We start from the raw sequence: 115,343 nt of genomic DNA, 5'->3' as shown, positions 1-115,343 counted from the left end.
TACTACCATTTGGATTAATGCTGTACCGATTAGCAAGGTTCCCGCTAGGTCGTGAATTGAGTGAATTAACGCGCCGTTGGTAACTTCACTGTCTATCCACTTGAGCGACTGATAAGCACCGCCTGCTGAGGGTTCGTAGTAAAAAGATAGCAAAATACCTGTAATCGCCGCGATCGCGCTCAAGGTTACTATAGCAACCGATAATATGGTTGCCATGCGCCGCAAAATAAAGTCGTAAGCTGAGATACTCATATATTTGGGTGCGATCTCGCTAAATGTGTATTTTTATTACGATCTTAACTTAGGTATTCAATACGTGCATATAAACTCGTGCAACCAAAATATAAATCAGTATTAAGTTAGATAAGACACCCAAGTAGGTAAAATTTCTGGGGAACCGTACCAAGTTTTAGGCGATCGCGGCGAATGATAGACATTTTCCATAACTAAATTTTCTGCTCCCTGCAAATGAGCCGCAACAATTGGGGTAATGCCATCTCCCCAAGTATTGCCAACACCACAAGTTTGCTGATAGCTGCTGTAGGCTAGCCATTTACCTGGGCGGCGATCGCCAAAAATGGTTTTTCCGGCAACGCAAACGTAGCGAACGCCAGCATAAAAAGCCCCTGGATAGTTGTCATTTACAAAGTCCAAATTCCACCGCGTCCAACGTTCTTGACTAATGTGCGGCGTACCTAGAGTAAGTAAAGTCGCAATATGATGATGAGCGTTGCCAGGAGCAATTAAATTTAGCTCGTTGCACCCCAAATAAGGCTTTTCTCCTAGATAAATGCGCGATATCCAGCCACCTGCTGAATGACCGATCAGATTAATCTGCCCAGTTGACGATTGTGCTAAGGCAAGTTTTACAGTTTGGTCTAATTGCTGCAAAATTGGCGTAACAGGTCTTCCTCCCAAAGTCGGCAACCAATCGCGGCGGCGCAACGGTACTGTAAAAGTAGGAAAACCTAAATTTTGTAAAGATTGTTGAAGCGGTAAGTAGGCGATCGCACCTTCTAAATATCCTGGCAAAATAACTGTAGGTAACATTGGGAATAGTTTTGAGTCTTGAGTTAAGAATATGCCAAGACAAAGCTTAGAGATAGTATGGCAAGTTGATGATATTTTGGAGTTTTGGTTTTAGTTAAGTTGTGGAAATTGGTACTTTGTACGGGATTAGTGTTGGTCCTGGCGATCCAGAATTGATTACAGTTAAAGGACTAAAAGCGCTGCAAACAGCTAGAATAGTTGCCTTTCCGACTGGCTTACAAGGCAAACCAGGTATCGCTCAACAAATTGTCTCTCCTTGGCTTAGTTCCGAGCAACTACAGCTAGCATTAGAATTTCCTTATGTCCGAGATATGGCGGTGCTAGAAGCAGCATGGCAGCTAGCAGCACAGCAAGTTTGGCATTACTTAGCACAAGGTGAAGATGTGGCTTTTGTCTGCGAAGGCGATGTAAGTTTTTACAGCACTTTTAGCTATCTGGCACAAACATTGCAGCAAATGCATCCTAAATCTGTAGTCAAAGCAATTCCTGGAGTTTGTTCGCCAATGGCAGCAGCATCAGTATTGGGCTTACCTTTGACAATTCGCAGCGAAAAATTAGTAGTTTTGCCAGCAATTTATCAAATGGGCGAATTAGAAGCTGTATTAGATTGGGCGGATGTAGTAGTGCTAATGAAAGTAAGTTCCGTGTACGAACAAGTATGGCAGGTGCTATGCGATCGCAATTTATTAGAGAATAGCTACGTCATCGAACGAGCCACCTTACCAGATATGAAGGTATATAATGACTTACGCGATCGCCCGCAGTTACAATTACCCTACTTTTCGTTACTTATTGTGCAACGAGCGCGATCGCTAAAAACCAGTCGCGCTAACATCGAAAACGAATAATTTACATAAGACCAAAATATAATTTACTGGCGCGATGACCTAGATGTAGCAGTGCTACGTCTATACATTAAAAAACCTGCTGTTTAATCCAATTTATTATGCGTTACGCCTCTACTAATAAAAATTTTCTATCTACAACTGGTTTAGCTGTCTTAGGCTCATTAGGTATTCATGGATTACTTTGGGCAGTTTTACCAGGCTTGCCACTAAACCAAGCAGCAAAGTCTCCAACGCAAAGAACTGTCGGGCTTGTGCAATTGACTCCTGAAGAACAAAGTCGTCTGCCACAAACTCCTAATCCAGCGGATACGGCGCTACCAGATTTTGCGAATCAGCCTAGCGCGTTGCCACCTCTACCCCCTCCACCGCCATTGCAGACAAGCGTATTACCGCCTTTACAATTGCCGCCTGGTGCTGCGCCTGTTTACACTCTTCCTCCAGCCCAAAATCCACCGCCACCGACGCAAACGTATCGCGTTCCCCTACCCCCACCACCACAAAATAGTGTCTCGTTTGCTCCTATTCCTTACGAAAATATCCCCAGTACGCCACCTAATAGACCAATTCCTGAAGGAAATATCCCTAGTGTAGAACCTCCTAGCGGGCAATCCTCCCCTGTGACAACTTTGCCTTCGCCCCCTCAAGTACCATTAAATTCGCCTATAAATAACGGGCAACCCAATAGTTTATCTAGAAATAATGGGCTACCAGGTGGTTTGACTCCCGATCTATCTGTACCTGCTGATGCAACCGAACCTACACCACAGCAAACACCGGAAAGTAGCACGACTGCTGAGAATAATCCATCAATTCAGGCGAATAGACTACCAGATCGGGGTAAGAAAGAATTATTAGCTTTGCAAGAGCAAATTAGAAGGCGCAATCAATCGGGTGCGACTACTCAGCCGCAAACTGGATCTAGTCGTATGACTAGCGAACAACTGAGGTTAGCACTAAGGCAACAAAGCGATCGCTCTAATACTCCTCCTACACAAGCAAATCCTCGGCTTGATGATAGAAAAGGATTGGTAGAAGCACTCAGACAACAGCGCCGCAATGTTAATGTATCTAACCAGCCATCAGAGGCAACAAGAACTGCACTAGATAACTTAGATAGATTTGAAGCACAACGCGCTAGAGTCCTTGCCCAATACCCCAATGCCATAATCAAACCACCAATTAGGAACCAATTGGAAACTTGCGATCGCAAGCTAGATGGTGGAGTAGCGATCGTCGGTGTTGTAGTTAGCCCTGAAGGTAAAATTGTCTCCAATCCTAGGTTAATTAGTAAAACGGGACCAGCAGACGTTGCTCAAGCAACAAGGTATGTAAGCAATGTCAGATTTGGAAAAACTGCTAAACCTAGTTATTACAGCTTTAATCTCAAGTTTGATTACGATGCTAAAACTTGCGCCCAAGCACAACCTCAACCAACGCCTAACAATACGCAACCTACACGCAGAACTGCGCCGCAACCAACTCCAGTAACGCCTACACGCAGAACTGCGCCGCAACCTACATCAACGCCCAGCAACATAAATATTCCACAACCAAAGCCAACAATACCTATACGTAGAACTACACCGCCAAAAACGCGAGTAACACCTATACAAAATACGCCGCAACCAACGCTAACACCTCGACAACGCAGAATCATTGTGCCTACACCGCAGCCCACACCAATAGAGAGAAATACAAATACTCGCCAGCGCACGCCTTTAACAGCACCTACAAGTATTCCTCTACCATCGCCTGTACAAAGGAATACACCTCAACCTATCCAAACACCAGATACCCCTATTCGTCAGCTAACACCTTCACCTCAAGGTACAGAAACACCTCAAACACCGCCAAGCAATTCTGAACCAACTGCAGATTAACTTATTAATAGTATTTAGGAGGAGGAGGTGACAAACTTGCTCTCAAGTCCCCGTCGGTTATTGGTAACTGGCGGTGCGGGATTTATTGGCGCGAATTTTGTGCGTTATTGGTGCGATCGCTATCAGTGCGATCGCATAGTAGTTCTAGATGCCTTAACTTATGCTGGAAATTTGCAGAATTTGGCAGGGTTAGAAGGAAAAAATAATTTTCGCTTTGTACGCGGAAATATATGCGATCGCGCACTCATAGATAACTTACTTGTCACTGAAAATATCGACACAATTGCTCATTTTGCCGCCGAGTCTCATGTCGATCGCTCAATCGTAGAACCGAACACTTTTATCCAAACAAATTTAGTTGGAACTTTTACTTTATTAGAGGCTTTTCGTCAATACTTAGAGAATGTAAAAGTTACAAATAGAGCTTTATTCTTGCACATTTCTACTGATGAAGTATATGGCAGCCTTAACCAGAGCGAACCCGCTTTTACTGAAACTACAGCCTATAATCCTAGTAGTCCTTATTCTGCTTCTAAAGCTGGCAGCGATCATTTAGTTAAATCTTATTATCGCACTTATAATTTACCAGTAATTGTGACTAATTGTTCTAATAATTACGGAGCATTTCAATTTCCAGAAAAACTAATTCCTTTAATCTGTATCAATATTTTATTAGGGAAAAATCTACCTATTTACGGTGATGGGCAAAATATTCGCGATTGGCTTTATGTAGAGGATCATTGCACTGCTTTAGATGCAGTAATTAATCGTGGAAAAATAGGTGAAACTTATAATATTGGCGGTAATAATCAAGTTAGAAACCTTGACTTAGTTAACATTTTGTGCAACTTAATGGATGAATTAGCCCCAAATTTGCCAGTTAGTCCCAGCCACAATTTAATTACCTTTGTTAAAGATAGATTGGGACACGATCGCCGATACGCAATTAATACTAAGAAAATTTACAACCATCTAGGCTGGACTCCTATAACTTCTCTAGAAGAGGGTTTGCGGCTTACAGTTGCATGGTATCTGCATCATGCTGATTGGTGGCGATCGCTGTTGTCTAAATAAGATAGAAATAACTATCAACAAGCACGTAATTGCATAGAAATTTCTTATCAAACGTTCAATAATACTTGCTTAGATCTATCTATTTTTTAAGTATCAATGATTAATACTTAAACTAATTTCAAACGCTCTAAGTATTAATGCTTAAACTAGCAGAATAAGCTAGGAAATTGTTATATTTGTTACCTAGATAAATGATAAATTTTTCTGTTTTTTTTGTTTCTACCTCTTTTGGCACTGTTCGCATGGAATAAACGGGTAATACTCTACAAATAGTTTACCGTTATTGTCTTCAATGGCTCAAGTTAAGGGCATTCTTGAACTGGTTTCCTCGTTTTCGTTTGAAGAGTTCATTAAAGTTCGTATTTTCGTCTATTCGCGGTTTCAAGCAACGAAATGGCTGAAAGGTTAATAATTCAGTCGCAAATTGTGTTGTTGTAGTAAACCCCGTCAATTAAAGGTAGAGAAAAGGATGAGTAACGTCCAAGCAAAATTTGAAGCAACCGAAACAGCATTTCATGTAGAAGGCTATGAAAAAATTGAATTTAGCCTAGTTTATGTTAACGGAGCATTCGCTCTAGAAAACCCAGAAATAGCGAATAGTTACAAGTCATTTGGCAGGTGCTTGGCTGTTGTTGATGCCAATGTAAATAGTCTATATGGAGAGCAAATTAAGTCGTATTTCAATTACTACGACATTGACCTTACTATCTTTGCGATAACTATTAGCGAACCTGCTAAAAGCTTAGAAACCTTCTCGTCAATAATTGATGCCTTTGCCGACTTTGGTTTAGTCCGCAAAGAACCAGTTTTGGTAGTTGGAGGAGGCTTAATTACAGATGTAGCAGGCTTTGCTTGTGCTGCATATCGTCGCAAGACAAACTACATTCGCGTTCCGACAACTTTGATCGGTTTAGTCGATGCTGGGGTGGCTATTAAAGTAGCTGTCAATCACGGCAAGCTGAAAAATCGTCTGGGTGCTTACCACGCACCGAAGCAAGTCATACTTGACTTCTCTTTCTTGCGAACTTTACCTACAGACCAAGTTCGCAACGGGATGGCAGAACTAATTAAAATTGCCGTAGTCTCGAATAGGGAAGTATTTGAGTTATTGTGCGAGTATGGCGAAGAATTACTCAATACGCATTTTGGCAATGTTGATGCTACTCCTAAGTTGCAAGAAGTTGCCCATCGCGTTACTTATGAGTCAATTAAGACCATGCTGGAATTAGAGACTCCTAACCTGCATGAAATAGACCTAGATCGGGTAATTGCCTACGGACATACTTGGAGTCCAACGTTAGAACTTGCCCCTGCTGTACCGCTATTTCACGGTCATGCAGTAAATATTGACATGGCATTGTCAGCAACGATCGCTGCCAAACGCGGATATATTACTGATGCAGATCGCGATCGCATTTTAGGATTGATGAGCCAAGTTGGTCTAGCCTTAGATCATCCCCTATTAACAGGCGACTTGCTATGGCACGCAACGCAGTCAATTACGCAGACAAGAGACGGTTTGCAACGCGCAGCAATGCCTAAGCCTATTGGTGAATGCTTCTTTGCCAACGATCTCACGCGTGAAGAACTAGATGCTGCTTTAGCGCAGCACAAGCAAATTTGTGCTACTTACCCACGCGCGGGTGCTGGGGTAGATGCTTATGCTGGTAGTAGCGATCGCGATTTGGTAGGGAGTGGTAATAATGTCTGAGGTGGCAAGTCAGCAAACCCCTAGACCTGTCACGCCTTTGGGCATTTTAGTCGAACAGCTAGAAGAGACTATTCGGCTAGTAGAAAAAGAACCAAATATGCCCGCCACAGTAGTAGATTCTTTGCAGCAAGCATTTCGGCTGGCTGCGGGGTTAGATCCATACCTAGATGAATGTACTACTGCTGAATCATCCGCGCTAAAAGCGATCGCCCAAAAAACTAGCACTGAAGCATGGAACCAGCGTTTTTCTGATGGTGCTACAGTACGCCCGTTAGAACAGGAGATGCTGTCAGGACACTTGGAAGGGCAAGTTCTGAAGATGTTTATCTACATGACACGCGCTCAAAAAGTGTTGGATATTGGGATGTTTACGGGGTATTCAGCGCTAGCAATGGCGGAAGCGTTACCAGAAGACGGGCGATTGGTTGCTTGCGAAGTTGATGCTTATGTAGCTGAATTTGCTCAAGCATTGTTTCAAAAATCCCCTCACGGCAGCAAAATTTACGTGCAGTTAGGTGGGGCGTTAGAAACTTTAGATAAGCTAGCAGCCACGCAAGAGTCATTTGACTTAGTGTTTATCGATGCAGATAAGCGAGAGTACGTGCAATACTTCAATATGCTGCTAGATACCCAACTGCTAGCACCAAACGGGTTTATCTGCGTAGATAACACCTTGTTGCAAGGACAAGTGTATCTACCTGCCGAACAACGCACCCCCAACGGAGAAGCGATTGCACAATTCAACCGCATTGTTGCAGATGACCCCCGCGTCGAGCAAGTGCTGCTACCAGTTCGTGATGGTTTAACGATTATCCGACGAGTGTAGAAGCCAATGTCTGGGAAAAGGTAAAAGGTGAAAGGGAAAAGGAATGGTTCTTACCCTTCCCCTTCGCCCCTTCCTTGCCCTTTCCCCTAATTTTTTCTACCCCTACCATGCAGAAGATGTTCGCCATATTCCAAAACTTAGGTACTCTGACACTACTGGCGATCGCTTTTCCTTTCAACTGCATTGTCGTTTTATCTGCTTTGGTGTGGAATTTGATTAGCCAACCATTCCAAAAGCAAGTTGTTTTCAACCCCGATGCCAAAAATATCTTGATTGGTGGCGGTAGGATGACCAAAACCCTTCAACTAGCGCGATCGTTTCACGCTGCTGGGCATCGGGTCATTTTATTTGACATCGACAAAAACTGGTTTAGTGGTTATCGATTTTCCAACGCTGTTGCTGGCTTTTACACAGTTCCCGATCCAATCAAAGACTTAGAAGGCTACACAATCGCCCTACGTGCGATCGCCAAACAAGAAAACATAGACTTTTTTGTTCCGGTAGGCATTTTCGCCAATGACTACTTTGACTCCAAGCGCCAGCCAGTGTTATCAGGCTGTTGCGAGACTTTCCACTTCGATGCTGACACGATGAAGATGCTAGATAACAAGTTCACATTTACCCAAAAAGCACGAAGTCTCTCGCTATCTGTCCCGAAAGCCTATTTAATTACAGACCCCGAACAAGTTCTTAAATTCGACTTTTCCAACGAAAAGAATAAGTACATTCTTAAAAGTATTGTCTATGACCCTGTTTTCCGTTTAGATCTTACCAAGCTACCGATGGAGTCGCTTGAAAAAATGGCAATTCATGTTAGAAATCTGCCAATTAGTAAAGACAACCCTTGGATCTTGCAAGAATTTATCACCGGACAAGAATACTGTACCCATAGCACAGTTAGAAATGGTGAATTAACGGTACACTGCTGCTGCGAATCATCTGCTTTTCAAGTCAACTACGAAAACGTTGACAAGCCTGAAATTTTGCAGTGGGTAAGTCATTTTGTCAAAGAACTACAACTTACCGGACAAATTTCTTTTGACTTTATTCAAGCAGAAGATGGAACGATTTATGCGATCGAGTGCAACCCTCGCACTCACTCGGCAATTACAATGTATTACAACCATCCAGGTTTAGCAGATGCCTATCTCGGTCAAAAACCTCTAGCTGAACTTCTGCAACCGCTTCCTGATAGTAAGCCTACTTATTGGCTTTATCACGAAGTTTGGAGACTGAATGAAATTAGATCGTTAAAGCAGTTGCAAACGTGGTTTAAAAACATTTTGCGCGGAAAGGATGCAATCTTTGATGTTAACGACCCTCTACCATTTTTGATGGTACATCACTGGCACATTCCCTTACTGTTACTCGACAATTTGCAAAAATTAAAAGGTTGGGTAAGGATTGATTTCAACATCGGGAAAATCGTGCAGGTAAGTGACTGAAATTAATTATCAACGAACAATATAAAAATAACGATTTAATTTTAATCTTCAAGCCAGTCAAATTTTTAAAGCTAATGAGCCAATCGCAACCGATAGCACGTATTTTTGCCCTATTCCAAAACTTAGGCACTCTTGCATTATTAGCGATCGCATTCCCCTTTAACTGCATCGTCGTCTTCATATCACTGCTATGGAACTTTTTTAGCAGACCATTCCAAAAGCCAGTTGTTTTCAACCCCAATGCCAAAAATATCTTGATCGCTGGCACTAGGATGACCAAAACCCTTCAACTAGCGCGATCGTTTCACGCCGCTGGGCATCGGGCGATTGTAGTTGATACCGAGAAATACTGGTTAAGTGGTAATCAATATTCCAACGCTGTTGCTGCCTCTTACACCGTCCCCGATCCAAGCAAAGATTTAGAAGGCTACGTTAAAACCCTACACGCGATCGCCATCAAAGAAAAGATCGATTTTTTTATCCCAGTAGCCATTTTCGCTGTCATCTACTATGACTTGCAAGGTAAACCACCGCTACCAAACGATGTAGAGTTTTTTCACTTCGATGCTGACGTCACAAAAATGCTAGATGACAAGTTTGCCTTTGCCCAAAGGGCGCGAAGTTTCTCGTTATCAGTTCCCAAATCCTTCCTCATCACCAACCCCGAACAAGTCCTCAATTTCGACTTTACCAACGAGAAGAATAAGTACATCCTCAAAAGCATTCCCTACGACCAAGTGCGTCGCTTGGATCTCACTAAGCTACCTTGCGATACACAGTCACAAACAGCAGCGTTTGTCAAGAGCCTGCCGATAAGCGAGGAGAATCCCTGGATTATGCAGGAATTCATTCCTGGAAAGGAATACTGCACTCACAGTACCGTCAGAGACGGAGAGACAAGAATGTACTGCTGCTGTGAGTCATCCGCCTTTCAAGTTAACTACGAAAATGTTGACAAGCCTAAAATCATGGAATGGACGAGTCATTTTGCCAAAGAACTGGGACGTACTGGGCAACTGTCCTTTGACTTTATTGAAGCAGAAGACGGAACTCCTTACGCGATCGAGTGTAACCCCCGCACTCACTCCGCCATTACAATGTTTTACAACCATTCAGGCGTAGCAGATGCCTATCTCGATAAAAAACCTCTAGCTGAACCTTTGCAACCGCTTCCTAATAGTAAGCCTACCTATTGGCTGTACCACGAACTTTGGCGGCTGAATGAGATTAGATCGTCAAAGCAATTACAAACCTGGGTAAGAAATATTTTGCAGGGGAAAGACGCAATTTTTGAACTTAGTGACCCCCTACCCTTTTTGATGGTACATCACTGGCAAATTCCTTTACTCCTGCTTGACAATCTACGCAGGCTTAAAGGTTGGATCAGAATAGATTTTAATATTGGTGAGTTGATAGAGTGAGGAGAGTGGGAAGCCGATCGATCCAGAAACAGAAGAAAATCCAGTATTCAATAGCTTTCAAAGTTAATTGGAAAGATAAAGGCGATCGCCAAAACTATCTAGATACTCTGCAAATAACATCGACCAGCTAGTAGTAAATACAAGCCCCAAATTATCCAGTGGAGAACAAAGAAATAGATTAATCATTTAAATCCCCTATCTTTCAAATATAGGAATTAACTGGTCACTGGTCACTGGTTACTGGTCACTGTCAAATGGCGATCGCTAGCTGTACGGTCAGATTTTCGCTAAATTGAGAAGTAAGGTCTAGGGATACAATCAATGTCGTCAGCACAACTTTTACTGGTAGATGATGAACCAGGATTGCGCGAAGCAGTCAAAGACTACTTGCAAGAAAGCGGTTTCAACGTCCAAGTCGCCAGCAATGCGCGTGAAGGCTGGGATTTGATGCAGCAAAATACCCCAGACTTGGTAATTTCCGATATCATGATGCCGCAAGTAGATGGCTATCAGTTTCTCAAACAACTGCGAGACGATCCTAGGTTTAAGGCTTTACCTGTAGTATTTCTAACTGCTAAAGGGATGACAAGCGATCGCATTCAAGGCTATCAAGCACGTTGCGATGCGTATTTACCCAAACCTTTCGATCCTGATGAATTAGTAGCAATCGTGGAAAATTTGCTAGAGCGGCGCACTACAACCACAGGATCGACGGAAAATGGCGAAACACCAGATATCACTGAACTTGCCAATCAGATTGCCCAAATTAAAGCCTTGTTGACACAGAAAAGTGCGATCGCTCAGACTCCTTCACCAATCAAAATCGATCTCACACCCAGAGAACAAAGCGTTCTAGATTTGGTTGCTGCTGGATTAATGAATAAAGAAATCGCCCGCCGCCTGCAAACTAGCGTCCGCAATGTGGAAAAGTACGTCAGCCGTCTATTTAGTAAAACAGGTACAAATAGTCGCACAGAGTTAGTCCGCTTTGCTCTAGAACACGGACTTGCTAAGTAAAAGTTATATTCGGCAAAGTCTCGCAGGCAAAAACATCCACAGCTTAAAATACGAGATAGCTTTGCCGATTTAATAGGATGGTATTTGAACGTGAAGGCTGTTGTTTTATTATCTGGTGGTTTAGATTCAGCAACGGTACTTTATAGCGCGATCGCATCTGGCGATGAATGTTATGCTCTATCTTTTGATTACCAGCAAAGACATCAAAAAGAATTAGAGTCGGCGATCGCTATTGCACAGTCCGCAGGTGTTATCGATCGCAAAATAGTCAGCTTCGATTTGCGTTCTTGGGGTGGTTCGGCGCTAACTGATGACAAGATAGATTTACCTCAAGAGCGATCGCTAGCTCAAATGAGCGCAGATATTCCCGTTACCTATGTCCCCGCTAGAAATACAATTTTTCTTAGCTTTGCTCTAGCTTATGCTGAAACGATTGATGCTGGGCGCGTTTATATTGGTGTCAATGCTCTAGACTACTCTGGTTATCCCGATTGTCGCCTTGACTACATCCAAGCCATGCAAGAAGTTTTCCGCTTGGGGACTAAACAAGGACGCGAAGGCGAAGCAATTAAAATTGTTACACCCCTAATTGACTTAAAAAAGACAGAAATTATCCAACTTGGCAATAAATTAGGCGTACCTTGGGAAAAAACATGGTCTTGCTACGCTGGAGGTGATAAAGCTTGTGGTGTCTGCGATTCTTGTCAATTACGTTTAGCTGCTTTTAAAGAACTGGGATTGCAAGATCCTGTTGCATATATTTGTTGACGAACGCAGATAAACGCGGATGTAGGCGCAGCCTTCTCGTAGAGTACGCAGATGAAAACCTACACGATTATTATTTGTGCAACAGGTTTCGTGTATATAAACAATCTACGCCTGACGATGAAGTTTAATATGGTGCAAGCGCGGTCCTTCTACTGAAACAACTGTAAATTCTAAGTTCTCGTATTTGAAAGTAGTGCCGATTGCTGGAATTTTCTGCATCTGGTAGAGCAAAAAGCCGCCTAAAGTTTGGTACTCGTTTTTTAAAGGCAAATGCAGGTCTAATAACTCGTTCAAATCTTCTAAATTAAGCTGCGCTTGAACTAAATAGGTGTTTTCGTCCAAGCTTTCAATCATCAACTCATCGCTGCTTCCAGGTTCGCCTGTATCGCCAATAATTTCGGCAATTACATCTTGAATCGTTACTAAGCCTACAATCCCACCAAACTCATCAACGATCATTACCATTGATAAATGCGATCGCTGCATCATCGACAATAGTTCGCTCAACGGCGTATGTTCAGGAACGAATCTTGCAGGACGGATCCACTGTTTTAAAGGCGTTGAGAGGGTAAATTTCCCCGAAACTAACAATTTTGCTAGTTCTTTAAACTCAATTGTGCCGCAAACATCATCTAAAGATTTACCAACCACAGGATAGCGAGAATGACCTGTAGCTGTGACTACTTGCAATAAAGACTCAAAAGTACCATTAATTGGCAAAGAAACAATATTATTGCGCTGTACCATCACTTCAGCTACCCTGACATCGCCAAATTCAAATACATTATTTAGTAATTCTCTAGCTCTTGCTTCTAAGCCTGTAGATTCGCGTTCTGTAGCAATAATTAGCTGCAATTCTGCTGGCGAGACAGGAGTTCTCCAGCCTTGTCCTGTATAATTTATCCCTACTAGCCTCAGCAGCCAACGAGTAGATTGATTGATTACCCAAATAAACGGATTAAATAAACGAGCGATCGCTCTTACAGGCGGAGCCAAAAACCGCGCTAACTGCTCTGGGTATAATAAAGCTAACGATTTAGGACATAATTCGCCTAAAACAATTTGCAAGTAAGCAACCAAAAGAAAAGCCGCAGGAACAGAAATAGAATGAGTCACAATATTGCGCGTTCCCGCAGCTAAGGGTAAATGCTTAATCCAAGTTGCTAGCAATATACCCATCGTACTTTCGCCAATCCAGCCTAGAGCTAGACTCGAAAGCGTAATTCCTAGCTGAGTTGTAGATAGCAAGCGATCTATACTTTTTTGCAAACCTTGAACAGCTAGTGCTTCAGCATCGCCAGCTTCTACCAATTGATGAATGCGCGATCGCCTAACGGTAACAAGCGAAAACTCCGCAGCCACAAAAAAGGCGTTAATAGCAATCAGCAGCAAGACAGAAAACAACCGCAGTAAAATGTCTGACTGCGAAAGCGGAAAAGAACCATTCACCGCCAAAATATTTGTACTTAAGGCAAACATCAGCAACTTAGAAGGTAGAAGGGCGAGCAGGACTTAAAAGACTTTAGTTGTAAGCTGCGACGGCGTTTGCTATTTTACTTCCAATTATATCTAGGACTTATCCAGTTTGAAAAAAATTAGCTGCTATCAGGCGCTAAGATAAAAAGCTAAACTCAATTCCTAAAATATCCATGTCCAGAAATGGTATCGGCATTCGCACAGCGCAGTTGCGTCAAGAGCGAGGCGTAGGTCAAATTCACGTTTACGACGGCGCAGGTAAAGGCAAGTCACAAGCAGCTTTGGGAGTAGTGTTGCGCTCGATTGGCTTGGGAATACACAGCCGCAGCGCTACCCGCGTATTACTCCTACAGTTTCTTAAAGGCTCCGATCGCGCTTACGATGAAGATGGCGCAATTCAAGCATTGCAACAAGGGTTTCCCCATCTGATCGATCAAGTACGTACGGGTAGATCGGAATTTTTTGGTAAAGATGAAATTACCCGTTTCGATCGCCAAGAAGCTAGTCGCGGTTGGGATGTTGCGAAAGGTGCGATCGCTTCTGGCTTATATTCGGTGGTAGTTTTAGACGAACTCAACCCGATGCTCGATTTAGGCTTATTGGCAGTAGATGAAGTAGTAAAAGTCCTCAAATCTAAGCCGGAAGATTTGGAAATCATCGCCACAGGTAGAGGTGCGCCGCCACAACTACTAGATATTGCTGACTTGCACTCGGAAATGAAACCTCACTACCATCCTACCGCTGCTGCTCAAGGCATTTCTGGCATCGAGATATATACTGGTGCAGGAAAAGGCAAATCTACAAGCGCCTTGGGTAAAGCGCTGCAAGCAATTGGTAGAGGTATTAGTCAAGATAAGTCGCACCGCGTCTTAATTATGCAATGGCTTAAAGGTGGTAGCGGTTACACAGAAGATGCAGCGATCGCCGCTTTAAGACAAAGTTACCCCGATTTAGTCGATCATCAAAGGTGCGGACGCGATGCGATCGTTTGGCGCGGACAACAACAGGAACTAGACTATGTAGAAGCCGAACGAGGTTGGGAAATTGCTAGAGCCGCGATCGCTTCTGGTTTGTATAAAACAATTATCCTCGATGAACTCAATCCCACAGTCGATTTAGAATTGCTCGACCAAAATCCTATCGTTCAAGCTTTGTTACGCAAACCCCGCGATACAGAAGTTCTCATTACCGGACGCTGCCACAATCCACCTGCTTATTTTGACCTAGCTGGAGTGCATTCTGAAGTTTTTTGTCACAAACATTATGCTAATAGTGGCGCAGAACTCAAGCGCGGTGTTGACTTTTAAATTTTAGGTACATATTTTTACATAAAACTCATGGATACCCATACTTTAGATTTAATTGCTGGCGGAACTGCGATCGCCATTTTCATTGGTGGTTTAGTAATGATGTTTACTGACGTATTTACGCGAAAAAAGAAATGAGTCAGCAGAAGGATGTAGGATGAACGCTAAAGATAAATAATCAAAAGCGAAGTATAAATTTAATCTTTACGCTTCGTTACATTCTCTGTGTATTTTCATGAATCGCAATCGACAAGAACGCTCGGTAGGGCGATCGGTGCAAGAATACTTGCGCGGTATTGTTGGCGGGTTGCTATTTAGTTTGCCTCTGCTCTATACAATGGAGGTCTGGTGGGCTGGCTATACAATGCATCCTGTCCGGCTACTATTGTACGTTTTAGCCACCTTTACGCTGCTGTTAGGGTACAACCGCTATGGGGGTTTGAGGTGCGATGCTAGCCCCGCAGAAGTAGCAATTGATTCTGTAGAAGAAATGGGCATTGGTATTGCCATTTCTACAGTAGTTCTTTGGCTATTGGGGCAACTAACTTTCAGTTTGCCTATCAGCGAAGTTGTCGGCAAAATTGCCACAGAATCTATGACAGTAGCTATTGGGGTTTCTGTTGGGACTGCACAGCTAGGTGGCGACAGCAAATCGGGAGATACAGGCATGGAAAACGAACCATCGCAAGCTCAATCTCACTCAGGACCATTTTTATCATTAGAAGGTAGCGACATATCAGGGCAACTTGCGATCGCAACTTGTGGCTCGGTGTTATTTGCAGCTAACGTCGCCCCTACAGAAGAAATTTTTATTATTGCTACTCAATCTAATCCTTACAAGTTGATTGGGATGGCACTACTATCGATGCTGTTAGGGACGATAATCCTGTTTTATAGCAACTTTAATGGAGCGCAAAGCTTTAGTCAAAGCCGAGGCATAAAAAATGTATTGAGCGGTGCAGTAATTACTTATGCGATCGCTTTAGTTGTCTCAGCAGCTATTTTATGGGTATTTGGGCGTTTTGACGATACCAGTGCGATCGTTTGTTTATCGGAAACTATTGTGCTAGGAGTTGCTGCTACGTTAGGCGCTTCTGCGGGGAGACTGCTGTTGCAATGAAGAAATTACAAAAAAATTGGTTAGAGTGGGTTGTTTTTGCGATTAGCCTAGTTTTAGTTATAACTACACTAGGTTATCTAGTCCACGATGGCGCTACCTATAGCCAAGCTCCACCGAATATTGAAATTAAGCTAGGTACAACCCAAGCACAAGCAGAAGATCGCTTTATCGTGCCTGTAAATGCCATTAATCGCGGCGATACCACAGCAGAAGGCGTACAAATTGAAGTTACCCTCAATAGTGGCGGTAAAGAACAAGAAAATGCCCAATTTCAAATTGCTTTTTTGCCGCGTCACTCCACCCGTGAAGGTTGGGTGACATTCACAACCGATCCGCGCACTGTAGACGAAATTGAGGCAAGGGTTTTAGGTTTAGAAAAGCCTTGACAAGATAATTCGTAATTCGTAATTCGTAATTCGTAATTAAATTGGATGTAAGCCAAGCGAGCTTTGCAGATTAACTTACTTTTTGCTTCCTGGTAGCTTTTTTTGTCTGCTCAGTAGCCAAGCCATACCTAAAGCACTGACACCTAGAATACTGCTTGGTTCTGGTACTGGTTTGCTGTAACTTACAGAACCATAGCCGAGAGTTTCTCTGCCACTGTAATTAGGAATGTCGAAAGTGCGATCGCGAATCAATATCAATGGTCCCTCGGCTGATTTTAGCAAAGATAAATCTAAACCCGATAAGTTACCATCAGCAAAGTTAACTAAAGGTTCGACATCTGTAGGGTCGTCATTATCATTGACATCATCAGCTTCGGTGTAGTCAATACCCAAGAAATTAAGCTGTACTGCTAATCCTTCATCTACTCCCAGAGACTCTAAACCATTGCCAGTCAAGGTTGAATCATCGTAAGAGAAAGAACCTTTTCCCTTTTCTTTGGCATACAGACCATCTATAACATTAAGCTCGAAGTTGTAAGTAACTGTAGCTGCTTGTACAGGGCTAGCTGCAATTGTCGCTAGACTTACGCCCACAGATGCGATCGCCAAAACAAATTTATCGCCTAAATTCTGCATCGTTTTGATTCCATGATTCAAACGTGGAAAGCAATTGATAACTTGTACTGTCAAATAGCAAGTAACGTTCGGTTGGTGATTGCATTTAGTCTAGCGAAGCTATTTGAAGATGCGATCGCGAAATTCTTAATTTAAGCTGAAAATCAGCGCTAATCAAAGAAAAGTTATAATCCGTCTAATCTGAAGCTAGGAACCTTTTTATAACTGACAAGTCTTCGTGATTAACAACCCAACATTAGTAATTAGTTGATAAGGTTATCTATGGCTAGTATCAATTCTTGGAAATCGAAAACCGCTGCATTAATGGCACTAGCAATAACCACAAGTGCAGCAGCACCAGTATTTACAACTGCTCCGGTTTCTGCTCAACTTTTCCCATCTTCAAGAAATGGTAGCAGCAGTGGTAGCAGCATCTACAATCGCGCAATTACAATTCCTTCAGGTACTACTATTCCCGTACGCTACGACAAAGCCGAAAAAATTGTCGTTAGCCCCAACGAGCGGTTGCCTGTAACCTTGACGGTAGCAAGCAATATCGTAAATAGAAGCGGTACTGTATTAATTCCTGCTGGCAGTACAATTGAAGGCGAACTTCAACCTGCTAGCGGTGGTTCTCAGTTTATAGCTAGAGAATTAGTTACGTACAACCGTCGCCAGCCGATTAATGCTACTTCTAGAGTAATTAGCCAAACTAGCGTCAATCGCGGCTCTAAAACATCAAGCATCATCAAAGGTGCAGTAGTTGGCGCAGCAGCAGCAGCAGCCTTGGGAGCATTAACAGGCGATCGCGCAATTGCTACAGAAGAAATTTTGTTAGGTACGGGTGCGGGTGCATTAGGTGGCGTGCTGTTAGGTAACAAAAATAAGGCTGAGGTAGTAGTAATCGAACCAGATACCGATTTAGATATTACATTGCGTTCTAGCTTGGCACTGCGTTAAGCATGGATGCAAGAGTAGATGAGATTTTAGAGTTCTGGTTTGGCGCTCCGAACTTGCCAGACTACGGTAAAGAGCGATCGTTCTGGTTTACCAAAAACCTAGACTTTGACAAAGAGTTAAGCGATCGCTTTTTACCAATCTATACCCAAGCAGCAACAGGTGAGTTAGATAGCTGGCAAGATTCACCCCAAAGCTGCTTGGCACTACTTCTGCTGCTAGATCAGTTTCCGCGCAATATGTTTCGCGGTACGCCACAAAGCTTTGCTACTGATACCAAAGCTTTAGCTGTAGCAAATAACGCCGTTGCCAAAGGTTTCGACCGAGATTTGCTCCCAGTACAGCGCTGGTTTATTTATTTGCCGTTTGAACACAGCGAAAACCTAGCCGATCAAAAGCGGTGCGTGGATTTGTTTGCAACTTTACGAGGCGATCCAGATAGTGCTAGGACAATTGATTATGCGCTGCGTCATAAATCTGTAATTGAGAGATTTGGACGCTTCCCGCACCGCAACAAAATCTTAGGACGGAAAACCACACCAGAAGAAGCAGAGTTTCTCAAGCAGCCAGGTTCTTCCTTTTAGCAAATGCAGATAATCTGGTAACATAGTTACAAGAAACATAGCTAAATTTCAGTAGCTAACTTCTCCTGCCGTGGCCGAGTGGATTAGGCAACAACCTTCTAAGTTGTACCACGGGGGTTCAAATCCCTCCGGCGGGGCTTATTTATCAGTGACCAGTGACCAAATTAATTCGTAATTCGTAATTCGTAATTCGTAATTAAACAGGTACAAGCCCCTTAATTTATTAATAGAGAAACCAAAAATGCGTTATTTTAAGCCCCTGCGTTCACGCATGGGGTAGTAATGCGCGGATTGCCGCTTTGGGGCTTGACCAGTTACTAGGTTTTCTGTTGGGATTGAACCCTAATGTAGTAAGTATTAAGGCTTGGTGGATAACACTACTTAAATGCAGCAAAAGCCGCTTGCGATATAGCTTACAGCTAGTTCGTGGCTGCGCGATAATAGAAGGTAGTGAAAGAGAAATGCAAAGCTGCAATGAGAATACAGTCATCGGTATTGGTACACCTGGGTTTTGGTAAGTATGTACGTTCCGATCAGGTTACAGCAGTAATTCCTATTGAAGAAGATCGCGGACCAGGGAGACGTACGTTTGTCCAGGTTCAAGGTCAAAAAGATCCAGTTGTAGCCTCGCGTGCTGAAGATTCTATTGTCCGTGACTTAGTGCAAGAACCACGCGAAGTTACTCAATCGCGCCAGCAACAAGAAATTCTCCACGACTTGTTGCTCGATCTCAATAACGTCAATAAGACAGTTAGACGGATTGCTCGCGATGAAGGCGGACTCGATTTAGAGCGCTTAGAACAACGCATTCGCGAAGTTTTGGAAAACTAAGTTAGTTTCTATGAGCGTAAGCGGCGCTATGCCGCTTGCTGCATCAATGCAGTGACTATGAGAAATCAGTAAGATACTCCCAAAGAGTATGTTTCATGCGTGCATTCACTCCCATCTCAAACTTGGTCACTGGTAACTGCATAACTGGTCACTGTTTATTGGCACTCTACACATATATCAAATGAACTCAGGCACTACAGTTACAGATATTCCCGATCAACTAAATACTCAAAAGCCCCGTTTATGGATGCCAGAGCGCGTTGTCTTTACACCTGCCGCGTTAGAAGAACCTTGGGGTCAACAGCTTTTAACCAAGATGCAAGCGCAAGGTTTGCCGATCGAAGAATTGCCCCGCAATCGGCTCACAGGTTTGCGTGGTGAGAGCGATCGCGATACCTACGATATTGCTAAACGTACTTTAGCAGTAGTTACAGCGCCTCCTAGTGCCTTCAAACTTAGCCCAATACCACCATCAGCAGATTGGCAGTTTCACATCGCTGAGGGCTGCCCAGCCCACTGTCAGTATTGCTATTTAGCAGGCAGTTTGTCAGGTCCGCCTGTGATTCGCGTTTATGCTAACTTGCCGCAGATATTAGCTAATTTGGCGAACTACGAGCGTCCTGGTGAGGAGAAGAGTTTTGAAGTCAGTTGCTACACAGATCCTTTAGGCATCGAGCATTTGACAGGTAGTTTAGCCGAGTGCATCCGCTACTTCGGTACGCGCGAAGATGGCTACTTGCGTTGGGTATCTAAGTTTGATGCTGTAGATGAATTATTAGATTTGCCGCATAACGGACATACCCGCTGCCGCGTCAGCGTCAATGCAGCGCCAGTTTCAGGGCGATTTGAGGGCGGTACGGCAAAGGTATCAGCAAGGCTGGGAGCATTGCGGAAGTTAGCACTACCGCGATCGCAAGGTGGCGGCGGTTATCCTGTAGGTATTGTCATCGCCCCAATTATGCTGATGGATGATTGGGAGTTGCACTACACCAAGCTATTTGACGAGATTTCTGCTGCTATTGATTTTGACTGCGACTTGACTTTTGAACTTATATCGCACCGCTTTACACCAGGCTCGAAAGAAGTATTGCTCAACTGGTATCCCAAAACGCAGTTAGATATGGATGAAGAGAAGCGCAGCGTCAAGCGCAACAAGTTTGGCGGTACGAAGTACGTTTACGACAACGATACGATGAAGACGCTACGCCGCTTTTTTGAGAGCGAGATTAAAAAGCGTTTTCCTCAAGGGCGGATTTTGTACTGGACATAATCTAAATCGTAGGGTGCGTTTTCAAAACGCACCCTACAGGGATTGTTCTACTTTTAAGTAGATACGAAGCGATCGTAAGCAGCTTTTTGTTCGGGAGTTGCAGAGTTTAGACATTCTTGGTGAATGCGCTCTAAGCTTTCTATATACTCCCGATTTTGGCTCAAAATTGAGTTACTGCGAGTTGAATTAAGCAAAGATAGTTGAGCGCGTAGAGGCAACTGACGGAAAGCTTCTAGGCGTTTTTCCATTGATGACATTGTAAACTATGCCCCGCGAATAGCAGCAAGACGAGCTAAGGCTTCTTCCATTGTGGGTGGTAGTTGACGCATAATTTTACCTTTTTCGCGATCTACGGCTACTAACGTCACTTGTGCTGTTACATATACCTCTTGTCCATCTGCTGACTGAATTCTGTAATCCCAATTGATGCGAACGCCGCTAACATCCATCATCCGAGTTTTGACTACTGCTGACACACCCATTTGAATCGGACGGTGATAGCGGATGGAAAGCTCTACTACTGGTAAGTCGCACCCTAAAGCAACTAAGTCAGCGAATTCTATGCCAATCGATCGCAAGCATTCTACTCGCGCTTCTTCCATCCATGTAAGATAAGAGCCATGCCAAACCATTCCCGCATAATCTGTATGATGAGGTTGCGCCCGTACTGGATAATCGAACCAATTTTCAAAAGCTAACAGAGGTAGGTTTTGAATCGCACCAGTAGGTGGTAGTTGTGGAGATTGATTTACTTCTTGTGACACGCTACAAATTCTCTAATTTAGCCCTGTTCAATATTAAAAGTCAAAAAATAGAACTACTAGAATAAAGGCAATTATTGCTTCTATAGTCAATAATAAACATGAATTTTCACATTGGTTGCGCTGTTTGGTCTTATAAAGGTTGGGTAGGTAACTTTTATCCGCTTAAAAGTCGTACTAGCGATTTCTTACGTTTGTATAGCGCTCGCCTCACTGCTGTTGAAGGTAATACCACTTTCTACGCCATACCAGATACCGATACGCTCAATCGTTGGGTAGAGCAAACGCCTACTAATTTTAAATTTTGCTTAAAATTACCGCGCGAGTTGACGCATCAAGGTTTATTAGCACCTGCTATTAGTGAAGCGTTGAATTTTTTGGAAAGGATGCAGGTTTTGGGCGATCGCTTAGGTCCGATTTTTGCCCAATTACCGCCTAGTTACAGTCCGAACTTACTAGATGACTTAACAAAGTTTTTGGCAGCTTGGTCGCACTCTCAAGCGCCGCTAGCATTAGAAGTACGTCATCCTGATTGGTTTGTCGAACCTTATCAAAGTCAACTGACAGCCATTTTACAGCAATTAAATATCGGTCGAGTTTTGCTTGATTCGCGTCCTATCTACAATGCGCCAGAAGAAGCACAAATAAGCAGCGAAAGACGCAAGCCTAAGTTACCCGTAGAGTTTAGCGTTACTGCGCCTTTTAGTTTGATTCGCTTTATCAGTCATCCCCAGCAGCAGTTCAATCAAGTTTACTGGGAAGAGTGGGTTACTCATCTTGATGCTTGGCTGCGTCAAGGAACGCAGATTTATTTTTTCGTTCATTGTCCAATTGAGGAGCGATCGCCTAATAATGCTCGTCATTTCTACCAATTGCTCCAACAGCATAACGTCCCTGTACCACCCCTACCTTGGGATGAAATTACTGATGCTCCGATGCAACTGAATTTGTTTTGAATTTGCCACAATTGTTTCTACTAGATTTGACAGTGTGGAGACGTAGCAGTGCTACGTCTCTACAGGCGGTGAATGACGATCGCTACAGGATTTTTGGTCCTAAACCAATTGCTCCTGCATATACGGCGCGATCGCCTAATTGGTCTTCTATCCTCAACAAACGGTTATATTTGGCTACTCGTTCGCTGCGACATAAGGAACCTGTCTTAATTTGTCCGGCGCGGGTTGCTACAGCTAAATCGGCGATCGTGGTATCTTCTGTTTCTCCCGAACGATGGCTGATAATCGAGCGGAAACTGTTGCGGGTAGCTAAATCGATTGTTTCTAATGTCTCTGTCAGAGAACCAATTTGATTGAGCTTAATTAAGATAGAGTTACCTGCTTTTTGCTCAATTCCCTTTTGCAAGCGGGTAGCGTTAGTTACAAATAAGTCATCGCCGACTAATTGAGTTTTACTGCCGATTTTTTGCGTTAGTAGCTGCCAATTTTGCCAGTCTTCCTCATGCAAACCATCTTCAATTGAAATTATCGGATAGCGATCGACTAACTGAGCCATATAATCGATAAATTCACTCGGTGCATGGGGTACGCCATCGTAGACGTATTGACCGTTTTTGTAAAACTCGCTAGCTGCTACATCCAACGCTAACGCGATTTGTTCTCCTGGTTTGTAGCCAGCTTTCTCAATTGCCATCATTAGCAATTCTAGTGCAGCTTGATTTGACTCCAAATTAGGCGCAAAACCGCCTTCATCGCCTACACCTGTTAATAAGCCTTTATCGTCTAAAACTTTGCTCAAAGAGGCGAAAACCTCTGCTCCCCACCGTAAAGCTTCTCTAAATGAAGGCGCACCAATTGGCACAACCATAAATTCCTGAAAATCTACATTGTTAGCCGCGTGAGCGCCACCATTAATAACATTCATTAACGGTACTGGTAGTAAATTTGCTAAAGGACCGCCCAAATAGCGATAAAGTGGTAAATCTAAATATTCTGCCCCAGCTTTTGCTGCTGCTAAAGAAACTGCCAAAATTGCATTAGCACCTAGATTTGACTTGTTTGGCGAACCATCTAGAGCGATCGCCGTCCGGTCGAGCAATTCTTGGTTAATTACATCCATCCCCGCTAGCTTAGGCGCGATCGCTTCATTGACGTTTTGCACCGCCTTGAGTACCCCTTTACCCCCGTAGCGGCTTTTATCATCATCGCGCAGTTCGTGCGCCTCAAATGTCCCTGTAGATGCCCCGCTAGGGACTTGAGCAACTCCCACTATGCCACTCACTAGATGCACTTCCGCTTCTATTGTGGGACGACCCCGCGAATCGAGAATTTCTCTAGCGATAATGGATTCAATGGCAGTATCTATTTGTTCAATCATTCTCAATAGCACCTCTTATGTCAGCAATTATGCGATCGGCTAGTAGAGATGCACTATATCGTGTTTTTACAATGAAAAATGTAACCTGACGAATGAACTGGAGTTAACAATATGCGATTGCTACATACAATGCTGCGTGTCGGGAACTTGGATGAGTCGCTAAAGTTCTATTGCGATTTGCTAGGGATGAAGTTATTACGCAAAAAAGATTACCCAGGCGGTGAATTTACTCTCGCCTTTGTTGGCTACGGCGACGAGTCAGACCACAGCGTTATCGAACTTACCTACAATTGGGGACAAAATAAGTACGATTTGGGTGATGCTTACGGTCATATTGCCTTGGGAGTTGATGATATTTACGGCACTTGCGAGCAAATTAAGGCGCGAGGCGGTAAAGTAGTGCGAGAACCAGGACCGATGAAACACGGTTCGACAGTAATTGCTTTTGTGGAAGATCCGAACGGGTACAAAGTCGAGTTAATTCAACTAGGTACTCAAGGAATCAACGAAAAATCAGAAACCGCTCAAATGGTTTCCTCGTAACTTGCGATCGCCTTATTAGTGGAGAACTTGGTATTCTCTAAGAATTTCAACTGAGCAACAATCTTAGTGTTAAACCTCTTGTATGAATACATTGGTTATTGCTCGGTGTTTAGCTTTCATCTCCAGCCCCTTATCTCAAAATTGAGATAAGGGGAGCCAATTTGCAATTCTTATTTCTTTTCTTGAGGAAAAGGCAAAAATTAGGGCTACAAGTATATATTTAATGCCATTTGCAGAGCTATACTTACTCAGAACGTATGTACTACACTAAACTTCTAGTTGCTACATATAATACATTTAGCTAGTCATACTTATCGTAATAAATATTAAATTATTTTATAATTTGTGCAAAACTTACCAGCAAATACTCAATTTAGCTATCTTAATAACTCATTACACTACTCAACAGAACTTGGTTCGGCTCATTTAGGCGATAGCCTTAAGTTAATGCAAGAACTTCCTGATGAGAGCGTTGACCTTATTTGTACATCACCTCCGTTCGCTCTCGTTCGGAAGAAAGAATATGGAAATGTTGAGGCTCATAAATATATTGAGTGGTTTAAAAACTTTGCATATCAGTTTCATAGAATTTTAAAACCTCAAGGCTCTCTAGTCATTGATATTGGTGGTAGTTGGCTCAAGGGCTACCCTGTGCGATCTCTTTATCATTTTGAGCTAGCGATCGAGCTATGCAAACCTCCTCAAGAAGGAGGGTTAGGATTTTACTTAGCTCAAGAATTATATTGGTACAATCCTGCCAAACTACCCACCCCAGCTGAATGGGTTACAGTGCGTAGAGAACGGGTAAAAGATGCTGTAAATACTGTTTGGTGGTTGTCTAAAGACCCTCATCCTAAAGCTAACAACAAGAACGTCTTACGCCCATATAGCGAGGCGATGAAAAACCTACTGAAAAACGGTTATGATGCCAAGTTACGCCCATCTGGTCACGATATCTCAAAAAAGTTTGGTAACGATCGCGGCGGGGCGATTCCACCTAATATCATCAACGCACAAGATGAGCCAAATATTAATGAAATTGGTAAGCCAGTTTTAGCATCTTTCGATTGGTTGCTCGTGCATGATCTAACGCAGCCAGTAAATGTTATTTCTGCTTCAAATACTGCTTCTAACGACTACTATCAAAAACGGTGCAAGCAGGAGGATATTAAGCCCCATCCGGCTCGATTCCCACAAGCATTACCAGAATTTGTTATTAACTTATGCACTGAACCTGGAGATTTAGTATTAGATCCCTTCGCAGGTTCTAATATGACTGGTCGAGTTGCAGAGACTTTACAAAGGAAATGGCTTGCTTTTGAAATCGATTTGCAATATCTTCAAGCTTCAAGATTTAGATTTGAAGCTGATGCTCCTTTAGTAGTAATTCCATTACCTATCAAAAAAACTAATAAACAAAAGATATCTGAACTACTCAAATGCAAACTAGAGGATTCTCCTGTTAAACAGAATGCAAAAATGTTGCAGTCATCATCACAATATCAACTTAGCCTCCCGTTTATTGATGAAGAAAATGAGTTTATGGATCGACAGACACTTAAGTTTACTTATGGACATCAGTTTGAGCCTGAAAAATTTAGCTTGCTAGAAATTATCAAACTTTGTCAAGAATGCGAACCTAATCGTAATGAGCTAGAGAAACAAATTGCTCAGAGGTACTTTGCTAATCACTCCCAACAAAACTTAGACGTAACGAAAGCATCTGCAAACATTGGTAAGTTAGCAATGAACTGCTTTTTGTCTTTACGAGCTTACCGAATCATTGAAAAAATTGAAAATAACGATCGAAGTTACAAGTTAACTCAGCTTGCTTACAATCTGATAGATAATCAAGATGCTCCAGAGACAGCTGTACAGTTGTTTGCTCGCCATATTTTGACAAATTTAACAGGAATGTCACTGTTAAAAGCGATAGAAGCTATTAATGCTAGAGGAGAACAACCACAACTAGAGCAAATAGCTTATGAACTGCAAGAGATGGGTTACTCTATCTCACCAAATGCCATTTATACTAGCACGATGCGGAAGTGGTTAGAATTAGCAAGTGTTTTTGAGCGGGAGTACGAAATTAACTGGGATACAGTTTCAGAAATCTTAGAAATAGATAAGGACTATATTGATGAACTTTATACACTTAGTACCCAACAAAAATATTTTTTACTAGCAATGCTGCACTTGGATGTTAGTAATTTAACTCCTTGGAATCAAGTTATTAAATATGCTACTAGCGTTTATAAAATTAGATTTTCTAGTAAGGCATTTGTTCAAGAAGTAATCGCTCCCCTAGTTGAGGTAGATTTAATTGAAACGGAGAAAACAACTAGCGGCAGAGGAGCTAAACCAAATAAAGTCAAATTAACAGATAAAGCCCGAAATGATTTGGTTTCTCGTCTGCTAATGAGCATAGCTGAAATGACAGAGCTAACTCAAACTGAGTTAAGTCGAAGCTTTGAAGATGTTATTAAAGACCTAGATGATAACGATAAACACGTAAAAGGCAAAGCTCTTGAACTATTAGCTATTTGGATGATAAGACTGACTAGCCTCCGGTTTACAAAATGGCGTAAGCGAGACTACGAGACAGGGCAAGGTGAAGTTGATGTGCTAGCAGCATCAGATCGCTTTGTGTACCATCGTTGGCAAATTCAGTGTAAGAACACAAAGCGAGTTGATGTAGATGTGCTAGCCAAAGAGGTAGGAATGACCTTTGTTACTGGTGCAGATGTAGTAATGATTGTGACTACTGGACAATTCACTAGAGACGCTTTTCAATATGCCTATCGTATGATGGAAATGTCTCGTTACTATATGATTCTTTTACAAAGAGAAGACATTGAAGCTATTAAAGATGACAAAACCAGTATCTTTCAAATCCTCGATCGCAAAGCTAGAAGAGTTTTTGCTAAGAAAGAATTAGCTATGACTGATACAGAAGTTGATGAGATTGAAAATGAAGAATCAACGCTAACTGACTTTAATGAAGAGTAAGAAATTATTGAAGATATTTAAAATTAAAAGTATTGATTCAAGATAGTTGGTATTTTTAGCTACTTGTAAGTGGATATCTTCATTATTGCCTTTCAATACAAACTACCGTCTTTATGAGTAAATATCCAGCCGTTGGCACTGTATTCGGAAATTAAGTCGTCATCTGGGTAACTCACTTTGTCATTGGGGGTGCGATCGCCAATTTCTAAATATGTAGCCTTACTACTACTGCGATTAATCAAACAATGACCGTTAGCAACTCCGGCTGCAAACCCCGCAGCCATTCCTGCTGTTAAAACTTCCTCTCCAGCATCAGTTACTAAAACAATTTCTCCTGACAGCACATAAATAAATTCGTCTTGTTTTTCGTGCCAATGTCTGAGCGCTGAAGCACTTCCAGGCGCAAGTTCTACCAAATTCACGCCAAAATTCTGCAGATTAGCAGCATTTCCCAAACGCTTTTTAATCCGTCCGGCGACTAAATGCTTAAATTGTTCGGGATAATTAGAACCGCGACTATCTGGTACGCGATCGGGATTAATTAACATAAACTTCGTCTAATATCTCCCGCTCACCATACCATCAATTATTTCCTACATTTGGCAGATCGCGCTATTGTAAACAGCAGCCAACATTTCTCCTAATTCAACAAGTAAGTGAAATACTTTTTTCTCACCGATGGCTGGACAGTGGGCAGAGTATGGGCAAGCGATGGTTTGTGGAACGAAATAGCTTGGCGGCGGCTGCCAGATATTCAACGCCTGAATCTTAAATTAGTGACCGAAAACGAAAAGTTATGGCTGTATCGAGTAGAAGAAATAGTTTTGACAGTAGAAGTTAAGCCAATTGCACCCCTACCAAATGCGATCGCCTCAGTAACCTTAAAACGCCTAATAGATGCCCAGCAAGTAATCGAACGCCTCAGTGCCGCCGAAGCCAACTGCCAAATTAACAACCTGCAATTATTAGTAGAATAGCCTGTCAACCCCCCACTAACAACTGGTCACTGGTCACTGGTCACTGGTCACTGTCATACGATGCTCTTGCAATCGGGTCAGTCAATAGTTACACTTTTTTAATAATTCTCATTTTGTTTGAAGTTTCCAATGCGAACCGCGATCGCTGTTTTAACCACAAACTACCGAATTGGCGGCAAGCAATTGGCAATAACAAAAAGCTGAAAAATTAACGATTGTAGACACTAACTCATCCTTGGAGGAGCGTAGTCAATGGGACTACCCTGGTATCGAGTACACACAGTCGTTCTGAACGATCCAGGACGATTGATTTCTGTACACTTAATGCATACTGCCCTAGTTGCAGGTTGGGCTGGTTCAATGGCTTTATACGAACTAGCTATTTTCGATCCTAGCGATCCAGTTCTCAACCCCATGTGGCGGCAAGGAATGTTCGTACTGCCCTTTATGGCACGTCTAGGCGTAACTCAATCTTGGGGTGGCTGGAACATTACTGGTGGCGCAGCAACCGATCCTGGTTTTTGGTCGTTTGAAGGCGTTGCTGCTGCTCATATCGTCCTTTCTGGTTTATTATTCCTAGCTGCCTGCTGGCACTGGGTTTATTGGGATTTAGAACTATTTAGAGATCCGCGTACTGGCGAACCTGCTTTAGATTTGCCCAAAATGTTCGGCATCCATTTATTCTTATCTGGTTTGCTTTGCTTTGGTTTTGGTGCTTTTCACCTCACAGGTTTATTTGGTCCGGGAATGTGGGTTTCTGACCCCTACGGCTTGACGGGAAGCGTCCAACCAGTCGCCCCTGAATGGGGACCTGCGGGCTTTAACCCCTTTAATGCTGGTGGCGTGGTGGCTCACCACATAGCTGCTGGTATTGTCGGCATTATCGCTGGTTTATTCCACCTGACAGTTAGACCACCCGAACGGCTTTACAAAGCCCTACGGATGGGTAATATCGAAACCGTACTATCAAGCAGTATCGCCGCAGTTTTCTTTGCTGCGTTCGTAGTTGCTGGCACGATGTGGTATGGTAACGCCACAACTCCAATTGAACTATTTGGTCCTACCCGCTATCAGTGGGATCAAAACTATTTCAAACAAGAAATCGATCGCCGCGTTGAAGCTGGTGTAGCTGAAGGTCAAACCCTATCTGCTGCTTGGTCAGCTATTCCTGAAAAACTCGCCTTCTACGACTACGTAGGCAACGATCCTGCTAAAGGTGGTTTGTTCCGCGTCGGACCGATGGATAAAGGCGATGGTATTGCTCAAGGTTGGCTAGGTCATCCAGTATTTAAGGATGGCGAAGGTAGAGAGTTAAGCGTGCGTCGTCTGCCTAACTTTTTTGAAACTTTCCCTGTCGTCCTAACTGATGCTGATGGCATTGTCCGCGCGGATATTCCTTTCCGTCGGGCTGAATCTAAGTATAGCTTCGAGCAAGCAGGTATTACTGCTAGCTTCTACGGCGGTGCTTTAGACGGTCAAACCTTTGACGATCCGGCTGAAGTCAAGAAGTACGCGCGTAAAGCTCAATTGGGCGAACCCTTTGAGTTCGATCGCGAAAAACTCAATTCTGACGGTGTATTCCGTACCTCTCCTAGAGGCTGGTTTACCTACGGACACGCTGTATTTGCCCTATTGTTCTTCTTCGGACACCTCTGGCATGGTTCTCGGACTATCTACCGAGATGTATTTGCTGGCGTGGAAGCAGACCTAGAAGAGCAAGTCGAATGGGGTCTGTTCCAAAAAGTGGGCGACAAGACAACCCGCGCCCGCAAGGAAGCAGCTTAGTAACAGTGACCAGTTACCAGTGACCAGTTACCAGTGAATAATTGGATTGAGGATTTAACTGGTTAACTGTCTATCACTGGTAACTGTGTTAAGAACGGTTAAACAATTACTCATACAGCATTGAATGTAGGTAATTTGCTCGACCGTTCTTTTCTTTTGCTTGGTAAACTAACAGTAATAACTAGCTCATTTGGAACTTGTGATATGGAAAGTGTTGCTTACATTTTGATTCTTGCCCTTGCCATCGGCACTTTGTTCTTTGCGATCGCTTTTCGCGAACCACCCCGCATTGAGAAGAAGTAGAGCGTAATTGCCCTAGCAGTTTTATCGAAACGTTCTTGACCGCTGTTACTCTACTTGTAGCAGCGGTTGTAATATTAGCTCTAATGCCAAAGATGCTTTGGCAAGAAATGGGGAGCAGACACAAGATTTTAACGATTCCCCTTTTACCTACTTTGGCAAGAAGTTTATGCAATGTCCTTTCTGCCAGCATCCAGATAATCGCGTCCTAGAATCGCGTTCTACCGAAGCCGGACAAAGTATTAGAAGGCGGCGGGAATGTTTGAAATGCCTGCGTCGGTTTACGACTTACGAACGGATTGAATTTGTGCCGATTACCGTAGTCAAGCAAAACGGCGATCGCGAATTATTCGATCGCTCGAAAATTCTGCGGGGAATTGTCCGCGCTTGCCAAAAAACAGGGATAACTTACCTCAAATTAGAGGCATTAGTTGATGAAATTGAGTCAGAACTGCAACAGCGTACAGTACGCGAAGTTTCTAGCTCGGAAATTGGTAGTTTGGTATTAGAGCAACTAAAAACTATTAGCGAAGTTGCTTACGTGCGGTTTGCGTCTGTATATCGCCAATTTAAAAATATTCGCGATTTTGTCGAAACATTAGACGATTTAGCAAGCAACGATGAAGCTGTAGAGCGCGAAGCTGTAATTGGCTAATCATTAAAAATTTTGCGATCGGCAATCTATTATTCCTAGATAAAATGAAAATGACCCCTCTTCCTCAGGTATAATGAAGGGTCTGGATACTAATGCCAATAGAGTTTATTTGTCCTACGCTAGGATAATGACAGTAAGTTGTAATTAGCTTTCAGGCGATCGCCGTCCATCACCAACGGGCTAACCAAACCCGCAACAGGAAAGCCTTGTACTAGCGCAAATTGCCTAGGACAAGAAATGGTGTAAATTGCCGCCAATTAAGGCGTGCAGATGCATCGTAGGAGGCAAAAAATACGGAGACTATCAGGAAAACATAAGCATGGTCAATCAGAAACAATCAACCTTAGACATCGGCTTTACTCACGACGATTTTGCGGCGCTGCTCGACAAGTATGATTATCACTTTAGTCCAGGAGATGTCGTCGCAGGTACAGTATTTAGTATCGAGCCGCGAGGCGCTCTGATTGACATTGGTGCTAAAACAGCAGCTTACATTCCCATTCAGGAAATGTCGATTAATCGGGTAGATGCCCCAGAAGAAGTTTTACAATCTAACGAAACAAGAGAATTTTTTATTCTCACTGATGAAAACGAAGACGGACAGCTAACGCTTTCGATTCGTCGCATCGAGTATATGCGTGCCTGGGAGCGCGTCAGACAACTGCAAACAGAAGATGCTACAGTGCGATCGGCTGTATTTGCCACCAATCGCGGCGGTGCGTTGGTAAGAATTGAAGGCTTGCGCGGATTTATTCCTGGTTCGCACATCAGCACCCGCAAACCTAAAGAAGATTTGTTAGGCGAAGAACTACCGCTAAAATTTTTGGAAGTAGATGAAGATCGCAACCGCCTAGTTCTCAGCCATCGTCGTGCTTTAGTAGAGCGCAAGATGAACCGTTTGGAAGTCGGCGAAGTAGTAATTGGTACAGTACGCGGGATCAAGCCTTACGGTGCGTTCATCGATATTGGTGGCGTGAGCGGACTACTACACATTTCCGAAATCTCTCACGATCATATCGATACCCCGCATAGCGTCTTCAACGTCAATGATGAGTTGAAAGTTATGATTATTGACTTGGATGCAGAAAGAGGACGTATTTCTCTCTCTACCAAGCAATTAGAGCCAGAACCAGGCGATATGATCAAAGATCGGCAGTTAGTCTTCGATCGCGCGGAAGAAATGGCAGCTAAGTATCGCGAACAAATGATTGCCAAACAGCAAGGTATTACTCTAACTGAGGAAGAATCGCTCGAAGATATCCCGTCAGCGGTGGAAGAAGATATTCCGTCAGCAGTTGAAGAAGATATTCCGTCAGCAGCCATTGCAGAGGAAACCCCCGCAGCTATTGAAGAGGAAATACCTGCAGCCATTGAAGAATAGAGCAATGTAATATTTTTAGTTGGTTTAAGAGGGAAATTCCCTCTTTTTTTCTTGATAAGAGGTGATTTTTGGTAAATATAGTCTGTAAAAACGTGCAATTTACAAACATTCAGGCAATTATCTTTGATAAAGACGGCACGTTAGAAGATTCAGAAAACTACATTCGTAGCTTAGGACAAAAGCGATCGCGCCTGATCGATGCCCAAATTCCCGGTACGGGAGAACCTTTGTTAATGGCATTTGGTATTAATGGCGATAAACTCGATCCTACAGGACTACTCGCAGTAGCAAGCCGCTACGAATCGCAAATTGCCGCCGCCGCCTACATCGCCGAAACTGGTAGAGGATGGCTAGAAGCCTTAGAAATTGCTCGTCATGCCTTTGCTGAAGCCGACAAAGCGATCGGAACTACAGCTTCGCCTTTATTTATTGGTAGCTTAGAGGTACTTAAATATTTATCAGAAGCAGGCTTAAAACTGGGTATTCTTTCCGCTGCCTCTACCGCTAGAGTTCGCAATTTTGTCCAAACCCACCAACTAGACGATTATATTCAATTGCAGATGGGAGTAGATGCAGGAGGACTGAGCAAACCAGATCCAGCCTTATTTATTCAAGCTTGCCAAAATTTAGGCGTAGAACCGCGTCAGACATTAATGGTAGGCGATTCAATCGGCGATATAGAAATGGCGCGCCAAGCAGGTGCAGCAGGGTGTATAGGCATTTACTGGCATCAAACAGCAGCGCATTTGCGATCGGCAGATGTAGTAATTTCCCACCTAGAAGAAATCAAGTTGTTGTAAAGCCTGCTTAAATATTCTCAGCAAACGAGCTAACACAGTTATAATAGCCAGAATTTACCCTTATAATTACTAGCCAAGTCCCAAGGAGGAATTGCCCTTGTCTCGTCGCTATTTATTTACGTCCGAATCAGTTACAGAAGGTCATCCTGATAAAATCTGCGATCAAATTTCCGACACTATTTTAGATGCACTATTAACCCAAGATCCAACTAGCCGAGTAGCGGCAGAAGTTGTAGTCAATACAGGCTTAGTTTTAATTACTGGTGAAATTACCACCAAAGCTCAAGTTAATTATGTAGACCTAGCTCGTAAAAAAATTGCTGACATTGGTTATACAGAAGCCGAAAATGGTTTTTGTGCCAATAGTTGCTCAGTCTTAGTTGCATTAGACGAACAATCTCCAGACATTGCCCAAGGCGTTAACACCGCCCAAGAAAGCCGAGAACAAGACAGCGACGAACAATTTGATGCCATTGGTGCAGGCGATCAAGGCTTAATGTTTGGGTTTGCTTGCAACGAAACTCCCGAACTAATGCCTTTGCCTATCAGCCTCGCACAGAGAATTGCTCGTCGTTTAGCAGCAGTTCGGAAAACAGGTCAATTGCCTTACCTGCGCCCAGACGGGAAAACTCAAGTTACTGTAACTTATGAAGATGGTAAACCAGTAGGGATCGATACTATCTTAGTTTCCACCCAACATACAGCTAATATTGGCGACATTAGCGAACAAGAAGCAGTTCAAGCAAAAATTAAAGAAGACCTATGGGCAGCAGTAGTCGAGCCTGTATTTGCTGACTGTGACATCAAGCCTGACGAGCAGACCCGATTTTTGGTCAATCCGACCGGAAAATTTGTTGTCGGCGGACCGCAAGGCGACTCAGGGCTAACAGGACGCAAAATTATTGTCGATACATACGGTGGTTACTCCCGACATGGTGGCGGCGCATTTTCTGGCAAAGATCCCACAAAAGTAGATCGTAGCGCTGCTTATGCTTGCCGTTACGTAGCCAAAAACATCGTTGCTGCAGGACTCGCCGAAAAGTGCGAAGTCCAGCTAAGTTATGCGATCGGAGTAGCAAGACCAGTCAGCATCTTAGTAGAAACCTTCGGTACAGGCAAAATAGACGACGATCGCTTGTTAGAGTTAGTCAAACAGCACTTTGAACTGCGCCCAGCAGGAATCATCCATGCCTTTAACCTGCGTCAAATCCCAGGCGAACGAGGCGGACGCTTCTACCAAGACGTAGCAGCCTACGGTCATTTTGGGCGTACAGACTTAGAGCTACCTTGGGAGCAAACAGACAAAGCAGCAATACTTAGCGAAGCCTTGACTCAATCAGTAACAGTTTAAAAACTAAGTTGACAGTAGTATATAGCCTAACCTTACACAAGCTGAGGTTAGGCTTTTTTAAATGCTGCTTATAAAGGCGAATAAGACTTGAAAAAATGCCCAACTAGATAAAGAGAACCACACAGCACGACAAGAGGCTCTGACGCTGCAACAGCAGCCTCTAAAGCGCTATTTAGATCCTTATGCACCTCGCATTTAAATATATTCGGGCAGATATCTTTAGCCAGACTAGCTAAAACTTGCGGATCTGCCGAACTATGGTCTGGTACTGGAACCAAGTGTAATAAATCGTCATCTCGCAACAAAGCTCTAAAAATATCAGCATGGTCTTTGGTCGCCAACATACCCATCACCCAAGTAACCGACTTAGCAGCTAAACCATCAACATACTGACGCAGATATTGAGCCGCAGCCGGATTATGAGCGCCATCAACCAACAAGTCGCAATCGTGCCAGCTAGTCCATTGAACGCGACCTAGCCAGCGAGTATTTGCCATCCCCAGCGCGATCGCATCTGGCGCAATTTGCCACCCATTTTGCTGCAAAACTTGGATTGTAGCGATCGCCACAGCCGAATTACTCAACTGCATTTCCCCAGCCAAAGGCAAAACAAACTCTACCCCCTTATACTCCACTATCCTTTGCGTACGCGGCTTCGCGGTTCTTAACTCCCTAGCCGACTCTACCCAAACAGCAGCACAATCCAATTCCTCAATCCGCGCCCTTACCACAGCTTCAGCTTCACTAGGCAATTGTCCCACCACAGCCCAACAACCAGGCTTAAGAATGCCCGCTTTTTCTCTAGCAATATCAGCCAAAGTCGGACCTAATTGCTGCCAATGTTCGCGACTAATCGAAGTTATAACAGCAACAAGCGGATTATCCACCACATTAGTAGCATCCAAACGCCCACCCAAGCCCACCTCAACTACAGCCACGTCTACCTGACTTTGGGCAAAATACAACCAAGCAGCAGCAGTAATCACCTCAAACTGAGTCGGCGTTTCGGTATCTGGTGCGATCGCCCTTTCAACTTCTGCTAGCAAGCTTTGCAACTTAGCTGTTGAAATCGGCTGTTCGTTTAAGCAAATACGTTCGTTCCAATCTACCAAATGCGGCGATGTATAGCGTCCAACGCGATAGCCAGCGCAACTTAGCACCGAAGACAAGTAAGCACAGACAGAACCTTTACCATTAGTTCCAGCCACATGAATCGTTGGGACTTTTTCGTGAGGATTGCCCAAATTAGCTAGCAATCGCCTAATTCGCTCCAAACCAAGATGAACGCCAAACCTTTGATAGGTTTGCAAAATAGAATCAATATCCACGTTAAGCAAAAAATGTGCAGTTACAAACTTATTTTTGGTATCGGCAAGCACATAATTATATCTTCTAATCGGCAGATGAATTGCCTAACTGTAGTGAGCCAAAACAGAGTTAGCAATTCGATCGGAGATGATTTTTATGCAAGCTACCGAAAATCAGCGAGCCATGAGCAACCTAGAGTACGATCTGCTCACAGCCTTAAAACACAAAGCCGAAGCCCTGAAAGCTTACGAAACATACATTCAAGATGCCCAGCAAATGCAGTCTCAACCTTGCGTTGAGTTGTTCCAAAAACTGCAACAGCAAGATATGCAGCAAGCTGAAGAACTGCGCCATCACCTCCAAGAAGTAATGCAAAAAGGCAAGATGTAGTACCTCTGTAGCAGATAAAAGCATTTTATTGATGGCACGATCACCCAGTACGATCGTGCCATTAAAATTGTCTTATAAGTGCAAGCTGGCAAATTAGTCAAGCCGCAAAGCGGCAATGCGATAAATTAAGGGGCTTGTAAGTTTCTTAAATTACGAATTACGAATTACGAATTACGAATTATTTGGTCATGGCAATTTGGACTAGGAACCTGTTAAATATATTTCTCAAGTCTAATTGTCCCTTATGCGATCGCCCTACCAATGCGGAACTTTGTTTAGATTGCACTAGGCAAATTCAAAAATGCCGTCTACCTAGCGATCGTAGTTTCCTCAAACAGGAAATACCAATATTTGTTTGGGGAAATTATCACGGCACTTTAAAAAGAGCGATCGCCGCACTCAAATATGACAACCAGCCGCAGCTAGCACGTCCTTTAGGCACTCGGTTAGCCCAAACTTGGCTACAATCTCAATTTGCTCGATCTGGGTTAATTGTCGTACCTATTCCCTTGCATATCAACAAACAAAAACAGCGCGGTTACAATCAAGCCTTGCTCTTAGCTCAAAGTTTTTGTGAAGTTACAGGACTTAAATGGCAACATGGTTTGGAGCGTCAGCAAGATACCGAGGCACAATTTAAATTATCTCCCTTACAACGCGAACAAAATTTGGCAATGGCGTTTAAATTAAGCCCGAAATTTTGCCAGCACCAGCCAACCAACAGGGTTCTATTACTAGATGATATTTACACCACAGGCGCAACAGCCCGCCAAGCCGCTCAAACGCTACAACAACAAGGTATTGCAGTGTATGGTATGGTAGCGATCGCCACTAGCCAAAGGCAGTAGACCTTTTGCATAAGTCTACAATTCAACATACAAGGGGGACAACAGGGGGATAGAATTGCCAATCTACAGAGTGTTGCCTACTTTTGTAAGAAGTCTAATCAGCAAAAATTGTAATTGAGTAACTGTGCATGATCGTCAAAGCTTGTATATCTGGGTTAAGCCGCCTGTTGATAATTCCCACTTCATTACTTACGATCGCAATTGGCGCAACATATTCAGCCGTAGCTCAAAACAAGCTTTACAATCCTGTTGCTTTACCTCCTAGCAATGAAGTCAGAGACCAATTAACAGAAAATGATATCCCTACAGGACAAGGGGGATTTGCTCGCGATTATTTAGTCAAGTTTACAAAAGGCGACAATGTAGCGATCGATCTAACTTCAGATAGCTTCGATGCAATGGTCATGTTGCTAGCAGCAGACGGGACAACAATCTCAGAGAACGATGACGGACCCGACGGAACTACAAATTCTTTATTATTTACGCGGATTAAAGCTACAGGTACTTATGTCGTCCGCGTTCGGGCTTTTGGCGAAACAGGTGTAGGCAATTTTCGCCTCAAAGTTACCCGTTTGCGACCTGCGTAGGGATATTGTAGAGACGTAGCAGTGCTATGTCTCTACGGTTGTTAACAAACACAAATACAATGCTTCTGTCCATTCTACGACAGCCCCGTAGGTGTCGCCTGTATGCCCGCCTAGCTGGCGATTGAACCAAGCGCCTGTCAAAAAAGCGATCGCTATTCCTCCAACAGCCATGTACAAAGAAAAGCGATCGCTACCTAAGAATATTGGCAAAGCGCTCAAACCCAGCAATAACAATAAGCTAGGTAATAAATCCCAATACGAACGGACAGCGGCTTTGTGAAATGCACCTTTACCAGTGGATTTGAGATAAAGATATTTAAGTATTGCTAGTTGTTGTCCATAGCGTCCCCAGCCACAAGCAGCCATTAATATCAACCAACGGTAGCTATGTAATTCAGTCAAAGCCGCAGTTTTGATGAGTAAAAGAGCGATCGCAGCCATTGCCCCAAAAGCACCTGTAGCACTATCTGACATTACTTGCAATCGCCTCTGCCGATCTTGAACAGCTAGCCCGTCTGCTGTATCCATTACCCCGTCCAAATGCAACCCACCAGTGATGAGTATCCAGCACGCAACTACTAAAACGCTATTGGTTAGCACTGGAACGCCGATCGATTGCAGACCTAAATCGAGTATGCCTAAAATTGCGCCAATAATTAACCCAACTAACGGCGCAAAACGCGCTACAAGCTGAAAGTCCAAATTTGTGAAGGGGATGGGAATACAAGTATAGAAAGCGATCGCTGCCATTAGTTCTAAACTAAGTTTTCTCCACCAACAGCACCAACCTGTTTTCATACTATTTCTCTATTGCTATTTGTCAGCTTTCGTTGTTTTTTGCCGCATATTTATTTTTATTTCTAAAAATTAAGTAATAAAACTGAGGCGTTCGGCAACTATATCAGTTGATGATAGTGGGAAATTTAGCAGCTACCTTAACTGGATTGCCAACATTGTCAATTATTAGCTTGCCAACAGAAGTACCTTTGTTTATCCGAGCAGAGACTTCAGACACGATTAAACTGACAAACACTAATGTATTACGTTGGGACAAAAACACAGATTACAACTGTACTTTTCATCCATGCTACCGACTTACGATCTCTCTTTAGTTATCCTTTCGATAATAATTGCGATTATTTCCTCTCTAACAGCTTTAACTCTGGCAGGAAGAGTTACAGCCGCCGCCGAGCGAGGGCGTAAACTTTGGCTTGCTGGTGGAGCAGTAGCAATGGGAAGTGGGATATGGTCGCTACACTTCATTGCCATGCTCGCCTACAAACTACCAACTGCCGTAGCATATAACAGTTGGGTGGTATTTGCTTCATTAGTTATAGCCATTTTTGTAGCTGGGCTGTCACTTTACATAATTAGCCATGAGTATTTAGGAAAACTTCAGTTTTGGGCTAGTGGTAGCATAATGGGCAGTGCGATCGCGCTAATGCATTACGTTGGCATGGCAGCAATGCAACTAGAGGCAGAAATTACATACAATCGCCGATTGGTAGTTTTATCTGTATTAGTAGCGATCGTTGGCTCTTACGCAGCATTATGGCTAACTTTTCAACGGCGCAAAGATGCGAGCGCAACTTTTTGGCGCAAGAGTGCTAGCGTCTTCATTATGGTCAGCGCGATCGCCGGACTGCATTATATAGGTATGAGCGCAGTATCCTGGCAAGCAGACAATCCTAGCGCGATCGGACAATATACTCAAGAGCATTTAGATCTAGCACTAGCAATTGGTATTACTACCTTAGTTATCCTTGGACTAGCACTGCAAGCTGCCTTTGTCGCTCGTCGCTTGCAGATCGAAGTCGCCCTTGCTGAAAGCCAACGCCGACTAGCTACTTTAATCGACTCTTTACCAGGAATTGTCTATTCCTGTAATAACGATCCTCATTGGTCGATGATTTACCTCAGCGAAGGTTGCTTTAATCTCACTGGCTACCACAGTTCTGAATTAGTAGGAATTCAAGGAGGTTATAACGCCATTACCCATCCTGAAGATTTACCCAACGTTCTCCAAACTATTAATACCGCAGTTGAAAACAAGCAGCCCTACGTTGTAGAGTATCGCATTAAAACTAAATCCGGTGAGTATAAGTGGTTGTGGGAAAAAGGTAGCGGCGTGTTCGGTGAATCGGGAACTTTGCTAAGTTTAGAAGGTTTTATTACTGATATTACAAAACTCAAGGATTCGCAAGCAGGACTAAGACAAGCAGAAGCAAAGTATCGCAGTATCTTTGAAAATGCCACAGAAGGAATTTTTCAAACCACAATCGACGGCAAATATATTAGTGCGAATCCAGCCTTAGCAAGAATTTACGGCTACGAGTCGCCGCAAGTATTGATAGCTGAGGTAACAGATATAAATCAACAATTGTATGTAGACTCCCATCGCCGTCAAGAGTTTATTTGCCTGATGCAACAAAATGGTGCAGTTTTGGGATTCGAGTCCAAAGTTTATAGGCGAGATGGTAGCGTAATTTGGATTTGCGAGAACGTACGCGCTGTTAAAGATGCTAGTGGCGCAATTTATTATGAGGGGACTGTAGAAGATATTAGCGATCGCAAACAACTACACGAACAACTAGAAATTCGCGTCGAGGAACGCACCGCTCAACTAACAAGAGAAATAATCGAACGCCAAAAAGCAGAGCAAGAAGTTCGACTGCTGCAAGCAATGACTCAAGCAATTAGCGAATCGCCAGACTTTCACTCAGCACTAGGAGTCGCTTTGCAACAAGTGTGTGAATTTACTGGCTGGAGTTTTGGCGAAGCTTGGATTCCTCAAGGTCAAACTTTGATTTGCAGCCCTTCATGGTACAGTAGCAGCCCAAAATTAGCAGAATTTAGAACAGATAGCCAAAACATAACCTTCGGCTCTAAAGTTGACTTACCAGGGCGTGTTTGGGCATCGCAGCAACCGGAGTGGATTGAGGATGTTTCCAGTCAAGGAGATAATATTTTCTTAAGAGCCTTGTCAGCCAAAAAAGTCGGCATCAAAGCAGGCTTTGGAGTACCAATTGTTGCACAATCGAGTCAAGAGCGGAAACCAGAAGTTTTGGCTGTTTTAGTATTTTTCACATTGATTTCTTGCCCCGAAGATAAAAGACAAGTAGAGCTTGTTTCTACAGTTGCAACTGCCTTAGATACACTGATGCAGCGCAAGCGAGCAGAATCATCCCTCAAAGAAAGTGAAGAACGTTACCGCGCTGTAGTCGAGCAAACATCTGAGGGAATTTTTCTTATAGATATTGCTACTAAACGCATACTGCAAACTAATGCTGCATTTGCTCGCTGGCTTGGTTATACCTGCGATGAGCTACTGCAACTTAATCTTTACGATCTAGTTGCTCTCGATCGCCAAATAATTGATGATAATGCTTTGCTCGTTTCGCAACAGCAACATTGCTTTATTGCTGAAGCACCACACCGCCGTAAAGATAATTCTCTGGTATGGGCGGAAGTGAATATAAATTGTATCTTTTACAACGATCGCCAGGTTTTTTGCGCGATCGTGCGCGATATTACCGAACGCAGACAAGCAGAGTTAGCCTTACGCTCTAGCTTGGCAACAAATCGCGCCTTGATTAATGCCATGCCAGATTTAATGTTTCGCCTTAATCGAGAAGGCGTGTACGTCAACTACAAAGCTGCCAAAGATGGCGATTTACTGCTGCCTCCCGACCTCTTTTTAGGTAAAAACGTCTATGAGGTTATGCCTCAAGAAATTGCCGAACCAACTATGCACCATATTACAAAAGCTTTTTCTACTAGCGAAGTGCAAGTTTTTGAATACCAGTTACACCTAGATGAAAAGCTGCACGATTATGAGGCAAGAATCGTTGTCAGCGCCGAAGATGAAGTAATGGCTTTGATTCGTGACATTACCGATCGCAAACGAGCAGAAGCAGATATACTCCACGCTCTAGCTAAAGAAAAGGAATTAGGCGAACTCAAGTCTCGCTTTGTAACTATGACTTCCCACGAATTTCGCACGCCCTTAACTACGATTTTATCTTCAGCAGAGCTACTGCAAAAGTACAGTTTTAAGTGGAGCGACGAGAAGAAAATGCAACATTTTTGGCGGATTCAAACAGCCGTCAAACGCATGACTGAACTATTGGAGGATGTCTTATTAATTGGCAAAGCAGAAGCCCAAAAGCTAGAATTCCAACCTGCTGCATTAGACTTAGTTCATTTTTGTCTCGATTTAGTAGATGAAGTCCAAATTACAACTGACAAACACAAAATTACTTTTGGTAGCCAATGCGATCGCGCTTTAGCCCAAATGGATGAAAAGTTGCTGCGCCATATTTTCAGCAACTTGCTCGTCAACGCTGTCAAATACTCGCCTCAAGGCGGAGAAATTAGCCTTGAGTTGGAATGCAACCTAAAAACAGCTATTTTCCACGTCCGAGATTGCGGCATTGGGATTCCCGAAAACGAACAAAAAAAACTGTTTGACTCGTTTCATCGCGCTAGTAATGTCGGCACAATTTCCGGTACGGGGTTGGGACTTGCGATCGTGAAAAAGTCTATAGATTTACACGGCGGTACTATTGAGCTAGAAAGTGAAGTTGGTGTTGGTACAACGTTTGTTGTTACTTTACCGTTAAATTGCTTGGGGTGAATTTTTGCTAGCGGCGATCGCCAGCAAATTGCCAAACTTGAGATAATATTGTGTCGTAGGCTGCTTTTTAACTGTAACTTTTTGTAAGTACATTAATCTTGTTTGCTAGCTAGCTTCTAGCCTTAAATCAAGCCGATTAAAGTTTTAACGGTTTTTCTTGTGTAAGACTTGGTAAGTTAGGTTCAACGTATCGAGGATAAAGGCAGGAGCTAACAAAATAGTTCTTGCCCCGCTCTATATGCTGCAAAGCCTATGTAACTTAGGATTTGTGCTTGTCAAATTGTGTTTATCTGCCAACATCAGACTATTTCCGCTTAGAGGCTGTTTTATTATGAGTGACCATCGCTCCGACACGAGGCTACCTGCTCCATGTATTGTTAACACTGGAATCATTGTTAACAAGATAGACATGGGACGACTGCTTGCCGATTTAGGGCGCGTCCGTTATGTCTATACTCAAGAAGGCAAGTTACAAAGCCAAGGAGAAGGTGATGTGATTGAGGTTTTTACTAACCCACAACAGTCTACTCTCATTGCCAATCAAGCCCTCTATCTAAATTTAGCTAGTTTTGATTATCTAGAACTAAAGCAATCTACCGAACAAGAAACTTACTTTGAATTAATCCAAGATAGTGCTTGCTTAACGCTAATTCCCCTTTCTACACCGTTGCAAGAGCGAGTTACGCGCACGTTGAACGCTAGCAGTTTGGAAGCAATGATGGATCAGGTACTATCAGCTAAGTGGGATGCCGAAATAGATGATGATGGGACTTGTCCGTTTTAAATGAAAAACTATACTTATTAACTCCTTTAAACTAAGGTTGATCGGACGGTAACGACGATTATTTTTGATGGCAGATTTTTCTTTTCAAGCCTTGGCTAACTGTAGCGAGACTAAAGCGCGGGTAGGTGTATTTTATACGCCTCATGGAGTGGTAGAAACTCCCCGATTTATGCCTGTAGGTACGCTAGCCAATGTCAAAACCATTACGCCCAAGCAACTACAAGAAACAGGGGCGCAAATGGTGTTATCTAACACTTATCACCTGCATTTGCAGCCTGGAGAGTCGATTGTCGGGCAAGCTGGAGGGTTGCACGCTTTCATGGGTTGGCAAGGTCCCATGCTTACTGATTCAGGCGGCTTTCAAGTTTTTAGCTTGAGTCAAATGCGGAAAATTTCCGAAGCAGGCGTAGTATTTCGCTCTCCTCATGGCGGAGAAATTATTAACTTTACGCCAGAGCTTTCGATTCAGATTCAAAATATTCTGGGTGCAGATGTAATTATGGCGTTTGACGAGTGTCCGCCGTACCCAGCTACCAGGGGAGAAGTTCAGGCTGCTTGCGATCGCACCTATCGCTGGCTAGAGCGGTGTATTGTCGCCCACAATCGCCCCGATCAAGCGTTATTTGGCATTGTCCAAGGTGGGGTGCATTTGGACTTAAGAGCGACTGCTGCTGAGGCGCTAGCAGCCCTAAATTTGCCTGGTTATGCTATCGGTGGCGTGAGTGTCGGAGAACCGCCAGAACTGATCGCCAAAATTGTTGCGGCGACAACGCCATTACTACCACTCGATAAACCTCGGTATCTAATGGGTGTAGGTACTTATAGAGAAATGGCACAAGCGATCGCATCAGGTATAGACTTATTCGATTGCGTGATTCCCACTCGTCTAGCCAGACACGGCGCGGCTTTAGTACAAGGCGAACGCTGGAATCTCAAAAATGCCCAATTTCGAGCAGATTTTACGCCTTTAGATGCGACTTGTCCTTGTTATGCTTGCCAGAATTTTACCCGCGCTTATATATCTCATTTAGTGCGATCGCAAGAAATCCTGGCTTATACTCTTTTAAGCATTCATAACATTACCGAGCTAGTTGGGTTTACCCAAAAAATTCGCGACAGTATATTGAGCGATCGTTTTGCTACAGATTTCGAGGATTGGCTTGCACCTACAGATAATTCGTAATTCGTAATTCGTAATTCGTAATTTATGGTTTCAAGCCCCTTAATTTATCAATGGAGAACAAAAAAAGGCGCAGCATCGCTAGTCATGGGGTAACAATGCGCGCATTGCCGCCTTGCGACTGACTGCACCTACAGATAATTTGCTAGATGCAGAATGAGATCGCAGGTGAATCGATAGCACTTTTATGTTAAGATGCATTTCAATTCTGAAAGCTGTGTTGTTGAGATAAAAATAGATGGAAGCCGCACTGTTGTTAGCAAAACTACCAGAAGCCTACGCGATTTTTAATCCGTTAGTAGACGTTCTGCCCATTATTCCAGTATTTTTCTTGCTGTTAGCTTTTGTTTGGCAAGCAGCAGTTGGTTTTAGATAATTTTTTGAATTGGTTTTAATTAACTTTTTTGGGGACAGGCTAGAAGTAGCCTGTCTTTTTTTACAACACCTTATGAGTATGAGAGTGCTGTTTTACGTTGTCTTCTTTGGTAACAACGCGGCTCATATTTAACACGCGCTTGCGTTCTGTGGAGTATTTAAAGTCATCGCGGGTTGTACCTACTGGAATATGAGCTTGAGCAACTTCGCGCCGCTTGTAGGTACGAGCAGCAGCGATCGCTCTAGCGACAAATTCGTCACTAAACTGCGCTGATTCGGGAAAACCTGCGGGTTTTTGAGGAGTATCGCCAGCAATTACTTCGCCTACAGTAGTAGCGTAAGCTAGCTTGTAGGAAGTAGGAATACCTTTAACAATCGCTTCTAAAGCTGCTGAGGGAATAGCTTCGATTACTTGAACTTCATGAACTTCGCCATCTTCTTTAACAAAGCAAGTAGCCAGCCCAAGAACTAGATAATCATCTGTCGATAAATCTGTAGCTGCAGTCAAATTTGTCATAAAAGTACGTTTGTAAATTAAAAAATTCCTAGTTGTTGCATTGTAGCAAGTTGCGATCGCCCCAATTTTGTAGAGAGGAGCGCGATCGCAAACTCTAAATTTACAGATATGCTAAAAAATCAGTGCTATAAAAGCTCTTTGCCCTTCACCTTTGTTCGATGACTTTTTATGACGTTAATTTTAACTAACGACGATGGCATAGATGCTCCAGGAATTAAAGCGCTGCTGAAAGCTGTAAACGGGCAAAAAGTAATAGTTGCGGCTCCTAGAGATCATTTATCAGGTTGCGGACATCAAGTTACTACCACAACAGCAATTCACGTTCGCCGCCGTTCGGATAATGAATATGCGATCGCAGGTACTCCCGCCGATTGTACGCGCCTAGCTTTGACACATATTTGCCCAGAAGCAAAAGTTGTGCTTTCAGGTATCAACGCTGGGGGTAATATGGGCGCTGATGTCTACATCTCAGGAACAGTTGCAGCAGTAAGAGAAGCAGCTTTTCATGGCGTGCTAGGAATTGCTATTTCTCACTACCGTAAAGGCAAGCGTAACGTTGATTGGGATACGGCTGCGAGATGGACTGCTAGCGTATTAAATGACTTACTTACGCGCCCAGTAGAACCAGGGACATATTGGAATGTCAATTTACCGCATTTAGAACCGCAAGATCTAGATCCAGAAATAGTATTTTGTCAGCCTTGTACCCGACCATTACCAGCAAATTATCGAGTAGAAGGCGATAATTTTTATTATGTAGGGGAATATGCCAAACGCGATCGCGCCCCTGGAACTGATGTTGATGTTTGCTTTTCTGGCAAAATCGCCATAACTCAACTGCACTTGTAATTCTCTAGCTTTTCCCTAACGGCAGGTTTAACGAGTAGACTTGAGAAAGACTTACAAATACTCCATGAGCGATTTTTCCTCTTCTCAAGCCGATCCACCTATCGAGCGATCGCAAGAAAAGCAAGATAACTTTTTAGAACCGCATCTTAGAACCGCTCCGCCTTTAAAAATGGTAGAAACAGCATTTTTAGCTAGTGCGGCAAGTCTAATTTATTTTATTAACTACTACTTCCCTTTGGGACCAGTATTGCAAATATTTTTCCCAGTACCGATCGCTCTACTATACCTGCGTTGGGGCAATCGTGCGGCTTGGATGGCAGCATTAGTTTCTGGGCTATTGCTTTCGGTACTTATGGGACCTACGCGTAGTATTACTTATGTTGTCCCTTACGCCTTGATGGGAGTGCTGCTAGGTGCTGTTTGGAAACGTCGTTCGCCTTGGATTGTTTCCATCGCTTTAGCGACGCTGTTAGGGGCATTTGGGGTGTTTTTTCGCCTCTGGTTGCTGCTAGTCCTATCGGGTGAAGATTTGTGGGTTTACTCAATTACCCAAGTCACAAATTTGCTGGAATGGGCGTTTCTCAAGCTAGGATTGTTAGCTCAACCAAGCGTATTTTTAGTAGAAGCACTAGCGATCGCCATAGTATTTGTCAACAATATTCTTTACCTATTTGCAGTACATTTAGTAGCGTGGTTTCTATTAGATCGTTTAGGTAATCCAATTCCGCGCCCGCCCTACTGGGTACAAGTATTAATGGATTACGAAGGCGATGTAGAGACGTAGCACTGCTACGTCTAAAAAACCGCAGGGAAGAAAAACAATATTGTCTACAATGATTCGCGTTTATAGTCAGTTAGATGTAGGCGATCGCTGGTTGCAGAACTATCGCGGTAGTTTACCTGTATTTGCTTGTGTTTTAGGCTTTACTGAGACTGGCTTGATTCCTGGAATCTCTGCGGCTGGCGCTACTCCCCAAGATCGCAAATACACTTGTTTAGCTGATGCAGAATTTCTCTACAATGGTGCTTGCTCTCAACCTCAGTACCCTTTACCACCCTTGGCTGCTGGCGCTTCGCCTGTACTAATTTCTCGCGCTGTAGTTGAAAGTTTATCTTTGCCTCTATATTTATTTAATGCTGGATTGCCGCAAATGCCTGTCGTCCCTACTATCGATTTAGGCGGAAGGCAAGCTTTATGCTTGAGTAGCGGTTGCGCTTTAGAATTAGGCACTGTCAAGCATCTTTTCTGTCAAGGCTTATTTTGGGGAGAAAAATTAGCAAAAAACCTAGCAAACAGATACTTAATTATTGGTGAATGCGTTGTCGGTGGAACTACTACAGCTTTAGCTGTACTTACTGCTTTAGGTATTGCAGCACAAGGAAAAGTTAATAGCAGTCACCCAGTTTGCAACCACAGCCAAAAATGGGATGTAGTCCAATCTGGACTCAAAAAGGCAATATCGTCCGATCCGATGCAAATTGTGGCTGCTGTGGGCGATCCAATGCAAATAGTAGTGGCAGGAATGACGATCGCCGCTAGCCGCTACTGCGGTGTTTTACTAGCTGGCGGTACGCAAATGTTGGCTGTTCATGCTTTAATTCAATCTCTTGCTCGCGCTTATAACTTAACCTGGCAGCCAGAAGCAGTAGTAGTAGGAACTACGCGCTGGGTAGCAGAAGATCCTACGGGAAATACTGTAAAGTTAGCACAGGCGATTGGTAACGTACCTCTTTTAGCCACCCAGCTAAGTTTTGCTACCTCTAGATATCAGCAATTGCAAGCTTACGAACAAGGTTTTGTCAAGGAAGGTATGGGCGCAGGAGGGGCTTGCATTGCCGCGCATCTGGCAAAAAATTGGCAGCAATTTGAACTGCTGCAAGCAATTGAGGCTTTGATGGCTAGACGCGAACTATTAACAATTCAAAATTAATTTTTCCCGCCACACTCCATAACTTAGTGGATTCTTTGGGCGAGTAGTTGTTCTTCTAGAGCCGCAATCCGATTGTAGGCTGCTGTTAGCTGTGCTGTCAGGCGGCGGATTTGAATTTCTGGGGACAACTCTTTTTCACCAGATTTATTGTGTCCTTCAGTGGCACTATTGTCCGTAAGTACGTCTTTGTGTTCGATAGTTTGTTTGTAGTTGCTATATCCCAAGGTAGGATAACGCCCTGTTCCTTCGGCAATGCGATCGCTTTTTGTTTCTTGTACGGGCGTTAAACGGCACTCTGACAAAGCATCGGCAACTTTGACATTTAATTGATCTACAACTTCATACAGGGCATCTACTTTATGACTTAAAGTGATGACCTGTTTTTGTAATGGCTCCATACTCTAGCCTCACTGCTTTTAGCAACTTATTCTCTATATCCTAAACAATGATTTGACAAAGTTTACTCGGCTTATGAATCATTTAACTATTAATATTTTTATTTTTATAGAGATACTTTAATAATCAATTCTAAACAAAAGTAAATACTAATCTTAAGCAGCAAATAGCTAATATATGTACTTTAGTTAAATTAAACATGATTTAAAGCCAAAAATTAGTTTTTATTCTCATTTTTGCCGACTATTGCTTAAATTCCAGCGCGCGTAATTTGATATAACTACGTAGTTACGAATTTGACAAGCAGCCAAAAAGCAGCAAACTGGGCGCTTAAATCTTTTAAAATAGAGTAGCAATTGTAACGACTGCTTAATAGACGATATTTTCTATGTTGAGTAGGAGTAACAGAAAATTTTTGGTAGCTCAACAGACAAAAAATAGCTCAAAGAAAATGTAAGAGAACAATGCTAAATTTTAGTAAATTTTTTGATAGTTGTACTGGTGTATGGAAGACCGAAAGAATATACCATTCCCTGCAAGAGGCAGAAATAGAAAGGTCTTACACAGAATTTCGCGTTGAGTTAATTACTCCAGCCCAAAAACAGGAAATTTTGCAGCAATCTGTGTTGAGTAATTTTGGTACTGATACAGCAAAATTGATGGAACAGCAAGACGCATTTCCTGGATTTGCGATCGCTTTTGATACGCAATCAGAAAAAGGCGAAACTGTCTCAATGAGTCTCCAGGCATTGTTCGTTCCCGATACTCATATCCCCAAACAAGCTAATATCGAAGTGCCACCGCCTCCCTTAACAGCACAAGTAAATAGGGAAACAGAGTTAATACAAGGTTTTTATTTGCGAAATGAGGGCTATTCTGAAGCAGGAGCGATCGCAGGCAGGTTTAGCTACCAAGCTGTAAGGCAAACTTTAGAGATGACGACTTATTATCGGCGTTCTGTAGCTGTCGATCAAATGAGACTAATAGCGCCTGATGTGAGATTGCGGACGATTGTCACCTACGAGCGCCCCCAACCAGGAGAAATACCAAGTACGATTGATTTGATTGGTTTTGGTGTAGAAAGGCGGCAGAGCGTTTAATAACTATGGATCGCAGGACATTTTTACTTGGTACGGGAGCAGCGCTAGGACAAATACTTGCAGGTTGTAGCTCCCAAGAGCGACAAAGGCTGCAAGTACAAGTTTTAAAAGGCTCTATTCCCGCTCAATTATTGGAGCAATTTCGCCGCCAACTCAAACAAAGCGCTAATTTAGATTTCGTACCCGTCGAGCAATTCAAGGCTGTCTTAGATTTATTGCAGTTGTGGCACAAGCAACCACCAACAAAAGATGGCAATTGGCAACTTCCAGCCGTTCCTTTAATTAACCCTAAGCCGCCACAAGTTGCTGATTTAGTTACTTTAGGGGATTTTTGGTTGCAAAATGCGATCGCCCAAAACTTAATTCAACCTTTGGCAATAGAAAATTTACCGCAGTGGTCTAAGTTGCCTAGCCGTTGGCAAAATTTAGTCAGGCGCAACGAACAAGGCTTTATCGATCCGCAGGGGAAAATTTGGGCGGCTCCTTATCGTTGGGGTAGTACCGTAATTGCTTACAATCGTCAGAAAATGCAATCGCTAGGTTGGACACCGACTAATTGGGAAGACTTGTGGCGCAAAGAACTGCAAGGGCGCATTTCCTTACTCAATCAACCGCGCGAAGTAATTGGGCTAACTTTAAAAAAACTTGGCTACTCTTACAACACCAAGGATTTACAGCAAGTTCCGCAACTAGATAAACAATTATCAGCCCTACATAAGCAAACTAAGGTTTATAGTTCCGATCGCTATATGGAGCCGCTAATATTAGGCGATACTTGGGTAGCTGTAGGTTGGTCAACAGATGTTATTCCTGTGATTCAACGCTATCAAGAAATTGCTGCTGTTGTACCGCAAGCAGGGACAGCAATCTGGGCTGATACATGGGTAAGCCCTGCAAAAAGTAAGGCTAATAATTCCTTAGTTTCTCAATGGATCGATTTTTGTTGGCAACAGCCAAGTCAAAAACAAATTGCCGTACTCAGTAAAGCTGCATCGCCTCTACCATTAAATATTAATGCTGGAGATATTCAAGAAGGACTAAGAAATCTATTGTTAGTTGCACCAGAAGTTTTTGAGCGCAGCGAATTTCTGCTCCCTCTATCTCCAGAAACTCAGCAGCAATACGACGAACTTTGGAAAAGTGCAATTTTGTAAGGGTATGGCGGCTTTACCAGTTAGTAGTAGGTAGAGCATTCTATCTTTAAAAAGCTCGCTCGGCTTGTAAGTTGCTTAAATTACGAATTACGAATTACGAATTATTTGGTCACTGTTATAGGCGCTTAGTAGAACCGCTCAATCTAGCTTTACCTGTAGCATCCAAATTATCCATGCTGCACAAGCTAGGTTTAATATTGAAGTTACAAGTATAAGTTGCTAATAGTTCTTGTTGATAGTTAAATACTCTGACATTGTATCCGTAGTCTCTAGCTACGCTACCCAAACTATTGACAAACTCGTAGCGCTCTACGTAATCAAGCAAGCTCCAAATTTGCCTATTTACAATCAAGTCTACGCGCGGGGGCGAATTTCCTTGACTGGGGTAAGCTAGCCAGTTATCTAGCAATTTGCCGCCAAACTGTTCTCTTGCCCACCACAAACTAGGAATAGTTAATTGCTTCTGCGAGATCGTATTTGCTGTAACTACACCTTGCTTCGGAGCATTAGGCGCAAGCAAACTCAACTCCAAAGGCGCATTTGTCGGTTGGGGAATATTAGGAGTTTGGGCGATTAGCGGCGGTGCGGGTTTGACAAACATCGCCGCACTCCAGCCAATAGTTAGTAATAGCAGCGATTTAACCTGACTAATAATCGGCGATCGCATAAATTTTCTTTAAGTTATGTGCTACTACTAACTTAACAAATTAGACCGTTCCTGTTCTCTCTCTTTGGCGATTTGCTTTTAAAGCTTTGTTAGTCCGCTGCCACAGCATGATAAATATAGTTCCAGAAACCGCAGCACCTAAAAGCGATTTGACTGCATTTTTAATCAAAACCCTCTGGGCGTTCGAGCGCTCTGTTGCTGTTTGGGCGTTTAATTGCTTTTGCCTTTCAGCTATTTGCGATAGCAGTTTACTTTTGACTTGTGGTAAATCTTGGGCAGATACGCCCCCAGCTTGGGGATTAATGCGCGTAAGCACGCTTTGAATTTCTGCGGGTGTTGTTGCTTTATTGAGGACTCCTTGTAACTGTTGTAGTTGAGCTACCTGCGGATTGACTTGAGCCGTCAATTGCTGGTTGAGTCTGAAACTAGCGCTCAATCCTAAAGGTACTAACAAGATAAATAGCAATCCAGCGCCTAGACAAGCCCAAGACAAGAACTTGAAGACGCGGAGGCTTTTTTCTCCAGAGAACACTAACACTGCACCTAGCAAAGGTACAGGTACTCGCTCAACTAAACTTCTTACTGTCTGAAATTCCCAGGCGGGGTTTGTAAACAGCGACGGTACGAAAATATCAATAATGTCGAATATAGACAATGCTAATAAGCCGTAACCGACGAGGCGGAAAAGGGGAGCGAACCATGATTCATTGTTGTTTGATTTTGTCACCAGGCAAGACCTTATTTGATGAAATGCAGTTGCAGCTTACACTTTATTCTTGGGGGTAGCGGGTACTCCACCACTGATACCAAGAAAGCCACGCTTGTTCGAGAGTGGCATAAGTAGATTCAGGCGCAGACTTATTTAAGGGTATGGAAAAATGGCTCCACAGGCAACGTTGATCGCGCAGACTGCGCTGACCTATTAGCCAAAGAATTAGCCTATCTGAGAGCAAATCGTAGCGGACGCGATTATCGCTGTATTGCTGTCTTGTCAGCGTACTACCGCCGCGCGGATTGATACAGGCGTTTAAGTAAGCGCGATTTTGCAAGGCAAACATCCCATATATACCTACTCCTGGTTGCTGGCGGACAACGATATATTGTTCGTCAGGTACGCCTTTGAGTGAGGTAAAATTTCTCAGAAATTCTTTGAACTCGCCATGAGTTTCTAACTCATAAAGCATTTGCACGTTCAAAGTTTGGTTATCTTTGGTATAACGGTATTGTTTGCCATTAGGTAATTCTTTAACTGGAGCTTGACCTGCTTCTTTTGCCGGAATTTTAAGTGGTTCGCTAGCTACTAATTGCCATCCACTTAACGGTACTGTTTGGGGAAATACAAATGGAGTAACCGTTTTTTTGCCAATTGTCGGATCTAATAGCACTTTGCCCAGCACGATCGCAACATTGGCAAAAACGAACATCAGCAATGGTATTTGCAGTTGTTTGGGCAGCTTCATGAACCAGGCAACTCCATCGATTCAGAGCGATCGTCAGAATCGTTTTTACTAATTAAGTAGCAAAAACCGCCGAAAAGTAAACTGCAAATCAGGAAAAATATTTGCGAACCCGTCCCTGTGTGCCAATAGTCAAAAGCTTCTGGGTTTGACTTAGCAACTAAAATCGCCATGAGTGCTACGCGAATTCCATTGACTACAAAGGCAATAACCACAGCTACCAAGGGAACGAGGAATCTTTTGCCTACGCTGGTGGGAAACATGATTAAAAATAAGATTGCCAGTCTAAATAATTGAGTAATTGTTTCCATCCCCGAACAGCCTGGATAGACTTCTACTGCACCTGTAGGCATAATAATATTTACACCTTCGCGCACTACAGGAAAACCCAAGTAGGATAACAAGGCGTTAGAAAATAACGCTGTAAATATAGAAATATCAAAACGCTGTCCGATAAAGCCAATTGGGGCATTGAAGGCAAAAATTAGCAGCAATTCTAACCAATACTGGCGCAATCCTTTAATGCCAGAGGCTATTAGTGCTAGTCCTAATAGTCCGATAAATGGCGCAAGTTCTACAAAAGAGTCAACAGCATTGATATACAAGCTTCTGACTAAGACGAAGGCAATAAGTGATATACCAAGCAGGCTCGAAAAAATATCGCTTTCTAGCTTTAAAGTATGACGTTTTTCTGACAGTAGCGTAAAGACAGCAGCCAAGCCTAGCAAACTAATAGTTACTTGGTTGAGCGTTCCATTTAGCTTCAAGTACACGCTGACATGAACGGCTATCAATCCTGCGGCGATCGCCAAAAACCAAAATTGAGTGTTCTCTAGAGGCTTAATCGAAGCAAGGGATGTTTCTTTCATAGTTTTAATCAAACTGGGAAGTTATTTTTTGCTACAAAGATGCAAATAGCTAACCTTGCTTTTGGTTGTTGCTGCGATATTTATTCCCACAACCGTCGGCGGGGCGCACCGTTCAGTTTTTGGTGAGTATCAGCAAGCAAATCGGGGATATTTAGTTGTTCTGGACATCGGGGCAGACAGTCGCCGCAATTGGTACAGCGGTTGCCTTTGTTGCCAGGAAACCAGTGTCCGGCGTTTTCTAACATTGTGTAACGATAATTACCATACTCGCGCATATCGTAAGCGACTGCAAGATTACGTAGGCGTAAAATTTCTGGGATATTAATTTCTTCAGGGCAAGGCAAACAAGCGTAGCACTGACTGCACTTTTGCCCGTCTAATGCCAACTTAGCTTCCAAACGTTGATAGGCAGCTATTTCTACTGGTGTTAACGCTTCATCGCGATCGCCAAACTGCAAAGGTTCGATCAATTCTTCAGCGCTAGCTGCACCAACGCTCAGAGTAGTAATACCAGGGTCGCTCAGTAAAAAACGGTAGTTTAATTCTAAAGGTGTCAAGGGATGGCAGATATCTTTGAGAGTTTGGGGTGGCGTATATAGTCTACCGCCCTTATCAGCCGGAGAGATGATAAAAATACCTAAATTTTTGCTCTTGGCTAACTCTATAGCGGGTGCGTGGCGTTGGAAAAAGTAGTAGTAGTGCAAACTAACAAATTCAAATAAGTCAGAAGCAATCGCCGCTTGAATTAACTCCAATGAGCCGTGACTAGAAAAGCCTACGTGCCTGACTTTCCCTTGTTTGACTGCTTGCTGCACTGCGGCAATACCGCCTTCATCTCGTACCAATTTGAGATGTTCCCAAGTATTGATACCGTGAATTGCCAGACAATCTATGTAGTCTAATTGCAATCGCTCTAAAGATTCGTCCAGACAATGCTGGAGATAATTAGCATCTGCTGTCGGCGGAATTTTTGTAGTGATATAGAGTTGAGATCGGGGTAAGCCTAGTCCAGAGGCGATCGCCCTACCTAAATATTCCTCGCTTTTGCCATAACCTCTAGCAGTTTCTATGTGGTTAATTCCTAAAGATACTGCCTTGGCTATTGTCTGCCGCGCATTCTCTGCAGATGCTAGGTAGCGCATCGTTCCCAACGAAAACACGGACAGTTGTAGGTTTGTTTTGCCAAATTGTCTGTAGCGCACGCTTGGTAGTTTTGAGTTGAAAAACTAAAACTCAATTCTTATTATGCTTCGCCTGTGCTGTAACCTTTGCCTTGAATTAAATCTTCTGGGCGCAAGTTAGCGACAAATTCTCTAAAAGCTCTTTGTTCTGCTTCATCAGCATCTCGATCTACAGGTATAGATGCATCGGCAATTACTTCTTCCATTACCCATATAGCGCTGTTGGTACGCAAGGCAAGAGCGATCGCATCGCTAGGACGGGCATCGATATCTTTTTTAATTTCCCCTTGGCGGATGGTCATTACGGCGTAAAACGTGCCATCTTGAATTGAGTGAATGACAATTCGCTCTAACACCATTCCCCATACTTCTAAGGTATTTGCCATCAAGTCATGAGTGAGCGGACGCGGTGGCTTTTGGTTCTCCAAGGCGCTGATAATTGCTTTAGCTTGGTCTTGATTTATGTATATTGGCAACGCCCGACGTTCAGTTCCATCTTTGAGGAGGACGATCGGACTGCGATTTACGGCATCTATAGCAATGCCTGCAACTCTCATTTCAATCATTGGTGTAGCCCCTAAAATCTCCGTAACTTACAGCAGTCAACAGCAAGCAATAAACTAAAAGTAGATATAAGGTGGAAAAATTATACATATTTATAGTTATAGATTGAATGAATTTAACTCCAATCTAGTCACATTAGTCGGCAATGAATGCGCCAACTTCCTGAAAATGTTCTTATCCCAAGTATGACTCGATCTTGATGATATTTATATGAAGCCCTTTAAAAGAATTCAAAAGGATTTTGCTCTAAGTAAAAGTAACTACTAACTTCTCGGTAAATTTGCAATTTAGATACCATGTTTACAGGATTAATTCAAGCATTAGGACAAGTTCAATTTATAGGTAGCGATCGCGTCAAGGTTAGTTGTGTTGGCAATGGCTCTAATCTAATTTTGACCGATTTGGCGATCGGTGACAGTGTATCTGTAGACGGTATTTGCCTGACGGTAATAGAAATTTTGCCGCGCGGATTCGTCGCCGCTGCTTCCCCAGAAACCCTTGGGCGGACTACTTTAGGGCAATCGGACGATCGCTTTGTTAACCTAGAAACTTCGCTGCGAGTCGGCAGCAAGTTAGGCGGGCATTTTGTCATGGGTCATATAGATGGAATTGGCTTTTTGCAAGCCAAAGAGCAAACTATGACATCGTGGGAAATGAGCTTTACTACGACAGAAGCGATCGCGCGTTATATTGTCCCTAAAGGTAGCATCGCGGTAAATGGTATTAGCCTAACTATTGCCGATTATGACGATGCCCGCTGGTGGTTTAAAGTCGCTGTAATTCCTCTTACTTATGCCGAGACAAATCTTTGCTATTTGCAGTTAGGGGATGCAGTAAATTTGGAAGCAGATATTTTAGGTAAATATGCAGCTAAATCGCTTTATTCTGGCTCTAGTCAAAATTCACTGGTCGAAAATGGTAATAGTGAATTAAATACTGCATTTCTAGCCGAAAATGGCTATATATGAACACTTGAATTATTGAGAAATTATCAACTTATTGGCTAGAAAATTTACAACCATCAAGCAGTCACCTACTCATGGCTGCTTTTTGATTGCCTGCTAGCGCGATCGCACCCGAATATTTGTGATAATATACGGTATCCCGACCGATAAACTGGGGTTTATAAGGAGAAAGAAAGATGAGTTGGTGGCGAAGCATCACTAAACGCCGTTCGTGGCAAAGCTTTGTGTCATTGTTTTTAGTAGGAGTAATTGCCAGTGGAGCGATCGCCGCGTGTTCGGGAGGAAATAGTGCTAGCAACAACACAGCTAATGGAGATAAACAAATAACTTTAGTTTCTTATGCTGTTACCCGCGCTGCTTATGAAAAAATTATTCCGCAATTTACGGCTAAGTGGAAGCAGGAAAAAAATCAAAATGTGACATTTACCCAAAGCTATGGCGGTAGTGGTTCGCAAACCCGCGCAGTGATAGATGGTTTGGAAGCTGACGTAGTAGCCTTAGCGTTGGCGCTAGATACTGAGAGAATTGAACAAGCAAAATTAATTGAGCCAGGATGGGAAAAAGAAGCACCGAATAATGCGATCGTGCATAAGTCCGTTGCCGCATTAGTAACACGTGAAGGCAACCCCAAAGGCATCAAAACTTGGGCAGATTTAGCCAAGCCTGGGGTAAGCGTAATTACGGCAAACCCGAAAACTTCTGGCGGTGCGAGATGGAATTTCTTAGGCTTGTGGGGCTCGGTAAGCAGAACAGGAGGTAATGATGCCCAAGCGTTAGATTTTACAACTAAAGTAATTAAAAATGCCCCCGTATTGCCCAGAGATGCCCGCGAGTCGAGCGATGTATTTTTTAAGCAAGGGCAGGGAGATGTTTTAATTAACTACGAAAATGAAGTAATCTTAGCTGCACAAAATGGTGAAAAGTTACCTTATGTAGTCCCCGACGTGAATATCTCTATTGACAACCCAGTAGCAGTAGTAGATGCCAACGTAGACAAACACGGTACGAGAGAAATTGCCCAAGCCTTTGTGGAATACCTTTATACGCCAGAAGCCCAAAGAGAATTTGCCAAAGTTGGTTTTCGACCTGTTGACCCCACAGTAGCAGAAGAAGTAACTAAACAGTACGCACCAATTAAAACCTTATTTACTGCTCAAGACATGGGCGGTTGGGATGAAGTGCAAAAGAAGTTTTTTGCTGATGGAGCAATTTTTGACAAAATTCAAGCTAGTCGCTAAGTATTGCTAGTAACGGATATTAGTTGGGTGGGTAATGCCACCCTAAAACACAAATACCTTATCTTAATGAAAGTAAGTTTAAATGGCTGTATCTTCTTATCCCAGACAAAAAGCTCCTAATAGGTACGGGCTAGATCGCTTATTAGGACTGTCTATACCTTGGCGTATTACTATAGGTTATCTGACCATTATGCTGCTATTGCCCGTATCAGCACTGATACTGACGGCAGCAACAGAAAAACCGATTGACTTTTGGCGGATTGCTACTTCTCCGATCGCACTGGCTACTTATGAAGTTACCTTCGTTACAGCCTTTGTTGCCGCAATAATTAATGGTGTGTTTGGGCTTTTAATTGCTTGGGTGCTAGTTAGATATAACTTTCCTTTCAAGCGGATAATTGATGCAGCGATTGACCTACCTTTTGCTTTACCTACTTCAGTTGCAGGTTTGACTTTGGCAACTGTGTATAGCGAAAAAGGTTGGATTGGTTCTTTACTTGCACCGTTGGGGATTAAAGTTGCTTTCACGCGCTTGGGTGTAGGTGTAGCGATGATTTTTATCTCCCTACCTTTTGTCGTGCGAGCATTGCAGCCTGTACTGCAAGAAATGGAGAAAGAAATTGAAGAAGCAGCTTGGTCTTTGGGCGCTTCTCAATGGCAGACTTTCTGGCGAGTGATTTTACCGCCTTTGATGCCAGCAATGCTTACAGGTGTGGCTTTGGGGTTCTCCCGCGCTGTAGGCGAATACGGTTCGGTTGTAATCGTTGCTTCTAACATCCCGTTTAAAGACTTAATTTCTTCAGTGCTAATTATTCAGCGTTTAGAGCAATATGACTATTCGGGGGCTACTGTAATCGGTACGGTGCTGCTGGGAATTTCGCTACTAATTCTATTAGCAATTAATTTATTGCAAGCTTGGGGACGACGCTATGAACTCTAAAATTGCTGGCAAGTCTTTTAATCCGGAGGTTATGGAGGCAAAATCGCCCTCTGCAAGCAGCGATCGCTCGTGGGTAAAATATGTCCTAATTGGCATTGCGATCGCCTATTTAGGTTTAGTTCTATTTATTCCTGCTATCAATGTATTTGTCCAAGCTTTTGATTCAGGCGTTGCTCCTTTCTTGCAAAACCTGACTGAACCTGCTTTCCTGCACGCTATCAAACTGACTGTGTTAATTGCTTTGATTGTTGTGCCAATTAATACAGTATTTGGACTTTGCGCTGCTTGGGTAATTGCTCGCAAACAATTTCGCGGTCGAGCTTTGCTAGTTAGTATCTTAGATGTACCTTTTGCTGTTTCCCCTGTAGTTGCGGGGTTAATGATTGTACTGCTCTACGGGCGCAATGGTTGGTTTGGACCTTTGCTGAGTGCTGCTAATATCAAAATTATTTTTGCGATGCCAGCAATGGTACTAGCCAGCGCCTTTATTACCATGCCTTTTGTTGCCCGTGAAGTTATCCCCGTTTTAGAAGAAACAGGCTTCGATCAAGAAGAAGCGGCAAAAACTTTAGGCGCAAACGATTGGCAAATATTCTGGCGCGTTACCTTACCTAACATCCGTTGGGGCTTGCTTTACGGCGTAATTTTGACTAATGCAAGAGTAATGGGTGAATTTGGGGCAGTTTCAGTTGTATCAGGCAATATTGCCGGACAAACTCAAACTTTACCTTTATTTGTAGAGGAAGCTTACAAACAGTACCAAACTCAATCGGCTTTTGCGGCAGCAGTTTTGCTTGCAGGTTTGGCATTGGTGACTTTGGTGTTGAAAGAGATTTTGGAACGCAAAACTCAAATCAAAGATATCGAATAGGTGACTACTTATGGCTAATTTTAGCGATCGCTCTAGTCAATCTTCCGATTCTCGACTCACTCAAACTCGCATTAAAGTTCATATCCCCAAAGACTTACACGAAGAGCCAGTAATTTCCCGCTTAATTTCTCATCATGGAGTAACAGTCAATATTGCTGCTGCTTTACTCGGCGCAAATATGCGGGATGACGGTTGGTTTGAACTAGAACTGCGGGGCAAACCTGCCCAAATTCAAAGCGCTTTAACCTACCTAAATGAGTTGGATTTAGAAATTTGGGGACAATCCGCCGTTGAAGAAGATGGATGGTAATTTAGAGACGTAGCAGTGCTACATCTAAAGAGTTTAGAACCGCAGATGTAGGCGCAGCCTTGCCGTAGGCTACGCAGATGTAGATTTAGTCTAGTTGCTTTAATGGGTGGAGGAGCAAAGCATTATTGGCGAGATGTCAGTTGAAGGGGTTTTGGCTTAACTGAAAGAGGGCGAAAGTCTGAATATAAAAAATTGTGAATCTTTAAGTTACGTCATTTGATTTTCAATTGCCCAACGTGCTAGTTCGGTGCGGTTGTTTAAGCCAGTTTTACCTAGCATATTTGATACGTGGCTTTCTACTGTACGCTGACTGACATTCAGTTCTTTGGCAATATCTTTGTTGGCTAGCCCCCTGGCGACAAATTGTACTACTTTCATTTCCGTTTGCGTTAGGTGAACGTCAAAGGGAACTTGAATTTTCGACTCGCTATCGCTCCCATCACCTGGTTGCTGTTTTTGGCGAAAGGCTTGTTTGAGCGAAGCTTCTACTTGAGCTACTAATTCCTCTGGCTCAAAGGGCTTAACCATGTAAACATCTGCACCAACGTTTAGCCCTTTTACTCGATCTTGACTCTGACCTTTTGCCGAAAGAAATAGTACGGGAATCCAGCTTGTGCGATCGTCTTGACGAACGTTACTGACAAAAGTGTAACCGTCCATTTCTGGCATCATCACGTCGCAGATGATCATGTCTGGAACATCGCTTTCTAGTAAATCCAAAGCTTCTCTACCGTTCTCAGCAGTGACTACTTCATAACCCCTAAATTCTAAGTAATCTTTAACTAGCAAAATTAGATTCGGGTCGTCGTCAATTAGTAGCAGTCTTTTGTGTTCTTTAACGCTAGGTTCTTTCATACTATGCTGCTGGGTACTGTTAATTTAATAAATTTCTGCGATCGCGCCATAGTTTAGTGCTGACGATTTAGCAAGGTATTATGTTATGTCCTTATTGGCAGTCAAGTAGTTTGTCACTACTTCACATAAGGCAATATTTTATTCCTTATTTGGCATTAGCGAACTCTTAATTCCAGTAATGATACGGAATTATATAGTATATCTATGATGCGATCTATCTTATTTTTATTAGTTATTAAAAGTTACTACTCTATATAAATAGCTACTATGTCTAGATTTAAACCTGGCTAAGTATAAAAGTATTCAATGATTTTTGGCAGATCGAGGTAACAATCGCTACTTTGAGTCTTCTTGTGTATCATTGATAACAGGTTCGGGTAAACGATGAGTCAAAAAGGTATATTCTGCAACAACGCGATTATTAATAATGTGTTCTTGAATAATGCGCTCTATTACTTCTGGAGTTGCCTGTCGATACCAAACTCCATCGGGATAAACTACTAAAATTGGTCCTTGGTTGCAAACGCGCAAGCAATTAGCTTTAGTGCGAAATATACAACTAGGGCGCTCTTGTGTCGGTTTATCTAGATTTAACTGCTTCAAACGTTTTTTCAAATATTCCCAAGATTCTAAACTAGCGGCTTTCGAGCAACATTGAGGCAAAGTAGGGTCAGCACAAATAAATATATGCCGCTGGATTTGTGCTAATCCCAATTTCTGGACGCAGCTAGCCAAAGTAGCTAAATCCTGAGACTGGCAAGTTTCTAAATCTTCAACCGCACTCAAAGGTATTGTATCGTCTGTCATCATCACAAAAATAAGTAGTCAGTTTTCTATTCTAAACGCCTAATTCTCTAAAACAGGAGGACAAGGGAGACAAGGGGACAAGGGGGATAAGAAGCATAGAAACAGACGTTAGAAATAATTATCTTCTCCATCTCCTTGTCTCATTATCTTCTCCATCTCCTTGTCTCTTAACAAAGAGCAACACAACCGCCCCAGGACATAAGTTCGGGAACCCGTACAAAGAATTTTGTTGCAATTGTCCCCCTCATTTAGCTAAATTAGCACTCAGGAGATGAGAGTGCTAATTTTTGGGAGAGATATATATGGCAGCAGTAACTCTAAGTGTTTCCACAGTAAAACCATTAGGCGATCGCGTATTTGTAAAAGTAAGCGCCGCTGAAGAAAAGACAGCAGGCGGTTTGTATTTACCTGACAATGCCAAAGAAAAGCCCCAAGTCGGCGAAGTAGTTGCTTTGGGTGATGGCAAGCGCAACGATGACGGTTCGCGTCAGCAAATGGAAGTCAAAGTCGGTGATAAGGTACTTTACTCCAAGTATGCTGGCACAGACATCAAACTCGGTACAGAAGAATACGTACTGCTATCGGAAAAAGACATTCTTGCAGTAGTTGCATAAGTATTAGGCAGGAAGCAAGAGGCATAAGCAAATTTCTTGCTTCTTGGGTAACTGCGTTCCTATCTAGCTAATTTTTGACGCGCGGATTTTGGAGGAAACCTCCACTCATTAGATAGCGCGTTGACTGAACTAACTTCCTCACAATAGAACCACCAATTATGGCAAAGCGTATAATCTACAACGAGAATGCTCGTCGTGCTTTAGAAAAAGGCATGGATATCTTAGCAGAATCCGTAGCCGTTACCCTTGGTCCTAAAGGTCGTAACGTAGTATTAGAAAAGAAATTTGGCGCGCCACAGATTGTTAATGATGGTGTAACGATCGCCAAAGAAATCGAATTAGAAGACCATGTAGAAAATACAGGTGTAGCTCTAATTCGTCAAGCAGCATCCAAAACCAATGATGCAGCAGGTGACGGGACAACAACCGCTACCGTTCTCGCTCATGCAATGGTCAAAGAAGGACTAAGAAACGTTGCAGCCGGAGCAAATGCTATTTCCCTCAAGCGTGGAGTAGATAAAGCAACTCAATTTTTAGTAGAAAGAATTGCCGAACACGCCCGTCAAGTAGAAGATTCTAAATCTATCGCTCAAGTAGGCGCAATCTCTGCTGGTAATGACGATGAAGTTGGTCAGATGATTGCTGATGCGATGGAAAAAGTCGGCAAAGAAGGCGTAATTTCCCTAGAAGAAGGTAAGTCCATGACTACCGAACTAGAGATTACTGAAGGGATGCGCTTTGACAAAGGCTATATTTCCCCCTACTTCGCAACCGATCCGGAGCGGATGGAAACAGTTTTTGACGAGCCTTTCATTCTCTTAACCGACAAGAAAATTGCCTTAGTTCAGGACTTAGTACCAGTATTAGAGCAAGTTGCTCGTTCTGGTCGTCCGTTGGTAATTATTGCTGAAGATATCGAAAAAGAAGCTTTAGCAACATTGGTAGTCAACCGCTTGCGCGGCGTACTCAACGTAGCTGCGGTTAAAGCGCCTGGATTTGGCGATCGCCGTAAAGCTATGTTAGAAGATATCGCCGTTCTTACTGGCGGTCAACTAATTACTGAAGATGCTGGCTTGAAGCTAGATACTACCAAGCTAGAAATGCTAGGTAAAGCTCGCCGCATTAACATTACCAAAGACACTACCACAATCGTAGCTGAAGGTAACGAGCAAGCTGTTAAAACTCGTTGCGATCAAATCCGCCGTCAAATGGATGATACAGAGTCTTCCTACGACAAAGAAAAGCTACAAGAGCGTTTGGCTAAACTAGCTGGTGGTGTTGCAGTAGTTAAAGTTGGTGCTGCTACCGAAACCGAAATGAAAGACCGCAAACTCCGTTTGGAAGATGCGATCAACGCAACCAAAGCAGCAGTAGAAGAAGGTATCGTTCCTGGTGGCGGTACAACCTTAGCTCACTTATCGCCTGAATTAGAGTCTTGGGCTGGTAGCAACCTCAAAGACGAAGAATTGATTGGTGCGATGATTGTTGCTCGTGCTTTGGCTGCTCCCCTCAAGCGGATTGCTGAAAACGCCGGACAAAATGGCGCAGTAATTGCTGAAAGAGTTAAAGAAAAAGACTTTAACGTTGGCTTCAATGCGGCAACTAACAAGTTTGTCGATATGTTTAGCGCTGGAATTGTCGATCCTGCTAAGGTGACTCGTTCGGCATTGCAAAATGCAGCTTCGATCGCTGGTATGGTATTGACTACCGAGTGTATTGTTGTCGATAAGCCCGAACCCAAAGATGGCGCTGCACCTGGTGCAGGCGCAGGCATGGGTGGCGGCGACTTCGATTACTAATAGCTAGCAGCAGCAATGCTGCTGCGTCTATCAGTAGCTATAGGCAGAGGTAAGTATGTGAATATAGTTGCCTCTGCCTGTTTGTATAGGTTGGCAAAACTTGTCTATTTATTTTGGCAAACATATATCTTTGGGCTGTGTAATAAAACACTATCCGCTGGTAAATTATAAAAAATTTATAAGATAATTTACTATAAAAAAAGATTATGACTAAAGCTGCTAATTTCACTTTAAAAGAATTAGAACAGAAAATATTGCAATGCATCCAAAAGTTATATGTCGATCTACTTGGACACCAACCCCAGCAAGTGTCCTGCCAATTAGTAGATAAAACTTTGACAGTGCTGATAGAAGACTCAATTACCCAACCAGAGCAGATATTAGTTAATTCGGGAAAGCAAGATTTAGTCAAACAAGTACGCTCTAATATTCATGTTGCTGTTGAATCGCGGCTAAGAGCAAATATTGAAGAAATTGTGGGCGTAGCAGTGACGGATTTATTTGCAGATTCAACATTAGATACTCGGCGTACTAGCATTGTGGCGATTCTAGCGACAGCACCGCATACAGTTGAATCTAACTAATACTATTTGCAAGCTGTAGGCACATTCGATAAATGGCAGCGAATACGTGATTCTAAGTCTTCCAGCATATATGGTTTGCTAACATAGTCTATGCAACCTGCCCTTAGTAAGCGATCGCGATCTTCTTCCCTTGCTAGGGCAGTAACAGCTATAACAGGGATATCTTCTGTTTGCGGGTTACCCTTGAGGTAATGGACAACTTCCTCGCCGTTGATATCGGGCAACATCACATCTAACAAAATTAAATCAGGATGGCAAGAGTGCGCTAACATTAACGCCATTTGCCCGTGAGTTGCCGTCAGGAGCGCACAGTCAAAAACTTTTAATACTTCAGTTAGCAGCATCAAATTGTCTTCATTGTCATCTACTGCTAATACAGTTGACTGTTTTAGTCTGTTAGCTTGAATTTTTTGAGATCCAACTTCCAAGTTTATTCTCCGTTGTAGGGACAAGCGAAAATAGTAAGATTTTGATTTCTAAACTAATTGAGGCATTCCCCAAGCGGCACTATTGCGGCGCTGATGATGGACTGGCTCTTAGATAAAGTAGCAATTATCTATTAAGTCGAGCAAACGGCAAGAACGCTCGACGATTAAAAATGAGGCTATTGTAGCAAATTTTACTAAATTTTTGCCTATTGCGTAACCCAAATAAATAAAAAACTATCTAAACTTAATACTACTTTAAATATTAAGGCAAACAAAAGCAAACAGTTGTGTGGAAGATTACCAACTATCTCATAAACTAGATAATTTTTCTTGAGCTTACTAGAATTAGGCATCGTGAGTATATAAGCAAATAACAAAACTAAATAAAATGCTAAAGTTAGCAAAATTTATAGCAGAAATTTTCACAATCAAGCGCGAAAATAGAAGTAAATAAAGTATAAGAAAGTTTCGCAGCTAAATAGCTAGATTTATAGGTAGTTAAGCAAAAATACTTAAAAAGAGAAAATAAAATCCTTATCTTCTCACCGATTTCTACAAACAGGCTAATACTGGGGAGGGCAAAAAATGGCGATCGCAACAATTAACCCTGCAACAGGGGAAACGGTGAAAACCTTCGAGCCACTAACCGATGCCGAGATTGCAACCAAACTAGACTTAGCAGAGCGCACATTTCAACAATACCGCAAAACACCCATGTCGCAACGCGCCGAGTGGTTAAACTTGGCAGCAGCAATATTAGAGGAAAATAAAACGCACTACGCGCAAATAATGACTCAAGAAATGGGTAAGCCTATTAAAGGAGCGATCGCCGAAATTGAAAAATGCGCGGCAGTGTGTCGCCATTATGCAGAAAATGCACAGGCATATTTAGCGGATGTGCCAGCATCTACTGATGCTAGTTCTAGCTTTGTCCGCTACCAGCCATTAGGGGCAATTTTAGCAGTCATGCCCTGGAACTTTCCCTTTTGGCAAGTCTTCCGGTTCGCCGCGCCCGCACTAATGGCGGGAAATGTAGGCGTGCTTAAACACGCCTCCAACGTACCCCAATGCGCGATCGCCATTGAAGAGATTTTTCATAAAGCAGGCTTCCCTGAAGGCGCATTTCAAACTTTATTAATAGGCGCACAGCAAGTTGACAGGTTGTTAGCAGACGATCGCATCAAAGCTGCAACTTTGACTGGAAGCGAAGCTGCGGGCATGAGTTTAGCAGCAGCAGCAGGCAAGCAACTCAAAAAAACAGTTTTAGAGTTGGGAGGCAGCGATCCATTTATAGTCATGCCTAGCGCCGATCTAGAATCAGCAATAAATACAGCCGTAACAGCGCGAATGCTCAATAACGGACAATCTTGTATTGCCGCCAAAAGATTTATAGTCCATCAAGCGATCGCAGACAAATTTACCACGCAGCTAGTAGAAAAATTCGCTGCCCTCAAAGTAGGCGATCCGATGCAGCCAGAGACAGATTTGGGACCTTTGGCAACACCAGGGATTCTTAAAGATTTAGACTACCAAGTTACTGAATCGGTAAAATGCGGCGCAAAAGTATTAATTGGCGGCAAACCCTTAACAAATCGCCAGGGAAACTTTTACCCAGCAACAATTTTGACTGATATTCCCCCAGGAAGTCCGGCGGAAAAAGAAGAATTTTTTGGACCTGTAGCTTTGTTATTTGCAGTCGCAGATATTGATGAAGCGATCGCTCTTGCTAATTCTACGTCCTTTGGTTTGGGTGCTAGTGCGTGGACAAACGACGATGGGGAACGCGATCGCTTAATTGACGAAATCGAAGCTGGGGTAGTATTTATCAACGGCATGGTCAAATCAGACCCCCATTTGCCCTTTGGCGGTATCAAGCGTTCTGGTTACGGCAGAGAACTTAGCAAGGAGGGAATTTTAGAATTTGTCAATATTAAGACTGTGTGGGTGAAATAAAGCTTATTAAGTGGGAAGTATGAAGTATGAAGGGTAAATTGTAGGCTTTGCATTTATCCTTCTTGTTGGTTCGCTAAGGAAACAAATTAAATGAATACGGCTGAACTATTAGTGCAATGTCTGGAAAATGAAGGCGTGCGTTATGTCTTCGGTTTACCAGGAGAGGAGAATTTGCACGTTTTAGAGGCACTAAAAAAATCTTCAATCCAATTTATTACTACTCGTCACGAACAAGGCGCGGCTTTTATGGCTGATGTCTACGGACGTTTAACTGGCTTATCAGGCGTATGTCTATCAACTTTAGGTCCAGGTGCTACTAATTTGATGACAGGCGTTGCTGATGCTAATCTAGATGGCGCTCCTTTGGTGGCAATTACTGGGCAAGTAGGAACAGATCGGATGCATATTGAGGCGCACCAATATCTCGATTTGGTGGCGATGTTTGCTCCTGTAACGAAATGGAATACCCAAATTGTCCGCCCTAGCAATACACCGGAAATTGTCCGCAAGGCATTTAAGCGATCGCAAAGTGAAAAACCAGGCGCAGTTCATATCGATCTGCCTGAAAATATTGCAGCAATGCCAGCGATTGGCAATCCTCTAGATAAAGGTAGTTTGCAAAAAACTTTTGCTGCTTTTCAAAGTATCAACGAAGCAGCAGAAAAAATCTCGCAAGCAACAAATCCCTTAATTTTGGTCGGAAATGGGGCAATTAGAGCAAATGCGAGCGAAGTTGTCACAGAATTTGCTACGCGCTTGAATATCCCTGTAGTCAATACTTTTATGGGTAAAGGGGTAATTCCTTATACTCATCCGTTGGCTTTGTGGACAATGGGCTTGCAGCAGCGAGACTATATCAATTGCGGCTTTGATAATACTGACTTAGTAATTGCGATCGGTTATGACTTAATTGAATACTCACCGAAAAAATGGAACGCTCTAGGGAATATTCCAATTATTCATGTCAGCGCCATGTCAGCAGAAATTGACAGTAGCTACGTGCCGCAAGTAGAAGTAGTTGGCGATATTTCTGATTCGCTCAAGGAAATTTTGCAACGAGCAGATAGACAAGGCAAAGCCGAACCTTATGCTTTGCAGTTGAGAGCAGATATTCGCGCCGATTACGAGCAATATGCTACTGATAATGAGTTTCCGATTAAGCCGCAAAAACTAATTTACGATTTGCGCCAGGTGATGGGACCTGAAGATATTGTTATTTCTGACGTGGGCGCTCATAAAATGTGGATTGCTCGTCATTATCATTGCGATCGCCCCAATACTTGTCTTATTTCCAACGGTTTTGCGGCGATGGGGATTGCTATTCCTGGTGCTGTAGCTGCAAAACTTGTTTATCCCAATCGCAAAGTAGTAGCGGTGACTGGTGATGGCGGTTTTATGATGAACTGTCAAGAATTAGAAACAGCTTTGCGCGTTGGTACGCCATTTGTAACTTTGATCTTTAATGATGGCGGTTACGGCTTGATTGAGTGGAAGCAGCAAAACCAATTTGGTTCTTCTTCCTACGTACATTTTGGCAATCCTGATTTTGTCAAATTAGCTGAAAGTATGGGTTTAAAAGGCTACCGCGTAGAGTCTACAACTGATTTTATTCCCATCCTCAAAACTGCACTAGCTCAGGATGTACCAGCAGTGATTGATTGTCGCGTCGATTATCGTGAAAATTCGCGGTTTACCCAAAAATCCGGCGACTTGAATTGTAAGTTGTAGGTAATATTGTTGACTACCAATAAAATTGTCGCTCTATTTCAATCCCCTATTAGTAGGGGATTATTTATGTTTTGATATTCTCTTTTCAAGAAAATGTATTCTTGGATACAACAAGTAACTTCACCTTTTTAATACAAATTAAGAACGTGCTAGTTAAGTCAGTAAAATATCTACTTATTGCAATAATTGGGAAATAACTATTCACTTCCTAGCATTCTTTAATAGCTAACAATTACCAGTTAGTATCTCTAGCATTTATTTAACTGGTCACTGGTTACTGGTCACTGGTCACTGATTTATAAGGATGCAAGCAGTTGGTTAAAAATTGGCAGCGAAAATTACTAACAAAATTGTTACTATTGCTCAAAAACAAATTGCTAGTAAGTGTAGGAACAATCCTAATAATAAGTAGTTTATTTGGCACATTTTGGCTTTTGCCTGGAAAAGCGGCGAGTAGAACCTATCAAATCGTGTCAACGCCCCAAAACACAATCTGGGGAGAGTTATTTAAACCTAATAGCCGCCCGATCGCTAAAGTTAAGTCAGGCGATCGCCTTGTCATGCAGACAGTTTCCCATGAAGGAATTTTACCCGATCAAGGAGATACAGCTACCTTTTTTGACAATGGAGGCATTCCGCAAAATTCTAAAAGCCGCATTTCCCCAAATCAAATTCTCAGCGATCAACTAACAGTTAAAGCTAAAGTCAAAAAGACTGGTCCTGGTCCTCATGTAATTACAGGTCCTATCTACGTAGAAGGTGCAGAACCAGGAGATGTACTAGAAATCAAGACAATTGCGATCGCTTACCGTTCGCCTTATGGGGTAATTTCTAATCGCCATAGTAGAGGTGCGCTTCCTGGTGAGTATCCGTTAAATAATGCGCCAATTTACTCTAAAGTTATTGCCATAGATGCTAAACGCGAAGTTGGAGTATTTCAACCCCAGAACAATTTACCTGCTATAGAAATCCCGCTTAGACCATTTATGGGATTGATGGGAGTAGTCCCCGCCGATGTCGCTGAGGCTGCAAATTCAATACCTCCAGGACTTTATGGAGGCAATGTAGATATCCAACTATTAGGTCGTGGTTCTAGCCTCTACGTCCCCGTACAAGTACCAGGGGCGCTATTTTATGCAGGCGATCCACACTGTGCCCAAGGTAACGGAGAAGTGGCGCTGACGGCGATTGAATGCTCTTTAACTCCGACTTTTGAGTTAGTAGTCCACAAGAATATGAAGCTAACTGCACCAATGGGCGAAACTAAAGACGCTTGGATTGCAGTGGGTTTAGATAAAGACTTGGATGAAGCGATGAAGAAGTCTGTGCGCGAATACCTGCAAATTGCTGATGAAAAATATGGTATGACCAAGCAAGATGCTTTAATGCTTGGTAGCGCTGCAATTGATTTTGATGTATCCCAAGTAGTAGATATTGTTAAAGGAATTCACGGCACAATTCCCAAACAAATGTTCCGATCGCTCGAAAAAACTTAAAGCAAACAATAATACCATGCGATCGCTGCTACCCTAAATAACTATTCTTCGCACTTAGTTAATACTTCTGGGTTGCAGCGTTTAATTACGACTACGATTCCTTGTGCGCCTTCGCCATCAAGGTCTTCAACATAGCCTGGATATGCCTCTTTCGCTTCTGCTGAAGTGTCAAAAGGTCCAAAGTAATACACGCAACTGGGCTTAACTGTTGTAATTTCTGCCCACCAAGGTGCATTCAGTTTTTGCATGAAGCCTACAATTAACCGTTTAATCATCTAGGTAGTGTTTGCATAAAAGGTAGCAGAAAAAGCTATATTACCAAACTAAGTATTGAATTACAATAATTATTTTGTGTTGATTGTCAGTGAGGTATTTGTCGAACCGCACAAGACGCGAAGTAAAGAGGAGAAGAGGAGTTTGGGTAAGTTTTGGGCGATCGCTATGCTTTAAAATAAGCTTGATAGTGCTAAATTTGTGTAGATTAGTCGAGCCAGTTAGATATATTTATTAGATAATAAAATTGGATTTAATTGCTCTATTTATAATAAATATAAGTATCATCAACTCATGAAAGTTGCTACTTGGAATGTAAACTCAGTTCGGACTCGTCAAGACCAAGTAGTAAATTGGTTGAGAGAAAATAAGGTTGATATATTGTGTTTGCAAGAGACTAAAGTAGTAGATGATAATTTTCCGCGATCGCCTTTTGCAGAGTTAGGATATCATATTTATGTGTCAGGGCAAAAGTCTTATAATGGCGTGGCAATTATCAGCACTGAACCTTTAGAAGATGTTAACACTGGATTTGCGCCGCTGATAGGTACGAGCGATTTAGACGAACAAAAAAGGGTAATTAGTGGCACTATTAATGATGTAAGAATTGTTAATGTTTATATTCCTAACGGCTCATCTGTAGGTAGTGATAAATATACTTATAAATTGCGTTGGTTGACTGCCTTACAAGAGTATTTGCGCTTGCTGTTATACGAAACATCTAATATTTGTATTTGCGGGGATTTTAATATCGCCCCAGATGACCGAGATTTACACGCGCCAGCTTTACTTACAGGTCAAATTATGGCATCAGATTTAGAGCGTCAAGCAATAGCCGCAATTGTCAATTTAGGTTTTGCTGATGCCTTTCGCAAATTTACAACTGAAGGCGGACATTATAGTTGGTGGGATTATCGTTCTGCGGCTTTTGGGCGAAATTTGGGCTGGCGTATAGATCATCATTACTTAACATCTGACTTGTACGCCCAAGCAATTAGCTGCACCATTGATGTTGCACCCCGAAAACTACCCCAGCCTAGCGATCATACACCAGTAATCGTTGAATTTTGAGTGACAGAGCTAGAAAAAGCTCTAATCATCGCTTATAGAAGTCTAATATCGCGCAGCAAAGCCAATTGCACGCATATCTAAGTATTACTAATTGCAAATACTACTATTTGCAATAAATACGTACGTGCTTTTACTTGTACGGCATGGTTTAAATAACTTTTATTTTTGCCAATACCGTACATTCACTTTAGTAACTTCACACCCATGTCTACGTATCAGTGAAAACTCTATTATACGTAAATCAGTAGAATCTCCCTTGGATGTTCGTTAAATTTTAAATTACCTTTATTTAAAAGCTTGGTTGATAAAGTTTGCAGAAAGTACCTATAATGCGCTCCTTTCTGCCGTTATTTACAACCTTCATATATTGAATAAACCTTTGTGCTAGAGGTGATAGGACAGATAAATTTTTCTGTTACAAATAGCACCATCAGTTTGAATTTAATCAACAAAAAATACCTAGTGTTAGCTCACTAGCAAAGCATCTTCCTGCAGTGGGGAGGTTCGCTTTGCGCTGAGAGCAAATCGAGGATCTTATATGGAAATTTATTTGAAAAATTATCGGCTCAAGAGTTATAGGTCATTAGCAAAACCATTAAAATCGTTATGTTGCTTTCTTTTGACCTTTGTAGTTATTTTGTGTACAGCAATACCTAAAAATTTGGCAGCAACTCGTTCGCTCGATTTGACCGGAATGTGGAACGCCGAGAAAGTTTTAAAAAATCCTCATAAAGGCTGGTATCACCACTACTATGACAATGGCATTTGGGGGTACAAGACAAAGGCTGATTCGGACTTAGATAGTTTTCCTGGCATGAACCATCTCTATTTAAGATTAGCGTGGAGCTATCTTGAACCTCAAGAAGAAAAATTTAATTGGGCGCTGATAGATGATGTCATCAATAAGTGGACGGCAAAAGGATATTCAATTTCATTTTGTATCACCGCTAAAGAGACAGGTATTAGCTTTGCTACTCCTGAGTGGGTAAAAAATGCAGGAGCAAAAGGAGCATATTATCCTATTTGGGGAGTTAATGCTTGGGAACCGGACTACGGCGATCCGATATTCCTTGCCAAGCTAGAGAATTTTCATCGAGCTTTTGCGGCACGCTATGATGGTAAACCTTGGCTTGAGTACGTTCACATTGGCAGCTATGGCGACTGGGGAGAAGGTCACACTTCATTTTCCTCTCAGAAATCTTTTCCTGTTGATGTATTGAAGAAGCATATAGACATTCATAAGAAGTATTATCCCAAAAGCACTTTGGCGATCGCAGATGGATGGGTAAACGATCGCAGGGACGATCTAGGAAACCTGTTAAAGGACTACATTTTGCAAAACGACATTACTTTCAAAGACGATAGCGTGAATGTAGATTATTACGTCAATGCATACTCTTCAACCTATTCAGTACAAAGCCCCGATCTATTCGATCGCGTATATAGTAGCAAACCAGCAATTCTAGAACTGCAACACTATGGTATGCAGAAGCAAGAGAACAATTGGATCGGTGCTAATGGTTCAGTTAAAGGTGGAACTTTATTGCAGGGAGCTATAGATGTTAGCCATGCTACTTTTGTAGGTTATCACGGCTATGCAAATGAGTGGTTGCAAGATAACCCTACTTTAGCAGCTAAACTTGCAAACAAAATGGGCTACTGGTATTTTCTCAAAAGTGCTGCACTGCCTACAAGTATTACTAGGGGAAATAATACAACTTTTAAATTGAAGTGGGAAAATCATGGAGTAGCGCCTGCTTACCACAGCTATAAATTGAAATTGGCACTAAAGGGAACTAACGGTACTTATACACAATATCTCACAGAGTCTAACAATAAGTGTTGGCTGCCAGGAACTACTACAGAAGAAACTTATACTGTAAACGTGCCGCGATCGCTAGTAGCTGGCAAGTATAACGTCACTATTGCCCTGGTAGAAGAAAAGAATAATACTACAATACCGATTGAACTGGCACTACAAGATCGCATCAAAGGCAGCGATAACTTCTATAAGATTGCATCTATTGATGTTAAGTAGTGACCAAATTAATTCGTAATTCGTAATTCGTAATTCGTAATTAAACTAATGGAGAAACCAAAAATGCGTAATTACGAATTGCCGCTTTGCGGCTTGACCAGATATTAGTATTAATTAGTCAATGCAGTTTAAAGTAGGGGCAAGCGATCGCAGATCCTTGCCTCTATTGAATTGGTGGCGGATGGCGGCGAATAGCTGTAGGTGAAAGAGTAGTCATATTAAAAGCTTGCCACTGGTTCTTGACATACTTAAATTTGCCAATACCTATGTCAGCGTTTGTTTTGCCATTGTCCCATTTAGCCGTCAAATTGAGCCAATAGTCGCCACCCATACTGAGCAAATAACGAGCTTGAGCGCGATCGTCTGGTTTTTGTGGATTGTCTACCACTAGCCTTGCCTGGACTGTTGTAAATACGCCCTTGATATTATCGCCGTCAATAGTAGCTTTGCTGCAAGCACACCAAAAATGATAGTTGTATCCTTTGTCAACTTTGACTGAAATGCTGCCATCCTGCTCGCGCCGGACATTAGCAGGTATGCTAATATCGCCAGCAAAGTCTTCTCGATATGCATTCCCATCTACTTGTTTTGAGCTTTGCAAAAGATGCCATTTGTTGTCGCGCTTGCTCAGTACGTACGATTTAATATCTCTAATTTGGATACGAGTATTAGTAGCCGCATTTCCTGTAGCAGCTACGTAAACTTGTCCCCAAGCAGTCATTGCTGCAAACTTTCCTGGGTTATTTCCCATGCCTACACGAGGACCAAATGCCCAGTTATAGTGTCTGGGAACGCCATGCGGCGCTCCTTCGTGGGGGGGCTGCATATCATTAGCGATCGTTTGCGTTGAATTGACGCGCGGATTCTGGAGGAGATCTCCATAACTAGATAGCTCGTTGAGCGCGATCGCATCCTTTTGTTTAGCTGTTTGTGCGGGACGACAACTAACCAATACAACAAGTAGTGACAAGATAGGTAGTTTTTGCACTCTTATATCGCCGCCAGGAGTCATAATATACGTAGTTGTATTTTGAGCCACTTTTTGATTAACCATCTAATCAAAATTTGGGCATAATCTTCTAATAAAATTTGTGGGTGCAAACAAATTGCCTGCCATAATTTCTGCCTAGCTCGATTGATTCCTATAAGGTCATTGCTATGCTTTAAATATTGTTGCGTGCAATACTCGTAAATCCAAGCTAAACTTTGCTTTTTGAGATATTGGTACTCTGGGGGCGCAGCTTGATATGCTTTTTCAATTAATTTTAAGGCTTCTCTCTCCACTAACTCAACTTTAGATGTCATTGTATTTGCCGACTGACGATAGAGAATCTGATGCTTAGGCACGACAACAAATTGCCAACAAGCTGCTAAACGTATATAAAATTCCCAGTCTTCACACGCTTGCATTGTAGGATCGAATCCTCCTACAGACTCAATAGCTTTTCTCCGCACCAGAATGTTAGAGCCATTAGCAACAAAATTACTCACCAACAACTGAGTGTAAACATTACCTGTAAAAAATACAGGTTTGTATGGTATTAAAGTATCTTCTCGCCCATCTATAAAATAATAATTCCAGCTATAAGCGACTCCAGCTTCAGAATGCTGTTGCAAAACACCTAATTGCATCTCCAACTTATCGGATATCCATAAATCGTCAGCATCAAGAAAAGCAATAAACTCTCCTACAGTGTGAGAGATACCGCGATTGCGGGCTACTGAGGCTTCGTCATGCCTATAGGAAAAAACCTTCATGCGCTCATCTTTAATGCTTTGAAGTAGCTTTAAAGTTCGATCTGTGGAGCCATTATTAATTACAATTATTTCTAGATCTAAAAATGTTTGTTTTTGTACCGATTCAATAGTTTTTAAAATAGTGCGTTCGGCGTTATAAGCAGGAATTACAACAGATATTGTCGGCATATAAATAAATTAGAATTGATTAAGTTTTACAAATACTTAACGAATCTAGTATTTAATTGTCACAACCCCTTACTTCGGTAGCTTTATTTAACAATCTGCATTTCTATATTTATACTTATTACATATTGCGCTCAAAATCAGTTTCTAAATACTTATTGAATACATAGCGATGAATCCACATTGTAAAAGCAGGCATTAATATTAAGTTGTAAAGTAAGACAGTTGCAGCAACCCAAATTATACCTTTACTTACTACTGCTAATATAACAATTGCAAACCCTACAGTGAAAATGACATTTATTTGGAGATTAATCTTAGTCTTATCTATAGCATTGAGGAGAAGAGAAGATGCCCATGCATAGATACGCGGGATAACTGACAGACAAATCATGATTAAAATAGGAACTGCTGGTGTCCACTTATTTCCAAAGACAATTGGTACATATAATGGTGCTAAAAGCGATTGGAGCAAAATAATCGGGACTGCAACTAAAGTTACTTTTTTGAGGCTGCTAAAGTATCTTTGTTTAAATTGTTTATAGTCTCCTCTAACAGCACAAATGTAAGGAAATAGAGCGGACATAAATGTATTAATGACATTATTGGTAATACCGTAGCCAGCATTGAAAGCGAAATAATAGACTCCCAAAGCTTCAATGCCCAAAAATCTGCCAATTATTAAATAATCCAAGTTCATTCTTAGTTTATCTAATAGATCGACACCAAGCATATTTTTGCCATAATTAGCGATCGCTTGCCAGTTTTGCATTGTAAAAGATTTAGGCGGTCGCCAAGATTGATTGCGCCAAGTAATAATAATCCATACAGGAGTTGTCAAAACCATAGCCCAAACTATAGCCCATACTCCGAAGCCTAAAAGAGCTAAACCAACAATAATAATATTGCTAGATATTGACTGCGCTGCATTGCACATTGCGGTAACTTTTAACCTGTTCTCTCGTTGAATTAAGGCATCATGAACTAAAAACAACGGAAACATTAAGTAAGTGACAGCAGCAACGCATAGAGGCAAAATGAGTTGCCGATTATTATAAAATTGAGCAATTGGAAAAGCAGCGATACACTGAATGATAAAAATTGTGCTGCACATAATCCAATTTAGCCAGTAGGATGTATCGCAGATAGTCTTGACATCTTGTTCGTCAGCTTGAACGACTTTAGCACCAATGCCACCTCTTAACGTAAAAACGGTGGCAAAATCAAAAACGGTGTAGACAATAGCCATTAACCCGTATTCTTGGGAGTCGAACATCCGCGCTATGGTTACTGTTGTTCCCAAGCGAAAGATTCGATTTACTAGCTCTGCTGCTCCTAGCCAACCAACGTTACGAATAAATTGCCCAGATAATGTTTGCTTGACGCGATCGATTAGCATTGGAGCGGTTAATTGTTTCTATACGAGCGTGATAAAAAGACATTGCTTAGTTGTTTGCCGATCGCTTCTAGGGAAAAGCTACTAAGGACGCGATCGCGCGATCGCTTGCCTAACTGTTGACTCCACGCCGGATCGTCTAAAACTCGACCTAGTGCTGATGCTAGTGCTGAGGTATTGTTACGCGGTACAACTATGCCACCATGCGCCTCACCTGCTGAGAAAATATCAGGAATACCAGGAGCATCAGCAGCGACTACAGGTAAACTGCAAGCCATCGCCTCAAGTGGCGCAACCGGAAAGCCTTCTTGGCGAGATGGCAGAGTATAAACATCAGCCGCCGATAGATATTGCCCGATAATACGGCGATCGCTGACAAATTCGTTTAACCATTGCACGCCCTTAAGCTGTTTATCGCTAATACACTGACGCAAGCGCTCGGCATCGCTACCTGTGCCTACTAATAATAGGCGTAATTCTTCATTTGGGCGATCGCTGCAAATCTGCTGCCAAGCTGCTAGTAAAATATCTAATCCTTTGCGCTCTATCTCTACTCTTCCATGCCAAGCAACGACTTTGGCAGTAAGTGGAATATTTAGGGCTGCTCGTGCTTGAGCGCGATCGCTAGTTTGCCATGTAGCAATATCCAGTGGATTAAAAATACGAGCTATCTTATGAGACGGTACTTGATAACGAGTTTGCACCCGTTGCACCTCAGTTTGCGTGGCAATAATTACACCCGTACATAAACGAAACGATAAATATCGTAGAGGAACTTCTAGAAAGCTCTCAGTTTTAGTGCCACCTTGGAAAGAGGCAAATACTGGTAAACCGAGCGATCGCCCCATAAGTACGCAAGCATCAAAACGTGCGTACTCATATTCTTGACACAAGATCGCCTGACAGTTTTCGCGCCGTAGTTCGCTAGCTAATAGCCCTAATGGTGTTGATAGGTAAGTTCCCACACTCTTAGCCATATCTTTGACGTTTGTGAGCAGAGAACGGCGCCAGCGATTTTTATCTTGAATATTTGTAAAAGATGGAGCATCACTACCGCCATAAACGCTCAGTGACTTGCTCCGCACAGCGCGGTAGGCATGATAAATCTTGAGTGGAGGCAGTACGCAAATTGTAGCGCCAGTAGGCTGATGGATGAAGCGTGATGGTTGCTCGACACGGGCTGAAATACAAAATAATACTGTCTCGATCCCGACTTGTTTTAAGGCATCGATGTAGCCGAACATCCAGCTACCAACAAATTCTTTGCAGTAAGTCTCAAAGGAAATATTGATGCTATCCAAAAAGTCATCTATTAAGTCATAACAATGCAACAAAGCAATTTTCGGTGGACTATTACGAGCATCGGCAAGTCTAGGTTGGGACTCAATATTACTGTATTGCGCTTGCTTTAAAGTGTTTGTTTTGTTCATAGTTTAAGCCCTGAATTGCTAGCAGCAGGTTGTCTAATTTTTTGCATTAAGTATTGGCTGACTTGCTTGGGAAATACTCGTTGCAACAATAACTTGAGTATTAGTTTTTGCGTTACTTTATCTAATAAAGTTTGCGGTTGGATGCTAATTGCCGATCGCAAGTGCTGTTGAGCTTGATTAATACCGTCAAAATCGGGGCGGTGTTGGAGATAAAGACTTGCACAATACTTATGAAAATTAGTCATCGTCAAGCTTTTGAGATGTTGTAAATTGGGTGGAGCAGCTTGATACGCTTTGTCTATCGACATTAAAGCTGCTGCTTTCATAATCTCAACTTTAGATGACATTGAATTAGGAGAGCGACGATAATAAATTTGATGCTTAGGCACGACAACAAAATGCCAACGAGTTGCTAGTCGCAGCCAATAGTCCCAGTCTTCGCAAGATTTGAGTGTAGGATCGAATTCTCCTACCGTATCAATCGCTTGTTTAAGAATTAAAGTATTTGAACCGCTATGAATAAAATCACTAATTAACAGATTTTCGTAAACGTTCCCTGCAAAAGCATAGGGATTAGATGGGTGAAGAGATGTAACTTTTCCCTGCTCATCTACATCCATAAAATAAGTCCAGCTATAAGCAACACCTGCTTGTGGATTATTATTAAAGGCTAATAGTTGTAATTCCAGCTTATCAGGTGTCCATAAATCATCTGCATCAAGCAAGGCGATATATTCTCCGTTGGCTTTGGATATACCGCGATTGCGAGCCATTGATAGTCCGCTGTTTTCATAGGAGAAAACTTTTATGCGCTCATCTTCAATACTTGCAACTATTTCTAACGTTTTATCTTTGGAGCCATCATTAATAATAATTATTTCCCAATCTGGAAATGTCTGTTGCCGGACAGTTTCTATAGTTTCTCGAATAGTTTTTTCAGCATTGTAGGCAGGAATAATTACAGAAACTTTAGGCATATGCAAAGACTAACAGCAAAGAACGTAATTTAGGGATGAACAGCTTTAATACGCAAGGGCGAGTAGCTTACTTATCAATAGCAATTCATTGTTCAAAACCCGCTAACAATGCGTCGGCGGAGAGTATAAGCTAGTTCTAAAAACTGTTTGTAACCCTCTACACCTAGCCACTGCATAACTGCGATCGCTAGGCTCAAACGAAAATACTCTTTAGAAAGACGTAGCCGAGGATAGTAGGCGATCGCTTGCTGGAGAAAATGATTTGCTTGCTTGTAATCTCTACTTGCGCTTTGTAACGGCTTCCAAGCTAAACATAAATAAGCAGCACCATAGCTGCGTCGCTTTAAATAGAGTAGCTCGGACGGCGCTGCAGCAAAATTTTTTTCAATTACCATCTGGAAACCCTGTTCCATTGATTCCCAGTTTCTAGAGCCACTTGTAGGAATTTGCCGATAGTAGACGAGAGGCTCCTTCAGCACTTTGAATGCATAACGAGAGGCAATCCGCAGCCACATATCCCAATCTTCAACAGCAGAGCGTAAATCGCCATCAAACACTCCTACTGTCTCAAAGCAAGAGCGACGAACCATAGCCGTACTACCACACTCAACTATGTTGCGTTGAGTAAGTTGAGTCCAAACATTACCTTCTGCATGATTTTCAAATATTCTGCCTGTAAATGTGCCTTGTTCGTCAATCAAAGCTACCCATGTGTACACCAGACCAACTTCGGCATTTTCGTCTAGTACAGCCACCTGCTGGGCTAGCTTCGTTGGGGTCCAAAGGTCATCTGCATCTAAAAATGCTATGTAATCTCCTTGAGCATGAGCTAACCCAGTATTTCTAGCTCCCGCCGCGCCGCAGTTTTCTTGGGAAATAAGTTTGAATCTAGGATCTATAACTTGACTAGCCCAGTGTTCAATGCCATCAGAGCTACCATCATTAACAACAATTACTTCAAAATCACTAAAAGTTTGTCTGACGACACTCTCCCAAGTTTCGGGAATATACTTCAACACATTGTAAGCAGGAATAATTATAGAAACTTTGGGCATATTTAATTTAAAAACCTCTCGATTTGAATGTCATTGTAATTGTAAGTGTCTACTAATTTTTTAAAATACTTATGAGTTTTGTTGACTATATACAATTGGTTTTCTTTTAGCTTAATGACTATTAAACTAACGAGCTTAAAGCTTTGTTTTCTACTTCCTGCTGGAAAAAGTTCTTAGAGGTTGTCAAAGAAACAAAATTTTGCAGTGACAAAGTTATTGATACATATAAAATCCAAAATATATCCTCTCGCATTAGCAAAGGCTCAGATAGGTTAGATTGGAGCAGTAAAAGTAAGTAAGCTAGGGGCATTATACCGTCTGCTGACTTATTAAGACGTAAATATTTAATTGCTTGCAAGCAGACTTTTATGTAACTAAAAACAAATAAAAATAATCCCACAAATCCTAGATCGAGGACTATTTCTAAGAAACCATTATGAGCATGAGCAGGCTGAATAAATTTATTAACAGTTGGAGACCACAATTCTATAGTTCCATCTGCTACACCTAACCAAAATACGTGATATCCATAACCGAGCCAAGGGCGTTCCCAAATTTTATTGATGACAGCAGCCCAAATATCTGTACGACCAGTAAAAGTGATATCTTTCCCCAAACTACTCAAAATAACTGTAGCATTGTCAAGAAACCAAGCACCAGCACCTCCAGATATCAATATCACAGCAATAAAAAAGGGTATAGCCACACTGTAATTCCATCGCAACGCTTTATACAGAGGGGTAAGGACGAGAAAAGTTAGCAGTAAAACTAAAGAGGTTTTTGAGGTTGAAAGTAGAATTAGAGCAACAGATAAGCTAAACCCAATCCAAGCAATCCAACGTTGGCGATCGCTATTACCTAAGTAGAAAATTATTGCACTTAAGACCATAACTAGCCCAAAAATATTTTTATGTGCATAAAGTCCTCGCCAAGCTCCTACATGACGCGCATCTTCTGCCAGCATGAGCATACTACCTGTCACTCCATAGTGCGGCAATAATAAAGCAACTACTATGCTAAATAGCACTGCTATACCGAATACCCACATCAACAACCGCATCTGTTCTTTCAATCCATAGCAAGCCGCAAAATAAATGCTAAATAAAGTTACCTTAATAAAAGGTATGACACCGCTACCAGGTCCAATATCGTAAGATAAAGTCACGGGCAATGGCATTTGAGACCATAGGACTGATGCTAAAGCAAGTCCTACTAAAATCCACAATACTTTTTCTTTGATAACGAAAGCTGCTATCGTCTTCCAGCGAGCAATTATTAAGAAAATAGTAATTATTTGAATGCTATAAGCTGCAACTTGAACTATTAGATAATAAGGATTTGTAGGAGCTATAAAATAAGACCCTGCTCCTGAAAAAAATAGAAGTGAGAAGACAACAAATATTTCCTCAATTAATTTTTGTTTGCACATAATTTCAGCTTCTCAGACTTCTCAAGTTTTCATATTTATCAAATTGCCTAGTTTTTTATCTGTTTAACTAGGTATTACTTGTTACACAAATCTAGTTTAAACTGATGTTGCTTTGACGATCTTGAGAATCTTTTAGAGTATATCTGTCTAAATAATGAATAGAGTTTTTATGTTCGTTTTTTTGCACTACACCATTGATTATTAACCCTAATAAATTCAATCTTGAATTGTGCAAAGCTTCCTTGGCTCTATAAGCACTATCAACATCAATTACACCTGGTCTAGTTACTAATACAACACCATCTGCCATTTCACTTAGCACTAAAGCATCAGCAGTATAAATAATAGAAGGCGTGTCAATAATTACAAACTTATAGTTACTAGAAAACTCACTAATTAAAGCAGCCATTTGAGCGGAATTAAGCAGTGCTAATGGATTGGGAGGGACAACGCCAGAACACAAAACATCTAAGTTCGGTGTTATTGCTTTGACTGCTACTTTATATCCATATTGTCCCACGATCGCATTGCTCAAACCAATTTCATTTGTTAAATCCCATGCAGTATGCAAAGATGGAAAGCGCATATCTGCATCCACTAACAAAACTCGACTTCCTGCTTTAGCCATTGCTGCTGCTAAATTAGCCGCAACCGTAGATTTTCCTTCGTTATGAACAGCGCTAGCTATAACAATAACTTTTAGACTTTGTTCTAAACTGCGAAATTTTAAATTAGTTTGGATATTTTTGTAGAATTCATTATCTTGAACGTCAATTCTCGTAGCAGCTTGTTCTACATTTTGCAGTTGAGAGTTGTATTTACTAAGATTCCCGAAATAAGGGATCACCCCTAACAATGTACAGCCAAATATGTCTTGTGTTTCTTTAACCTTGGTACTAGATTTATCCACCAACTCAAGAATAAAAATAGTGAAAATTGCCAGTAAAATACCAGCTATTCCTCCTCCGCCTAAAATCACAAGTTTTTTGGTAGAATCTGACGGGCTTCGAGGAATTGCAGCAGCCTCAATAATCCGAGCGTTACCTATATTTTGATTTTGTGTAACTTGCACTTCTTGCAACTTTTGCAGAAGAGTCTGATAGGTAGATTGGGCTACTTCTAGTTTTCGCTGTAGCTGTCGCTGTTCTTTATCTAATTTAGGTAGGTTAGTGGCTCTTTGCTGATAATTAGTTTTGGCGTTTTCAAGTGCAGCTAAACGGCTAGATAAACTCAAAGATTTAGCTTGTGCTTTAACAAGTTCTTCAAGTAGATTTTGTTGCGGTTCCTCAAATTGAAAGTTTTCCTGGGCTACTACATTTTGCTGCTTTACAACTGCTTCTACGCGAGTTTTTAATAGCTCTTTTAATGCTGTTTCTTGCCTTTTAAGATTAATTATACTTGGATGATTATCACTCAAACGGGTTGCTTGGATTGCTAACTCGCTTTGTACCTGCTGATATTTTTTGAGAATATCTTGTACTCCTGCCGACTGGCTAAGAGCGCTTCTAGCTAAGGCATCCTGCACGCTCATACCTAGTTGACTTTGAATTTGTTTCTGGAATACTTGGTAGTAGTTGTTAGCTTCAGCAAGTTCTGCCTGAGTTTGAGTAATCTGTTGTTCAATATTTTTAATAATCTCTACTGTTGAAGTTGCTTCCTGGTTTAAATCTACAATTTGATTGAGTTCTTTAAATTTACGTAATTCTGCTTCTGCACGCTCAACAGCAACATCTGCTATTGGTAACTGAGCAGAAATAAACTTACGAGCAGCGATCGCTTGCGAACGATTGTTATCAATGTTGTTATTGATATATATGCTCATCAGATGATTTACAATCTCTGCAGATTCTTGGGGATTTTTGCCTGTATAAGAAACCTGCAGAACGTCTGCTCCAGGTACATTTATTATCTGAAGTTGCTTCTGAATTTCTGTTTCCGCTCTAGCGTTACCTTGTTCGTCTTTTAGATTCAGTTGCCTAATAGTTTCTTGGATCAAAGGAGTTGAAAGCAGAATTTCTGTTTCTGTTTTTAAAGGATTCCCCTCTGAAGTTAAAGGAGTGAAAGTAGAAATATTCTCCCTTGGGGACTGTATTCCAGTCAATGAAGGCGTAGCATCTAGCTTGAGCAAGAGCTTTCCTTGGGCTGTATAAGAAGGGGGCTTAGTCAAAACTCCCAAACCTATAATGACAGAAGTGACTCCAAAAACACCTAAAGCAGGCTTCCAGCGACGTTTTATTATTGAAAAGACCTTGGAAAAATTTATCTCTTCAGGTTCTCTAGAATCTACCGTTATTACAGGTTTTAAATACTTCATAAAGTAGCAGATAAGGAGTTTAGCACTTGAGCGATTCTTGTTTGCTGCAATAGCTGATGTTGACTAAGTGCTGCCAAGATTAGTTTCGATTAAAAAGTTTTTCTTTCTTGGGCAAGCAATTTTTTAGATCTACCGTAGAGAGCTTGATACAAGTTGATGTTTTCATCAGTGATTTTGTCCCAATTATAGTTGAGGTTAACATACTGCTTTGCTATTTGCGCCTTATCTTGCATTTGTTGAAGATGACTAATTGCCCAGTCGAGTTGCTCGATACAAGAATCTAAGTCTCCAGATTGAAATAGTACCCCACGTCTTTCATCGATAAGTTGCTGATGGGGAGGAATGTTACTAGCTACAACTGGAATACCTTCTCGCATTGCTTCCAACATCGATAATGGCAAGCCTTCTACATCCGATGGCAATACAAACAATCCTGCTCCTCGGACAATTTCTGCCAAGCGAGCGCCCCGCAATTCGCCTGCTAATACTACGTTTGGATCGTTAGAAATCGCCTCTAATAGCTGGGAAACATAAAGCTCGGTATCGCTAACTCCACCAGCTAGCACAAGTTTCCACCCCTGCGGTTTAAGTTTTTGGAAAGCTTCAATCAGCAAGTCAGGGCGTTTTTCTGGTACTAATCTGCCTAGAAATAATAAGTAGCGATTTTGCTCTAAATTCAGAGAAGTACCAAAAGCAAAATTAGCGTCTGAATTAGGGTAGCTTGCAGGCGCGTTGGGAATATAGACTGCTTGCCGTTCGTAAGTACGGAAAAAGTAGGAACGGAGTTCTTCGGAAACTACAATTATTCCATCTGCATAGCGGGCGGCGGTGCTCTCTCCCAGCTTGATCAAACGGCTGGAAAGATTACCCCACTTTGCCCGTTGCCAATCTAAACCTTGACAGGTAACAACAACTTTTGCTGATGAAGCAATTTTAGGCAAACAGCTAAACAAAGCCGGACCTAAAGCGTGAAAATGAATTATGTCGTAGTTTGCAGCGATAGCAGAAATTGCCCCTACTGCCGAACTGCTAAAGGCATCTACTCCTCTCCAACCTACACAAGGTAGAGAAATTACCCTTACCCCTTCATAATCATATTCTTGCTTCCAGGCAAAATCAGTGTAAGACGATCGCGCAAACAAGTCTACAGAATGTCCTTGGGCAACCATCCGGGGGTAAACTTCAGCACAGTAGTGTTCAATGCCACCTTGTTTTGGAGGTAATCCTTTAGCACCAATTACAGCAATTTTCATGGAAACTATGCCTCGCTTAAATACATTTACGTTTGAGATTAGGTAGATGCGATTTGCTTCTCCCATCGGTACAACATCTCGCTATAGACTTCACCAATTACATTGCCAGCAATGTAAGGTTGGGCTGCACGCACGCAAGCTTGAGTTGAATATTTTTCTGGGTGTTGCGTTACTTGACGCACTGCAGACGCGATCGCGTTAGGAGTACGTTCAGGGCAAACAACACCACAATCGCTATGTAGTAGTTTCGGTGTTTCACCGCAGTCAGTTGTTACTACTGGGGTTCCACAGGCAAGTGCTTCCAAAACCACTAAAGGTAAGCCTTCATAAGCACTACTGAGAACAAACACGCTAGCAATTTGATGTAGCTGGGCAAGTTCAGCTTGAATGACTGGTCCCAACATTGTTACTCTTGGAGACAGCCCTAGTCGTTCGATCTCAGAACGCACTTGCAGCGCTAATTCTCCTTCACCAGCAATCAGTAGATGCAATTTTTTTAGATCGGTTAATTCGGCAATAGCTCTGACTAAAAGTATCGGATCTTTTTGCGGATGCAAACGACCCGCAAATAGCACGAACTCAGTATCTTCAGGAAGTTCTAACTTTTGGATTAGAGCCGCCTTTTTCGCTTGCCTTTCTGCTAGCGGCAGTTGATAAAAAATTTGGTTATCTACTGTGTTTTTTATGAAAGAAACGCGATCGGCAATTGCTGGATATCTCTGCTGATAAAGTTTTACAGATTCCGAGTTGCAGGAAACTATGCGCTCAAATTGCTTTACTAACAAACTTTCCAACAAAAAATATGCTTGAGGAAACCGTCGCCAAAGAATAGCGTTTGCATCTTCTTTAGACTGCATTTGTTGGTGAATATCGTTATGAATAAACAATGTTTTATCTCCCGACCAGTTCAGCGTTGCTAAAGTGTGTTCGAGGCGATGAAAATGCATAAAATCAGAAGCCAAAGACTGACCGAGAAGTGCTGCCGTGTACTTTAAGGTAGTAGGAACTAAACTTCTAACATTATCATTTTCCAGGTTGAAAAGAGGCATAAACTGTACTTTTCTACCTGCTAGTTCGGCTTCTTGCCATTGTTTTTTCTGCTCGTTATGCTTGTCACTTGTGCCAACAACCCTTACGTCAAATTCATCAGGAGCATACTTAATAAAGTTGTTGATTATTGTTTGAATTCCGCCGATAGTAGATTGCCAAGGATTAAATTGATAAAAAATTGTTAATACAGGCTTACGCATCAATACAGATATCTTTGCTGAGGTTGTAAAAATTCAAGCAAGCTCAGGAAGAATCTTTGATTTCTCTCTAAGTCGATTCAATAAGTTAAATCAACGAATACTAAAAATACAGAAGAATTCGACACAAAATTTACTATTTATTTGTTTAAAAATAAACTTACAACAATTTTGTTAAAAAATAAAGTATTAAATGATGCTTTTGTATACTTATTTATTTTTGTTTTAAATTATACTAAATATATCTAGCATACTAGGTGTATGCAGAATATGCACGATCGCTACGATTGTAGATGTACAGTTTCACTAGACCTAAACTAATCTGCTAGTGACCTTAAAGGCATAATTAAAAATCACAGCTAAGGTAAATTGTAAGTATTGGTAAGTAGTAAAAAATACAATTTCACAATGTCAACTATATCTGGCATTATTGCTTTGATACTCATATATATTATATATATATGATTTTAATCTTTAAGAAGAATATTTAATCTGCCCAGAATGCTTGTTCTATTACTGCAATAGAATTAAGCGATGAAAATATTTATTTGCCTAAACAAATTAAATTTTTATTAATTAAGAGTTAATCAACGATAGTTGGTAAACTGTAAAGCAACAGGTAAATCTTCCTGTTTTAAGCGTTGAATTACTGTCTGTAAATCGTCTTTGTCCTTACTAGAGACGCGCACAACATCCCCTTGAATTGAGGGTTGAACCTTTTTAAATTCATCTCTAATTAGCTTGCTAATTTGTTTAGCTATCTCTTGGCTAATGCCTTTTTTAAGCTTAATTTCTTGACGGACGCGATTACCGCTAGCTGATTCTACTTTACCGTAATCAAAAATCTTGAGCGAGAGATTGCGTTTAGCGGCTTTTTGCTGCAAGATTGAGTGGACGGCATCTAAAGTAAATTCACTGTCAGTATTGATGGCGATCGCTTCGTTAGCCAACTCTACAGTTGTTTGTGTATCTTTAAGGTCGTAGCGGCTTTTAATCTCTCGAACAGTTTGATCGATAGCGTTAACCAATTCTTGCTGGTCAAAGTCGCTGACAATGTCGAAGGAATAGTTAGAAGCCATGAGCAAAAAAGTATTATTACAAAGCGTTTTTAGGGTAGTAAGGCGCTATTGGCTGACAAAATGCTCGAAACAAACAAAATGCCAGAACAAACGCTACCGATACCAAACATCAAACTGCGCCCTAACGGTATGTTAGCAATATAAAAAACAGAGTACAGCAGCCTCGCGATAACAAAAGCGATCGCACTAGCTATAGCTAACTGAGAATTTTGCCCTGTAATATAAGCCATCAGTGCCGCTGCGGCAAAAATGGGAAATGCTTCAAACGAATTTTGATGCGCCCAAGTAGCGCGTTGGGCGTAAGGCGGCAGCTTGTCAAACAAAGCGCGGGGCGCTGCAATATCGTAACCGACTTGCAATCGCCCGTAAAATACTGCTAAGTAAGGCACGTAAATTAATACTGCCGCAATCGCAATACTGACCAAAAATATTGTCGGTGCTGTGAGTTGAGGTATCGTCATGCTTAATCGAAGTAAAACAAAGTTACTACTTTGCGTTGATCTTCTGCTTCAGTGCAAGTTTGCAGTAACGTGCGGCTGTCGTGAAACGCAAAGCAGATTAATTGCTGACAACGAGAGACAATTTCCTGATTGCACAAAGAACTTGCTTCTGCTAGCGACAGTTGATCGTTACCAGGATTTTCGACTAAGTGCATCACTTGCTCTAATTGCTGGCGAGATTCTTGAGGTTGACGCGCCAAGCTTTGGGGCAAAATTACTGTAAGCAAATTGGGATCGGCACGCATAGCGCCGCGAATAGCAGCAGAATTAGTACCTGTTGCTCCAGAAGTGAGCAACCGATTTCCCGATAAAACTAAGGCATAACTCATCATTTCGATTAGGTGCTGATGAGTAAGAGGGACATGGCGCGAACCAAGCAAAGCAATCCGCTTGGAACCTGTCTGTTGGATTGTGGCTAGTTCTTGCGCTAATGTATCAATTTTGGGTAAGTCTATTGACTGGCTCAAAGACGCGATCGCAGTAAAACAACCCAGTTATTTTAGCAGACAGAGTAGCTAATCGTTTAATTATGGTAAAGCTACGGCTGGACTTAAACCAAGTTGAGTCAGCAAACGGTCAGTATCAAAATGCGCTTGCATTAATTGACGGATGCAATCTACTTTAATTGGTTCGTGCAGGCGGACTTGTCCAAAAGTGCGATCGATGATTTCTACTGTAGAGAGAGTATCGAGATCTACCGACAAAATGGGAATTTCTAATTCTTCAGCTTTATTGAGAATAAATGCAGGCGGGGGCAACTGTCCGGTGAGAATTAGGCATTGAGTAGAGCTTTCTAAAGCTGCTAGCTGAATTTCCACGCGATCGCCTCCTGTGACTACAGCCATGTTGCGGCGCTTGCGAAAATACTTGAGGGCTGAGTTTACGTTCATTGCGCCAATTGCTAGGCTTTCTACCATCAAATCAGTGCGATCGCTGCGGCAAAGTATTTCGGCTTGCAATTGGTTGACAAGTTCGGCGACGCTGACGCTACGCAGTAAAGCATTTTTAGGGAGCATTCCCAAAACGGGAATCTGTTGCTGCTCTAAAAACGGGCGCAGCGAAGAATTTACAGTTTCTAGTTCTTGGCTAGGGATATCATTGAGCAATACGCCAATTAAGCGATCGCCTAAGCGTTGTTTTGCTGATAGCAATGGCTCAATTGACAAAACTGATTTGTAGCGGGCTACCAATAGCACTGCTGCATCCACTGCTTGAGCTACTTGCATCAAACTGAGATCGAATAAATTGCCTTCTTCTAGGGTTCCAGGACCTTCTAGCAAGACTAAATCGCCGCTATTTTGCAAGTATTCGATTGCGCCTTGGTTGTAGTTGGTGAGATCTTCGCCGCTCAAGCGTTTCTGTACGCTAGCTTCATTTAAATGCAGTAAAGTTGGGAGCAGCCGATTTGCTGGCAAATTCAGCATTTGAGTTACAAATTGGACATCTGCTTCTAAAGCTTCAGCTTGACCGTCATAATAACTACCCAAAGGCTTCCCGTAGGCAATATCAATTCCTTTTGCTTGAAGCTGACTAGACAAGCCTAGTACAGTAGCAGACTTACCGCTATTAGCTTCTGTAGATCCAATTAGCAAACACTTGGCGAATTTTGGCACGCGATCGCTCCTAACTTCAACTATACGAAAGAAGAGACTCTCGATTTAGATGTCCTTCGACTTTCCGATCATTTTAAGACGATCTCGATTTCTGCGAATAACAATTATATTGCAGGATTATGTGTAAATTATCCTGCATTCTCAATGGTTCACTGGTTTAGCTTCAATCATCTTTACGTAAAAGCTTGCGGTAGAAGCCTTTGGGGAAGTCGGTAGTACGACCGATTTGAAAATTGACAATGACATCGATCAAGAAGTCTACCAACACAGAACTTGCCATCATAATTTCATAACTTAGCTCTGCATTGCCATCAAACTGCATCCGACAGCGAATTAAGTCAGCAGGTAGGGTAGAGACGTTCCAAGTAGCAACAAAGGGAATATTATCGCCAGCTTCAATTTTGCGTTGTCCCTCTAATACTCCTTTTTTGTATAAGCTGATAGCTAATGGTAAGGTATTGCGCTTGTTGCCTTGAAAGTAAGGCATATACACTCGCACATCTTGGGGGTTAGCAGGTTGTAGTTGTTCGATAGACATAAAATTTAAATATTCCTATAATCATTTGCTGTTTTTCGTCTCCAGTCTTCTAGATGGTTGCTCTTGGCAACTTGAGAACAGGAAACGCTAATCGTAATATTCCCAAGAACTAGCCTATTCTTAGCATAGGAAAATCTTAATTTTCTCCAACCTGCCCTGTGAGACGTAGCACTGCTACGTCTCTACATCTCTCCCTTGTCCTCATTCCCCATTAATTAAATTTCTCTTCTCAATGCAAGAACCACCGACTCAGGGTTTATGCTGATTGAAGATGACCATATCGAAATTCTGGTGAGCAAATCCTATGGCTCCACTGGTTGCCAATTATTACTTGACTTATCGCTGTAATGCTCGCTGTCATTTTTGCAACATTTGGGCATTAGAGCCGCAAAACGAAGCTGATTTTGCCACAATTAGGGAAAATTTAGTTGATTTACGCCGTTTAGGAGTAAATTATGTAGATTTTACTGGTGGCGAACCGTTACTCAGAGCGGATGTTGGTCAAATTTACCAAGAAGCGAAAAAGCTTGGTTTTATGACTAGCATGACGACAAATACAATTTTGTATCCCAAAAAAGCTAAGGAAATTCAGGGGTTAGTAGACTTTTTGAACTTTTCCTTAGATGGTGGGGATGCTGAAACTCACGATCGCTCGCGGGGAGTAAGAATATTTGACAATTTGGTAGAGTCTGTGGCGATCGCTCAATCTTTGGGCGAATACCCAGTTCTCAACCATACTGTTACGGCTCAAAATTACGAGCGTATTGACGAAGTAGGCGAATTAGGAATGCGCTTAGGCGTGCGCGTGTGGCTAAATCCAGCATTTACGGCGCACGATAACTACAATTCCCAAAAAAATCCTACTCCTGAGATGGTTGCCGCAATCCAATCTAGTGCAAAGAAGTACAAGAATGTCGGGTACAATAAAGCTGCATTGGCTTTTATTGAAGCTGGAGGCAACGACACCAAAAATCCCCGCTGCAAGGCGGTGGAGGCGGTAATTGCGATTTCTCCCGATAACCAGCTACTATTACCCTGCTATCACTTTGCTCAAACTGGCGTACCTATTGACGGTAAGCTATATGACCTTTACCGCGAATCGGAAGAGGTGGAAAAGTATCGCAAATCTCAGGGTAAACTGTCAGTCTGCGAAGGCTGTACGGTGTGGTGTTACTTGATCCCTAGCTTCTCTATGGGCGTAGACAAATACTGGTGGTTGAATACGGTAACTTATGCCGGCGAATTCCTGGCACGAAAACGATTCTTACAACGAGCTTGATGCGCTGGGTTCGTTACTGTCTGAATTATCCGAGCAAGACTCAGACGAAATTGCTGACGCAACGCCAGTGTTAGAGACAGCTTTAACATCTGGTTACAAAGGACGCAGGCGCAAAGCGGCTGTGGTATTAACGATGGTATGGGGCGGCACGATCGCCCTACATTTGGTATCTTGGGGGGCTTGGCTTGTTCTGGGCATGACTACAGTTTTTGGTATTCATGCCTTACGCCTAGTCTTGACGCGCCCCCACAGCGCACCAGAACCATTGTCAGATGCAATGGCAACTTGTCCTTATGTCTCGTTGGTAGTAGCAGCAAAAAATGAAGAAGCAGTTATTGGCAAATTGGTAGAGATGCTTTGTCAAATAGATTATCCCAGCCATAAATATGAGGTGTGGGTAATCGACGATAATAGCACTGATAAGACACCGATTTTGTTGAATACTCTAGCAAAGCAATATAACCATCTCAAAGTGTTGCGCCGCGCTGATGGAGCTACTGGCGGCAAATCAGGAGCGCTTAATGATGTATTGCCGCTAACTAAGGGCGAATTTATTGCCGTATTCGATGCCGATGCTCAAGTATCGCCAGATTTACTGCGGCAGGTATTGCCCTTGTTTGATAGGGAAGAAGTAGGCGCAGTACAGATGCGAAAAGCGATCGCAAATGCCAATACCAATTTTTGGACTAGCGGACAAATGGCAGAAATGGCGCTCGATAGTTATATGCAGCAACAGCGCATTGCTAGCGGTGGGTTGGGCGATTTGCGGGGAAACGGTCAATTTGTGCGGCGAGAAGCCTTAGAGCGTTGCGGAGGCTGGAATGAAGAGACAATTACTGACGATCTAGACCTAGCTTTGCGCTTGCATTTAGATCGCTGGGATATTGAATCTCTTAGTTTTCCGCCAGTACAAGAAGAAGGCGTAACCAATGCGATCGCTTTATGGCATCAGCGCAATCGTTGGGCAGAAGGGCAATCGCAGCGCTATTTAGACTATTGGCGGCTGATTACTCGCAATCGGATGGGAACGGCTAAAACGTTTGATTTAGCTATGTTTTTGCTAATTCAGCAAGTTGTCCCGCTCGCCGCAGTCCCAGATTTGATGATGGCTGTAGCCCGCAACCGAGCGCCAATTCTCGCACCGATGACAGCGCTAACGCTTACTTTGTCTGTGTTGTCAATGTTTATGGGTTTAAAGAGGGAACGCAAAAACGAGCAAATTAGCTTGGCTGCCTATTTTGTAATTTTGCTCCAAACTCTACGCGGCACGATTTATATGCTGCATTGGCTAGTTGTAATGATCGCTGCTACAACCAGAATGTCGGTAAGACCAAAGCGTTTGAAATGGGTGAAAACGGTGCATCAGGGGAAGTAAATAATTCGTAATTCGTAATTCGTAATTGAAGAGAACAAAGGCGCGCTCTTTAACTTAAAACTCAAGACTCAAAACTATTTAAAAGTCTTCTTCTAGATCCTCATCGGTTTCGTTCCATTGCTGGGGAGGGATAATTAGTGGTGGCTCTTGGGTAGAAGTTTTTGTTCTGCTGGTGATAGATGAAGTTGAGCCAGATTCTACTACTTCGCCTTTGAATATCTCGGCTAGCCGCGAACTAGCGATCGCTAGTTCATCTTCATTTGCTTCTTTTACCGGATCGGTTATCGGTTCAACTACTTCGATCCTCAATGCTTCTGGTGGTACTGAATCTATTATTGGTGAAACTGCAGCTTCCCTCTGACTAGGTAATGGTTGGGGTTTAACAACAGGTGATGGCTGGCTGACTGGTGGAGATTGAGGTGCGGGTGATGGCTGGCTAATTGGTGGAAATTTGGCTGCGGGCGATCGCCCGTTCTCTTTGTTTGATGCAGTCTTAGATTCATGCTCGACAATTTCTAAGGTAACTCTTACCTTTTGTTGCAACAATTTTCCAAAAGCGGCTTCAACACTTGCTAATTTGCCTTGCGCTAGTTTGAGCAATGGCTGTGATGTAATGCCAATCTGCGCTACACCATCTGCAAACGATAGTAAGCGGCAATGTTGCCCGAATAAAGCTTGATTAGAAAATGGTTGGATTTGTTTAACTACCTGTTGCCAAAGATCGGTATCTGCTTCGGCGCTTGCTGGCAGCGGTTTTTCCTCTTCAGCAGGTGGAGTTAACTGCTGCACTGGTTGAGGAGGAGTTGGTGGGGGAACTTGCTCGAATTTTGGTTCGCTTACTGGCGCTGGTGGGATAAAGCTTGGTTTTGGAACTGGAGGATTATGATTAATAGCTTTTGGTGGAGCTACGGGCGTACTATTTGCTGTAGATAGCAATCCAAGTAGAGTTACTTCTAACCACAGACGCGGCTGAGTAGTATTTTTGATTTGGACTTCACTTTTAGCTAAATGCTGTTGCCCTGCTAAGATATCGCTAATCTCCCAACTTTGAGCAAGTTCGCATAAAGCTTGCCAGGTAGGAGGCGTTAGGGCAACTAAATCGCTGCGACTAGGCGCTGTTTTGGCTATAAGTAAATCGCGGTAAAAACTAGCAAGATTTTGCAAAAGGACTAAAGGCTCTTTGCCTCGATCCATAATTTTGCGCGTGCAATCGACGATCGCTTCAAGGTTATTTTGGGCGATCGCATTTAATAACTCTATCGAATCTTGTTCGCTAACTGAACCGAGTAAATCCCATACTCGTGGCGCGGTAATTTGTCCTGATAATAAACTCAACTGATCGAGCAAGCTTTCGGCATCTCTTAAGCCGCCTTGAGCTACTTGTGCTACTAAGCGTAAGGCATCAGCAGCAATATCGATGCTTTCTTGTTTGGCAATATAACTTAAATGCCCCACCATTGCTTCTAAGGGAATGCGGCGAAAATCAAACCGCTGACAGCGCGAAATAATTGTCGGTAATACTCGCTGCGGATCGGTTGTCGCCAGAATAAATACAACTCGGTTGGGTGGTTCTTCTAAGGTTTTGAGCAAGCAATTGAACGCCGCACCCGATAGCATATGGCATTCGTCGATCGCATATACTTTGTAGCGACACTGAACTGGCGCAAATTGAGCGCGTTCGATGATTTCGCGGATGTTGTCAACGCCTGTGTTACTTGCTGCATCAATTTCTATCACATCTAAGGCAACGCCTTTAGCTATGCCTTGACACGCTTCGCATTTACCACAAGGTTTGTCTGTAGGTACGGGACTTGCCAAACAATTGAGCGATTTAGCTAAAATTCTGGCGCTAGAAGTTTTCCCCGTACCCCTAGAACCTGTAAATAAATATGCTGGGGCAATTTGGTTTTTGCTGATAGCGTTGGTAAGGGTAGTTGCGATCGCTTCTTGACCGACTAAATCGGCGAAAGTCTGCGGACGATATTTGTGGTGCAGCGGCTCGTAAGACATTTGTTTTGGGGCGTTTCCTACCACTAGGATAAAGGCGATCGGTGCTAGATGTCAGCTAAATTAGTACATTTTTACTATAAAATTGTAGCTAAATCTCGGCGGTTATCAGAAGATTAGACGTAGCACTGCTACGTCTCTACATTTCCCTTGTAATGCGCGAATTACGAATTACGAATTATTGAAATTCTCCTTGTCTGCCATAATTTGGGCAAGAAATGTTAATGCCCAAACTGTAAAAATCTAGTTTATGCTAACCTGATTAATCTCTTGCGGTTATTTGCTTCAACTATGTCCTCTTCCCGCAAAATTCAAAGCATATACACTGATGGAGCTTGCACTGGCAACCCTGGTCCTGGCGGCTGGGCTGTAGTTGTTTACTATACGGACAATTGCGTTCATGAATTTGGTGGTGGGGAAAAACAAACTACCAATAACCGGATGGAAATGCAAGCGGCGATCGCAGCTTTGAATTTTCTTGTCAACGCCCAGCAAAAAGAACTGGTTACTCTTTATACAGACAGCGAATATCTAATTAACGGTGCAACAAAGTGGGTGAAAAGTTGGAAGAAAAGAGGCTGGAAAACAGCCCAAAATAAGCCCGTTCTCAACCAAGACCTGTGGGAAGCTTTAGATAGCGTAAATAGCAAACAAATTGCTTGGCAGCACGTTAGAGGTCATGCAGGCAATGTTGGTAACGAACGCTGCGATGCGATCGCTCGTGCTTTTGCTAATGGTAAGACTTTATCTTTGCAGCAAGAGGAACCATCAAGTAGCAGCCACGATATTGCAACAAATCATTTATCTTTAGACGGAGTAGCTGATGTAAATGGCGACAATACGATAATTGACAAAAATATACAAACAACCCTTATTGCCTCGGATGCAACAATTATGGATTCACCCGCCCCAACTTCCGCAAATAGCGAAGAACTACCCCGCGAACTTAGAGTCGCTGGGCTACGCAGTTTGATAGATACGCTGCGGATCGCTGAAGAAATTGCTGCTAAAGGCTTTTTGATTACCAGTTCCGAACTTGCAGACTTGATGGATGTCCACGCCAGCGCTGTAACCAGCCGAGGAGACGAGTGGCGCTGGCGGAACTGGATCGTATCTAGGGTACGACGAGAAGGCAATCAAATTCTCTGGGAATTAGAAAGAGGAGATGAGGTTAACTCGGCACGTGAGCCGTATAACTCCGACCCCGCCACTGAGTAGGAGTATGGTTGGCAGAGAGGAAAATTCTCAGTACCGCTAAAGGATCGGCAAGAGGAGATAGCCAAAATAACCAGCCACCTTTTGCTCTAGATCTGTCGTAGGAAGGTGCGATCGCAAGTAACAAAGCCCAGCGAATTACTATGAGAAATACATTCAAACCCACCAGTAGAGAGTGAGGGGTTGACTGTGGCGGGTAGATAAGCGCACTTGGGGCAATAAATAAAGGTAAGGCTTGTACTGATAGTAGCAGCCATAAATCGCCCCAAAGCTGGCGAGCAGAACAAGCATCTTTAAGATCGAGCGATCGCCCCCACTCTTTCCAAGTTTCTAATGCGCCTTCATACATCCTTACCTTCAATACTTTTGCGCCATCTAAGAAGCCTACTTTGTAGCCACGAGCGGCGATATTCCGAGCTAAGGTGACATCATCGCAAAATGACGAGCGGGCGCTTGTATAGCCGCCTACTTCAGCTAAAACTGAGCGCCGACATAAAAAGCATTGTCCGTTTGCCATTACTCTTTCTGGTGCTTGGGTATCGACACCAGCGCTTTCAAAGCGATAAAGCAAGGTCATTAGTAGTGCTGGTTGCAGCCAGCACTCGCCTGGATACTTGAGGATAAATTGCGGCGAGAGCGATACTAGATCGTAGCCTCGCTCTTTGGCTGTACTTACGAGTCCTGCAACTAGCCCTGGACTTGGTTGAGTGTCAGCATCAATGCCCAAAATCCATTCGCTAGCCTCAGAACTATGCAAAAAACCATTATGCAAAGCCCAAGGACGACCTACCCAACTTGGAGGTAAAGCCTCGTCATTCATCAAGCGAAAGCGCGGATCTTTTTGCTGTGCGGCTTTAACTAAATCCGGCGTACCATCTTGAGAATGACTGTCTACAATTGTAATTTCTCGTACTTCATAGCTTTGCAAGCTCAATCCAGATAAGCAAGGACTGAGGCGTTCGGCTTCATTTAAAGTAGGAACTACAACGCTAACTGATGCTAAAAGATCGGGCGTACTTAAGCTTGGTTTAACCGGAGCTTGACGGCTAGGACCTTTAAGGAGGCGAGACAGCAACACTATTGTTGCTGGTACTTGCATCAGTAATAAACCACAGGCAAGTAAACTTCCTGCTGTTAACCAATCGGTCATTTGAAGGCTGAAGTGTAAAGGATAAGTATGGAACTAGAGGTTATTTGTAAGCAGCAACTACGGGAATTTCATTGCTCGATTCAATTGCAGCCGTATTTTTAATGCCTGGTTGAGCCAACCACCACAAAAGAACAGCCGGAATCACGCCTACAGTAACGCCTAATGACACTGGAATCCAATACCCCGCAGCGCAACTCAATACCCCTGCAAAAATGAAGTTTGTTAGGTAAACTACCAAGGGTAAAGTTAGGTGCGATCGCTGCAATTTGGTTAAAGAAATATTTCTCCACAAGATGGCGGCTACGCTCATAAATATGGCGCTAGTACCAAACCATCCAGCATAATTTTGATAGGGCGTACCAAAAAATGCGCCTGGTTTTTCCCAAAACCAAAAGGGGACGGCAGTTTGACTCATCGCAGGTTCGAGGGCAAAGTCCCAAGAGGTAAACATTACTGCACCAATAGCGATCGCGCCTAGATGACGCAATAGACTTGGCTTTTGGTCTACACTTAAACCCACGCGGGCGATTAAATAAGCAGATAGTCCGACATAAAACCAAGATAATGGAATTGTGAAAGGTACTAATCCAGCAATTTTGTAACCTAAGCCGCTGAGGTAACTGTATTCGCCGAAAGGAAAACCAGTACCAGTTCCTAATAACTCGCTACCCAAGGATATAAATATTGTTGGCAGCATAAATAACAGCCAGGCTTTGACTCCTAGCTGACGATAAGCATAAATTGATACGGCAGCTATGCCGAGGAGAATATCAAATACTCCACCGCCAGCCATGCTCATTTGATAAGCCTTCTGCCCTACTGTTCCCAAATTCATAATTAATTCAGGATGAGGTACTACTAACAATAAACCTGCTAGTCCAAAAACTTTCGCCAATATATGACCGCTCAAGCAGAAGCGCTCCGCGCTAACAAGTTGCTTCATGAGAACTCCTAACAAAACTTGACGCTTCAAAGAGCGTCTTTATTAGTTTACAAATCTTTAAGAGAATATTGTAAGTGTTTTCTTAATTTAGTGCGATCGCCAACAATTTTGTTTGATTGTTACCTCAACTTGCATCAAGGCAATTTATAGCGATCGAGGTATAGCAACGCAGCCACCACTTTGTTTACACTGGTTTATTGATAATTATTGATTTATATGGTAAAGAAGGCTAGATATAAAAAAATCCCTTGGCTAGCTATACTGCTATTACTAACTGCATATATTACATTGGGCTGGTTCTTATCGGCTTCAGAGCCGTTTTGGTTAGTTTGGGTAGTGGCAGCTTTGTCTAGTTTGCTACTAACAGCTACATTTGCATCTCCTTGGGCAGAAATTAGAGATAATTTTGCTAATTTGTTTGCATCAGACTCGAAAGCTTTCTTAGTTGCGGTAATTGCTGCTTTTACTAGCGTTATTGTTATTTCTTGGCTGCATATATTTGTTCATACTTTAGTCGTTGTTTGTGCTGTTTTGTTAGTCAAACTAGACTTGCAAGCAGCTAATTTTCGAGATCGGCAAATTTTTTGGCTGATCTGGATGACATCTTTGTTAGGTTTATTTGTCGGTTGGGCAACAAATCATCTTATTCCCAGCGTAGCGATTGTTAGCCAATAGCTCGGAGCAACACACTAAATAAGGGCAAAATGAGGCACGAGGAAATTGCTGCATACCTCTCGGATGTTGCTGATAGAGCTAGGCGATATACTGGCGATACATCCCAAGGAGATTGGTTTTTAAGATAACTGGTTCGCGATATAGGTTTTGATCGACTACCACAAGTCATTACCAAGCAAGAAATGAATAAATATGTAGCAGCGGGGGAGCGGGAGTTATTTAGAGGGTTGGACTCTTACGGTATCAAAGGCAAAACTGGCGAAGATTTAGCCGAGCAGTTTCGTTCGGGTGATATGTATGTGGGCAAGGGTATCTTTGGTAATGGTATTTATGTTGCTTACGGTTCTGACAAATACGATGCCCAAGAATATACAGGAGTAGGAATAGAAGGTGCTATTTTACGCATCAGTCTACCAAAAAGCGCAAAAGTCATCTCCTACGATAAGTTAATTGAAGAGCAGAATAAAGATTTCCTAACGTCATACCCTGCACTACAAGATCCAGGTCGTTATGCTGCTTTTAAAGGTTACGATGTGATTGATGTGGGAGCAACTAGAAATAGACCTAAATATATGGTCGTTCTTAATCGCACTACACTACGGGTTCAAGAGGAATCGATACCGGAGGTACACTAATGAATCCTAAGCTAGACAGAAGATTAGGTAGAATCTGGGACAAGGTAAGAGAGCGGTTAGGTAATAATGAAACCAACAAATTTTTAGATTTAATAATCCAAGCTAAAGATTTTGAAGATTTACCCCAAGGTTATCAAGATTTAGTATTGGATATTGAAGGCAAAGCCAAAGAAAAAGCTGCTTAAGAAAATGTCAGCGATCGCAATTAAAAAAATACTTTATATATGCAAAAACAGGCAACTATCAATATTCAAGCCGCAAAGCGGCAATTCGTAGATTAATAAATTAAGAGGCATAAAACCTGAATTAATTATTAATTTTGTTCTTAATTACGAATTACGAATTATTTAAGTCGCCTGTTTTGCACAATATTTATGCGTCTTACTTAAGACGCAACTGCTACTGGTTCTACATTATCAGCAGTTGGTGCAGAGTAGACACTAACTTTTTTCCGGTCTTTACCTTTGCGCTCAAATGTAACTACACCATCAATTAAGGCAAATAACGTATCGTCGCTACCGATACCAACATTATTTCCAGGGTGGAATTTTGTGCCGCGCTGACGCACGAGAATATTTCCTGCACGCACAACTTGACCGCCAAAGCGCTTTACGCCTAATCTTTGGGCATTAGAGTCGCGACCGTTACGGGTACTACCTGTTCCTTTCTTATGAGCCATTTTGTCCTCTTTGCTTGCTAATGGTAAAAAAGGGCAAGAAGTCGCCCTAACTAATTATTATTCTGCTTCAGTTTGAGTAGCTTCTGGTGTATCTGCTGTTTTTTCAGCTATTACCGCACCGTTGAGACTAATGGAGTTAATCATCAATCTAGTAATTTCTTGGCGGTGTCCCCGCTTTTTGCGAGTTTTCTTTTTTGGTTTCATCTTGTAGACGAGAACTTTGCGACCTCTAAAGTGCCTCAGTACCGTACCCTCTACACTTGCACCAGCGATAAACGGCTGTCCAATTGTTACGCCGTCATCATGATGTACTAATAATACTGATTCTAGAGTTAAAGTTTGGTCGGGTTCGGTCGGTAATAATTCAACGTCGTAGAAGCGACCTGGTTCAACTCTTAGTTGCTTGCCGCCTGTTTCAATAATTGCGTAAGTCATGGGATGATTTGTAAATTTGCCGTACAGGTAGCTGGATGATTCATTCTACTAAAGCTCCAGCCTTTTTTATGCGTCTACCCGATCCGAGCAGGAATTAGACAGCCGATCTACCATTATTAGAGATAAGCAGATTATCTGTCAATACAATGCCCTAATTGGCTATACCAGTAACTAAATTATTTTTATGTCTCAAGCTACAAATAGCGATCGCTCTTTATTTATCCTCGTTGACGGACATTCTCTAGCATTTCGTTCGTATTTTGCCTTTGCTAAGGGACGAGATGGGGGATTGAGAACTACAACAGGGATTCCTACCAGCGTTTGTTTTGGCTTCCTCAAGTCATTGCTAGAAGTAATGACAATTCACAAGCCTACAGCAATGGCGATCGCTTTTGACCTTGGTTTGCCAACTTTTCGCCATGAAGCCGATGATACTTATAAGGCGGATCGTCCTGGTACGCCAGAAGATTTTGTTCCCGATCTGAAGAATTTGCACGAATTACTAGCAGGCTTGAATCTACCAATTGTGACTGCGCCTGGTTACGAAGCTGACGATGTTTTGGGTACTTTAGCGATGCAGGCAAGTGACGCGGGGTATGCAGTCAAGATTTTGACAGGCGATCGCGATTTATTTCAACTTGTTGACATCGAACAACATATCAAAGTTTTATACCTTAGCAGTACATTTATTCAGCGCGGTGGTACTGGTCCTAATGAGTTTGGCATCGAACAAGTAAAGGAAAAAATTGGAGTTTTACCATCGCAAGTAGTTGATTTTAAAGCTTTGTGCGGCGACAAGTCAGATAATATTCCTGGAGTTAAAGGAATTGGCGAAAAAACCGCAGTTCAGTTATTGGATGCTTACAACAATCTTGATAATATATATTCATCTTTAGACCAAATCAAAGGCGCTACCCAAAAGAAATTAGAAGCAGGCAAAGAAGATGCTTATCACTCGCGGTTTATGGCGAAGATTGTTACAGATGTTCCTTTAGATATTCAATTAGAAAATTGTCAGCTAACAGGGTTTGATAGCACTATTTTAGAGCCTATTTTAGAAAAGCTAGAATTTAAATCGTTTTTAGGCAAAGTTCACCAACTCCAACAGCAATTTGGTGGGATTGCAGAGGTATCAGAAAATAAGCCAGTAAATAAAGTTGAAGAACCTGAGTTTTTTAGTGAAGACTTGTGGTTTTTCAGTGCTGCGGATACAGCCGCTAGCAAACAGCAAAAATCTTCTCCGATTCAACCCCAAATTATTGATACTCCAGCTAAATTAGCTCACTTAATTGATAAGCTAAAAACTTTTACTAATCTAGATACACCTGTTGCTTGGGATACTGAAACTTCAGCATTAGAACCAAGGGATGCAAAATTAGTAGGAATTGGCTGTTGCTGGGGGGCAAAACCTGTAGATATGGCTTATATCCCTATGGGACATACAATAGGAGAAAACTTAGATACAGATACAGTTTTAAATGAGTTAAGGTTTATTTTAGAAAGTGATAAATATCCTAAAGCCTTACAAAATGCTAAATTCGATCGCTTAGTTTTTCATTGTCAAGGAATTACCCTAGCTGGGGTGATATTTGACACGATGCTAGCAAGTTATATTTTGAACCCTGATAGCAGTCATAATCTGAGCGATTTAAGTCAAAAATACTTAGGAATAACAGCTAGAAGTTACTCAGATTTAGTTCCTAAAGGTCAAACAATTGGCGATATAGACATTCCTGCTGTAGCTGATTATTGCGGGATGGATGTTCATTGCACTTTTAGATTAGTAGCAAAGCTAAGAGAAGAATTAGATAAAGTACCAAACTCTCATCAACTACTACTAGAAGTAGAACAACCCTTAGAACCTGTATTAGCGCAGATGGAGTATGACGGTATTCGGATTGATTCGCAATACTTAAACGGGCTTTCTCAGAAATTAGAGCAAGATTTAGCATCATTAGAACAACAAGCCTACGCAGCAGCAGGAGAGACATTTAATTTAGGTTCTCCCAAAAAGTTGAGTGAATTGTTGTTTGACAAACTAAATTTAGACCGCAAAAAATCTAGAAAAATTCAAACAGGTTATTCTACTGATGCAGCAACTTTAGAAAAGTTACAAGGCGATCATCCAGTTGTTGATGCAGTTTTGGAGTACCGCACTTTATCAAAATTAAAATCTACTTATGTAGATGCGCTTCCTTTATTAGTACGTCCAGACACAGGACGAGTGCATACTAATTTTAACCAAACTGCTACTTCTACAGGACGATTATCTTCTTCTAATCCTAATTTGCAGAATATTCCTATACGTACAGCTTTTAGTCGGCAAATTCGTAAAGCATTTATACCGGAATCTGGCTGGTTAATGGTAGCGGCTGATTACTCTCAAATTGAGTTGCGAATTTTGGCTCATTTGTGTCAAGAACCGATATTAGTTTCAGCTTATCAAGGTAATGAAGATATTCATACTGTAACGGCGCGATTGTTGTTTGAGAAAGAGAAAGTTACACCTGACGAGAGGAGATTGGCAAAGACTATTAACTTTGGCGTGATTTATGGGATGGGCGCTCAAAGATTTGCCAGGGAAACTGGAATGAAAGCTGCTGATGGTAAGTTGTTTATTGAGAAATTTAACCAGACTTACCCACAGATTTTTACCTATTTACAAACAATGCAGCAACAAGCGATCGCCAATGGTTACGTAGAAACTATTTTAGGTCGTCGGCGTTATTTTAATTTTACTAGCGATCGCCTGCGTAAGTTCCGCAATTACAAGCCAGAAGACATTAACTTAGATGAAATTAAAGGCTTAACAGCTAATGATGCGGCGCTACTGCGGGCAGCGGCAAATGCACCAATTCAAGGGTCTAGTGCTGATATTATTAAAATTGCGATGTCGCGGCTATTCAAAATTTTGCCTAATTATCAAGCGCGGTTGCTATTACAAGTTCACGATGAATTAGTATTTGAAGTTTCCCCCGATGAGTGGGAACAATTGCAGCCAGAAATTAAATCGACGATGGAATCTGCTGTAGATTTGAGCGTCCCGTTGCTAGTTGAGGTACGTGCAGGGCAAAATTGGATGGAAACAAAATGATTGACCACGATCGCTTGTTTAAGGAACTCATCAGTACATTTTTTGTTGAGTTTATGGAATTGTTTTTTCCAGAGGTGTTAGCTTATGTAGAACGCGATTCAATTACATTTTTAGACAAAGAGATTTTTACTGATATTACCTTTGGCGATCGCTATGAAGCCGATCTAATTGTCAAAGCTAAATTTCGCTCTCAAGAATCTTTTTTCTTAATTCATGTAGAAAATCAAGCGCAGCAGCAAGCTAATTTTGGCAAACGAATGTTCAAATACTTTTCTCGCTTGTATGAGAAATTCGATTTACCGATTTATCCAATAGCAATCTTTTCCTACAAGTATCCCAAAACTATCGAAACAAGTCACCATCAAGTAGCATTTCCCAACAAAGTAGTTTTAGATTTTAACTACGATGTTATTCAGCTAAATCAGCTTAATTGGCGCGATTTCGTGCAGCAAGCAAATCCTGTTGCTAGTGCGTTGATGGCTAAAATGAATATAGCTGATAAAGATCGTCCCAGAGTGAAGTTTGAATGTTTGCGTTTACTGACAACTTTGAGGCTAGATCCAGCAAGGATGCAGTTAATATCTGGATTCATTGACAGTTATTTAAGGTTAAACGAGCAAGAAAATCGGATTTTTCAAGCTGAAATTGATAGAATTGAACCAACACAAAAGGAGGCGGCTATGCAAATAGTTACAAGCTGGATGGAAGAAGGAATTGTACAAGGCATTGAACGAGGAAAGCAAGCAGAGGCTTTATCGCTAACTATGCTGTTGCTCCCTCGAAAAGTAGGAAATATTAGACCTGAACTGCAACAGCGCATTGAAAAGTTGTCGTTAACTCAATTGGAGGATTTGGCAGTAAATTTATTAGATTTTTCTAATATTACTGACTTAGAAACTTGGTTGCAGCAAATTCCCCTCGAAAAATAAGTTTGTTCGAGTATCAACGCACTTTGTCGTTGAAAGAAAAATCATCTTCATCAAAGTCATCTGCTCGATAAGACCTTCTTCTCGAACCGGATATGCTCCATAATGGCTGAATTAATGCCATAAGAATTATGCCTGCACATACGCTAAAAGCTATAACTAGAAAAAATGGCAGTTGAATAGACTCAAAAGTAAGAAATTTTAGCGATATTGGCGTGACGTTTTTAAGAGAGATAACTGCGATCGCGATTACCCAAAAAGCGACAGCTAAAGATATAACTAAATTAGCGGTGGTTCTCATCGATTAATTCCTGCCCAAGCTAAATCTACTGCATTTTAGCTATTTTCCAGCACTCTTTGGCGATCGCCCAATCTTCTTGAGCTTGTATTACTAACACTCGCGCTGATGATTCGGCTTGAGCAATGTCAGTATCAATCGGCGCATCTTCATTTTTTGCTGCGTTAAGTTTTACGCCAATAAAGGTTAAAGCCTCACAAGCTGCGGCTCTGATAAAAGGCTGATTTTCGCCGACACCACCAGTAAATACCAGTGCATCTAATCCGCCTAGAGTGATAAGCATAGCGCCAATATGCTGAATGAGCGATCGCACGTACATATCAATAGCCAATTGAGCGCGGGAATTATTTGTAGCTGCAACAATTTGCCGTATATCGTTTGATATACCAGAAATACCTTTTAAGCCAGCAGCTTTATTGAGCATTTCATCTAACTTATCTGCGTTGTAGTTATGCTCTCGCTCAAGATGAATAAGAATCCCAGGATCGATAGAACCCGAACGACTACCCATCATTAACCCTTCAAGGGGAGTAAAACCCATCGTTGTATCAATACTGATTCCATCTTTGATTGCAGCTAAAGAGCAGCCATTACCCAAATGACAAGTAACTAACCGTAAAGACTTAATATCTCTATTTAACAATTGGGCAGTACGTTCGGCGCAATACTGATGATTGATCCCGTGAAATCCATAGCGCCGGATACCTTGCTCGAAAAATGAGTAAGGAATTGGATACACAGCAGCCTTTAAAGGTAGTTGACTGTGAAAAGCTGTGTCAAATACAGCTATTTGCGTCACATCTGGGAGAATTTGTTCGACTGCTTCAATACCTTCTAAATTAGCTGGATTGTGAACTGGAGCAAAGTTAGCTAGATGAATAATTGCGTCTTTTACTTCTGGAGTCACGATTGTAGGTGTACGGTAGTCTTGACCGCCATGTACTACCCGATGACCGACAATATCTATTTCTGATAAGCTGTCAATTACCTGAGTATCGCCTTGAGATAAAGTATCTAACATCTGGGCAACAACTTCTAAACGGCGATCGCTTGGTATTTCTTGTTGTAGAATGCCTCTACTTGTTTTAACTTTGAGTTCTGCTGTGCCTTGCTGATACGTCCAATTAACTTTAGCTTCCCACAACGGCTCTAGCGGTAAATTGGGGAAAGGATCGTCTACCTGATACAAGCAGCTTTTTTGACTGCTAGAACCTGCGTTTAATACTAAAATTTTCATCGGCTACTACGAGAATCTAGGGCAACGAGCCAGATTTGATAGCATAAAATTTGACTATATACGACTTTCAGACTATCTAGCTTAATAATTCCCTGCTTCTGTCCCAAGTTGTATGCTAGAACTTTTAGAATAGTTATTAACATATCTAAATCTTTGCTTGAGTGCTTTTTAGCTTAGTTATTTGTACTTAATGACACCAAAAGCAGTTTCGGCAATGTGTTAGAGCTTATTAGGGGAACGTAATTATTCGTTCGAGAGGCAGTTATGGCGGTGAATGCCCGTACTTCTACTTCATACCAACGTTTGCAGCAAATCTTTGCGACTCTTGATGCCGCAAGTTGTCCTTACACCTATAACTTTCATATGCATACCGTCCATTCTGACGGTAGGTTTCAACCAGAAGAGTTAATAGAGCAAGCGATCGCTATTGGTTTGCAAGGACTTGCAATTACCGATCATCATAATATCGGCGGTTACAAGGTAGCGCAACGTTATTTAGAAGATTGGAAGTGGAGTCATCCCCAGAGCGAACAACCAGCGCCTCAACTTTGGAGCGGTGTAGAAATTAATGCCAATCTGCTAGGTGTGGAAGTACATATCTTGGGCTACGCTTTTGAGCCTTCACACCCATGCTTGCAGCTATATTTACAAAGAAGCGCTAGTAAAGGCGAAGATTATCAAGCTGCTAACGTTATTGCAGCCATTCACAAAGCTGGCGGATTAGCGGTTTTAGCACATCCGGCGCGTTACAGAAAGTCGCACTTTGAGCTAATTCCCGCAGCAGCAATACTAGGTATTGATGGAGTAGAAACCTATTACGCTTACAATAACCCCAATCCTTGGAAACCTAGCCCGACTGAAAGCCAACAAGTAGGAAACTTAGCTGCTATTCACGGGTTACTCAGCACTTGCGGTACAGATACTCACGGGCGCAGCCTACTGCAAAGATTGTAATAACCCAAATTAGAGATTTGAATGCGGTAGATGTGCGATCGACTATTGCGTAGCGCTAATTGTAGGGCGTAATTTACGCATTATTCTGAGGAATCAGATTGAGTTAAAGCTTGCCTTAGTTGACGAATAGCAGCGCTGGTATTTCGCTCGTAGGCAATTTGTCTGTATTGCAATATTAAAGATTGTAGGTCGAATTGGGGAAAATAACGGCTCTGAGATTGCAGCAGATATTCTGTATCTTGTAGCTGATAAATTGCTAACTGTTTGCGAAATAACCAAACTTCCGGTACTCGGTAGGGAAGATAGTCATTGACATCAGAGTAGCTGGTAACATCAATTTCTAACACGAGGTCGGGCGGTGGATCGCTGCGCCAATCGATTCGTTCTTTACCCAAAATTGCTTGCCAATTGTCGATGTAAAAACAGTAATCTGGTTCGAGCCCACTTTCTTCTGGAAGTTCCATTGTCACGGGTGTGAAAGAGTCATATTCACGTCCATCGTAGTCGAGTAAAACTTTAATGATGTCGGCAATGAGGCTAGCATCGCGTCCGTGTTTGGGCAATGGCGACATCAGTAGAACTTCTCCATTGCAATATTTGAGCCGAGGAATAGAACCAGCACCGCGTTGCTGACATAAACTTTGGTAATTTCCCCAAGTGGCAGGCATTCGCAGCACGCTTCCAGGCGGTAGATGAATTTTGTCTGGCGAGACGATCGCAAGCATGGTGTTTCTCTACTTTTACTTGAACTTGACTAGGTGACAATTACTTCGCTTCCTTGTCGATGCTGCTTCCCAATCTAAGCTGACTGCCACCATACTAATAAGCCTACCCATTTCTGAGCAGGCTTTGTAAAGCAATGTAAAAAATATTAAAATGGCTGATATTAAAAGACAGACATAATTGTAATGATCCCAGCACTGGTAAGGGCAACGGCAATTCCCATAGCTACTGACTGACCTAGATGTTTTGACTTTTCTGAGGTTTTCATTTGCTTTGCTGTTTATCAAGTGTTTATGACATTTAAATTATCAGGTTGCTTCCAACTTTCCCAGAAAAAGTAAGAAAGCTTGACTTTACTTAACCTGGCTTAATAAAAGCAGAAGTCTGTACTTACAAGCGATTGCTCTCTAATGCAACAAAAAGACGCGCCGCAGCGCGTCCTGAAGTAGAAGAAATATTCAGCACTTTATCAAATCCACTTACCGCCTCTAAAGCGCCAGCGGGGAAATAATATCCGCATCACAGCCCAAGAGAGGAAGTAAGCGATTACGGAAACTGCAGTGTATTGAATGATGAACCACTCCAAATTAAAAGTGCTGCGGTCTATAAAAGGTAAACCTACGAATTGGAGGAGTAAGGCGAGAACAATACCTTCGGCAATACAAGCAAAAAATTGAAATACACCAGGCCAATCGTGATCCCACAAATACTGCTGCAAGTAGTTGTATAGGATGTCCCAAAGCAAGCCTAAAACGCCTACCCAAAAGATTACCCAAAAGAAGACAGGGTGAAAACTATAATCGCCAGCAGCAGGACCAATTAAGCCAAAAGCAAAAGGTAAGCTAACGATTAGTCCTACAGTCGCCAGTAAGAATACGCGAGTTTGCCAACGTCCAAATAAAATAGGTGTCATGGTGTTTGATTAGTTGCCCACTTGATCCACTGAATTAAAGAACCCAAACCGTTGAGACGGCGAACTCTAGGCGCACGCGCTCTGGCTAAACCGTCTGTGGCACATTGCGCTGCGTACTGCAAGCCTAAGAAGGTATCTACAGGTGCGTAAGGACCACCCAAGGTCATCACTCCTGCGGCATACATCCGAGCGCGATCGTTACGCATTTCTACAAGTTCAAAGTCATTAGCAACGTGCAGTCTGCCCAAGGGGTTGAGAGGTAAGTTGTAATGGGTGACTAAATCGTTGAGGAAAGGACTTTCCGAGGGTTTAGCATCAAGTCCGGTAGAGTCGATAACAAAGTCTGCATTGAGCTTGCTTTCGCCTTTGATATTGCTAGTTTCTAAGAAGGTAACTAAGCGACCTTTCTCATCCTGCTCAACCCGGTCTACCTTACCGAAATTGATTGTGTACCAGCCCTCTTGCAGCCCACCGCTGACAATTCGTTTCCAGTCAGTGCGATCGGCTGTAGTAGTACCGCCCCAATCTGTGAGCAAGCGCTGGCGTTCTACTGGGCTACCTTCTTCGAGGCGTTTTTTCATATCGCCGCCCCATGTACCTTTGGGCCAGTTGTAAGGCTGGAATTCCCATTGATTCTCGGTCTTGCGCTGGGCGACTCCGAATTTATTGCCTTCGGGTTTGGGCGATCGCATTAAATGCAGTACAGTTACATTCGGGTTCTGGCGGCGGATTTCATACAAGCGCTGAATAATCCGCGAAGCGACGATCCCTCTACCTCGAACTATTACGCTACCGCCTTTAGAGGCTAAATGCTTGTAAACGTGTTCGTGTTCTTCGTAAGCATTGACGACTGACTTGAAGTCGCGGTATTTTTCTCTGTATGCCTGCAAATCTGGCAGAAACTTAATTGCTGGATAGCCAGAAGCTAGGTGGATGTAACGAGTAAGCAAAAAGCGATGGTCTTGGCGATCGCCTTGAGTGCGCGAGTAAGCAATAACATAACGACCGTCTTCTGTCTTGCGAATGGCGCGGAAACGACCGTAACGCAGCATTTTATCCCAGCCAATGCGTGCTGCTTCCCGATCTACGGACGCAAATACATCGCCCGATTTGGGTGTATAGGTGTCTGCCAATACTGGCTCAGAAAATACTTGCCACAGGTGCTTGATTGACGAACCAACTTGCCCTCTAAAGAATTCTTTGAAACCTTCGCGCCAAGCATATCCAGGCCATCCCCAAATGTTGTCTGGGCAAGAGTCCGAACCAGAACGCAGGCGCTCGTGGGAGGGAATTTGCGAGTTTTGGCACAAACGCTGATAGCGTCCGTAGGGCTTCTTCTCAATGCCTAAAACGACGATTTGATCGGCTCTTACTCCAAAGCAGCGCATCGTATCCGCCCAAGTGAAGCTACCCATACCCGCACCAAGGGCTACATAGTCGCTTTCTTCGATTGGCAACCCTGCGGCGTTGATATCGGCAATTGATACTCTTTCTGCAGCAAAACAAGCGGGTGGAAAGGCACTACCAGGAGTGCTGATTTCTAAAGGAACGGCAGCTTGAGCTTCGAGAATGTCTGTTTCTGGGTTGAAGACAATTGTTGAGGATGGAACTACAAACTCTGTTGCTGAGGGATCGCCAATAATTACTTCTGTTGCGCCAACAGTATCTACTACTGACTGGACGGTAACAATAATCTCGTAAGCCCCGATTTTGATGGCATCGCCGCTATTTAAAGGTTGGCTAGATTTATTTAAGTTTTCGCCATTGACAAACGTACCGTTAGCGCTACAATCTTCAATTGTTAGCTGCCCGTTAGTATATGTAATTAAGGCATGAAAGCGCGAGACTTGTTTGCTGGCGAGAATAATCGGGGAAACTTGCTCATCTCCAATTGTGGGCGGAATTTGACCTGCTTCTCTACCAAAGGCGATCGGTGTAGGCAAACGCGGTTCAAATAACTCCCCTGAAGTAGGGTCTTCCCAGCTAAGTTGAATTTCCATAAATTTTGATTACGTACAAGGCAAGAACTTAACTACGGTGTTTCATCGGGAAAAAATACAGCGGTGGGCGCAGCGGCTAAGGAAGTTCCGCACCACTGGCACACTAGCGATAGACTTGCCTGCGGCGAAACATGACCGCAGACATGACATTTCAATCCATGTACGGGCTGCTCTTGGGGAGCGTCAGACGTGACATTAGCATTTAGCGTCATTTTGCCTAATTGAATGGTGGCTCGATGTTTGAGGGGAACTTCCTCTGTGACAACTTTTTGCCCATTGACCCAAGCTGGATTTGGTCTATTTCTTTTGCTAGTAAGATTGCGTAAATAGAAAGTATGTTTTTTTACATCAAAAAATATTTCTACGTGCAATCCAGAGACAGTTTTGGATGAGTCTTTGAGGATGACATCGCATTGACTTTCATCTCTACCAATGCGAATCGGAGGTTCGTTGGGTTTATCAAACGAGAAGGCTTGAGAACGGTTGCGACCTTCTTCCACCCATTCCAAAGCTATCTTGTGCATAAGTGGGAACTCCAAAATTTTTTTCTTAAGTCACGTAAATGAGTAAACAGATTTCTCTATCGCCCACTATTGAGTTATTCAACTAGGTAAGTGGTATTTCCAGAAATATAGCAAGATTGCTATTGTTAATTAAATAGTAACAATTGTTACTATGGCTTTAGGAAATTAAATTGTTTAAATACTACAAGGTCAACAAAGTATAACAGCATACAAATAAAAAATATACTCCTATCTAATTGCATAAATCCCGATCGAATGTTAAAGAATTATTGAAAAAAGGCAGCCCCCTGTAGAGACGTAGGACTGCTACGTCTCTACGTGCGATCGCAATTACCAAGGATTTCCTACCATTGTGAAACCAGACCAAAAATAAGGATGAGCAAAGTTTTGGTTGGGTAAGTTAACACTCCCAGGCGGCAGGGGTAAGCCCTTGACAGAACCTAAGCCCTGCAACTGACCGTCCTTGATATAAACTTTTCCTTTTGCCATTGCTACTTGTGCCTCTCTTAAAGCATCAGCTTTGATGGGCGCTGTATTTAAATAGCGATAAAACTGCGTCATAAAGGCTGCTGTTGCCGCATCGTTTACAAACCACAAACTAGCGACAGTAGTTTTTACACCTGCATTTACAGCGAGTCCAGCAAAACCTAGTTCTGCTTGTTCGTTGCCTAACGCAGTTCTGCAAGCACTTAACACCAACATTTCTACTTGGGGGTCGTTTAATTCTAGTTGGCGGATTTGATTGAGGCGCAGGCGATCGTTCCATAGTTGAATATAGGAATTGTCTAGTCCTCCAGATTCTATATCTGCGTGAGTTGCCATGTGAATGATGCTAAACGGTCGCTGACGGCGGACTGCTTTGAGGTTTTCTTTAGTAAAAGCTTGGTTGATGTATTTACTACCCGACCACAATCTATTGACTAATGTTGTGAGTTCAAAAGTCACCGCAGGTAGTGCAACTTGCCCTTGAGTGCTTTCTGATATACCCATTGCTAAAACTTGCGAATTTTTAATATCTACATAGCGGGTATCGGTCAAGCTGATACTTGGCATCAAACCAACGCTATATTTTTCCACTAAAAAACCTTTACCGTCATGCATTGCAGCTATTGGCATCGATCGCAAGCCTGCATCAAGGAGGAAAACTAAATTACCAATCTCTCTCGCTTGTAAGTCGCTGGCTATCGGCGCAACTAGCCAGTTATACATCTGTTGGGCTGGTTTTAGATAAGTAGTACCGCGCAGTCTTCTGGTATTAGTTACTTCGTTGCGAAGTTTGGTTGCTGTTGCGAGTACCTGCTTTCTAGTTGCTGTCGGTATGCGTCGGCGAATAGGATTGCCTTTTGCTGTTACAACTACAAGTTCGAGTTGATCTTTGTCTTGCGTAGCTAGTTTATTTTGCTTTTGTAAACCTATTTCTGACTCAATCTCAGGAGGAACAAAACTAACGTAGACAAATGCAGGTTTTACTCCTGTTTCCTCTGCAATTTTCTGGGCAATTTCTCGTTCGTCATCTGGGCTAGCAATTGACGAACTACTAGGTATACCTAAATAAGACTCAAATTGATTTGTAAATTCTACTTCTGGCGGCAGTGCATTAATTAGAGGATTGCTAGTTAAACGTGGATTTTGTGGTGTTACAGGCGATCGCTCTGGCGGTTGTGGTTTAATTAGTACCGTAGAATCAGGCGATGGTGACGGGCTTGGTATTGGTATTGGGGATGGTGTTGGGCTGGGTATAGGTGTCGGTGTTGGTGATGGTGTTGGCGATGGTGACGGGGTTGGTGTAACGTTAACTGCAATTTGTACTGGCGTAGAAGATGAAACGCGATCGCTTGCCCTGATACTGAAAGCATTAATATTACCAGTAGCGTCTACAGGCGGCGTAAATACCAAACTATCTGTAGCAGCGATCGCTGCGCCAGGAGTAGCCACAAAGCCATTAATAGTCAAAGTTGCTCCAGGGGCGATCGCATCTACAACTATGGTAGTAATATCGCTATTTGCATCTGCTACTACAGCAGCTAAATCGGCAAAAGTAAATGTAAATGGTTGATTTTGCTGTGCGCCAGTTAAAGAGGTATTAGCGCTTAAAGTCGGTGGAGTATTAATAAAGTTGATTGTGACATTACCTTGAGTAACGCTACCAGGATTGGGGAAAGATTGAGATGTAATTACTTGAGTACCAGTATTAATTGCCCCTAGCGTACCGTTACCATTAGTAGCTGTGATAGTTGCATCGCCAACAATAAACGGGTTATTTGTAATATCGCCATCGTGTTGAATTGAAACTGCGCCGCCCTGAGTATCTCCTTGAGTGAAGATGGTAGTATTTGCAGGGATATTAATAAAATCGTTAGCAGGAATGGTTGGAAGTGTACCTGTACCTCTAACAACTCTATCGGCAAAAATTTGTACGCTACCACCTGCGGCTGTAGCTTGTCCGCCAGTAAGATCCAAGCCGGAAGTAACTATGCTATTAAATGTGACGTTGTTAGCATCTAAAGTTACTGCGCCGCCACTTCCTGCTAAACTCCCAGTAACGATCGCGTTATTAACGGCAATCGAGCCGTTGCTACTTGTCAAGCTAACATTTCCACCATTGCCGAAAGTTGCTTGTACTAGCTCTATATCTCCTGTTGCTAGAAATTCATCAATATTACCCGTATCAGAAATAAGTGCGTCTGCACTGATATTATTGCCTGCATTTAAAGTAATATTGCCGCCATTACCGAATGTACCCCCAGCACCAGAGTTAATTGCTGCGCTAGTAATAGTACCGCCAGCAGTAAAATTAACCGCGCCACCATCAGCATTGACACCAGAAGAGTCCACGTTGCTTGTAGCTATATTACCGCCTGCATTTAAAGAAACAGTGCCGCCATTACCAACAGTATCGGCAAAAGATAAGATCTCACCTGTAGTAATATTGCTCCCAGCAATAAAGTCGATATTACCGCCGTCAGCATTTCCTTCTGTAAAAATTTCATTGCTAGCATCTACCAAAGCTGTAGTAATGTTTCCGCCAGCATTAAGCGTAATATCACCAGCTATGCTCCCAAATTCACCACTAGGAGCAGAAACAAGATTCCCTGTGGAAATTGCGCCGCTACTGGTTAAATTTATATTGCCCCCGTCTGTGAGAATATTGCCTGTAGTAACGCTAGCGCCGGAAATCGTTACGTTTGTAAAAAAGGTACTAATGCTGTCTGTTGGGTTCATGGTGAAAGCTCCTACCCCATCATTGTCAGCATCCGCAGTAAAAGTAATTGCACCTGTAAAAGATGTCAGCGTATTGTCCGCCAGAGTAGCAATAGTTATGTCATTTGTTGCTTCTAGAACTACATCAGCCCTACTTAAAGTATCTTCTAGAGTGGCTTCGGAAATAGTTAGGGATTCCCCAGGGCGATCGCCTGCTAATATTTGACCATCAACTACCTCTGAATCGTCTGTTCCCGTACCTGCGGCGATCGTTATATTCAAAGGATCTAGTAATAACTGCCCAAAATTGCCATTATTAGCACCTAGATCAATATTTCCAGTAAAAATTAAGCTGCCTTTACCAGAAACCTCCGCAAAACCCCCATTACCTGAATTTATCCCCCCACGAGCGCTAATATTACCTGCAAATCCGGTAACTTCATTAGACCAAACAATTACCCGTCCGCCATTACCATTAATCAGGCTATTGGCAGCAATATTAGAATCGCTACTAACGTAAGTACGAGTCGCCTTGGGGATAGTACCACCGCCTTGATAATCTCCGCCAATCAGGATATTTCCCCCGCCATTGGTTCCTGAAGCGTCGATGTTTGCGCTTACTAAGCCGACTTTATTGCCTAAAACTTGAATATTTCCGCCTACTGAACTTGATGTGTCGATAGTGCCAGATGCGATCGCACTTCCAGATGTAGCATCTATGCTAGAACCTGTTAAAACTATTTGCCCTTGATTGTTGAGCGTTATTTCTGTCGCGCTACTAGCATCGCCGCCTGTCAGTAGTTGCGGTAATGAGGCGACTGGTAGCGTCCAATTGGCAAGAGAACTTGCTGGCGGTAGTTGCACGTCTAAACTGAGCAATTGTCCTCGTTCGCCAATCCTGACTAAACTTGTACCAGGTACGGCGGCTAAGGTAATTTGTCCTTGCGGTGCTGATAACTGGAGTTTAGACTATGTATGACAAAAAGACTCATTAATCTTGAGTGTATAGATTAATAAGCAAAAAGATGGTGTGTTGACAAGTTAAGCTGACTTGGAGACTGATTGCTGTCGCCTACTCACA

Annotated in this window: 111 protein-coding genes and 1 tRNA gene (1 of these 112 running past the window's edge); 61 read left to right on the top strand and 51 right to left on the bottom strand. The window is 42.4% G+C overall.

The features are described 5' to 3' along the window. Together UH38_RS14370 and UH38_RS14365 are read right to left on the bottom strand one after the other, a co-directional pair. Positions 1–252: the 5' portion of a cytochrome b N-terminal domain-containing protein gene (locus tag UH38_RS14370; RefSeq protein WP_045055349.1), read on the bottom strand. The gene continues 390 nt to the left of window position 1, outside the view; the window shows 252 of its 642 coding nt (coding positions 1–252); the start codon lies at positions 250–252; the stop codon falls past the left edge of the window. Between the two features lie 102 nt (positions 253–354). After that, positions 355–1,050, bottom strand: coding sequence for an esterase/lipase family protein (locus UH38_RS14365; RefSeq protein WP_045055348.1), 696 nt, complete (start codon positions 1,048–1,050; stop codon positions 355–357). Positions 1,051–1,151: 101 nt separating this feature from the next. Between UH38_RS14365 and UH38_RS14360 the strand changes: the two genes are divergently transcribed. The 7 genes from UH38_RS14360 to UH38_RS14330 all read left to right on the top strand — a co-directional run bounded on the left by UH38_RS14360 (position 1,152) and on the right by UH38_RS14330 (position 10,255). Continuing rightward, positions 1,152–1,898 (top strand): precorrin-2 C(20)-methyltransferase, encoded by a 747-nt coding sequence (locus tag UH38_RS14360; RefSeq protein ID WP_045055347.1) that lies wholly within the window; start codon positions 1,152–1,154, stop codon positions 1,896–1,898. Positions 1,899–1,996: 98 nt separating this feature from the next. Then, a complete protein-coding gene (locus UH38_RS14355; protein WP_045055346.1) occupies positions 1,997–3,778 on the top strand; it encodes a hypothetical protein in 1,782 nt (593 codons plus the stop codon). Between the two features lie 27 nt (positions 3,779–3,805). Next, the gene (rfbB, locus tag UH38_RS14350; RefSeq protein WP_082065390.1) at positions 3,806–4,852 is read left to right on the top strand and encodes a dTDP-glucose 4,6-dehydratase; all 1,047 of its coding nucleotides are present in this window, start codon (positions 3,806–3,808) and stop codon (positions 4,850–4,852) included. 469 nt (positions 4,853–5,321) lie between these two features. Continuing rightward, positions 5,322–6,563: a sedoheptulose 7-phosphate cyclase gene (locus UH38_RS14345; RefSeq protein WP_045055345.1), complete on the top strand. Its 1,242-nt coding sequence runs from the start codon at positions 5,322–5,324 to the stop codon at positions 6,561–6,563. After that, complete coding sequence (locus UH38_RS14340) at positions 6,556–7,389, top strand: O-methyltransferase (protein ID WP_045055344.1); 834 nt, start codon at positions 6,556–6,558, stop codon at positions 7,387–7,389. The genes UH38_RS14345 and UH38_RS14340 overlap by 8 nt, the downstream gene beginning before the upstream one ends. A gap of 107 nt (positions 7,390–7,496) precedes the next feature. Beyond that, positions 7,497–8,834: an ATP-grasp domain-containing protein gene (locus UH38_RS14335; RefSeq protein WP_045055381.1), complete on the top strand. Its 1,338-nt coding sequence runs from the start codon at positions 7,497–7,499 to the stop codon at positions 8,832–8,834. Positions 8,835–8,908: 74 nt separating this feature from the next. Continuing rightward, positions 8,909–10,255 carry an ATP-grasp domain-containing protein gene (locus UH38_RS14330; protein ID WP_045055343.1) on the top strand — a complete coding sequence of 449 codons (1,347 nt, stop codon included), beginning with the start codon at positions 8,909–8,911 and terminating at the stop codon, positions 10,253–10,255. A 63-nt stretch (positions 10,256–10,318) separates the two neighbouring features. Here UH38_RS14330 and UH38_RS27905 read toward each other — a convergent pair whose 3' ends face one another. Beyond that, entirely contained in the window at positions 10,319–10,441 is a 123-nt protein-coding gene (locus UH38_RS27905; RefSeq protein ID WP_268748889.1) for a hypothetical protein, read from the bottom strand. Positions 10,442–10,576: 135 nt separating this feature from the next. Here UH38_RS27905 and UH38_RS14325 point away from each other — a divergent pair, with 135 nt between their 5' ends. Continuing rightward, on the top strand, positions 10,577–11,272 hold the full coding sequence (locus UH38_RS14325; RefSeq protein WP_045055342.1) for a response regulator transcription factor: 696 nt from the start codon (positions 10,577–10,579) through the stop codon (positions 11,270–11,272). Positions 11,273–11,362: 90 nt separating this feature from the next. Beyond that, positions 11,363–12,040, top strand: coding sequence for a 7-cyano-7-deazaguanine synthase QueC (queC, locus tag UH38_RS14320; protein ID WP_045055341.1), 678 nt, complete (start codon positions 11,363–11,365; stop codon positions 12,038–12,040). A gap of 105 nt (positions 12,041–12,145) precedes the next feature. Here the strand turns inward: queC and UH38_RS14315 are convergent, their stop codons facing one another. After that, positions 12,146–13,519 (bottom strand): hemolysin family protein, encoded by a 1,374-nt coding sequence (locus UH38_RS14315; RefSeq protein ID WP_045055340.1) that lies wholly within the window; start codon positions 13,517–13,519, stop codon positions 12,146–12,148. Positions 13,520–13,689: 170 nt separating this feature from the next. Here UH38_RS14315 and UH38_RS14310 point away from each other — a divergent pair, with 170 nt between their 5' ends. The 3 genes from UH38_RS14310 (at position 13,690) to UH38_RS14300 (ending at position 16,329) form a co-directional block, all read left to right on the top strand. Beyond that, positions 13,690–14,823 carry a cob(I)yrinic acid a,c-diamide adenosyltransferase gene (locus UH38_RS14310; protein WP_045055339.1) on the top strand — a complete coding sequence of 378 codons (1,134 nt, stop codon included), beginning with the start codon at positions 13,690–13,692 and terminating at the stop codon, positions 14,821–14,823. A 235-nt stretch (positions 14,824–15,058) separates the two neighbouring features. Beyond that, on the top strand, positions 15,059–15,943 hold the full coding sequence (locus UH38_RS14305; protein WP_045055338.1) for a TIGR02587 family membrane protein: 885 nt from the start codon (positions 15,059–15,061) through the stop codon (positions 15,941–15,943). Further along, complete coding sequence (locus UH38_RS14300) at positions 15,940–16,329, top strand: hypothetical protein (protein WP_045055337.1); 390 nt, start codon at positions 15,940–15,942, stop codon at positions 16,327–16,329. Before UH38_RS14305 ends, UH38_RS14300 begins: the two co-directional genes overlap by 4 nt. A 75-nt stretch (positions 16,330–16,404) precedes the next feature. On the opposite strand, the gene UH38_RS14295 is transcribed toward UH38_RS14300, so the two are convergent. Then, positions 16,405–16,965 carry a PEP-CTERM sorting domain-containing protein gene (locus UH38_RS14295; protein ID WP_045055336.1) on the bottom strand — a complete coding sequence of 187 codons (561 nt, stop codon included), beginning with the start codon at positions 16,963–16,965 and terminating at the stop codon, positions 16,405–16,407. Positions 16,966–17,226: 261 nt separating this feature from the next. Between UH38_RS14295 and UH38_RS14290 the strand changes: the two genes are divergently transcribed. From UH38_RS14290 to UH38_RS14270, 5 genes are all read left to right on the top strand, one after another. Continuing rightward, positions 17,227–17,904, top strand: coding sequence for an S-layer domain-containing protein (locus tag UH38_RS14290; protein ID WP_045055335.1), 678 nt, complete (start codon positions 17,227–17,229; stop codon positions 17,902–17,904). Between the two features lie 2 nt (positions 17,905–17,906). Beyond that, a complete protein-coding gene (locus UH38_RS14285) occupies positions 17,907–18,485 on the top strand; it encodes a DUF924 family protein (RefSeq protein WP_045055334.1) in 579 nt (192 codons plus the stop codon). Positions 18,486–18,549: 64 nt separating this feature from the next. Next, positions 18,550–18,622 (top strand) — tRNA-Arg (locus UH38_RS14280). 337 nt (positions 18,623–18,959) lie between these two features. Next, the gene (locus tag UH38_RS14275; protein ID WP_009632747.1) at positions 18,960–19,316 is read left to right on the top strand and encodes a hypothetical protein; all 357 of its coding nucleotides are present in this window, start codon (positions 18,960–18,962) and stop codon (positions 19,314–19,316) included. A 181-nt stretch (positions 19,317–19,497) separates the two neighbouring features. Then, positions 19,498–20,586, top strand: a complete 1,089-nt coding sequence (locus UH38_RS14270; protein WP_045055333.1) for a spore photoproduct lyase family protein — start codon at positions 19,498–19,500, stop codon at positions 20,584–20,586. A 53-nt stretch (positions 20,587–20,639) separates the two neighbouring features. Here the strand turns inward: UH38_RS14270 and UH38_RS14265 are convergent, their stop codons facing one another. Next, positions 20,640–20,843, bottom strand: coding sequence for a hypothetical protein (locus UH38_RS14265; protein WP_045055332.1), 204 nt, complete (start codon positions 20,841–20,843; stop codon positions 20,640–20,642). 6 nt (positions 20,844–20,849) lie between these two features. Beyond that, entirely contained in the window at positions 20,850–21,350 is a 501-nt protein-coding gene (locus UH38_RS14260) for an acyl-CoA thioesterase (RefSeq protein ID WP_045055331.1), read from the bottom strand. A 98-nt stretch (positions 21,351–21,448) separates the two neighbouring features. Here UH38_RS14260 and UH38_RS14255 point away from each other — a divergent pair, with 98 nt between their 5' ends. Next, positions 21,449–22,303 (top strand): DUF72 domain-containing protein, encoded by an 855-nt coding sequence (locus tag UH38_RS14255; protein ID WP_045055330.1) that lies wholly within the window; start codon positions 21,449–21,451, stop codon positions 22,301–22,303. 82 nt (positions 22,304–22,385) lie between these two features. Here UH38_RS14255 and eno read toward each other — a convergent pair whose 3' ends face one another. Next, a complete protein-coding gene (gene eno, locus UH38_RS14250; protein ID WP_045055329.1) occupies positions 22,386–23,681 on the bottom strand; it encodes a phosphopyruvate hydratase in 1,296 nt (431 codons plus the stop codon). A 111-nt stretch (positions 23,682–23,792) separates the two neighbouring features. Between eno and gloA the strand changes: the two genes are divergently transcribed. Then, positions 23,793–24,224, top strand: a complete 432-nt coding sequence (gloA, locus tag UH38_RS14245; RefSeq protein WP_045055328.1) for a lactoylglutathione lyase — start codon at positions 23,793–23,795, stop codon at positions 24,222–24,224. A gap of 345 nt (positions 24,225–24,569) precedes the next feature. Next, the gene (locus UH38_RS14240; protein WP_045055327.1) at positions 24,570–27,233 is read left to right on the top strand and encodes a DNA methyltransferase; all 2,664 of its coding nucleotides are present in this window, start codon (positions 24,570–24,572) and stop codon (positions 27,231–27,233) included. A gap of 92 nt (positions 27,234–27,325) precedes the next feature. On the opposite strand, the gene UH38_RS14235 is transcribed toward UH38_RS14240, so the two are convergent. Beyond that, entirely contained in the window at positions 27,326–27,781 is a 456-nt protein-coding gene (locus UH38_RS14235; protein WP_045055326.1) for a cupin domain-containing protein, read from the bottom strand. A 108-nt stretch (positions 27,782–27,889) separates the two neighbouring features. Here UH38_RS14235 and UH38_RS14230 point away from each other — a divergent pair, with 108 nt between their 5' ends. The 4 genes from UH38_RS14230 (at position 27,890) to nrdR (ending at position 30,950) form a co-directional block, all read left to right on the top strand. Beyond that, a complete protein-coding gene (locus tag UH38_RS14230) occupies positions 27,890–28,210 on the top strand; it encodes a hypothetical protein (protein WP_045055325.1) in 321 nt (106 codons plus the stop codon). Between the two features lie 252 nt (positions 28,211–28,462). Next, positions 28,463–29,995: a photosystem II chlorophyll-binding protein CP47 gene (gene psbB, locus UH38_RS14225; protein WP_045055324.1), complete on the top strand. Its 1,533-nt coding sequence runs from the start codon at positions 28,463–28,465 to the stop codon at positions 29,993–29,995. Positions 29,996–30,199: 204 nt separating this feature from the next. Continuing rightward, the gene (locus tag UH38_RS25420; protein WP_009632497.1) at positions 30,200–30,298 is read left to right on the top strand and encodes a photosystem II reaction center protein T; all 99 of its coding nucleotides are present in this window, start codon (positions 30,200–30,202) and stop codon (positions 30,296–30,298) included. A 166-nt stretch (positions 30,299–30,464) separates the two neighbouring features. After that, positions 30,465–30,950: a transcriptional regulator NrdR gene (nrdR, locus tag UH38_RS14220; RefSeq protein ID WP_045055380.1), complete on the top strand. Its 486-nt coding sequence runs from the start codon at positions 30,465–30,467 to the stop codon at positions 30,948–30,950. Positions 30,951–31,069: 119 nt separating this feature from the next. Here nrdR and UH38_RS26780 read toward each other — a convergent pair whose 3' ends face one another. Continuing rightward, complete coding sequence (locus UH38_RS26780; RefSeq protein WP_160295965.1) at positions 31,070–31,207, bottom strand: hypothetical protein; 138 nt, start codon at positions 31,205–31,207, stop codon at positions 31,070–31,072. 62 nt (positions 31,208–31,269) lie between these two features. Between UH38_RS26780 and UH38_RS14215 the strand changes: the two genes are divergently transcribed. From UH38_RS14215 to metK, 3 genes are all read left to right on the top strand, one after another. After that, positions 31,270–32,331, top strand: coding sequence for a 30S ribosomal protein S1 (locus UH38_RS14215; RefSeq protein ID WP_045055323.1), 1,062 nt, complete (start codon positions 31,270–31,272; stop codon positions 32,329–32,331). A gap of 68 nt (positions 32,332–32,399) precedes the next feature. After that, positions 32,400–33,131, top strand: coding sequence for an HAD family hydrolase (locus UH38_RS14210; protein WP_045055322.1), 732 nt, complete (start codon positions 32,400–32,402; stop codon positions 33,129–33,131). A gap of 97 nt (positions 33,132–33,228) precedes the next feature. After that, a complete protein-coding gene (gene metK / locus UH38_RS14205) occupies positions 33,229–34,482 on the top strand; it encodes a methionine adenosyltransferase (protein ID WP_045055321.1) in 1,254 nt (417 codons plus the stop codon). 68 nt (positions 34,483–34,550) lie between these two features. On the opposite strand, the gene UH38_RS14200 is transcribed toward metK, so the two are convergent. Then, positions 34,551–35,810: a bifunctional folylpolyglutamate synthase/dihydrofolate synthase gene (locus UH38_RS14200; RefSeq protein WP_045055379.1), complete on the bottom strand. Its 1,260-nt coding sequence runs from the start codon at positions 35,808–35,810 to the stop codon at positions 34,551–34,553. 136 nt (positions 35,811–35,946) lie between these two features. On the opposite strand from UH38_RS14200, the gene UH38_RS14195 reads away from it, so the two are divergent. The 3 genes from UH38_RS14195 (at position 35,947) to UH38_RS14185 (ending at position 37,615) form a co-directional block, all read left to right on the top strand. After that, complete coding sequence (locus UH38_RS14195) at positions 35,947–36,180, top strand: hypothetical protein (protein ID WP_045055378.1); 234 nt, start codon at positions 35,947–35,949, stop codon at positions 36,178–36,180. A gap of 188 nt (positions 36,181–36,368) precedes the next feature. Beyond that, entirely contained in the window at positions 36,369–37,028 is a 660-nt protein-coding gene (locus UH38_RS14190) for a ComF family protein (RefSeq protein ID WP_045055320.1), read from the top strand. Positions 37,029–37,156: 128 nt separating this feature from the next. Continuing rightward, the gene (locus UH38_RS14185) at positions 37,157–37,615 is read left to right on the top strand and encodes a PPC domain-containing protein (protein ID WP_045055319.1); all 459 of its coding nucleotides are present in this window, start codon (positions 37,157–37,159) and stop codon (positions 37,613–37,615) included. Between the two features lie 24 nt (positions 37,616–37,639). Here the strand turns inward: UH38_RS14185 and cobS are convergent, their stop codons facing one another. Beyond that, positions 37,640–38,413, bottom strand: a complete 774-nt coding sequence (gene cobS / locus UH38_RS14180; RefSeq protein ID WP_045055318.1) for an adenosylcobinamide-GDP ribazoletransferase — start codon at positions 38,411–38,413, stop codon at positions 37,640–37,642. Between the two features lie 286 nt (positions 38,414–38,699). Between cobS and UH38_RS24875 the strand changes: the two genes are divergently transcribed. The 4 genes from UH38_RS24875 to UH38_RS14160 all read left to right on the top strand — a co-directional run bounded on the left by UH38_RS24875 (position 38,700) and on the right by UH38_RS14160 (position 44,591). Continuing rightward, entirely contained in the window at positions 38,700–42,251 is a 3,552-nt protein-coding gene (locus UH38_RS24875) for a PAS domain S-box protein (RefSeq protein WP_052672388.1), read from the top strand. 331 nt (positions 42,252–42,582) lie between these two features. After that, positions 42,583–43,035 (top strand): hypothetical protein, encoded by a 453-nt coding sequence (locus tag UH38_RS14170; RefSeq protein ID WP_045055376.1) that lies wholly within the window; start codon positions 42,583–42,585, stop codon positions 43,033–43,035. A 67-nt stretch (positions 43,036–43,102) separates the two neighbouring features. Continuing rightward, the gene (tgt, locus tag UH38_RS14165; protein WP_045055317.1) at positions 43,103–44,218 is read left to right on the top strand and encodes a tRNA guanosine(34) transglycosylase Tgt; all 1,116 of its coding nucleotides are present in this window, start codon (positions 43,103–43,105) and stop codon (positions 44,216–44,218) included. Between the two features lie 235 nt (positions 44,219–44,453). Then, positions 44,454–44,591, top strand: a complete 138-nt coding sequence (locus tag UH38_RS14160; RefSeq protein ID WP_045055316.1) for a photosystem II reaction center protein K — start codon at positions 44,454–44,456, stop codon at positions 44,589–44,591. Between the two features lie 60 nt (positions 44,592–44,651). On the opposite strand, the gene UH38_RS14155 is transcribed toward UH38_RS14160, so the two are convergent. Next, the gene (locus tag UH38_RS14155) at positions 44,652–45,107 is read right to left on the bottom strand and encodes a hypothetical protein (RefSeq protein ID WP_045055315.1); all 456 of its coding nucleotides are present in this window, start codon (positions 45,105–45,107) and stop codon (positions 44,652–44,654) included. A 168-nt stretch (positions 45,108–45,275) separates the two neighbouring features. On the opposite strand from UH38_RS14155, the gene surE reads away from it, so the two are divergent. The 3 genes from surE to cobT all read left to right on the top strand — a co-directional run bounded on the left by surE (position 45,276) and on the right by cobT (position 47,887). Continuing rightward, positions 45,276–45,956 (top strand): 5'/3'-nucleotidase SurE, encoded by a 681-nt coding sequence (gene surE, locus UH38_RS14150; protein ID WP_045055314.1) that lies wholly within the window; start codon positions 45,276–45,278, stop codon positions 45,954–45,956. Between the two features lie 64 nt (positions 45,957–46,020). Further along, the gene (locus UH38_RS14145; protein ID WP_082065389.1) at positions 46,021–46,740 is read left to right on the top strand and encodes a DUF2232 domain-containing protein; all 720 of its coding nucleotides are present in this window, start codon (positions 46,021–46,023) and stop codon (positions 46,738–46,740) included. Between the two features lie 49 nt (positions 46,741–46,789). Further along, positions 46,790–47,887 carry a nicotinate mononucleotide-dependent phosphoribosyltransferase CobT gene (gene cobT / locus UH38_RS14140; RefSeq protein WP_045055313.1) on the top strand — a complete coding sequence of 366 codons (1,098 nt, stop codon included), beginning with the start codon at positions 46,790–46,792 and terminating at the stop codon, positions 47,885–47,887. A gap of 23 nt (positions 47,888–47,910) precedes the next feature. Here cobT and UH38_RS14135 read toward each other — a convergent pair whose 3' ends face one another. Then, positions 47,911–48,285 (bottom strand): hypothetical protein, encoded by a 375-nt coding sequence (locus tag UH38_RS14135; RefSeq protein ID WP_045055312.1) that lies wholly within the window; start codon positions 48,283–48,285, stop codon positions 47,911–47,913. 462 nt (positions 48,286–48,747) lie between these two features. Here UH38_RS14135 and UH38_RS14130 point away from each other — a divergent pair, with 462 nt between their 5' ends. Both UH38_RS14130 and UH38_RS14125 read left to right on the top strand, forming a co-directional pair. Further along, positions 48,748–49,383, top strand: coding sequence for a phycobiliprotein lyase (locus UH38_RS14130; protein WP_045055311.1), 636 nt, complete (start codon positions 48,748–48,750; stop codon positions 49,381–49,383). 5 nt (positions 49,384–49,388) lie between these two features. Beyond that, a complete protein-coding gene (locus tag UH38_RS14125; RefSeq protein ID WP_045055310.1) occupies positions 49,389–50,537 on the top strand; it encodes an extracellular solute-binding protein in 1,149 nt (382 codons plus the stop codon). 115 nt (positions 50,538–50,652) lie between these two features. On the opposite strand, the gene UH38_RS14120 is transcribed toward UH38_RS14125, so the two are convergent. The 6 genes from UH38_RS14120 to UH38_RS14095 all read right to left on the bottom strand — a co-directional run bounded on the left by UH38_RS14120 (position 50,653) and on the right by UH38_RS14095 (position 55,277). Next, complete coding sequence (locus UH38_RS14120) at positions 50,653–51,204, bottom strand: hypothetical protein (protein ID WP_045055309.1); 552 nt, start codon at positions 51,202–51,204, stop codon at positions 50,653–50,655. 40 nt (positions 51,205–51,244) lie between these two features. Beyond that, positions 51,245–51,931, bottom strand: a complete 687-nt coding sequence (gene hpsJ-A, locus UH38_RS14115; RefSeq protein WP_045055308.1) for an HpsJ-like protein, cyanoexosortase A-associated — start codon at positions 51,929–51,931, stop codon at positions 51,245–51,247. 43 nt (positions 51,932–51,974) lie between these two features. Beyond that, positions 51,975–52,664 carry a cyanoexosortase A system-associated protein gene (locus UH38_RS14110; RefSeq protein WP_045055307.1) on the bottom strand — a complete coding sequence of 230 codons (690 nt, stop codon included), beginning with the start codon at positions 52,662–52,664 and terminating at the stop codon, positions 51,975–51,977. After that, positions 52,661–53,530: a cyanoexosortase A gene (gene crtA, locus UH38_RS14105; RefSeq protein WP_045055306.1), complete on the bottom strand. Its 870-nt coding sequence runs from the start codon at positions 53,528–53,530 to the stop codon at positions 52,661–52,663. Before crtA ends, UH38_RS14110 begins: the two co-directional genes overlap by 4 nt. An 80-nt stretch (positions 53,531–53,610) precedes the next feature. Continuing rightward, positions 53,611–54,732 carry an aldo/keto reductase gene (locus tag UH38_RS14100; RefSeq protein ID WP_045055305.1) on the bottom strand — a complete coding sequence of 374 codons (1,122 nt, stop codon included), beginning with the start codon at positions 54,730–54,732 and terminating at the stop codon, positions 53,611–53,613. 41 nt (positions 54,733–54,773) lie between these two features. Next, a complete protein-coding gene (locus UH38_RS14095; protein WP_045055304.1) occupies positions 54,774–55,277 on the bottom strand; it encodes a bifunctional nuclease family protein in 504 nt (167 codons plus the stop codon). 294 nt (positions 55,278–55,571) lie between these two features. Here UH38_RS14095 and UH38_RS14090 point away from each other — a divergent pair, with 294 nt between their 5' ends. The 5 genes from UH38_RS14090 (at position 55,572) to UH38_RS14070 (ending at position 59,599) form a co-directional block, all read left to right on the top strand. Beyond that, the gene (locus tag UH38_RS14090) at positions 55,572–56,243 is read left to right on the top strand and encodes a riboflavin synthase (RefSeq protein ID WP_045055303.1); all 672 of its coding nucleotides are present in this window, start codon (positions 55,572–55,574) and stop codon (positions 56,241–56,243) included. A gap of 173 nt (positions 56,244–56,416) precedes the next feature. Further along, positions 56,417–57,478, top strand: a complete 1,062-nt coding sequence (locus UH38_RS14085) for a sulfate ABC transporter substrate-binding protein (protein ID WP_045055302.1) — start codon at positions 56,417–56,419, stop codon at positions 57,476–57,478. Positions 57,479–57,560: 82 nt separating this feature from the next. Beyond that, on the top strand, positions 57,561–58,418 hold the full coding sequence (gene cysT, locus UH38_RS14080; RefSeq protein ID WP_045055301.1) for a sulfate ABC transporter permease subunit CysT: 858 nt from the start codon (positions 57,561–57,563) through the stop codon (positions 58,416–58,418). Continuing rightward, positions 58,408–59,289: a sulfate ABC transporter permease subunit CysW gene (cysW, locus tag UH38_RS14075; protein ID WP_082065388.1), complete on the top strand. Its 882-nt coding sequence runs from the start codon at positions 58,408–58,410 to the stop codon at positions 59,287–59,289. Before cysT ends, cysW begins: the two co-directional genes overlap by 11 nt. 10 nt (positions 59,290–59,299) lie before the next feature. Continuing rightward, positions 59,300–59,599, top strand: coding sequence for an NIL domain-containing protein (locus UH38_RS14070; RefSeq protein ID WP_045055300.1), 300 nt, complete (start codon positions 59,300–59,302; stop codon positions 59,597–59,599). A 207-nt stretch (positions 59,600–59,806) separates the two neighbouring features. Here UH38_RS14070 and UH38_RS14065 read toward each other — a convergent pair whose 3' ends face one another. Beyond that, entirely contained in the window at positions 59,807–60,454 is a 648-nt protein-coding gene (locus UH38_RS14065) for a response regulator transcription factor (RefSeq protein ID WP_045055299.1), read from the bottom strand. A 336-nt stretch (positions 60,455–60,790) separates the two neighbouring features. Beyond that, the gene (locus UH38_RS14060) at positions 60,791–61,261 is read right to left on the bottom strand and encodes a (2Fe-2S) ferredoxin domain-containing protein (RefSeq protein ID WP_144405687.1); all 471 of its coding nucleotides are present in this window, start codon (positions 61,259–61,261) and stop codon (positions 60,791–60,793) included. 302 nt (positions 61,262–61,563) lie between these two features. Between UH38_RS14060 and groES the strand changes: the two genes are divergently transcribed. The 3 genes from groES to UH38_RS14045 all read left to right on the top strand — a co-directional run bounded on the left by groES (position 61,564) and on the right by UH38_RS14045 (position 64,258). Next, a complete protein-coding gene (gene groES, locus UH38_RS14055; RefSeq protein ID WP_045055297.1) occupies positions 61,564–61,875 on the top strand; it encodes a co-chaperone GroES in 312 nt (103 codons plus the stop codon). 158 nt (positions 61,876–62,033) lie between these two features. Further along, complete coding sequence (gene groL, locus UH38_RS14050; protein WP_045055296.1) at positions 62,034–63,674, top strand: chaperonin GroEL; 1,641 nt, start codon at positions 62,034–62,036, stop codon at positions 63,672–63,674. Positions 63,675–63,880: 206 nt separating this feature from the next. Then, complete coding sequence (locus UH38_RS14045) at positions 63,881–64,258, top strand: DUF2294 domain-containing protein (protein WP_045055295.1); 378 nt, start codon at positions 63,881–63,883, stop codon at positions 64,256–64,258. Positions 64,259–64,260: 2 nt separating this feature from the next. Here the strand turns inward: UH38_RS14045 and UH38_RS14040 are convergent, their stop codons facing one another. Then, entirely contained in the window at positions 64,261–64,686 is a 426-nt protein-coding gene (locus UH38_RS14040) for a response regulator (RefSeq protein WP_235355254.1), read from the bottom strand. 585 nt (positions 64,687–65,271) lie between these two features. Here UH38_RS14040 and UH38_RS14030 point away from each other — a divergent pair. From UH38_RS14030 to UH38_RS14020, 3 genes are all read left to right on the top strand, one after another. Next, complete coding sequence (locus tag UH38_RS14030; RefSeq protein WP_045055293.1) at positions 65,272–66,639, top strand: NAD-dependent succinate-semialdehyde dehydrogenase; 1,368 nt, start codon at positions 65,272–65,274, stop codon at positions 66,637–66,639. 90 nt (positions 66,640–66,729) lie between these two features. Beyond that, entirely contained in the window at positions 66,730–68,367 is a 1,638-nt protein-coding gene (locus UH38_RS14025; RefSeq protein ID WP_045055292.1) for an acetolactate synthase large subunit, read from the top strand. A 470-nt stretch (positions 68,368–68,837) separates the two neighbouring features. Then, entirely contained in the window at positions 68,838–69,863 is a 1,026-nt protein-coding gene (locus tag UH38_RS14020; protein ID WP_235355252.1) for an acetamidase/formamidase family protein, read from the top strand. 41 nt (positions 69,864–69,904) lie between these two features. On the opposite strand, the gene UH38_RS14015 is transcribed toward UH38_RS14020, so the two are convergent. Further along, positions 69,905–70,138: a DUF1816 domain-containing protein gene (locus tag UH38_RS14015; protein ID WP_045055290.1), complete on the bottom strand. Its 234-nt coding sequence runs from the start codon at positions 70,136–70,138 to the stop codon at positions 69,905–69,907. A 292-nt stretch (positions 70,139–70,430) separates the two neighbouring features. On the opposite strand from UH38_RS14015, the gene xth reads away from it, so the two are divergent. Together xth and UH38_RS14005 are read left to right on the top strand one after the other, a co-directional pair. Then, entirely contained in the window at positions 70,431–71,207 is a 777-nt protein-coding gene (gene xth / locus UH38_RS14010) for an exodeoxyribonuclease III (protein ID WP_045055289.1), read from the top strand. A 661-nt stretch (positions 71,208–71,868) separates the two neighbouring features. After that, a complete protein-coding gene (locus UH38_RS14005; RefSeq protein ID WP_160295964.1) occupies positions 71,869–73,245 on the top strand; it encodes a DUF4832 domain-containing protein in 1,377 nt (458 codons plus the stop codon). Between the two features lie 163 nt (positions 73,246–73,408). Here UH38_RS14005 and UH38_RS14000 read toward each other — a convergent pair whose 3' ends face one another. The 15 genes from UH38_RS14000 to ebsA form a co-directional block, all read right to left on the bottom strand. Beyond that, entirely contained in the window at positions 73,409–74,284 is an 876-nt protein-coding gene (locus UH38_RS14000; protein ID WP_144405684.1) for a hypothetical protein, read from the bottom strand. Then, positions 74,254–75,171, bottom strand: coding sequence for a glycosyltransferase family 2 protein (locus UH38_RS13995; protein WP_045055286.1), 918 nt, complete (start codon positions 75,169–75,171; stop codon positions 74,254–74,256). Before UH38_RS13995 ends, UH38_RS14000 begins: the two co-directional genes overlap by 31 nt. A 118-nt stretch (positions 75,172–75,289) precedes the next feature. After that, positions 75,290–76,567 carry a lipopolysaccharide biosynthesis protein gene (locus UH38_RS13990; protein ID WP_045055285.1) on the bottom strand — a complete coding sequence of 426 codons (1,278 nt, stop codon included), beginning with the start codon at positions 76,565–76,567 and terminating at the stop codon, positions 75,290–75,292. Between the two features lie 8 nt (positions 76,568–76,575). Continuing rightward, the gene (locus UH38_RS13985; protein WP_052672387.1) at positions 76,576–77,994 is read right to left on the bottom strand and encodes a glycosyltransferase family 4 protein; all 1,419 of its coding nucleotides are present in this window, start codon (positions 77,992–77,994) and stop codon (positions 76,576–76,578) included. Continuing rightward, positions 77,991–78,971, bottom strand: coding sequence for a glycosyltransferase family 2 protein (locus UH38_RS13980; RefSeq protein WP_045055284.1), 981 nt, complete (start codon positions 78,969–78,971; stop codon positions 77,991–77,993). Before UH38_RS13980 ends, UH38_RS13985 begins: the two co-directional genes overlap by 4 nt. Before the next feature lie 92 nt (positions 78,972–79,063). Beyond that, positions 79,064–80,026, bottom strand: coding sequence for a glycosyltransferase family 2 protein (locus UH38_RS13975; protein ID WP_045055283.1), 963 nt, complete (start codon positions 80,024–80,026; stop codon positions 79,064–79,066). 121 nt (positions 80,027–80,147) lie between these two features. Continuing rightward, positions 80,148–81,455: an O-antigen ligase family protein gene (locus UH38_RS13970; protein ID WP_052672386.1), complete on the bottom strand. Its 1,308-nt coding sequence runs from the start codon at positions 81,453–81,455 to the stop codon at positions 80,148–80,150. Positions 81,456–81,546: 91 nt separating this feature from the next. Next, positions 81,547–83,622: a GumC family protein gene (locus tag UH38_RS13965; RefSeq protein WP_160295963.1), complete on the bottom strand. Its 2,076-nt coding sequence runs from the start codon at positions 83,620–83,622 to the stop codon at positions 81,547–81,549. A gap of 236 nt (positions 83,623–83,858) precedes the next feature. Beyond that, positions 83,859–85,022, bottom strand: a complete 1,164-nt coding sequence (locus tag UH38_RS13960) for a glycosyltransferase family 4 protein (RefSeq protein ID WP_045055281.1) — start codon at positions 85,020–85,022, stop codon at positions 83,859–83,861. A gap of 38 nt (positions 85,023–85,060) precedes the next feature. Then, entirely contained in the window at positions 85,061–86,272 is a 1,212-nt protein-coding gene (locus UH38_RS13955; RefSeq protein ID WP_045055280.1) for a glycosyltransferase family 4 protein, read from the bottom strand. A gap of 584 nt (positions 86,273–86,856) precedes the next feature. After that, a complete protein-coding gene (locus tag UH38_RS13950; RefSeq protein ID WP_045055279.1) occupies positions 86,857–87,348 on the bottom strand; it encodes a YajQ family cyclic di-GMP-binding protein in 492 nt (163 codons plus the stop codon). A 29-nt stretch (positions 87,349–87,377) separates the two neighbouring features. Continuing rightward, positions 87,378–87,809, bottom strand: a complete 432-nt coding sequence (locus UH38_RS13945; RefSeq protein WP_045055278.1) for an MAPEG family protein — start codon at positions 87,807–87,809, stop codon at positions 87,378–87,380. A gap of 2 nt (positions 87,810–87,811) precedes the next feature. Further along, a complete protein-coding gene (locus tag UH38_RS13940; RefSeq protein WP_045055277.1) occupies positions 87,812–88,315 on the bottom strand; it encodes a hypothetical protein in 504 nt (167 codons plus the stop codon). Between the two features lie 60 nt (positions 88,316–88,375). Beyond that, positions 88,376–89,461: a phosphotransacetylase family protein gene (locus UH38_RS13935; RefSeq protein ID WP_045055276.1), complete on the bottom strand. Its 1,086-nt coding sequence runs from the start codon at positions 89,459–89,461 to the stop codon at positions 88,376–88,378. Positions 89,462–89,624: 163 nt separating this feature from the next. After that, on the bottom strand, positions 89,625–89,999 hold the full coding sequence (gene ebsA / locus UH38_RS13930) for a type IV pilus biogenesis protein EbsA (protein ID WP_045055275.1): 375 nt from the start codon (positions 89,997–89,999) through the stop codon (positions 89,625–89,627). Positions 90,000–90,303: 304 nt separating this feature from the next. On the opposite strand from ebsA, the gene UH38_RS13925 reads away from it, so the two are divergent. Continuing rightward, positions 90,304–91,278 (top strand): radical SAM protein, encoded by a 975-nt coding sequence (locus UH38_RS13925; RefSeq protein WP_045055274.1) that lies wholly within the window; start codon positions 90,304–90,306, stop codon positions 91,276–91,278. Then, positions 91,232–92,653 (top strand): glycosyltransferase, encoded by a 1,422-nt coding sequence (locus UH38_RS13920; protein ID WP_045055273.1) that lies wholly within the window; start codon positions 91,232–91,234, stop codon positions 92,651–92,653. The genes UH38_RS13925 and UH38_RS13920 overlap by 47 nt, the downstream gene beginning before the upstream one ends. A 78-nt stretch (positions 92,654–92,731) precedes the next feature. On the opposite strand, the gene UH38_RS13915 is transcribed toward UH38_RS13920, so the two are convergent. Continuing rightward, positions 92,732–94,663 carry a DNA polymerase III subunit gamma/tau gene (locus UH38_RS13915; RefSeq protein WP_045055272.1) on the bottom strand — a complete coding sequence of 644 codons (1,932 nt, stop codon included), beginning with the start codon at positions 94,661–94,663 and terminating at the stop codon, positions 92,732–92,734. Positions 94,664–94,951: 288 nt separating this feature from the next. Between UH38_RS13915 and rnhA the strand changes: the two genes are divergently transcribed. Next, a complete protein-coding gene (gene rnhA, locus UH38_RS13910; protein WP_045055271.1) occupies positions 94,952–95,878 on the top strand; it encodes a ribonuclease HI in 927 nt (308 codons plus the stop codon). Here rnhA and cruG read toward each other — a convergent pair. Next, a complete protein-coding gene (gene cruG / locus UH38_RS13905; RefSeq protein WP_045055270.1) occupies positions 95,832–97,025 on the bottom strand; it encodes a 2'-O-glycosyltransferase CruG in 1,194 nt (397 codons plus the stop codon). The two genes, rnhA and cruG, sit on opposite strands and share 47 nt — an antisense overlap. A 40-nt stretch (positions 97,026–97,065) precedes the next feature. After that, positions 97,066–97,968, bottom strand: coding sequence for a gamma-carotene 1'-hydroxylase CruF (cruF, locus tag UH38_RS13900; protein WP_045055269.1), 903 nt, complete (start codon positions 97,966–97,968; stop codon positions 97,066–97,068). A 216-nt stretch (positions 97,969–98,184) separates the two neighbouring features. Here cruF and UH38_RS13895 point away from each other — a divergent pair, with 216 nt between their 5' ends. From UH38_RS13895 to UH38_RS13885, 3 genes are all read left to right on the top strand, one after another. Further along, positions 98,185–98,643 (top strand): hypothetical protein, encoded by a 459-nt coding sequence (locus tag UH38_RS13895; protein ID WP_045055268.1) that lies wholly within the window; start codon positions 98,185–98,187, stop codon positions 98,641–98,643. Positions 98,644–98,825: 182 nt separating this feature from the next. Beyond that, positions 98,826–99,278 (top strand): hypothetical protein, encoded by a 453-nt coding sequence (locus UH38_RS13890; RefSeq protein WP_045055267.1) that lies wholly within the window; start codon positions 98,826–98,828, stop codon positions 99,276–99,278. After that, positions 99,278–99,463 (top strand): hypothetical protein, encoded by a 186-nt coding sequence (locus UH38_RS13885; RefSeq protein ID WP_045055266.1) that lies wholly within the window; start codon positions 99,278–99,280, stop codon positions 99,461–99,463. Before UH38_RS13890 ends, UH38_RS13885 begins: the two co-directional genes overlap by 1 nt. A 200-nt stretch (positions 99,464–99,663) precedes the next feature. On the opposite strand, the gene rpmA is transcribed toward UH38_RS13885, so the two are convergent. Next, positions 99,664–99,957 (bottom strand): 50S ribosomal protein L27, encoded by a 294-nt coding sequence (rpmA, locus tag UH38_RS13880; protein WP_045055265.1) that lies wholly within the window; start codon positions 99,955–99,957, stop codon positions 99,664–99,666. A gap of 57 nt (positions 99,958–100,014) precedes the next feature. Then, positions 100,015–100,392 (bottom strand): 50S ribosomal protein L21, encoded by a 378-nt coding sequence (gene rplU, locus UH38_RS13875; protein WP_045055264.1) that lies wholly within the window; start codon positions 100,390–100,392, stop codon positions 100,015–100,017. Positions 100,393–100,576: 184 nt separating this feature from the next. On the opposite strand from rplU, the gene polA reads away from it, so the two are divergent. After that, complete coding sequence (polA, locus tag UH38_RS13870) at positions 100,577–103,486, top strand: DNA polymerase I (RefSeq protein WP_045055263.1); 2,910 nt, start codon at positions 100,577–100,579, stop codon at positions 103,484–103,486. Further along, a complete protein-coding gene (locus UH38_RS13865; RefSeq protein WP_045055262.1) occupies positions 103,483–104,415 on the top strand; it encodes a DUF4351 domain-containing protein in 933 nt (310 codons plus the stop codon). Before polA ends, UH38_RS13865 begins: the two co-directional genes overlap by 4 nt. A gap of 13 nt (positions 104,416–104,428) precedes the next feature. Here UH38_RS13865 and UH38_RS13860 read toward each other — a convergent pair whose 3' ends face one another. Beyond that, positions 104,429–104,713: a lipopolysaccharide assembly protein LapA domain-containing protein gene (locus UH38_RS13860; protein WP_045055261.1), complete on the bottom strand. Its 285-nt coding sequence runs from the start codon at positions 104,711–104,713 to the stop codon at positions 104,429–104,431. 25 nt (positions 104,714–104,738) lie between these two features. Next, positions 104,739–105,947, bottom strand: a complete 1,209-nt coding sequence (locus UH38_RS13855) for an acetate/propionate family kinase (protein ID WP_045055260.1) — start codon at positions 105,945–105,947, stop codon at positions 104,739–104,741. A 264-nt stretch (positions 105,948–106,211) separates the two neighbouring features. Between UH38_RS13855 and UH38_RS13850 the strand changes: the two genes are divergently transcribed. Continuing rightward, a complete protein-coding gene (locus UH38_RS13850) occupies positions 106,212–106,901 on the top strand; it encodes a PHP domain-containing protein (RefSeq protein ID WP_045055259.1) in 690 nt (229 codons plus the stop codon). 80 nt (positions 106,902–106,981) lie between these two features. Here the strand turns inward: UH38_RS13850 and UH38_RS13845 are convergent, their stop codons facing one another. The 5 genes from UH38_RS13845 to UH38_RS13825 form a co-directional block, all read right to left on the bottom strand. After that, positions 106,982–107,626: a Uma2 family endonuclease gene (locus UH38_RS13845; protein ID WP_045055258.1), complete on the bottom strand. Its 645-nt coding sequence runs from the start codon at positions 107,624–107,626 to the stop codon at positions 106,982–106,984. A 467-nt stretch (positions 107,627–108,093) separates the two neighbouring features. After that, a complete protein-coding gene (locus tag UH38_RS13840; protein ID WP_045055257.1) occupies positions 108,094–108,537 on the bottom strand; it encodes a hypothetical protein in 444 nt (147 codons plus the stop codon). After that, positions 108,534–110,537, bottom strand: coding sequence for an FHA domain-containing protein (locus UH38_RS13835; protein WP_045055256.1), 2,004 nt, complete (start codon positions 110,535–110,537; stop codon positions 108,534–108,536). The genes UH38_RS13840 and UH38_RS13835 overlap by 4 nt, the downstream gene beginning before the upstream one ends. Positions 110,538–110,569: 32 nt before the next feature. Beyond that, a complete protein-coding gene (locus tag UH38_RS13830) occupies positions 110,570–111,061 on the bottom strand; it encodes an FHA domain-containing protein (RefSeq protein ID WP_045055255.1) in 492 nt (163 codons plus the stop codon). A 330-nt stretch (positions 111,062–111,391) separates the two neighbouring features. Beyond that, the gene (locus UH38_RS13825) at positions 111,392–115,141 is read right to left on the bottom strand and encodes a CHAT domain-containing protein (RefSeq protein ID WP_144405683.1); all 3,750 of its coding nucleotides are present in this window, start codon (positions 115,139–115,141) and stop codon (positions 111,392–111,394) included. Between the last annotated feature and the right edge of the window lie 202 nt (positions 115,142–115,343).

It is taken from the genome of Aliterella atlantica CENA595, from assembly GCF_000952155.1.
Taxonomy (GTDB): domain Bacteria; phylum Cyanobacteriota; class Cyanobacteriia; order Cyanobacteriales; family Chroococcidiopsidaceae; genus Aliterella; species Aliterella atlantica.
The sequence above is the reverse complement of the archived record's forward strand: the minus strand, read 5'-3'. Positions and strand labels throughout refer to the sequence as shown.

What these genes read in the sequence shown, in the direction of transcription:
- cruF (WP_045055269.1), bottom strand. Translation starts at nt 97,968, where the DNA reads ATGAAGCAACTTGTTAGCGCGGAGCGCTTCTGCTTGAGCGGTCATATA.
- UH38_RS14285 (WP_045055334.1), top strand. Translation starts at nt 17,907, where the DNA reads ATGGATGCAAGAGTAGATGAGATTTTAGAGTTCTGGTTTGGCGCTCCG.
- UH38_RS14340 (WP_045055344.1), top strand. Translation starts at nt 6,556, where the DNA reads ATGTCTGAGGTGGCAAGTCAGCAAACCCCTAGACCTGTCACGCCTTTG.
- nrdR (WP_045055380.1), top strand. Translation starts at nt 30,465, where the DNA reads ATGCAATGTCCTTTCTGCCAGCATCCAGATAATCGCGTCCTAGAATCG.
- UH38_RS13835 (WP_045055256.1), bottom strand. Translation starts at nt 110,537, where the DNA reads ATGGAAATTCAACTTAGCTGGGAAGACCCTACTTCAGGGGAGTTATTT.
- UH38_RS14065 (WP_045055299.1), bottom strand. Translation starts at nt 60,454, where the DNA reads ATGAAAGAACCTAGCGTTAAAGAACACAAAAGACTGCTACTAATTGAC.
- UH38_RS14270 (WP_045055333.1), top strand. Translation starts at nt 19,498, where the DNA reads ATGAACTCAGGCACTACAGTTACAGATATTCCCGATCAACTAAATACT.
- groES (WP_045055297.1), top strand. Translation starts at nt 61,564, where the DNA reads ATGGCAGCAGTAACTCTAAGTGTTTCCACAGTAAAACCATTAGGCGAT.
- UH38_RS14120 (WP_045055309.1), bottom strand. Translation starts at nt 51,204, where the DNA reads ATGCGATCGCCGATTATTAGTCAGGTTAAATCGCTGCTATTACTAACT.
- xth (WP_045055289.1), top strand. Translation starts at nt 70,431, where the DNA reads ATGAAAGTTGCTACTTGGAATGTAAACTCAGTTCGGACTCGTCAAGAC.
- UH38_RS13845 (WP_045055258.1), bottom strand. Translation starts at nt 107,626, where the DNA reads ATGCTTGCGATCGTCTCGCCAGACAAAATTCATCTACCGCCTGGAAGC.
- UH38_RS13830 (WP_045055255.1), bottom strand. Translation starts at nt 111,061, where the DNA reads ATGCACAAGATAGCTTTGGAATGGGTGGAAGAAGGTCGCAACCGTTCT.
- UH38_RS13885 (WP_045055266.1), top strand. Translation starts at nt 99,278, where the DNA reads ATGAATCCTAAGCTAGACAGAAGATTAGGTAGAATCTGGGACAAGGTA.
- rpmA (WP_045055265.1), bottom strand. Translation starts at nt 99,957, where the DNA reads ATGGCTCATAAGAAAGGAACAGGTAGTACCCGTAACGGTCGCGACTCT.
- UH38_RS14265 (WP_045055332.1), bottom strand. Translation starts at nt 20,843, where the DNA reads ATGTCATCAATGGAAAAACGCCTAGAAGCTTTCCGTCAGTTGCCTCTA.
- UH38_RS14160 (WP_045055316.1), top strand. Translation starts at nt 44,454, where the DNA reads ATGGAAGCCGCACTGTTGTTAGCAAAACTACCAGAAGCCTACGCGATT.
- UH38_RS14015 (WP_045055290.1), bottom strand. Translation starts at nt 70,138, where the DNA reads ATGATTAAACGGTTAATTGTAGGCTTCATGCAAAAACTGAATGCACCT.
- UH38_RS14025 (WP_045055292.1), top strand. Translation starts at nt 66,730, where the DNA reads ATGAATACGGCTGAACTATTAGTGCAATGTCTGGAAAATGAAGGCGTG.
- UH38_RS14110 (WP_045055307.1), bottom strand. Translation starts at nt 52,664, where the DNA reads ATGAAGCTGCCCAAACAACTGCAAATACCATTGCTGATGTTCGTTTTT.
- UH38_RS14310 (WP_045055339.1), top strand. Translation starts at nt 13,690, where the DNA reads ATGTCCAGAAATGGTATCGGCATTCGCACAGCGCAGTTGCGTCAAGAG.
- UH38_RS13995 (WP_045055286.1), bottom strand. Translation starts at nt 75,171, where the DNA reads ATGCCGACAATATCTGTTGTAATTCCTGCTTATAACGCCGAACGCACT.
- UH38_RS14305 (WP_045055338.1), top strand. Translation starts at nt 15,059, where the DNA reads ATGAATCGCAATCGACAAGAACGCTCGGTAGGGCGATCGGTGCAAGAA.
- UH38_RS13895 (WP_045055268.1), top strand. Translation starts at nt 98,185, where the DNA reads ATGGTAAAGAAGGCTAGATATAAAAAAATCCCTTGGCTAGCTATACTG.
- UH38_RS13915 (WP_045055272.1), bottom strand. Translation starts at nt 94,663, where the DNA reads ATGTCTTACGAGCCGCTGCACCACAAATATCGTCCGCAGACTTTCGCC.
- cysT (WP_045055301.1), top strand. Translation starts at nt 57,561, where the DNA reads ATGGCTGTATCTTCTTATCCCAGACAAAAAGCTCCTAATAGGTACGGG.
- UH38_RS24875 (WP_052672388.1), top strand. Translation starts at nt 38,700, where the DNA reads ATGCTACCGACTTACGATCTCTCTTTAGTTATCCTTTCGATAATAATT.
- UH38_RS14085 (WP_045055302.1), top strand. Translation starts at nt 56,417, where the DNA reads ATGAGTTGGTGGCGAAGCATCACTAAACGCCGTTCGTGGCAAAGCTTT.
- UH38_RS13865 (WP_045055262.1), top strand. Translation starts at nt 103,483, where the DNA reads ATGATTGACCACGATCGCTTGTTTAAGGAACTCATCAGTACATTTTTT.
- UH38_RS13980 (WP_045055284.1), bottom strand. Translation starts at nt 78,971, where the DNA reads ATGCCTAAAGTTTCTGTAATTATTCCTGCCTACAATGCTGAAAAAACT.
- UH38_RS14195 (WP_045055378.1), top strand. Translation starts at nt 35,947, where the DNA reads ATGCAAGCTACCGAAAATCAGCGAGCCATGAGCAACCTAGAGTACGAT.
- UH38_RS13855 (WP_045055260.1), bottom strand. Translation starts at nt 105,947, where the DNA reads ATGAAAATTTTAGTATTAAACGCAGGTTCTAGCAGTCAAAAAAGCTGC.
- UH38_RS14255 (WP_045055330.1), top strand. Translation starts at nt 21,449, where the DNA reads ATGAATTTTCACATTGGTTGCGCTGTTTGGTCTTATAAAGGTTGGGTA.
- UH38_RS14145 (WP_082065389.1), top strand. Translation starts at nt 46,021, where the DNA reads ATGAGCGATTTTTCCTCTTCTCAAGCCGATCCACCTATCGAGCGATCG.
- UH38_RS27905 (WP_268748889.1), bottom strand. Translation starts at nt 10,441, where the DNA reads ATGATTAATCTATTTCTTTGTTCTCCACTGGATAATTTGGGGCTTGTA.
- UH38_RS14335 (WP_045055381.1), top strand. Translation starts at nt 7,497, where the DNA reads ATGCAGAAGATGTTCGCCATATTCCAAAACTTAGGTACTCTGACACTA.
- UH38_RS13890 (WP_045055267.1), top strand. Translation starts at nt 98,826, where the DNA reads ATGAATAAATATGTAGCAGCGGGGGAGCGGGAGTTATTTAGAGGGTTG.
- UH38_RS13850 (WP_045055259.1), top strand. Translation starts at nt 106,212, where the DNA reads ATGGCGGTGAATGCCCGTACTTCTACTTCATACCAACGTTTGCAGCAA.
- UH38_RS14315 (WP_045055340.1), bottom strand. Translation starts at nt 13,519, where the DNA reads ATGTTTGCCTTAAGTACAAATATTTTGGCGGTGAATGGTTCTTTTCCG.
- UH38_RS14330 (WP_045055343.1), top strand. Translation starts at nt 8,909, where the DNA reads ATGAGCCAATCGCAACCGATAGCACGTATTTTTGCCCTATTCCAAAAC.
- cobS (WP_045055318.1), bottom strand. Translation starts at nt 38,413, where the DNA reads ATGAAAACAGGTTGGTGCTGTTGGTGGAGAAAACTTAGTTTAGAACTA.
- UH38_RS14275 (WP_009632747.1), top strand. Translation starts at nt 18,960, where the DNA reads ATGAGAATACAGTCATCGGTATTGGTACACCTGGGTTTTGGTAAGTAT.
- UH38_RS14325 (WP_045055342.1), top strand. Translation starts at nt 10,577, where the DNA reads ATGTCGTCAGCACAACTTTTACTGGTAGATGATGAACCAGGATTGCGC.
- UH38_RS13920 (WP_045055273.1), top strand. Translation starts at nt 91,232, where the DNA reads ATGCCGGCGAATTCCTGGCACGAAAACGATTCTTACAACGAGCTTGAT.
- UH38_RS14095 (WP_045055304.1), bottom strand. Translation starts at nt 55,277, where the DNA reads ATGATTGAAATGAGAGTTGCAGGCATTGCTATAGATGCCGTAAATCGC.
- UH38_RS14290 (WP_045055335.1), top strand. Translation starts at nt 17,227, where the DNA reads ATGGCTAGTATCAATTCTTGGAAATCGAAAACCGCTGCATTAATGGCA.
- UH38_RS14190 (WP_045055320.1), top strand. Translation starts at nt 36,369, where the DNA reads ATGGCAATTTGGACTAGGAACCTGTTAAATATATTTCTCAAGTCTAAT.
- UH38_RS14060 (WP_144405687.1), bottom strand. Translation starts at nt 61,261, where the DNA reads ATGACAGACGATACAATACCTTTGAGTGCGGTTGAAGATTTAGAAACT.
- cruG (WP_045055270.1), bottom strand. Translation starts at nt 97,025, where the DNA reads ATGACCGATTGGTTAACAGCAGGAAGTTTACTTGCCTGTGGTTTATTA.
- UH38_RS13975 (WP_045055283.1), bottom strand. Translation starts at nt 80,026, where the DNA reads ATGCCCAAAGTTTCTATAATTATTCCTGCTTACAATGTGTTGAAGTAT.
- UH38_RS14030 (WP_045055293.1), top strand. Translation starts at nt 65,272, where the DNA reads ATGGCGATCGCAACAATTAACCCTGCAACAGGGGAAACGGTGAAAACC.
- UH38_RS13955 (WP_045055280.1), bottom strand. Translation starts at nt 86,272, where the DNA reads ATGCGTAAGCCTGTATTAACAATTTTTTATCAATTTAATCCTTGGCAA.
- psbB (WP_045055324.1), top strand. Translation starts at nt 28,463, where the DNA reads ATGGGACTACCCTGGTATCGAGTACACACAGTCGTTCTGAACGATCCA.
- UH38_RS14185 (WP_045055319.1), top strand. Translation starts at nt 37,157, where the DNA reads ATGATCGTCAAAGCTTGTATATCTGGGTTAAGCCGCCTGTTGATAATT.
- UH38_RS13860 (WP_045055261.1), bottom strand. Translation starts at nt 104,713, where the DNA reads ATGAGAACCACCGCTAATTTAGTTATATCTTTAGCTGTCGCTTTTTGG.
- rnhA (WP_045055271.1), top strand. Translation starts at nt 94,952, where the DNA reads ATGTCCTCTTCCCGCAAAATTCAAAGCATATACACTGATGGAGCTTGC.
- UH38_RS14345 (WP_045055345.1), top strand. Translation starts at nt 5,322, where the DNA reads ATGAGTAACGTCCAAGCAAAATTTGAAGCAACCGAAACAGCATTTCAT.
- groL (WP_045055296.1), top strand. Translation starts at nt 62,034, where the DNA reads ATGGCAAAGCGTATAATCTACAACGAGAATGCTCGTCGTGCTTTAGAA.
- UH38_RS14365 (WP_045055348.1), bottom strand. Translation starts at nt 1,050, where the DNA reads ATGTTACCTACAGTTATTTTGCCAGGATATTTAGAAGGTGCGATCGCC.
- UH38_RS14355 (WP_045055346.1), top strand. Translation starts at nt 1,997, where the DNA reads ATGCGTTACGCCTCTACTAATAAAAATTTTCTATCTACAACTGGTTTA.
- rplU (WP_045055264.1), bottom strand. Translation starts at nt 100,392, where the DNA reads ATGACTTACGCAATTATTGAAACAGGCGGCAAGCAACTAAGAGTTGAA.
- surE (WP_045055314.1), top strand. Translation starts at nt 45,276, where the DNA reads ATGACGTTAATTTTAACTAACGACGATGGCATAGATGCTCCAGGAATT.
- UH38_RS14090 (WP_045055303.1), top strand. Translation starts at nt 55,572, where the DNA reads ATGTTTACAGGATTAATTCAAGCATTAGGACAAGTTCAATTTATAGGT.
- UH38_RS14300 (WP_045055337.1), top strand. Translation starts at nt 15,940, where the DNA reads ATGAAGAAATTACAAAAAAATTGGTTAGAGTGGGTTGTTTTTGCGATT.
- cobT (WP_045055313.1), top strand. Translation starts at nt 46,790, where the DNA reads ATGATTCGCGTTTATAGTCAGTTAGATGTAGGCGATCGCTGGTTGCAG.
- polA (WP_045055263.1), top strand. Translation starts at nt 100,577, where the DNA reads ATGTCTCAAGCTACAAATAGCGATCGCTCTTTATTTATCCTCGTTGAC.
- crtA (WP_045055306.1), bottom strand. Translation starts at nt 53,530, where the DNA reads ATGAAAGAAACATCCCTTGCTTCGATTAAGCCTCTAGAGAACACTCAA.
- UH38_RS14235 (WP_045055326.1), bottom strand. Translation starts at nt 27,781, where the DNA reads ATGTTAATTAATCCCGATCGCGTACCAGATAGTCGCGGTTCTAATTAT.
- UH38_RS13950 (WP_045055279.1), bottom strand. Translation starts at nt 87,348, where the DNA reads ATGGCTTCTAACTATTCCTTCGACATTGTCAGCGACTTTGACCAGCAA.
- eno (WP_045055329.1), bottom strand. Translation starts at nt 23,681, where the DNA reads ATGATTGAACAAATAGATACTGCCATTGAATCCATTATCGCTAGAGAA.
- UH38_RS14045 (WP_045055295.1), top strand. Translation starts at nt 63,881, where the DNA reads ATGACTAAAGCTGCTAATTTCACTTTAAAAGAATTAGAACAGAAAATA.
- UH38_RS14070 (WP_045055300.1), top strand. Translation starts at nt 59,300, where the DNA reads ATGGCTAATTTTAGCGATCGCTCTAGTCAATCTTCCGATTCTCGACTC.
- ebsA (WP_045055275.1), bottom strand. Translation starts at nt 89,999, where the DNA reads ATGTCTATCGAACAACTACAACCTGCTAACCCCCAAGATGTGCGAGTG.
- UH38_RS14155 (WP_045055315.1), bottom strand. Translation starts at nt 45,107, where the DNA reads ATGACAAATTTGACTGCAGCTACAGATTTATCGACAGATGATTATCTA.
- UH38_RS13990 (WP_045055285.1), bottom strand. Translation starts at nt 76,567, where the DNA reads ATGCTAATCGATCGCGTCAAGCAAACATTATCTGGGCAATTTATTCGT.
- UH38_RS14170 (WP_045055376.1), top strand. Translation starts at nt 42,583, where the DNA reads ATGAGTGACCATCGCTCCGACACGAGGCTACCTGCTCCATGTATTGTT.
- UH38_RS14135 (WP_045055312.1), bottom strand. Translation starts at nt 48,285, where the DNA reads ATGGAGCCATTACAAAAACAGGTCATCACTTTAAGTCATAAAGTAGAT.
- UH38_RS13945 (WP_045055278.1), bottom strand. Translation starts at nt 87,809, where the DNA reads ATGACGATACCTCAACTCACAGCACCGACAATATTTTTGGTCAGTATT.
- cysW (WP_082065388.1), top strand. Translation starts at nt 58,408, where the DNA reads ATGAACTCTAAAATTGCTGGCAAGTCTTTTAATCCGGAGGTTATGGAG.
- UH38_RS14130 (WP_045055311.1), top strand. Translation starts at nt 48,748, where the DNA reads ATGCTAAATTTTAGTAAATTTTTTGATAGTTGTACTGGTGTATGGAAG.
- UH38_RS13925 (WP_045055274.1), top strand. Translation starts at nt 90,304, where the DNA reads ATGGCTCCACTGGTTGCCAATTATTACTTGACTTATCGCTGTAATGCT.
- UH38_RS25420 (WP_009632497.1), top strand. Translation starts at nt 30,200, where the DNA reads ATGGAAAGTGTTGCTTACATTTTGATTCTTGCCCTTGCCATCGGCACT.
- UH38_RS14295 (WP_045055336.1), bottom strand. Translation starts at nt 16,965, where the DNA reads ATGCAGAATTTAGGCGATAAATTTGTTTTGGCGATCGCATCTGTGGGC.
- UH38_RS13985 (WP_052672387.1), bottom strand. Translation starts at nt 77,994, where the DNA reads ATGAACAAAACAAACACTTTAAAGCAAGCGCAATACAGTAATATTGAG.
- UH38_RS14215 (WP_045055323.1), top strand. Translation starts at nt 31,270, where the DNA reads ATGGTCAATCAGAAACAATCAACCTTAGACATCGGCTTTACTCACGAC.
- UH38_RS13970 (WP_052672386.1), bottom strand. Translation starts at nt 81,455, where the DNA reads ATGTGCAAACAAAAATTAATTGAGGAAATATTTGTTGTCTTCTCACTT.
- UH38_RS14125 (WP_045055310.1), top strand. Translation starts at nt 49,389, where the DNA reads ATGGATCGCAGGACATTTTTACTTGGTACGGGAGCAGCGCTAGGACAA.
- tgt (WP_045055317.1), top strand. Translation starts at nt 43,103, where the DNA reads ATGGCAGATTTTTCTTTTCAAGCCTTGGCTAACTGTAGCGAGACTAAA.
- gloA (WP_045055328.1), top strand. Translation starts at nt 23,793, where the DNA reads ATGCGATTGCTACATACAATGCTGCGTGTCGGGAACTTGGATGAGTCG.
- UH38_RS13960 (WP_045055281.1), bottom strand. Translation starts at nt 85,022, where the DNA reads ATGAAAATTGCTGTAATTGGTGCTAAAGGATTACCTCCAAAACAAGGT.
- UH38_RS13840 (WP_045055257.1), bottom strand. Translation starts at nt 108,537, where the DNA reads ATGACACCTATTTTATTTGGACGTTGGCAAACTCGCGTATTCTTACTG.